Origin of the sequence: Thermus brockianus (assembly GCF_021462505.1) — a bacterium.
GTDB lineage: Bacteria > Deinococcota > Deinococci > Deinococcales > Thermaceae > Thermus > Thermus hydrothermalis.
In genome coordinates this window covers 215,944-323,529 of the sequence record NZ_JAKEDV010000003.1, presented here as the reverse complement: position 1 = coordinate 323,529, position 107,586 = coordinate 215,944, and the positions used below count along the sequence as shown (strand labels likewise).

General features: G+C 64.4%; 118 protein-coding genes and 1 tRNA gene (2 of these 119 cut by a window edge). 48 read left to right on the top strand and 71 right to left on the bottom strand.

All coding sequences use genetic code 11. The annotated features are described in order from the left end of the window. The 13 genes from LXN00_RS05750 to LXN00_RS05690 form a co-directional block, all read right to left on the bottom strand. Positions 1-316, bottom strand: the 5' portion of a protein-coding gene (locus tag LXN00_RS05750; protein WP_234506068.1) for a hypothetical protein. Its footprint begins 179 nt before the window's first position; only the first 316 of its 495 coding nucleotides appear in the window; its start codon is at positions 314-316; the stop codon falls past the left edge of the window. 302 nt (positions 317-618) lie between these two features. Continuing rightward, positions 619-981: a hypothetical protein gene (locus LXN00_RS05745; RefSeq protein WP_234506065.1), complete on the bottom strand. Its 363-nt coding sequence runs from the start codon at positions 979-981 to the stop codon at positions 619-621. A 109-nt stretch (positions 982-1,090) separates the two neighbouring features. Further along, positions 1,091-1,351 carry a hypothetical protein gene (locus LXN00_RS05740; protein ID WP_234506062.1) on the bottom strand — a complete coding sequence of 87 codons (261 nt, stop codon included), beginning with the start codon at positions 1,349-1,351 and terminating at the stop codon, positions 1,091-1,093. 221 nt (positions 1,352-1,572) lie between these two features. Continuing rightward, positions 1,573-2,391, bottom strand: a complete 819-nt coding sequence (locus LXN00_RS05735; protein WP_234506059.1) for an ATPase, T2SS/T4P/T4SS family — start codon at positions 2,389-2,391, stop codon at positions 1,573-1,575. A gap of 127 nt (positions 2,392-2,518) precedes the next feature. Further along, positions 2,519-3,211 carry an ArsR family transcriptional regulator gene (locus LXN00_RS05730; protein ID WP_234506056.1) on the bottom strand — a complete coding sequence of 231 codons (693 nt, stop codon included), beginning with the start codon at positions 3,209-3,211 and terminating at the stop codon, positions 2,519-2,521. Further along, positions 3,211-3,669: a lytic transglycosylase domain-containing protein gene (locus LXN00_RS05725; RefSeq protein WP_267962625.1), complete on the bottom strand. Its 459-nt coding sequence runs from the start codon at positions 3,667-3,669 to the stop codon at positions 3,211-3,213. Before LXN00_RS05725 ends, LXN00_RS05730 begins: the two co-directional genes overlap by 1 nt. Further along, positions 3,632-3,862: a hypothetical protein gene (locus tag LXN00_RS05720; protein WP_234506049.1), complete on the bottom strand. Its 231-nt coding sequence runs from the start codon at positions 3,860-3,862 to the stop codon at positions 3,632-3,634. The genes LXN00_RS05725 and LXN00_RS05720 overlap by 38 nt, the downstream gene beginning before the upstream one ends. 2 nt (positions 3,863-3,864) lie before the next feature. Next, positions 3,865-4,278, bottom strand: a complete 414-nt coding sequence (locus tag LXN00_RS05715; RefSeq protein ID WP_234506046.1) for a hypothetical protein — start codon at positions 4,276-4,278, stop codon at positions 3,865-3,867. A 49-nt stretch (positions 4,279-4,327) separates the two neighbouring features. Beyond that, positions 4,328-6,670 carry a type IV secretory system conjugative DNA transfer family protein gene (locus tag LXN00_RS05710; protein ID WP_234506149.1) on the bottom strand — a complete coding sequence of 781 codons (2,343 nt, stop codon included), beginning with the start codon at positions 6,668-6,670 and terminating at the stop codon, positions 4,328-4,330. 56 nt (positions 6,671-6,726) lie between these two features. Next, positions 6,727-7,842, bottom strand: coding sequence for a hypothetical protein (locus LXN00_RS05705; protein ID WP_234506043.1), 1,116 nt, complete (start codon positions 7,840-7,842; stop codon positions 6,727-6,729). A gap of 46 nt (positions 7,843-7,888) precedes the next feature. Next, positions 7,889-8,938: a hypothetical protein gene (locus LXN00_RS05700; protein ID WP_234506041.1), complete on the bottom strand. Its 1,050-nt coding sequence runs from the start codon at positions 8,936-8,938 to the stop codon at positions 7,889-7,891. A 23-nt stretch (positions 8,939-8,961) separates the two neighbouring features. Further along, entirely contained in the window at positions 8,962-11,298 is a 2,337-nt protein-coding gene (locus LXN00_RS05695) for an ATP-binding protein (RefSeq protein ID WP_326491126.1), read from the bottom strand. Between the two features lie 523 nt (positions 11,299-11,821). After that, complete coding sequence (locus LXN00_RS05690; RefSeq protein ID WP_234506035.1) at positions 11,822-12,172, bottom strand: TrbC/VirB2 family protein; 351 nt, start codon at positions 12,170-12,172, stop codon at positions 11,822-11,824. Positions 12,173-12,249: 77 nt separating this feature from the next. Here LXN00_RS05690 and LXN00_RS05685 point away from each other — a divergent pair, with 77 nt between their 5' ends. Both LXN00_RS05685 and LXN00_RS05680 read left to right on the top strand, forming a co-directional pair. Then, positions 12,250-13,335: a hypothetical protein gene (locus LXN00_RS05685; protein WP_234506032.1), complete on the top strand. Its 1,086-nt coding sequence runs from the start codon at positions 12,250-12,252 to the stop codon at positions 13,333-13,335. Positions 13,336-13,595: 260 nt separating this feature from the next. Beyond that, positions 13,596-14,123, top strand: a complete 528-nt coding sequence (locus LXN00_RS05680; protein ID WP_234506028.1) for a hypothetical protein — start codon at positions 13,596-13,598, stop codon at positions 14,121-14,123. Positions 14,124-14,428: 305 nt separating this feature from the next. Here the strand turns inward: LXN00_RS05680 and LXN00_RS05675 are convergent, their stop codons facing one another. From LXN00_RS05675 to LXN00_RS05625, 12 genes are all read right to left on the bottom strand, one after another. Beyond that, entirely contained in the window at positions 14,429-15,019 is a 591-nt protein-coding gene (locus LXN00_RS05675; protein WP_234506024.1) for a hypothetical protein, read from the bottom strand. Further along, positions 14,995-15,633, bottom strand: coding sequence for a TraX family protein (locus LXN00_RS12800; RefSeq protein ID WP_418952984.1), 639 nt, complete (start codon positions 15,631-15,633; stop codon positions 14,995-14,997). Before LXN00_RS12800 ends, LXN00_RS05675 begins: the two co-directional genes overlap by 25 nt. Next, positions 15,594-16,034, bottom strand: a complete 441-nt coding sequence (locus tag LXN00_RS05670) for a hypothetical protein (protein ID WP_234506020.1) — start codon at positions 16,032-16,034, stop codon at positions 15,594-15,596. Before LXN00_RS05670 ends, LXN00_RS12800 begins: the two co-directional genes overlap by 40 nt. Continuing rightward, on the bottom strand, positions 16,031-16,795 hold the full coding sequence (locus tag LXN00_RS05665; RefSeq protein WP_234506018.1) for a hypothetical protein: 765 nt from the start codon (positions 16,793-16,795) through the stop codon (positions 16,031-16,033). Before LXN00_RS05665 ends, LXN00_RS05670 begins: the two co-directional genes overlap by 4 nt. 2 nt (positions 16,796-16,797) lie before the next feature. Next, entirely contained in the window at positions 16,798-18,633 is a 1,836-nt protein-coding gene (locus LXN00_RS05660) for a hypothetical protein (protein ID WP_234506015.1), read from the bottom strand. Position 18,634: 1 nt separating this feature from the next. Further along, on the bottom strand, positions 18,635-20,530 hold the full coding sequence (locus LXN00_RS05655; protein WP_234506011.1) for a hypothetical protein: 1,896 nt from the start codon (positions 20,528-20,530) through the stop codon (positions 18,635-18,637). Continuing rightward, positions 20,517-20,660 carry a hypothetical protein gene (locus LXN00_RS05650; protein WP_234506008.1) on the bottom strand — a complete coding sequence of 48 codons (144 nt, stop codon included), beginning with the start codon at positions 20,658-20,660 and terminating at the stop codon, positions 20,517-20,519. The genes LXN00_RS05655 and LXN00_RS05650 overlap by 14 nt, the downstream gene beginning before the upstream one ends. A gap of 10 nt (positions 20,661-20,670) precedes the next feature. Continuing rightward, positions 20,671-21,861 carry a hypothetical protein gene (locus LXN00_RS05645; RefSeq protein WP_234506006.1) on the bottom strand — a complete coding sequence of 397 codons (1,191 nt, stop codon included), beginning with the start codon at positions 21,859-21,861 and terminating at the stop codon, positions 20,671-20,673. Between the two features lie 73 nt (positions 21,862-21,934). Continuing rightward, positions 21,935-23,560, bottom strand: coding sequence for a hypothetical protein (locus tag LXN00_RS05640; protein WP_234506003.1), 1,626 nt, complete (start codon positions 23,558-23,560; stop codon positions 21,935-21,937). Further along, positions 23,554-24,702 carry an S-layer homology domain-containing protein gene (locus LXN00_RS05635; RefSeq protein WP_267962624.1) on the bottom strand — a complete coding sequence of 383 codons (1,149 nt, stop codon included), beginning with the start codon at positions 24,700-24,702 and terminating at the stop codon, positions 23,554-23,556. Before LXN00_RS05635 ends, LXN00_RS05640 begins: the two co-directional genes overlap by 7 nt. Further along, positions 24,702-25,376, bottom strand: a complete 675-nt coding sequence (locus LXN00_RS05630) for a hypothetical protein (protein ID WP_234505999.1) — start codon at positions 25,374-25,376, stop codon at positions 24,702-24,704. The genes LXN00_RS05635 and LXN00_RS05630 overlap by 1 nt, the downstream gene beginning before the upstream one ends. Before the next feature lie 87 nt (positions 25,377-25,463). Then, positions 25,464-25,778 (bottom strand): hypothetical protein, encoded by a 315-nt coding sequence (locus tag LXN00_RS05625; protein ID WP_234505996.1) that lies wholly within the window; start codon positions 25,776-25,778, stop codon positions 25,464-25,466. Between the two features lie 87 nt (positions 25,779-25,865). On the opposite strand from LXN00_RS05625, the gene LXN00_RS05620 reads away from it, so the two are divergent. Together LXN00_RS05620 and LXN00_RS05615 are read left to right on the top strand one after the other, a co-directional pair. After that, the gene (locus LXN00_RS05620; protein WP_234505993.1) at positions 25,866-26,267 is read left to right on the top strand and encodes a hypothetical protein; all 402 of its coding nucleotides are present in this window, start codon (positions 25,866-25,868) and stop codon (positions 26,265-26,267) included. 113 nt (positions 26,268-26,380) lie between these two features. After that, entirely contained in the window at positions 26,381-26,668 is a 288-nt protein-coding gene (locus LXN00_RS05615) for a hypothetical protein (RefSeq protein ID WP_234505990.1), read from the top strand. A gap of 46 nt (positions 26,669-26,714) precedes the next feature. Here LXN00_RS05615 and LXN00_RS05610 read toward each other — a convergent pair whose 3' ends face one another. The 14 genes from LXN00_RS05610 to LXN00_RS12795 form a co-directional block, all read right to left on the bottom strand. Continuing rightward, entirely contained in the window at positions 26,715-27,932 is a 1,218-nt protein-coding gene (locus tag LXN00_RS05610) for a hypothetical protein (protein WP_234505987.1), read from the bottom strand. 83 nt (positions 27,933-28,015) lie between these two features. Next, positions 28,016-28,729, bottom strand: a complete 714-nt coding sequence (locus tag LXN00_RS05605) for a site-2 protease family protein (RefSeq protein ID WP_234505985.1) — start codon at positions 28,727-28,729, stop codon at positions 28,016-28,018. After that, positions 28,726-29,184, bottom strand: coding sequence for a TlpA family protein disulfide reductase (locus tag LXN00_RS05600; RefSeq protein WP_234505983.1), 459 nt, complete (start codon positions 29,182-29,184; stop codon positions 28,726-28,728). The genes LXN00_RS05605 and LXN00_RS05600 overlap by 4 nt, the downstream gene beginning before the upstream one ends. Positions 29,185-29,249: 65 nt before the next feature. Beyond that, positions 29,250-29,723, bottom strand: a complete 474-nt coding sequence (locus LXN00_RS05595; RefSeq protein WP_234505980.1) for a hypothetical protein — start codon at positions 29,721-29,723, stop codon at positions 29,250-29,252. A gap of 4 nt (positions 29,724-29,727) precedes the next feature. After that, positions 29,728-30,216, bottom strand: coding sequence for a hypothetical protein (locus tag LXN00_RS05590; RefSeq protein ID WP_234505976.1), 489 nt, complete (start codon positions 30,214-30,216; stop codon positions 29,728-29,730). After that, positions 30,213-30,557 carry a hypothetical protein gene (locus LXN00_RS05585; RefSeq protein ID WP_234505974.1) on the bottom strand — a complete coding sequence of 115 codons (345 nt, stop codon included), beginning with the start codon at positions 30,555-30,557 and terminating at the stop codon, positions 30,213-30,215. The genes LXN00_RS05590 and LXN00_RS05585 overlap by 4 nt, the downstream gene beginning before the upstream one ends. Continuing rightward, complete coding sequence (locus LXN00_RS05580; protein WP_234505972.1) at positions 30,554-31,081, bottom strand: hypothetical protein; 528 nt, start codon at positions 31,079-31,081, stop codon at positions 30,554-30,556. Before LXN00_RS05580 ends, LXN00_RS05585 begins: the two co-directional genes overlap by 4 nt. Next, positions 31,059-31,553, bottom strand: coding sequence for a thioredoxin family protein (locus LXN00_RS05575; RefSeq protein WP_234505969.1), 495 nt, complete (start codon positions 31,551-31,553; stop codon positions 31,059-31,061). The genes LXN00_RS05580 and LXN00_RS05575 overlap by 23 nt, the downstream gene beginning before the upstream one ends. Before the next feature lie 10 nt (positions 31,554-31,563). Then, positions 31,564-31,875, bottom strand: a complete 312-nt coding sequence (locus tag LXN00_RS05570; protein WP_234505966.1) for a hypothetical protein — start codon at positions 31,873-31,875, stop codon at positions 31,564-31,566. A gap of 50 nt (positions 31,876-31,925) precedes the next feature. Beyond that, the gene (locus tag LXN00_RS05565; RefSeq protein ID WP_234505963.1) at positions 31,926-32,480 is read right to left on the bottom strand and encodes a hypothetical protein; all 555 of its coding nucleotides are present in this window, start codon (positions 32,478-32,480) and stop codon (positions 31,926-31,928) included. Beyond that, positions 32,477-34,360, bottom strand: coding sequence for a DNA primase (locus LXN00_RS05560; RefSeq protein WP_234505960.1), 1,884 nt, complete (start codon positions 34,358-34,360; stop codon positions 32,477-32,479). Before LXN00_RS05560 ends, LXN00_RS05565 begins: the two co-directional genes overlap by 4 nt. After that, positions 34,347-35,192, bottom strand: a complete 846-nt coding sequence (locus LXN00_RS05555; protein WP_234505957.1) for a bifunctional DNA primase/polymerase — start codon at positions 35,190-35,192, stop codon at positions 34,347-34,349. The genes LXN00_RS05560 and LXN00_RS05555 overlap by 14 nt, the downstream gene beginning before the upstream one ends. 70 nt (positions 35,193-35,262) lie before the next feature. Then, positions 35,263-35,442, bottom strand: coding sequence for a hypothetical protein (locus tag LXN00_RS05550; RefSeq protein ID WP_234505955.1), 180 nt, complete (start codon positions 35,440-35,442; stop codon positions 35,263-35,265). Continuing rightward, on the bottom strand, positions 35,439-35,888 hold the full coding sequence (locus tag LXN00_RS12795; protein ID WP_418952985.1) for a helix-turn-helix domain-containing protein: 450 nt from the start codon (positions 35,886-35,888) through the stop codon (positions 35,439-35,441). The genes LXN00_RS05550 and LXN00_RS12795 overlap by 4 nt, the downstream gene beginning before the upstream one ends. 143 nt (positions 35,889-36,031) lie before the next feature. Here LXN00_RS12795 and LXN00_RS05545 point away from each other — a divergent pair, with 143 nt between their 5' ends. Further along, positions 36,032-36,787 carry a LexA family protein gene (locus LXN00_RS05545; protein ID WP_234505952.1) on the top strand — a complete coding sequence of 252 codons (756 nt, stop codon included), beginning with the start codon at positions 36,032-36,034 and terminating at the stop codon, positions 36,785-36,787. A 457-nt stretch (positions 36,788-37,244) separates the two neighbouring features. Here the strand turns inward: LXN00_RS05545 and LXN00_RS05540 are convergent, their stop codons facing one another. Next, positions 37,245-37,448: a helix-turn-helix domain-containing protein gene (locus tag LXN00_RS05540; RefSeq protein ID WP_038069916.1), complete on the bottom strand. Its 204-nt coding sequence runs from the start codon at positions 37,446-37,448 to the stop codon at positions 37,245-37,247. A gap of 80 nt (positions 37,449-37,528) precedes the next feature. Here LXN00_RS05540 and LXN00_RS05535 point away from each other — a divergent pair, with 80 nt between their 5' ends. Then, positions 37,529-38,665: a tyrosine-type recombinase/integrase gene (locus tag LXN00_RS05535; protein ID WP_234505949.1), complete on the top strand. Its 1,137-nt coding sequence runs from the start codon at positions 37,529-37,531 to the stop codon at positions 38,663-38,665. Between the two features lie 62 nt (positions 38,666-38,727). Here the strand turns inward: LXN00_RS05535 and LXN00_RS05530 are convergent. After that, positions 38,728-38,802 (bottom strand) — tRNA-Ala (locus LXN00_RS05530). Between the two features lie 165 nt (positions 38,803-38,967). Between LXN00_RS05530 and rpsB the strand changes: the two genes are divergently transcribed. The 8 genes from rpsB (at position 38,968) to LXN00_RS05490 (ending at position 45,309) form a co-directional block, all read left to right on the top strand. Then, positions 38,968-39,753, top strand: a complete 786-nt coding sequence (rpsB, locus tag LXN00_RS05525) for a 30S ribosomal protein S2 (protein ID WP_234505946.1) — start codon at positions 38,968-38,970, stop codon at positions 39,751-39,753. Continuing rightward, entirely contained in the window at positions 39,750-40,340 is a 591-nt protein-coding gene (tsf, locus tag LXN00_RS05520; protein WP_234505943.1) for a translation elongation factor Ts, read from the top strand. Before rpsB ends, tsf begins: the two co-directional genes overlap by 4 nt. A gap of 55 nt (positions 40,341-40,395) precedes the next feature. Continuing rightward, positions 40,396-41,100 (top strand): UMP kinase, encoded by a 705-nt coding sequence (pyrH, locus tag LXN00_RS05515; RefSeq protein ID WP_071676420.1) that lies wholly within the window; start codon positions 40,396-40,398, stop codon positions 41,098-41,100. Positions 41,101-41,112: 12 nt separating this feature from the next. Beyond that, positions 41,113-41,670: a ribosome recycling factor gene (gene frr, locus LXN00_RS05510; protein WP_234505940.1), complete on the top strand. Its 558-nt coding sequence runs from the start codon at positions 41,113-41,115 to the stop codon at positions 41,668-41,670. A 69-nt stretch (positions 41,671-41,739) separates the two neighbouring features. Then, positions 41,740-42,570, top strand: a complete 831-nt coding sequence (locus LXN00_RS05505) for a phosphatidate cytidylyltransferase (RefSeq protein WP_234505937.1) — start codon at positions 41,740-41,742, stop codon at positions 42,568-42,570. Then, a complete protein-coding gene (gene dxr, locus LXN00_RS05500; protein WP_234505935.1) occupies positions 42,567-43,670 on the top strand; it encodes a 1-deoxy-D-xylulose-5-phosphate reductoisomerase in 1,104 nt (367 codons plus the stop codon). Before LXN00_RS05505 ends, dxr begins: the two co-directional genes overlap by 4 nt. After that, positions 43,667-44,677, top strand: a complete 1,011-nt coding sequence (locus LXN00_RS05495; protein ID WP_234505932.1) for a M50 family metallopeptidase — start codon at positions 43,667-43,669, stop codon at positions 44,675-44,677. Before dxr ends, LXN00_RS05495 begins: the two co-directional genes overlap by 4 nt. Next, positions 44,677-45,309, top strand: coding sequence for a glycosyltransferase family 2 protein (locus LXN00_RS05490; RefSeq protein WP_234505929.1), 633 nt, complete (start codon positions 44,677-44,679; stop codon positions 45,307-45,309). The genes LXN00_RS05495 and LXN00_RS05490 overlap by 1 nt, the downstream gene beginning before the upstream one ends. Here LXN00_RS05490 and LXN00_RS05485 read toward each other — a convergent pair. The 6 genes from LXN00_RS05485 to LXN00_RS05460 form a co-directional block, all read right to left on the bottom strand. Next, a complete protein-coding gene (locus tag LXN00_RS05485; RefSeq protein WP_234505928.1) occupies positions 45,290-45,817 on the bottom strand; it encodes a hypothetical protein in 528 nt (175 codons plus the stop codon). The two genes, LXN00_RS05490 and LXN00_RS05485, sit on opposite strands and share 20 nt — an antisense overlap. After that, a complete protein-coding gene (gene proC, locus LXN00_RS05480; RefSeq protein WP_234505925.1) occupies positions 45,818-46,603 on the bottom strand; it encodes a pyrroline-5-carboxylate reductase in 786 nt (261 codons plus the stop codon). It abuts the gene before it with no gap. Continuing rightward, positions 46,600-47,799 (bottom strand): RsmB/NOP family class I SAM-dependent RNA methyltransferase, encoded by a 1,200-nt coding sequence (locus LXN00_RS05475; protein WP_234505922.1) that lies wholly within the window; start codon positions 47,797-47,799, stop codon positions 46,600-46,602. The genes proC and LXN00_RS05475 overlap by 4 nt, the downstream gene beginning before the upstream one ends. Beyond that, entirely contained in the window at positions 47,796-48,068 is a 273-nt protein-coding gene (locus LXN00_RS05470) for a stage V sporulation protein S (RefSeq protein ID WP_003044778.1), read from the bottom strand. Before LXN00_RS05470 ends, LXN00_RS05475 begins: the two co-directional genes overlap by 4 nt. 91 nt (positions 48,069-48,159) lie before the next feature. Beyond that, a complete protein-coding gene (locus LXN00_RS05465; protein ID WP_234505919.1) occupies positions 48,160-48,597 on the bottom strand; it encodes a type II toxin-antitoxin system RatA family toxin in 438 nt (145 codons plus the stop codon). 9 nt (positions 48,598-48,606) lie between these two features. Further along, the gene (locus LXN00_RS05460; RefSeq protein ID WP_234505917.1) at positions 48,607-49,041 is read right to left on the bottom strand and encodes a regulatory protein RecX; all 435 of its coding nucleotides are present in this window, start codon (positions 49,039-49,041) and stop codon (positions 48,607-48,609) included. Between the two features lie 23 nt (positions 49,042-49,064). Here LXN00_RS05460 and LXN00_RS05455 point away from each other — a divergent pair, with 23 nt between their 5' ends. The 6 genes from LXN00_RS05455 (at position 49,065) to LXN00_RS05430 (ending at position 55,687) form a co-directional block, all read left to right on the top strand. Then, on the top strand, positions 49,065-49,748 hold the full coding sequence (locus LXN00_RS05455; RefSeq protein ID WP_234505914.1) for a metallophosphoesterase: 684 nt from the start codon (positions 49,065-49,067) through the stop codon (positions 49,746-49,748). A gap of 41 nt (positions 49,749-49,789) precedes the next feature. Further along, the gene (locus tag LXN00_RS05450; RefSeq protein ID WP_234505911.1) at positions 49,790-50,545 is read left to right on the top strand and encodes an MBL fold metallo-hydrolase; all 756 of its coding nucleotides are present in this window, start codon (positions 49,790-49,792) and stop codon (positions 50,543-50,545) included. A gap of 3 nt (positions 50,546-50,548) precedes the next feature. Then, positions 50,549-51,097 (top strand): CPBP family intramembrane glutamic endopeptidase, encoded by a 549-nt coding sequence (locus LXN00_RS05445; protein ID WP_234505909.1) that lies wholly within the window; start codon positions 50,549-50,551, stop codon positions 51,095-51,097. Positions 51,098-51,241: 144 nt separating this feature from the next. After that, complete coding sequence (locus tag LXN00_RS05440) at positions 51,242-53,254, top strand: PrkA family serine protein kinase (RefSeq protein WP_234505908.1); 2,013 nt, start codon at positions 51,242-51,244, stop codon at positions 53,252-53,254. Then, entirely contained in the window at positions 53,251-54,312 is a 1,062-nt protein-coding gene (locus LXN00_RS05435; RefSeq protein WP_234505905.1) for a DUF444 family protein, read from the top strand. The genes LXN00_RS05440 and LXN00_RS05435 overlap by 4 nt, the downstream gene beginning before the upstream one ends. Before the next feature lies 1 nt (position 54,313). Further along, positions 54,314-55,687, top strand: a complete 1,374-nt coding sequence (locus LXN00_RS05430) for a SpoVR family protein (RefSeq protein ID WP_234505902.1) — start codon at positions 54,314-54,316, stop codon at positions 55,685-55,687. Here the strand turns inward: LXN00_RS05430 and LXN00_RS05425 are convergent. From LXN00_RS05425 to pdo, 3 genes are read right to left on the bottom strand one after another with little or no spacing between them, the layout of a single operon-like run. Further along, positions 55,684-56,475 (bottom strand): TlpA disulfide reductase family protein, encoded by a 792-nt coding sequence (locus LXN00_RS05425; protein WP_234505899.1) that lies wholly within the window; start codon positions 56,473-56,475, stop codon positions 55,684-55,686. The two genes, LXN00_RS05430 and LXN00_RS05425, sit on opposite strands and share 4 nt — an antisense overlap. Next, a complete protein-coding gene (locus tag LXN00_RS05420) occupies positions 56,475-56,846 on the bottom strand; it encodes a rhodanese-like domain-containing protein (RefSeq protein ID WP_234505894.1) in 372 nt (123 codons plus the stop codon). Before LXN00_RS05420 ends, LXN00_RS05425 begins: the two co-directional genes overlap by 1 nt. A gap of 1 nt (position 56,847) precedes the next feature. Next, the gene (gene pdo / locus LXN00_RS05415) at positions 56,848-57,537 is read right to left on the bottom strand and encodes a protein disulfide oxidoreductase (protein ID WP_234505891.1); all 690 of its coding nucleotides are present in this window, start codon (positions 57,535-57,537) and stop codon (positions 56,848-56,850) included. 172 nt (positions 57,538-57,709) lie between these two features. Between pdo and LXN00_RS05410 the strand changes: the two genes are divergently transcribed. The 4 genes from LXN00_RS05410 to LXN00_RS05395 are packed head-to-tail and all read left to right on the top strand — an operon-like array spanning position 57,710 to position 61,418. Continuing rightward, on the top strand, positions 57,710-59,146 hold the full coding sequence (locus tag LXN00_RS05410) for an MBL fold metallo-hydrolase (protein WP_234505888.1): 1,437 nt from the start codon (positions 57,710-57,712) through the stop codon (positions 59,144-59,146). Between the two features lie 11 nt (positions 59,147-59,157). Then, a complete protein-coding gene (locus LXN00_RS05405) occupies positions 59,158-59,814 on the top strand; it encodes a rhodanese-like domain-containing protein (protein ID WP_234505884.1) in 657 nt (218 codons plus the stop codon). Beyond that, on the top strand, positions 59,811-60,554 hold the full coding sequence (locus tag LXN00_RS05400; RefSeq protein ID WP_234505881.1) for a sulfite exporter TauE/SafE family protein: 744 nt from the start codon (positions 59,811-59,813) through the stop codon (positions 60,552-60,554). The genes LXN00_RS05405 and LXN00_RS05400 overlap by 4 nt, the downstream gene beginning before the upstream one ends. Before the next feature lie 15 nt (positions 60,555-60,569). Beyond that, positions 60,570-61,418: a carbon-nitrogen hydrolase family protein gene (locus tag LXN00_RS05395; RefSeq protein WP_234505878.1), complete on the top strand. Its 849-nt coding sequence runs from the start codon at positions 60,570-60,572 to the stop codon at positions 61,416-61,418. Here the strand turns inward: LXN00_RS05395 and LXN00_RS05390 are convergent. After that, positions 61,415-62,332 (bottom strand): peptidylprolyl isomerase, encoded by a 918-nt coding sequence (locus LXN00_RS05390; RefSeq protein WP_234505875.1) that lies wholly within the window; start codon positions 62,330-62,332, stop codon positions 61,415-61,417. The genes LXN00_RS05395 and LXN00_RS05390 overlap by 4 nt on opposite strands. Before the next feature lie 13 nt (positions 62,333-62,345). On the opposite strand from LXN00_RS05390, the gene hemE reads away from it, so the two are divergent. Genes hemE through LXN00_RS05360 form a run of 6 tightly spaced genes read left to right on the top strand, consistent with a single transcriptional unit; the run spans position 62,346 to position 74,240 of the window. Then, on the top strand, positions 62,346-63,371 hold the full coding sequence (hemE, locus tag LXN00_RS05385; protein ID WP_234506146.1) for a uroporphyrinogen decarboxylase: 1,026 nt from the start codon (positions 62,346-62,348) through the stop codon (positions 63,369-63,371). Beyond that, complete coding sequence (gene hemH, locus LXN00_RS05380; protein ID WP_234505870.1) at positions 63,368-64,321, top strand: ferrochelatase; 954 nt, start codon at positions 63,368-63,370, stop codon at positions 64,319-64,321. Before hemE ends, hemH begins: the two co-directional genes overlap by 4 nt. Continuing rightward, on the top strand, positions 64,309-65,688 hold the full coding sequence (hemG, locus tag LXN00_RS05375) for a protoporphyrinogen oxidase (RefSeq protein ID WP_234505867.1): 1,380 nt from the start codon (positions 64,309-64,311) through the stop codon (positions 65,686-65,688). The genes hemH and hemG overlap by 13 nt, the downstream gene beginning before the upstream one ends. 7 nt (positions 65,689-65,695) lie before the next feature. Continuing rightward, positions 65,696-67,936 (top strand): diguanylate cyclase, encoded by a 2,241-nt coding sequence (locus tag LXN00_RS05370; protein WP_234505864.1) that lies wholly within the window; start codon positions 65,696-65,698, stop codon positions 67,934-67,936. A 50-nt stretch (positions 67,937-67,986) separates the two neighbouring features. Beyond that, positions 67,987-70,557 (top strand): EAL domain-containing protein, encoded by a 2,571-nt coding sequence (locus LXN00_RS05365; protein WP_234505861.1) that lies wholly within the window; start codon positions 67,987-67,989, stop codon positions 70,555-70,557. Between the two features lie 5 nt (positions 70,558-70,562). After that, positions 70,563-74,240 (top strand): PAS domain S-box protein, encoded by a 3,678-nt coding sequence (locus LXN00_RS05360; RefSeq protein WP_234505859.1) that lies wholly within the window; start codon positions 70,563-70,565, stop codon positions 74,238-74,240. On the opposite strand, the gene LXN00_RS05355 is transcribed toward LXN00_RS05360, so the two are convergent. The 13 genes from LXN00_RS05355 to LXN00_RS05295 form a co-directional block, all read right to left on the bottom strand. Further along, the gene (locus LXN00_RS05355; protein WP_234505857.1) at positions 74,237-74,536 is read right to left on the bottom strand and encodes a metal-sulfur cluster assembly factor; all 300 of its coding nucleotides are present in this window, start codon (positions 74,534-74,536) and stop codon (positions 74,237-74,239) included. The genes LXN00_RS05360 and LXN00_RS05355 overlap by 4 nt on opposite strands. Next, the gene (locus tag LXN00_RS05350; protein WP_234505854.1) at positions 74,533-75,684 is read right to left on the bottom strand and encodes a hypothetical protein; all 1,152 of its coding nucleotides are present in this window, start codon (positions 75,682-75,684) and stop codon (positions 74,533-74,535) included. Before LXN00_RS05350 ends, LXN00_RS05355 begins: the two co-directional genes overlap by 4 nt. Positions 75,685-75,735: 51 nt before the next feature. Then, positions 75,736-76,578 (bottom strand): protoglobin domain-containing protein, encoded by an 843-nt coding sequence (locus tag LXN00_RS05345; protein WP_418952983.1) that lies wholly within the window; start codon positions 76,576-76,578, stop codon positions 75,736-75,738. Beyond that, the gene (locus LXN00_RS05340; protein ID WP_234505851.1) at positions 76,575-77,012 is read right to left on the bottom strand and encodes a hypothetical protein; all 438 of its coding nucleotides are present in this window, start codon (positions 77,010-77,012) and stop codon (positions 76,575-76,577) included. The genes LXN00_RS05345 and LXN00_RS05340 overlap by 4 nt, the downstream gene beginning before the upstream one ends. Further along, positions 77,012-77,806 (bottom strand): DUF2249 domain-containing protein, encoded by a 795-nt coding sequence (locus tag LXN00_RS05335; RefSeq protein ID WP_234505848.1) that lies wholly within the window; start codon positions 77,804-77,806, stop codon positions 77,012-77,014. The genes LXN00_RS05340 and LXN00_RS05335 overlap by 1 nt, the downstream gene beginning before the upstream one ends. An 8-nt stretch (positions 77,807-77,814) precedes the next feature. Then, positions 77,815-78,033, bottom strand: a complete 219-nt coding sequence (locus LXN00_RS05330; protein ID WP_234505845.1) for a DUF2249 domain-containing protein — start codon at positions 78,031-78,033, stop codon at positions 77,815-77,817. Positions 78,034-78,133: 100 nt separating this feature from the next. Then, positions 78,134-79,465: an MFS transporter gene (locus LXN00_RS05325; protein ID WP_234505844.1), complete on the bottom strand. Its 1,332-nt coding sequence runs from the start codon at positions 79,463-79,465 to the stop codon at positions 78,134-78,136. Continuing rightward, a complete protein-coding gene (locus LXN00_RS05320; RefSeq protein ID WP_234505843.1) occupies positions 79,465-80,790 on the bottom strand; it encodes an MFS transporter in 1,326 nt (441 codons plus the stop codon). Before LXN00_RS05320 ends, LXN00_RS05325 begins: the two co-directional genes overlap by 1 nt. Before the next feature lie 3 nt (positions 80,791-80,793). Continuing rightward, the gene (gene narI, locus LXN00_RS05315; protein WP_234505840.1) at positions 80,794-81,471 is read right to left on the bottom strand and encodes a respiratory nitrate reductase subunit gamma; all 678 of its coding nucleotides are present in this window, start codon (positions 81,469-81,471) and stop codon (positions 80,794-80,796) included. Positions 81,472-81,474: 3 nt separating this feature from the next. Then, the gene (locus LXN00_RS05310; RefSeq protein ID WP_234505837.1) at positions 81,475-81,987 is read right to left on the bottom strand and encodes a nitrate reductase molybdenum cofactor assembly chaperone; all 513 of its coding nucleotides are present in this window, start codon (positions 81,985-81,987) and stop codon (positions 81,475-81,477) included. Between the two features lie 9 nt (positions 81,988-81,996). Beyond that, on the bottom strand, positions 81,997-83,532 hold the full coding sequence (gene narH / locus LXN00_RS05305) for a nitrate reductase subunit beta (protein ID WP_234505834.1): 1,536 nt from the start codon (positions 83,530-83,532) through the stop codon (positions 81,997-81,999). Positions 83,533-83,544: 12 nt separating this feature from the next. Further along, the gene (locus LXN00_RS05300; RefSeq protein ID WP_234505831.1) at positions 83,545-87,135 is read right to left on the bottom strand and encodes a nitrate reductase subunit alpha; all 3,591 of its coding nucleotides are present in this window, start codon (positions 87,133-87,135) and stop codon (positions 83,545-83,547) included. Positions 87,136-87,137: 2 nt separating this feature from the next. Further along, the gene (locus LXN00_RS05295; protein WP_234505829.1) at positions 87,138-87,926 is read right to left on the bottom strand and encodes a c-type cytochrome; all 789 of its coding nucleotides are present in this window, start codon (positions 87,924-87,926) and stop codon (positions 87,138-87,140) included. A gap of 95 nt (positions 87,927-88,021) precedes the next feature. On the opposite strand from LXN00_RS05295, the gene LXN00_RS05290 reads away from it, so the two are divergent. The 5 genes from LXN00_RS05290 (at position 88,022) to LXN00_RS05270 (ending at position 93,082) form a co-directional block, all read left to right on the top strand. After that, positions 88,022-89,818: a GAF domain-containing protein gene (locus LXN00_RS05290; protein ID WP_234505824.1), complete on the top strand. Its 1,797-nt coding sequence runs from the start codon at positions 88,022-88,024 to the stop codon at positions 89,816-89,818. Between the two features lie 3 nt (positions 89,819-89,821). Continuing rightward, complete coding sequence (locus LXN00_RS05285) at positions 89,822-90,475, top strand: Crp/Fnr family transcriptional regulator (RefSeq protein WP_234505821.1); 654 nt, start codon at positions 89,822-89,824, stop codon at positions 90,473-90,475. Positions 90,476-90,567: 92 nt separating this feature from the next. Beyond that, on the top strand, positions 90,568-90,795 hold the full coding sequence (locus tag LXN00_RS05280; RefSeq protein ID WP_234505818.1) for a FeoA family protein: 228 nt from the start codon (positions 90,568-90,570) through the stop codon (positions 90,793-90,795). Continuing rightward, positions 90,792-92,870: a ferrous iron transport protein B gene (gene feoB, locus LXN00_RS05275; protein ID WP_234505815.1), complete on the top strand. Its 2,079-nt coding sequence runs from the start codon at positions 90,792-90,794 to the stop codon at positions 92,868-92,870. The genes LXN00_RS05280 and feoB overlap by 4 nt, the downstream gene beginning before the upstream one ends. Further along, a complete protein-coding gene (locus LXN00_RS05270) occupies positions 92,867-93,082 on the top strand; it encodes a hypothetical protein (RefSeq protein ID WP_234505812.1) in 216 nt (71 codons plus the stop codon). The genes feoB and LXN00_RS05270 overlap by 4 nt, the downstream gene beginning before the upstream one ends. Here the strand turns inward: LXN00_RS05270 and LXN00_RS05265 are convergent. Further along, positions 93,079-93,348 (bottom strand): indolepyruvate ferredoxin oxidoreductase subunit alpha, encoded by a 270-nt coding sequence (locus tag LXN00_RS05265; RefSeq protein ID WP_234505810.1) that lies wholly within the window; start codon positions 93,346-93,348, stop codon positions 93,079-93,081. The two genes, LXN00_RS05270 and LXN00_RS05265, sit on opposite strands and share 4 nt — an antisense overlap. Positions 93,349-93,465: 117 nt before the next feature. Here LXN00_RS05265 and LXN00_RS05260 point away from each other — a divergent pair, with 117 nt between their 5' ends. The 3 genes from LXN00_RS05260 to LXN00_RS05250 all read left to right on the top strand — a co-directional run bounded on the left by LXN00_RS05260 (position 93,466) and on the right by LXN00_RS05250 (position 95,269). Continuing rightward, the gene (locus LXN00_RS05260; protein WP_234506140.1) at positions 93,466-93,855 is read left to right on the top strand and encodes a hypothetical protein; all 390 of its coding nucleotides are present in this window, start codon (positions 93,466-93,468) and stop codon (positions 93,853-93,855) included. Between the two features lie 376 nt (positions 93,856-94,231). Next, positions 94,232-94,711 carry a cytochrome P460 family protein gene (locus tag LXN00_RS05255; protein WP_234505806.1) on the top strand — a complete coding sequence of 160 codons (480 nt, stop codon included), beginning with the start codon at positions 94,232-94,234 and terminating at the stop codon, positions 94,709-94,711. Positions 94,712-94,720: 9 nt separating this feature from the next. After that, complete coding sequence (locus LXN00_RS05250; RefSeq protein ID WP_234505804.1) at positions 94,721-95,269, top strand: MarR family winged helix-turn-helix transcriptional regulator; 549 nt, start codon at positions 94,721-94,723, stop codon at positions 95,267-95,269. Positions 95,270-95,274: 5 nt separating this feature from the next. Here LXN00_RS05250 and LXN00_RS05245 read toward each other — a convergent pair whose 3' ends face one another. From LXN00_RS05245 to LXN00_RS05230, 4 genes are all read right to left on the bottom strand, one after another. Further along, the gene (locus LXN00_RS05245; protein ID WP_234505801.1) at positions 95,275-95,703 is read right to left on the bottom strand and encodes a c-type cytochrome; all 429 of its coding nucleotides are present in this window, start codon (positions 95,701-95,703) and stop codon (positions 95,275-95,277) included. Further along, complete coding sequence (locus LXN00_RS05240; protein ID WP_234505797.1) at positions 95,700-96,839, bottom strand: TIGR04053 family radical SAM/SPASM domain-containing protein; 1,140 nt, start codon at positions 96,837-96,839, stop codon at positions 95,700-95,702. The genes LXN00_RS05245 and LXN00_RS05240 overlap by 4 nt, the downstream gene beginning before the upstream one ends. 79 nt (positions 96,840-96,918) lie before the next feature. After that, positions 96,919-98,529, bottom strand: coding sequence for a nitrite reductase (locus LXN00_RS05235; RefSeq protein ID WP_234505794.1), 1,611 nt, complete (start codon positions 98,527-98,529; stop codon positions 96,919-96,921). 153 nt (positions 98,530-98,682) lie between these two features. Next, positions 98,683-100,050, bottom strand: a complete 1,368-nt coding sequence (locus tag LXN00_RS05230) for a multicopper oxidase domain-containing protein (protein ID WP_234505791.1) — start codon at positions 100,048-100,050, stop codon at positions 98,683-98,685. Between the two features lie 173 nt (positions 100,051-100,223). Between LXN00_RS05230 and LXN00_RS05225 the strand changes: the two genes are divergently transcribed. Beyond that, positions 100,224-100,607 (top strand): YbaN family protein, encoded by a 384-nt coding sequence (locus tag LXN00_RS05225; RefSeq protein WP_234505789.1) that lies wholly within the window; start codon positions 100,224-100,226, stop codon positions 100,605-100,607. Here LXN00_RS05225 and LXN00_RS05220 read toward each other — a convergent pair. Next, the gene (locus LXN00_RS05220; protein WP_234505786.1) at positions 100,575-100,772 is read right to left on the bottom strand and encodes a hypothetical protein; all 198 of its coding nucleotides are present in this window, start codon (positions 100,770-100,772) and stop codon (positions 100,575-100,577) included. The two genes, LXN00_RS05225 and LXN00_RS05220, sit on opposite strands and share 33 nt — an antisense overlap. A 347-nt stretch (positions 100,773-101,119) precedes the next feature. On the opposite strand from LXN00_RS05220, the gene LXN00_RS12630 reads away from it, so the two are divergent. Genes LXN00_RS12630 through LXN00_RS05180 form a run of 9 tightly spaced genes read left to right on the top strand, consistent with a single transcriptional unit; the run spans position 101,120 to position 107,067 of the window. Continuing rightward, positions 101,120-101,245, top strand: coding sequence for a hypothetical protein (locus tag LXN00_RS12630; protein ID WP_267962622.1), 126 nt, complete (start codon positions 101,120-101,122; stop codon positions 101,243-101,245). A 10-nt stretch (positions 101,246-101,255) separates the two neighbouring features. Then, the gene (locus LXN00_RS05215) at positions 101,256-101,792 is read left to right on the top strand and encodes a hypothetical protein (RefSeq protein ID WP_234505783.1); all 537 of its coding nucleotides are present in this window, start codon (positions 101,256-101,258) and stop codon (positions 101,790-101,792) included. Between the two features lie 3 nt (positions 101,793-101,795). Continuing rightward, positions 101,796-103,481, top strand: coding sequence for a cbb3-type cytochrome c oxidase subunit I (locus tag LXN00_RS05210; RefSeq protein WP_234505780.1), 1,686 nt, complete (start codon positions 101,796-101,798; stop codon positions 103,479-103,481). A 51-nt stretch (positions 103,482-103,532) separates the two neighbouring features. Further along, positions 103,533-103,949 carry an RrF2 family transcriptional regulator gene (locus LXN00_RS05205; protein WP_234505778.1) on the top strand — a complete coding sequence of 139 codons (417 nt, stop codon included), beginning with the start codon at positions 103,533-103,535 and terminating at the stop codon, positions 103,947-103,949. A gap of 45 nt (positions 103,950-103,994) precedes the next feature. Further along, entirely contained in the window at positions 103,995-104,198 is a 204-nt protein-coding gene (locus LXN00_RS05200; RefSeq protein ID WP_234505776.1) for a DUF542 domain-containing protein, read from the top strand. Beyond that, positions 104,195-104,491 carry an AraC family ligand binding domain-containing protein gene (locus LXN00_RS05195; RefSeq protein ID WP_234505773.1) on the top strand — a complete coding sequence of 99 codons (297 nt, stop codon included), beginning with the start codon at positions 104,195-104,197 and terminating at the stop codon, positions 104,489-104,491. The genes LXN00_RS05200 and LXN00_RS05195 overlap by 4 nt, the downstream gene beginning before the upstream one ends. Then, on the top strand, positions 104,488-104,865 hold the full coding sequence (locus tag LXN00_RS05190; RefSeq protein WP_234505770.1) for a hypothetical protein: 378 nt from the start codon (positions 104,488-104,490) through the stop codon (positions 104,863-104,865). Before LXN00_RS05195 ends, LXN00_RS05190 begins: the two co-directional genes overlap by 4 nt. A gap of 43 nt (positions 104,866-104,908) precedes the next feature. Continuing rightward, entirely contained in the window at positions 104,909-106,009 is a 1,101-nt protein-coding gene (locus tag LXN00_RS05185) for a YwiC-like family protein (protein WP_234505767.1), read from the top strand. Positions 106,010-106,056: 47 nt separating this feature from the next. Beyond that, positions 106,057-107,067 (top strand): S1C family serine protease, encoded by a 1,011-nt coding sequence (locus LXN00_RS05180; RefSeq protein WP_234505764.1) that lies wholly within the window; start codon positions 106,057-106,059, stop codon positions 107,065-107,067. Here the strand turns inward: LXN00_RS05180 and LXN00_RS05175 are convergent. Then, positions 107,064-107,586: the 3' portion of a P1 family peptidase gene (locus tag LXN00_RS05175; protein ID WP_234505762.1), read on the bottom strand. It continues 452 nt past the right edge of the window; 523 of the gene's 975 nt are visible here — the last part of the coding sequence; its start codon lies beyond the right edge, outside the window — the gene reads right to left on this strand; its stop codon occupies positions 107,064-107,066. The two genes, LXN00_RS05180 and LXN00_RS05175, sit on opposite strands and share 4 nt — an antisense overlap.

Sequence of the window (107,586 nt, the reverse complement as noted above, 5' to 3'; positions counted from 1 at the left end):
CTTCGAGAGCTTTTGGGAGGACAATCCAGCCGTCCACCTTGGGGTCCGAGAAGTCCGGGAAGGTGAGTCCTGCTTTCCGGAGGGTGAGGCCCTTTAGGTCTACTTCCCAGACGGGGGCCTGGAGGTCTTTTAGAGAGGGGGTGTGGTAGTGAAGGAGCCACCAGATCCCCCACTCTGGTCCCCACCCTTTTTTCCAGGTGGAGAGCCAGAGTCCTCCACTTGGTTTCCATAGGGGGGGCTTTCCTGGACGGGGGGGATGAAAAGCTTCTTTGCGGAGTGGGCCTTCCCCCCAGAGGACCACATGGTAAGCTTTCATCTCTTTTCCTCCTTGGGTTCCTTGGGGCTACCTCCCCTGGAGGTTGGGGAGGTAGCAGGTGCCCCCACAGAGGGGGCAGGTGCCGGTCCCTTGGGTGTCCCCCCCGTAGTAAGGCCCGGTGTACCCGGGCCTGGGGGTCAACGCCAGGGTGCCCCGGGGGGTGAGGTAGTACCCCCCAGAGAGGCACCGGGAGCACGGAAACCCCCCGCCGTTGTCGGCGGGGGCTCCGCAAGTCGGGCAAAGGCAACTACAGTTCATACTTTCCCTCCTTTTTGGGGCCTTCAGCCCCCTGATGAGGGGGCTCAAAGCTTCAGGCCGGGGTGGGCGAGGAATCGCTTCACCCCGAGGATGCGGCCCTGGTCGTCCCTGACTGCTCCCGATCCGGTGTCGGGGGCCAACACATCGGTTCGGCCCAGGTTCCACGCGGCCTGGGCCACGAGCCCGGAAGTAACGTAGAGTACCCCTGGCTGGGGGTCCGGGAGTCCCTGGATAGTTCCAAAGGTGGTAGCCACCAGGGGCACCTGGGCATTACCCAGGTCCAGGGTGCCCAGAGGCGTGTAGGCCTGGGCCACCCGAGCCACCGTCCCCGAAGCGGGGATGGTGAGGGTCGTGTCGTCCGTGAGATACGCCGTCAGGTCATGGGGTGTGAGGTTCACGATCTTCATTTTGTTCACCTCCTTCACCTCTTGGTCTGGGGCGGCCCCTCGGTGGTACACCGAGGTTTACTGTGGAGTTACCCGGTGGGTGGGTTACCAGGGGCCGCCCCGTGTTTTTCTATCCGAGGAAGAGTTCTACCGGGTCTACCTTACCCTCGTTGAGGTACCGGATGACTTCCAGAGTCTTTTCCAGGGCCGCCTTCTCTTCGGGGTCAAGGTCGAGCCTGTTGAGTAGGGCCTGAAGGACCACCGTAGTCTTCGCGAGGTCCCCGGCCTCGAGGCCGAGGATGTCTTCGGGGGCGAGAACCTGAAAGACCGCGAGTCCGCCGCTGGTGGGGATGACCTCGTAGGTCATCTTGACCAGGTTTTCCTTCGTCATCGTTTACCTCCTTCACCTCTTGGTCTGGGGCGGCCCACCGGGGAGTGACCGGGGTTTATCGTTGGGGTACCCGCCAGGTGGTTCACCGGGNGAAAATACAATCAACGCCACGGAGGAAAAGGGTGAGGCTCCCCTCGCGTTTACGCCGTCTTCAGAGGGGAGCCTCCGCTTTTAAGCCGTTTCCGTTCCAGAAAAGTCTGAAACGGATTATACCACTTCCCTTATCTTTGGGCTCTCGTGTCTATCACCACGCCTTCGGGGTCTTCTCGCCGGAGGGCCTGGTCGATGGCGAGGGTGAAGTCGGGGTAGACCTTGTAGACCCCCTTGGCGAGGACCGCGATGCCGATGCGGAAGGAGGGGCGGGTGAGCCTTCTCCCGTGTTCCAGGTCGGGGTAGCCGAGGAGGGGTTTGAGGACGGGGTTTTCCAGTACGTCTATGAGGTCTTCCCCGTGGACGGTGGCTACGATGTCCACACCCCTTCTCCTGGCCGTCTCCAGGACGGCCACGTCGTCGTGGTAGCCGATCTCGTCCACCACGATCGTCTCCGGCGAGTGGTTGGTGATGGCCTGCATGATGATAGATGCCTGTTTTCGCGGGTCCCCCACCATCATCCGCCGTGCCGAACCGATGATGGGGTGCGGCACCGTGCCGTCCCCGGCGATCTCGTTGGAGGTGTCCACGATGACCAGCCTGGCCTTCAAGACCTTCGCTTTCTCCTCCACGATACCCCGGAGAAGCGTGGTCTTCCCTACTCCAGGAGGACCGATGATGAGTACCGAGTCCCGCCCCGAAATCCACTTCTGCAAGGGCTTAGCGATGCCCGGGATCGCCCGCCCAAACCGGATGGTGAACCCAATCGCCAGGTCGTCCGAGTCCCGGATCACCGAGATCCGGTGGAGCGTACCCGGTATACCCGCCCTGCCGTTGGGCCGGAAAGAACCCACCTTGTTGTAGAAGTATTCGATGTCTGCGGCGGAAACTTCGCGGTAAAGGTACTGCTCCCCCCGCCGCCGTATCACCAGGGGACGATCGAGGTCCATGGCAACCTCCTCCGTCCCCTCCACGTCCTCTGTGATGAGGCTACGGATCCACGCCGGAAAGTACGAGAGAAGACGCTCTAACCCCTGCCGTTCTGCCCGTTCGATCCGATCAAAGAACTCCTTCTCTTCAACCACGCTTCACCACCTCCCACCTGCCGTCTTCACGCTTCACCAACCCCTCTTCCTCTAAGGCCCGGAGTTGCTTGTAGACCGCCGCCTTCGTCACCCCAAGAAGATCCATCAACTCCTTCGCCGTCCTTGGCTGTTCTAGAAGCTTCAGGTAGACCTCCCGGGTGTTCCGGCGTACCTCTACTCTCTCCACCACCCGGTCAAAACGGATCTGCTCCCTCTCTACCTCCACCTCTGGTTCCTCGTCTTCCTCACTCTCCCTCGGGTACACCACCGGGTTTACCGCTACAGGTTGCTCCACCGCCCTCTCTTCCCCTTTAGGTAAACTCAAGAGTTCACCCAGCACTTTAGCTACCACGTAAGTAGACACCGGGACAAAAAGAGAGGCGAGGAAGACCTCGTAAGAGGGGACTCCGGTGTTCGCCCGGCTCATGGAGAAGAAGTTGCCCACCCACACCAGCCCTAGAGCCGTGAGCGCACCATAGTTTGCCCACCCGGACCCCCGCAACAGGCTGTTGCTGAGCAGGGAGAGCAGGAAGGCCGAAAGCTCCAGGGCCGCCGCTAAGCCCACCGCAAACCACCCCGGTAAACTCCCGAGCATCAAGGCATACCACTCCGAAAGGTGCCCGGTAGACATCACCAAGGCAAAAGCGTAAGCGAAGACTAAAAGCCCCGCTAAGAGCTTCCGCATCATCCCGAACCACCCCCTTTGAACTTCCGGTAGACCGCTAAGACCTTTTCGGCGTACCGGAGGGTGGAGGCGGGAATGGTCCCTCTCCTCACCGCTCCGAGCCCGGCGTTGTAGGCCCAAAGGGCCTTCCTCCAGTCACCTCCAACGGCGAAGTAAAGCTCCCGGAGGTGCTTCGCTACAGCCCAGAGCGCCCAGTCGGGGTGGGCCCGCCACTCCACGGGAGCCCCCGTGGTTCTCTGCCAGGTCCCCGGCATGAACTGGCCCAGACCCACCTCTCCGGCCCGCCCTACCGCGCCCGGGCAGTACCCGCTCTCTACCCACACCACGGCGGCCACCAGGTAGGGGTCCACCCCCCAGGCCCGGGCGTACTCCCAGGTCTTCGCCCAGAGGCTCTGGGGGATATAGCCACAGGCCACCGCGCTACTCAAGAGAGTCAGAAGAAACACGGACTTCCTCATGCCCGCGCTCCTTCTTCTCCCCCAAGAGGTAGACCAGTTCCTCCATCACCTCGAGGTGACGGTGCCAACGGTCCCAGAGCTTCGGTACGGCCCACGCTACCAAAACCGCATAAGGTGTGTACCAAAGGTTCAGGAAAAAGACGAACACCACGCCTACCCAGAGGACGACCTTGCCCCAAAGAGGAAACTCCATCGCTACCTCCCGAACCCCAACCTTCTCAGGATGTGCGCCAACGCCGCGCCCTGAGCGTCGTACTCAAAGGGCACACCACTTCGCGCCAGGGCAAACCCGTACGAATACCACTTCGCCACCTCGTCTTCCCTGAACTCCCGCGTCTTCCCCTCTGGATCAGCGAAACCCGCAACCAAAGGCCCCATCACCCCCTTTTTCCCGTCTACCACCACAAAAGATCCCTCAGGCTTCAGCGGCCAAGAAGGAACCAGGTACGCCTTCGCTCCTAAAGCCAACAGAGACAAAAAGTATGAAGCCGGATCCCTAACGGCCTCAAAGCTCGTCACCAAAATCACCTGCCCCCGCTTGGCCCTCACGTTCTCCCACACCGCCCGCATCAACGCCTCCTCACGAAACACCGGAGCCACCACAAGCACGGTACCCCCACGCTCCACAAACGGCGTAAACGACTCCCACGAAAACGCCTTACTCAAAGAGCCAGTCCACAGGACTGCCCCCACTAGAAGACCCCTTAGAACGCTCCTTGCCCTTACCCTTGCCATCTCCAGCGGATTTGTCCTCTTCAGGTTGAGGAACCTTACTATCCCACAGATATTCTACCACGGCGGGTAGCTTCACCGATTCCACCCCTTTGCGCCGGGTGCGCTGAGGTTGCAGAAGCTCCCTCACCCTGGGAAGCTCCTCGCCAAAGATGTCCTTGAGGGCCATTTCGGGGACCACCAAGGCGGCCTTCTCGAAGTAGGCCATGGGGGTCGTCACCTCCTCCCCGAGCCCGGCAATGACCCGCTGGTTTTCCTTGGCCCACTCCGCCATCCGCCAGGCCAACCCGAGCTTTTCCAGGCGAAGCTTCTCCTCGGCAGAGAGAACCTCGAGGCCCTTCAGGGTGATGGCGATGGCCTTGTCGTTCTTCTCAAACCGCGCCCACCCGTTCCTCCTCCACTCGTGAAGAAAGGCGGGTGTCGCTAAAGGTTCCGGTAAAGCCTCCCTGTCCACATGGACCTTCGTGAGAGCAAGAGTCTTCGGATCCCGGAAGAGGCGCACCGGATACTCCCCGTCCACCACCGCCTTCACCCAATCCCGGAAGCGCACCTCGGGCACATGGGGAACTCCCTCGCTTCCCTCCTCCTGGGGAAGCAGGTGCCTCTCCACGGCGGCGATCACCTCGTCCGGGGACTCCCGAAGCTTCTGAAGGTGTTTTCCGTAGGCGTACAGAGGATTTCTGTACCCGCCAATGGTAGGTTCGTCCAACCGAGGCAACCAGGTGCGCAGAGGGTACAGACGAGGACCGAGGACCAACGCCTCCCCCTCCCCAAAGGAGTTCATCTCCACCGGAGAGAGGAGTAGCCGGGCCACCTCCTTCTCTGCCACCTGAAGCCTTGGATCAAAAATGGGAACTACCCCCTTCCACCCGTGGGCTACGGTCTTCTCGTAAGCCGTGGTTTCACCCAGAAACTCCGCGATGTATTTCCTGTCGTCCAAGGACACCGCTTGGGGAAAGAGCACCCAATGGTTCAGGTTGTTCACGATGGCCTTGAACTCCGCCTCACCGTAGTCCTTGATCCCCTGGTTGAGGTTCTGCAGGGTCAGGATATAGGCGATGCGCCGTTCCCGCACCGTGGCGAGCATCACGTCCATACCGGGGAGGTAACCCAGGTTTGCCCACTCGTCCATGTAGATAATCACCGGGACAGGACACCTCCCCCCGTGGTGCCTCGCCTCCCGCAGAAGCGTCCGGTTGATGTACCGCACCACCATCTGCAGAAAGACCTGCCCCACCCCCTCCATCAGCTGGTCCTGAGGGATGCCGATGTAGAGAAAGGTCGGAGTGCGGGCCACCTCAGCCACGTCAATCTCCTCGTGAGGCAACCCACGACTCGTAGCCCGCTCCAACCTCGGGTCGTCAAAGGGCTGAAGTTTACCCACCAGCCCCGCCACCAACCCCGTCTGCTGGTTGGGGGTAAGCTCGTAGAAAAACCCCATCTCCTCCTTCGCCCTCTGGTCGCCCAGCTCGTCCACGAACTCCTTCACCGCCTTCGGCCCCTGCTTCAAGAGCCTCACCAACCGCCCCATGGACCCGGCCCCGATGGTCGCCTCGAGGCGAATCAGGGTGGCAAGAATAGCTCGCTCTTGGTCCTTGTAGTAGGTCATGGCTGTAGCCCGTTGGTCCACGGGGATAATCCCCTCCGCGATCTCCATCGCCACCAGAGGATCCGAAGCGTCCCGGAGCAGAGGTAGCTTCTTTGTCCCCGGCTCGTAGGGAAGGAATAGCTCAATGCGGTGCCCCGTGGTCTCCAAAAGGGGAAGGAAGCGGGGGAAACCCTGAAGGTTCGGCCACTTCAGGTCCACCACCACCACGCTGTTCCCGTCCAAAGCATCCATGAGGAGGTTGGGCTCGTAGAAGCGGCTCGTCTTCCCCGCCCCCGGTTGCCCGAGGACGAGAGTGTGGCCGAAACGCAACTCCTTCGGATAGCGAAGGGGTTTCCCCTGGAAGATCCCAAGCCACCCGCTTCGCTCCCCTTCGAGGTAAGCGCGCACGTCTTGGGCTGTGGCGTACCGGGACGCGCCCGGGGCCTTCCTCGGCTTCTCGTTCATCCGCACTCGAGCGAGGGCGGCCAGGGGCATCAGGGGAAGAAGCCAGTATACAAAGTCGTAGTTGAACTCCTGGGCCAGGCGCTCGTTGAACCACCGGGTGCACTCACGGTTCTGCAAGCACCCGAGAACACTTACCCCGGACCGCCCCATTTCCCCCACGATGCGCCCAAACCCCGCGAAAATGCCGTAGACCCCGTAACCTATCCCGGCTAGCATCAGAACCACGCTGACCAGGAATAAGGCTACCCACTTCTTGCGGTCTTGAACCCCGTTCACAGCCTAATCCCCGCGAACGCGTTCATCACCCGGCTGGAAGCGTAGATCAAAGACCCGAAGCTGATAATCCAGACGAGCAGGGAGATCACGGAAGTCACGAGAAACCCGGCGATCCGCCCGGCCAGCGCGTCAATCGGTTGAGTCACGATCTTCACCTTGTCGCTCACCCATTGCCGAGCTTGGGCTAGCTTGTCCCCAATGGAGTCAACGAACGTTTGCCACTTGCTCTTGTTGGGGTCGGTCTTCGTCATCTCGGCGGCATACTGCTCTGCCGCAACACGCATCTCCTGAGACCGAACGGCAAATTCGTTCGCGGCTTGAACTGCGAGGTTTTGCGCTTCCTGGAGCTGTCGGTAGACCTGGGCGTAGGTGATCTGTCCCGCCGTCCTCACACTTGCCGCAAACACCATGGGAGCGATCACCCCAAGAACAACCCCGCTGAGGTAAAGGGAAAAGGTAGCGGCCAGAAGACGGTTATTCCCTACCGCTAAAAGCCCCACTCCAAGAGGCATCAGGGCTATCCCAAAGTACGCCATGAGCCCGGAAAGGACCATGGCCGCGATATACGGTACGACTAGGAACATAACCCCCCACCCCATGTACCTCCCCACGGTGGCCGTCCGCTGAAACGCCCCCGTAACTCCCACTCCCTTTGTGGCTGACCCCAGCTTCCCTCGCAACTCCGTGGCATAGTCCAAGACGGCCTTAGCTCCCTTGATCCCCATCTTCCCAGCAACCCCTACCGCCGTCCCACCAATCGCCATAAGGCCAAGCCCCTCTAAGGCTCCCTTGGTCGCGTCCCTGATGTTGACCATCCAGTTGGAGAAATCGTTGGCGATGGGCTGAACCGTCCTCCCGGCCACGAACTTGTGAGCGTCACTCCAAAGGGTGAGCAACTGCGCCCTCGCTACTGCTCCCTCGGGACGGCTAAGGATCGTCAGCAGAGCCAAGGCCACCATGACCCGAACTAGCCCCAGCTGAAAACCCAACCTGTTCCCCATGAGGAGCTGGGCTACGGAAAACACAAAGGCGAGCAACAGAAGCGCCCAGGATATCCCCCAAAACCACCCCATCAGCCCCACAGAGTGGGCCGTCTGCACCACCTGGCTCACAAAGTAGCTGTAGTCCGGTAACCCGGGGATCACGAGCTCTCACCTCCTACTCAATATAATCCCCGAGGTTTGGCACGTTGTCTACCATGGTAGAAAGGGAATCGAAGACTTGGCTCATCTGGTCGTATTCCCGCACGCTGTCACGGACCACATCGTCCACGGCCATCGCCGCCACCTGAAGCGCGGCTTCCGCGTCTCCCGCTTCCTGTTCTGCTTGTTCCGCGAGCACATCGTACAGGGCGGTAAGCCCGCTGTTAGAGAGGAGCTGGGCCTGGAGTTGCTGGTTGATCTGGCTGGCGGTGGCGATATTCATGGCCGCCTCAAGCTTCAAGAGGTTTGCTATCCCCTCCACAGCAAGCTCCAAGACCTCCCGGCTAGAAGCCGCACTCTTGGCCCGGTCGATCAGGTCGTCCGCTACGCCCTTTTTCACCACACCCCCGGTGGCGGCCTCGGCTTCCCTCGGAGTCAGCATTTTAGTCGCCAGCTGAGTCCCCTCCTCTAGAGCCCTCTTGCTGTCCTCAAACTTCTGGTTCGCCTCCGCAAGCCCCGAGGTGAACCCCCCTACGGCTAGTCCTCTCTTCAGGTTGCGAAGGAACTCGGTGATCTTCCCTATCAAGACCGTGGGGGAGGAGTCTTCCTTGTCCGCTAAAGACTTCTGCCCTGAACCTTGGGGAAAGTCCTTCCCGCTATTCAGGTACTTCTGCTTCGCGTCCTCCACCATGGCCCGGGCAATAGCCTGCCTGAGCTTAGTCGGTGCCATGCGCACAGTCCTGATCGCATCGTCAATTTCTTGGGCAAAGTTGTTCACCTCAGGACCGATCGCGAGCCCCAAAGACTGCATTGTTCCCTCGAGAACCCCCGTGAACATCTCAAAGACCATCGACTGTCCGTACTCGTTTATGTTGTCCAAAATCCAACGGATGTTTTTGTAAATGGAGCTGAGGGAGCAGATCCACTCCCAGTTGCCCCCAAAGTTGAAAGTGTAGGTGTAGCCACACCCTGTCCTCAGCACTTGATCCAGGGTGTTCCAAAAGGGGTTCCCTCCACCCCCCCCTCCGGCCTTCACCGGAGCGAAGGAGGCCAAGAGAAAGACCAACAGAACCCCTACACCACGCCGCATCACACCACCTCCCCTTTAGCGAGGGCTACCAAAGCGTCCCGAAGGTTCCCGTACTTCTCCACCGCCCTCCGGCGCTTCTCCTTGTCCTCCGGGTTCGTGGTGTACGCCCAATACTCCAAGGGAGAGACCCTGTTGCGTACCACGCCTCCCACAAGGCCCGTCCCGGCCCGAAGGACTACCAAGACTTCGGAATACTCCCCGGGCTTAAACTCAAGCTTCTTGTAAACCTTCTCTATCGCCCGGTCCGGTATCCCGAAAAGCTTCTTCACGTGCTCCTCCTGCCCGGGAGAGGGCAAGAGGTAGTGGTAGTAGGTGTTTTCCAAAATTCCCTGGGAGTACCCCGTCACGAAGTCCTGCAAGGACTGGGTGACGGCATACACCGCCGCACCGAAGGTTCGGCTCCGGCGGTACAGGTTTTCCACCACCGCCGCTCCGTACCGCGTCTTCAGAAGCGCCCAGGCCTCGTCCAAGACCACCATCTTCGGCCCAGGCTTCTTCGTGATCTTCCGCCACACCAAATCCGAAATCAAAAGAAGCCCTACCTGGGTCAGGGGGCCGTCCGTCCCAAGCTTGCCGGTTTCAAAGTAGACCACCTGAGCCTCCAAGTCCACGTTAGAGGGGCGGTCCACAAAACGCCCATACACCGAGTCTCCGGTCCAGTTGTCCAGGGCGTAAGCGAGGCGTTGGGCAATCTCTTTTTCCTTCGGCCCCATGGGCTTCCCGTTCACCTGCTCCATGTTCCGAAGCTTTCTGACCACGGTGGACAGGGTGAAAGGCTCGAGGTAGCGGTTCCCCCGCTCGTCCTCCTGCTGTTGCATCAAGTAGGTCTGCTCCACCGCCGCCATGAAGATCGCCTCCTCGATGGCGGCCTCCTGCTCGTTCGAAGGAGGCGGTACCATGGCCCGGAAAAGAGCCCGGATGAGGTCCTTCTTTTCCTCCGAAGGAAGAAGTTCCCCCTCCCGAAGCTCAAAGGGATTGATGCTCGTACCCTCCACGGGGTCCACCACCACAACGCTCCCCCCTAAAAGCTCCACCAGGGCCACGTAGTTGAACCCCCGGTCTACGATGACGACCTCTACGCCTCGAAGGGCGAGCTGGTTGAGGAAAGACTGGACGAAGAAAGACTTCCCTCGCCCGCTTCCCCCTACCACAATCCCGTGCTTCGCCGGAAACTCCTTGGCGAAGGGGTCTATCTGCACCGTGACCCCACCCTGTCCTTCATAGACCGCCACGGGCTTCTCTAAACCCCGCCAAGGAAACCAGGTGGGCATGAAATCCGCCGCGTTGTCCTCCAAAAGCTTCGCCTTGTAGTAAGGCACCCGTCCGCTTCCCGGAGACACGGAAATCCACGCTTCAAAGAAATCGTGAACCTCTATTCCTCGCACTCCCCCAAGCTCGGCGAAATGCCCCCGAGCTTCCTGAAGCTTGCGGATCATCTCTCTCTCGTTCCGGGAGAGAAAGATGAGGTGCACCCCTACATCGAAGATCTGCCTCCCCTCCCCCTGCACCCGCTTCAAAGCCTCCGAGTAGTTCTCCGCTTTGACGAAAACCCCGGGGTCGACCACGGTGTCGGACTTGGTCATCGCCGTAGCGGTGCGCAAGGTGGTGGAAAGCTTCCGCACCTCACTCGCGGTTTCCCGGTGATACCAGTCCACCACAAGGTAAAACTCCCCTTCCATGCGAAGAAGCTTGTCCACGAACCCCGTAAAAGTCACGTCCGGACTTACCCCCATCGCCATCCCCGAGATCCAAGTGTCCCCCACAAGGATCCGGGTGGAGTAAGCGTTGTCCACGTCTGTTCTCCCCAGCTGGGCCGTAAGCCCCTCGTAGTCCGGCGTTCCGTAAGGGGGACGTTCCCCGGGAGGGAGATACCGGGGAGCCGGCTTGTCCGGGTTAAACCAGCGCCACATGGTCTCAAAAAGGCGCTGGTCATCCGCTGGTACCGCTTTGATCCCGATGCTCCTCAACTGAACCCCGAACTCCTCCCGAACGGCCCGGGCCAGCGCCATGGCCTCCTCATACTCCCGCTCGGAGAACATTCCCCGCACCTTTCCCCGGGGAGGAGTCAGGGTGAGAAACCCGTAGTACCGCCAGGTGCGGAGCACTCCACGGCGGGCCAGGTCTTCAAACATCTTCATACGAGCGTCAAAGAAGAGCTCCCCAAGAGGGTGAACATAGCTTCCCCGCTCCCGCCGAATGCTCTCCAGGTAGCTCTCCGCCTCCTGCCTGACCTCCACAAAGAGCCGGAACCTTTCTCCCTCCGGCACCGCTAGCCGAAGAAAGTACGAAAACCCCCGGTGGAAGTCCTCCAGGTCGGAGTCAGAAAAGAGAAGCATCTGAGGAAGTTGAAGCTCAAAGCCTACCTCCATCTTCCCATCCCGGGTGAAGACGACTCCCCCCTCTAGCTCCCATTGGGGAAGCTCATCGGCTAAGGGCAAAGTCTTGATCCCAAACACGCTCATCCTCGCTCACCCCCTCTTCCTCAGGTTCCGGCAAACCCGCTCGGGAAAGCGTTAGTGGTACCTCCTTCTCAGGAGGCCGAACCTCGTACACGTCGCCCCGCGTGATAAAGCGAAGAAACCTCATCCCCGCTCCGTTGCCATAGCGGTCACTTACCCAGAGGCTCAACCGATAAACCGCTACTACGGCCAAAAGCGAAAGCAACCCCCGCAACCAGAGGTTGCTCACCAAGACCTGCATGACCTGCAACGACAGCAGACCCCCTAGGAGCGCACTCACCACCGCTCCCACAGGCATACCAAAGATGGTCAGCGCGGTGTCTAACCGTGGGACCCTTCGCATGAGAGTAAAAATAGGGGGACAGCTACCCCGCTTCCCCCTCAGCTCACGTTGGTCATCTCAAGCGCAACCCGTTGACCCCAGAATGGCGTTGCCCAAGGTCTTGGCGGCCAAGAGTAAAGCCCCACCCGCGATGGCCGTGATGATGAGTCCCATGGAGTTGCGGTTGCCAATGATCAGCCCCGCAAACCCCAGCCCCAGCATGATGATCGCCAGAGCGGCACCAAACGGCCCGGTCAGGGTTTCCACGACCGCACAGATGATGTTCTGGATACGGGTCATGGGCCCAGCAAGAGGGTTAGCCGCCCCTCCACCACCAGCCAGAGCCAACTGCCCAGCCGCCAACGCCAAAACCACCGCCGCCTGAGGGTTCCGCCGCACCACCCGGAGGTAAGCCTTAATCCGCTCCACCTGTCACCTCCTACCATCTTTTCTAAAACTTTCCCCTTGGGTTGTCAACCCCCCCAAAATCTGCTACCTTTTATACCGTGGAGCGCTACAAAGGAGTAGACCGGGAAAAGGTTCTTGCGGAACTTAGGGAGAAGTACCCGGAGATGCCTGACCCGGGCACAAGGGAGTGGTCGGAGTTTTTGAAGCGGTTGAAGGAGGAAAACCCCGAGGACTACCGCGCCGCCCTGCTTCTCGGTGGGGGGATTACCAAAGCCCTGGAGACAGAGATCCAGCGGGCGAAAAGGCGGGACGCTATCAAGTCTTTATGGACCCGCTTATTCACCAGGGAACACAGGGGGAAAGCGGTTCCTGACAAGAGAAAAATCGGCTTACTCGCCTTTGTCCTCGTCGGTGGTTTGTTTATGTTCGCTTTCTTCGTGGGGACAAGCCCCAAAAAAGAAGCCACAGGGGGTGGGGTCGTCAAGGGTATTCCCGTGAACGAAACCCAAATGGCCGTCTCTGCCTCCGAAGGCAAGACAGAAGCCACGGGAAATATCGCAAACAGCACAGCGAACACCCAAACACAACCCGGATTGGCTGAAAAGGGCCTCGCCGACATGCTGAACTCTACCTCCGGGGAAGCGGGGACCACCGGAAGTGGGAATGGAGCCTCCCTTAGTGGAAGCGGGACCGGAAATGAAGTCCCCCCCACCGGAACCGGAACTCCCACAGCCCCCGGAACTCTTCCCCCTCCTCCAACTCCGGTGTATTCCGGGGGAACTCTACCTTCTCCTCCGGACACCTCCTACGCCGCAATGAGCGCGGGGCAGACAGGGAACCTCCCTCCTCCCATGGTGATTTACGCTGACCCTGGGATGCCTGTGACTACTTCCACCTCACCTACCTCGCCCTCTCCGGGAAACACACCTCCAGAGGCGGCCAGCACTCCCCAGGCCACGGGAACTTCTCTTGGGCTCCCTGGGGGGATGCTCTACCTGAACTACCCTGGCGCCGGGATGATGGTCGTCACCATTCCCCAGCAAGAAGGGATGAACGCCGTGTCTTCCCAGCCTTCAGAGACTTCTTCTTCCTCTCCCGCGCCTAACGCTGTCCCTTCTCCTTATCCTCAGAATGCGCCTATGCCTCCTACGCCTTCGAACCCCACGGGAGGTAACGGATGGTAAGGAAGGCTTTCGCCCTCTTCCTCTTAGGAACCGCCTTTGCTCAAACCCAGGACCCCTGGATCGTCTACCAAAAGCCTGCTTCTCAACCTCAACCTACACCTCCCGCCATGCAATCTTCTCCTCCTACTTCAAGCGAGAACACCGCTTTTCCGGGCCTCAACCCTACGGAACCGGGTTTCTTCCCCGGTTTTACGCCTGCTATTCAAACTTCGCCTGCGGTTGAGTCCCCGTACAAACCGGGAGAGATCCGCCGGGGGCGGATGCTCACCGGAGCCTACCTTATTCCCGGGAAGTCCGTTCCCGTAGCCGTGGAGTTAGAGGACAAGACCGTTCTCGTGGGAACGGCCCGGTTTGACCCAACGGGAAGGGTGTGGATAGACTTCTCCACCGCCGTAAAGCGGGGACAGGTCTATACCGTATCCGCCGTGGCTCTGGAAGCCACCGAGTGGACCCAGGGACTCCCGGCCAAAGTGGGAGACGAAGCGCCTACCCTGGTAGCTGATCTCGTCCGTGGCGCTCTCGGAGGCATCTCGGACTTCGTGAAGGCGAGTCTGGAAGCCACCAATGTCGTCACGCTCCCCGGCGGTGGACAGGCGGTTGAGAAGAAAGTCCCAGGCTTGGAGATGTTCCTCTTGGCCCGCGCGGCTGATCTGGTAGCCCTCCCTAAGGATAACACCGCCGTACTTCGTACCGTGAAGGTAGAGCGTGACACCCCGGTCCTGGTCTTCTTCCTTCCCGGTCCTCAACCGAACGCTGGCGAAACGCCTGCGCCTACCCCTGGAAGGTAGACGGGAGAGGACCATAGAGGTCGCCCCCTACAGGATGAGGGGGCGAAAAGTCCTCACCGTCTACGCTGTACCCGAGGTCGCGGAACTCCCTGACCACCTCTTATACCACCTTTTGCTCACCTCAGAAGCTGTAGAACGCCTACGCCCCACCACCTGGGAAATCCCTCTTCACGGAGACACCACAACGCCCGATGCTTACCTCATCTTCCCCTGGGGGGAAGCCTTTCTAGAGGTGGACACGGGGCACTACTCTCCAGAGGCGGTGCGCGCCAAACTCCGCACCTTCCGCAAACCCCTCTACTGGGCTACCTTGTCTCCTGAACGACTAAACTGGGTGCTTCGCCTCTCGCAAGGACTTCACTCAGACCTTCGGCCTCTTCTACTAGCTCCGCCGGAATGACCTCGGCTACCGGGTTGGCCTTCAAAAACTTCCCGTAGCGCCTCCCCTTCACCGGAGTAAACCAAAACCTCCCCCCGGCCTGGTAGACATAAGAAGACACCGAGGCAAAGACCCGCCTCACTCCGGCGGGCGTGTACCCTCCCCACTTCGCCGCGAGAAAAACATTCCCTCCCTCCGGAGCCGCGAACACTAGGACTTCCCCAATCCTGCCTTTGAGACGGTATCCCCTGGACTTCAAAACCTCGTAGAAAGCATAACGAAAAAGAGCATTTCTAGCCGCCCGGGAAGAAGGCGTGTAGTGAGCGAAACGAAAAAACTGCTTTCGTCCTTGACGACTCAGAACAAAGACTTGCCCCCACAAATACCGTTCATGGCGAAGTTCCGGAGTAGCAAGGCCCCCCCCACGATACAGGGGCAAAACTCCGAAGAACCTCGCCTCTTTCACGGCATCGCCTTCGTACTCTCGGAAGTCTAGTGCGAGAAAACGCCTAGCCATTTCAACCCCCCCAAGATCCACAGATGAAGCGGGTAGAAGGAGTAAGCCCACCACCAAGGAACCCGTTTGCCAGGGACTCCTCGGTGAACCACCGCCCATATGGGAAAGACCAAGAGAGAAAGGGGTAAGACGACCCAAAGGGACCATCCCATAAGCCACAAAGAACCTCCCACCATCACGCTTCCCCAAAAGACCTGACCGCGAGACAAAAGGTAAAGCGCTGGACCTCCAAGGGGAAACTCGGTCATCAAAGAGAGCAAAACACCGGGGAAAACCCTTCCCTGAACCATCCAGACCCCGGAGAGAAAAGTAAAGAGCACATTGAGGGGCCAGAACCAGACTCCTCCAAAGACCAGAACGTAACCGCCTTGCGCCAGAAGGGCGAAGGAAAGCAACCGAGAGGCGTACTTCCGGGGGTCCACCCCATGGCTCAGATGATGAGCCATGAGGGCGAGCAAGACGGGGAAGACCAATCTCCCGGGCAACCGCGGCCACACTTCGTTCGGAAGGAGGAGAAAGGCCAAGTGGTCCACCACCATCAGGGCCAAAGCCCCCCACTTCAACCCTTCTAGGCTCACCGAAGAAGCCCTAATGCCGCGCCCAAGTATCCCCATAAGACCGTCACCGTACCCGGGTGATCCAAGATCACCCACTCTTTACCCTTGGGAGCTACCAAAAAACGCATGTCCCCGAGAATGAGAACACCCCCCATGCGCCCGCCACCAAGACGCACCACCCGCGCCTTTTGAGCCCAAGAAGGAACCGCCTCGCTTCCTAAGACCAGGGTGACCTTTTTGTTCACCAGGGCTTCCGCTATCCTCGCAGGTGGGAGCCCAAGCACGACCACCTCGTTCACCCGACTGACCAAAAACCAGTACGCCGTGTTCTCGTCCACTTCCCGCACCTGGGGAAGCCCTTGAGCAAACCCAAAGCTCAAAAGAACCATAACCGCCGCCACTCTCGACGACACCACTCCGAACTTCGAGCACCAGGAAAACACCCTCTTTGTCCTCACCGGATCTCCTCCTCCCTCCGGGAAGCGTTCACCACATAGCTCGTGGCGAGCCGGGCCACCAGGGCCACCTTGTCGCTCACAGGCCCCGCGAAGGTGAGCCAGAGCCAGCGGTCGGGGGTGCTGTATCCGGGGGCGAAGAGGTAGCCCTTTCCCCCGGCCCAAAGGATGGGCAGACCCAGGATGACCCCGGAGAGCTCCGGGGCATCCCGCTCACCCCCCACGGCCACCACCTTGAGGAGGCCTTCCTTCACCGCCTCCTTCAGCTCCGCCTCCAGCTTTCTCGCCGTCTTCCCGTCCGTGACGATGTACGCTTTAGGAATCCGTATCCCTCCCGGCGGGCAGGTGTAGATGGGCACCCCCCCGTAGGAGATGTTCTGGCACCCCCCTCCGTGCAGGATGAGCCCGAGGTAGCGGGCCAAAGCCTCCACCCCGGCTCCCGAGCCCACCACCATCACCTCCTGGCCCCGGGAAAGAGCGCCCTGAATCTCCCCCCAGGAGGCGGGGTAGAGCATGTCGTCCGGGAGGCCGCACATCTTGAGGGTGGTGCACAGGACGCACTTCGTCACCCGGTACACCCCCCGAAGGACCAGGGAGGGCTGGGAAAAGTCCAGCTGGGCGAGGCTACTGGGGTCGCACGAGAGCACCTGGCTGACCTTGTTCAGGTTGTTGCTGATCCCGCCCCAGTCCAGGTTGGAGAGCCAGTCGAACTGGGCCAGGGCCGGGGTAAGGGCTACCAAAAGGGTCAAGAACGCTTTCCGCATCTTCACCTCCCGAGGAGGGGCCGATAGAGCGCCCTCAGGTCCAGGGCGTAGGCCGAGAGGTCCGAGACCAGGGTGTAGGGGGCTCCCCGCACCCCCGGCACCTCGTACCCCTCGGGCACGGAGACCCAGCGCCAATGCGTCCGCTCCAGGGCGAAGGGAAGCACGTAGGGCGGGACTCCCAGGGGCTGGACGGGGCCTTCCAGGGGAAGCGAGGGGTAGGCGATGACGCAAGGGGGGCAGTATTCCACCCGGATGTCGATGGTGAGGGGCACGTGCCAGTAGACCACCAGGCGGGAGAGCTGGCTCCAGGCCCACCCCATCCAGTTCCCCAGGTTCACCTGGGAGAGGTCCACATTGCGGATGTCGGGGACCGTGGTCACCTCCAGGAAGTTCGTGGCCTGGAAGAAGGTGGCGTAGCCGAAGGCCTCGTAGACGGGGAGGGAGGAAGGGGGGAGCCACCGCTTGGCCTCCTCGAACTTCCAGAGGCCCGGGGCCTCCTTCGCCTTCAGGGGCTCGTTCTGGGGCTTGCCCCCGGTGAGCTTCTCCACCTCTCCCTTGGCCTTCACCACCTCGTCCAGGGTCATGAGGGCCGTGGCCGCGCACGAGACCACCCGGTCCAGGTCCCCCGCGCACCCCTTGAGGGCGGGGATCGCCCCGGTGAGGGCCCTCAAGGGGGCGTTCACCAGGTTCTCCAGGTTCCCCTTCAGGGTGTCCACCCCTGGAAGGCCCAGGAAGGCCCGGGAGTCGAAAAGGGTCTTGGCCGAGCGGTAGAAGTGCACGTAGAGGTACGCCTTCTCCACCTCCGTCCCCGCCCGGTCGATGAGCCCCTTGTAGGTGTCCCAGATGGCCTGCACCTGGTCCCAGAGGGCGGTGAGGTCCGTGGGGAAGAGCTCGGTGTAGACCGGGGCCACCACGCTCCCCGCCCCGAGGAGGTGGCCCTGCCAGGGCACGGGGAGGTAGGCCTTGGGGCTCCCCAGGCTCCTGAAGTCCTTGGGGAGGAGGGAGAGGAGGTCCTGGGGGGTGGAAGGCCTCGGGGTGAGGAGAGCCTGGGCCACCTCCTTCAGATACTCGGGGTAGTACCGCTCAAAGGCCCGTTTCATCGCCCGCTCCACCCGGGCGTTCGCCTCCGCCTCGTTGAACCAGAAGGGGCGGGAGGGGTAGCCCGGGGTGCGGAAGACCTCGTACCCCTGGACCAGGACCTTGAACCCCGGGATATACATGAGGGGCAAAATCTGCATCCCGAGGTCGTCACAAAACTCCCTGGGGTCCACCTGGGGTACGGGGAGGTAGCGGTCGAGCTTGTGGAGCCCCGCCGAGGCCCACTTCCCCAGGTCCAGGGGGGAAGACCGGGTGGCCGCCTGGAGGAAGGCCGTGTCCACCCCCTCGGAGGGCACCATGAGCTTGAGGTCGGGGAGAGGAGGGTCAAGGGAAGGCCCCTTCACCCCGGCGAGGCAGTAGGCGAACCAGAAGGCGGGGTTGTTGAGCTCGGTGATGACCCGCCAGTAGTAGCGCTCCTCAAAGCGTTGCCAGGCCTTCCTCAGGTCCCGCGCCACCTCCCGGGTGGCCTCGAGGCTGGAGAGGGGGAGGTAGAACTCGTGGGCCTGGGCCTCGGCCCAGGGAAGCCTCCCGGAGCAGTCCTGCTTGGTGGGGTCGCACCTTCCCTTCTGGTAGTCCCGGAAGCGGTCCTTCCTCAACACCTCCAGGTAGGGCCACTTCCCCTTCAGGACCTGCTCCAGGCGGTAGTCCGGGGCGGAGAGCAGGTACTTGGTCCATTCCTCGTAGGTAGGCCCCTGGGCCAGGGCCAGGGAGAAGAGGAAGAGCGCCCAAACCCACCGCATCTCACAACCCCCTTTCCGCACACCAGTCCCGAAGGGGCTTAAACCACACCTTGGCCTCCTCCCTCCCCGTCCCGGCGAGGGGGTTCCCCTGGGGCGAGAGGGAGCGGGTGATGTAGCTCACGTAGGGGTCGCCCTCGGCCACTTCAAGGTCCTTCCCCGTGGGCTGGAGGTAGCCCTCGAGGCCGGGGACCCGGTACCGCTTCCCCTCCGCCGTCACGTATCCCCCGGGCTCCACGGGGCGGTCGTTGTCCGCCGCTGGCCGCCAAACGGTCTGCCACCGGGAGAGGTACCAGTACGCCTGCCAGGAAGTGATCCGGTACACCCACCCCTGCACCTGGACCGTGTAGGTGTAAAGCCAGCGCCCCAGCAAACCGCCCTCCCACCGCCGCTCCACCGTGGCCGTCCCCCGAATCCGGTTGTTCCCATCCCTCACCTCACAGGTGAGGGGAAAACTGGAGGTGTAGGTCCAGAGGAACCGACCGCAACGGTCCCTCCACCCGCCTGTGTTCCACCACAGGGTGAAGCTCTCCCACCCCCGCCCAAAGTTCCCCCCGAAGGAGAAATCCCATGGGGCCGTGGTCTGGTCGGGGTAGCGAAGGGTCTGGGGGTCCTCCCGGTCCAGCTCCCACGACCCGGAAGCCCAGACATAGGCGTAGCCCCGGTTCCGCCCTTGGGCATCGGTAGCGGGTTGGACCAGGGTCCAGCCCGTGGGGGCGGGATTGGGCAGGGTGAGCCGCACCTCCTCCGCGTCGTTCCCCAGGTCAAAGGTGTCCCGCCCGTTCCAGTCCCTCCCGTAGGTCCTATAGCCCACGTACCCCACCTGGCCTAAGGTGGTCTCCTTGAACTCCACCCTGGCCCGCAGGTTGCCCTGGGAAATCTGTCCCCACACGAGGGCCCGGGCCTCGGGAAGTCCCTCCTGGGTGGGGGAGAGGGGCGTGGTGAAGGAGAGGTAGTCCGTCTCCTGCCAGTCCGGGCGGTCCACCAGGAACCTCCCCGCCATCACCGCCCCCTTCTGGGTGGAGCCGGAAGGCGGGTAGATGACGGCGAAGGACTGCTCCTTGGCGAGGCTTTCCCGGGGCATCACGTGGTAGCGGGAGTCGCTCCGGTAGAGGGAGCAGTAGCTCCTCGCCGTCCCCTCCGGGACCACGAAGCGCTCCTGTCCCCCGTTTCGCGCCCGGAACTCCTGGGCCAGGGTCTGGGTCCAGGCCGAAACCTCGGGGACGAAGAACCAGAGGGTGCTTCCCTGGGGCTGACGGGCGTAGAAAGCCCTCAGGTCCGCTAGAGAAGAGAGGACGCTCTTCGCCACCACGTCCCGGTCCGCCGGGGAGATCCCGGAGAGGATGGACCCCTGGACCGAAGGGGGCTGGTAGGACTCCATCCCGGGATAGCGGTACCGCTCCCTGGCGCTTCCTCCAGGGGGCCTCACGGAAAGCCACCCCCCCGCCTCCAGGGGCACGGGGTTGTCCGGGGAGGGCATCCAGGTCTTGGTCCCCTGGAGGGGCCAGACGGCGTACTGCACCTGGTGGTAGGAGGGCCTGTTCTGGGCGTCGTAGACCGTGCTCACCGAGGCCCGCCCCCGGAGGCGGTTCCCTGAGTCGTAGAGGTTGAAGACCGCCTGGTTGTAGGGGGTGTTCGGGGCGTACCCCGAAAGGGTGAAGTAGTCGCACCCGGAGACGCAGAGGTAGAGCCTCCCGTTCCAGGAGAAGGGCTGGGTGGTCATCCCCTGCGTCGGGTTGGCCCCGCTCTCCACCAAAAACTCCACCACCACGCTGTACCCCTCCCGGGCGTTCCCCTGGAGCGTCCCTCGGACCTCCGTGGAGGGACGAGGGCCGTCCACGAGGCCCACCTGGGCCAGGGCGAGGGTGGAGAGGAGAAGGAGAGGGCTAAACCTTCTCACGCCGCACCCCCAAAGCGTCCACGAGGTCCAGCACGAAGGCCCACCCTACGCCCAAGAGGAACCACCCCGGCCCGTAGGTGTGGGCCAGGACCAGTCCGAAACCCGCGCCGAGAGCGTACCGCCACCACATCCAGCACCTCCTACGGGTACTGCCTCCCCCGCTGGAACATGGGGTCAATCATCAAGAGGGTCTTCAGCGTGGGCACCAGGCCCGTGGGGGTCTCCGCCAGGGCCAGGCACCGCCTCCCCTCCTGGGTGTCCTTGTAGGCCTGGCACCCCTGGAGGACCTGGTTCCGCTCGTCCTCAGGCACCGCCCCGTACTCGGGGTCCGAGGGGTCGTAGTACTTGCGGGGGATCACCCGGTCCATGAGGAGGTAGTCGTGCCGAAACCCCTTGACCATGAGGAAGGTCTTGATCTCCACCTTGGGGCCGATGTCCGCGCCCCGGGCGTTCTGCTGGCCGAAGCAGAAGGTGATGAACCCCCCGCAAAGCCTCCCGGTGTAGAGGAGGCCGTAGAGGATGCTGGGGACGTCCGTGAGGATCTTGATCTCCCCCGCCGGGTCCGCGCGGCTACAGATCCCGAGCCAGTTGCAGTCGTAGAAGTACCCCTGGGCCACCTTGGCGAGGGCGCTCCGCACGGGCTCCGGGATCTCCTTGGCGTAGGCGTAGGCGAGCATGGAGGCCCCCGCCCGCTTGTGGTCCTCCACGAGGCGGGTGGCGAACTCCTGGAGGGCCTGGTCGTAGGAGAGTTCCCGCTCCCAGGTGAGGTAGGCCGCCACCCGGCTCGAGGTGGAGATCGTCCCGCTCATGGGCACCCAGTAGCCCCGGAGGAGGGTGCAGGCGTAGTAGGGAGACCCCGGCGCGCCCCCAGAGGTGGTCACCGTGGTTGTCTGCTCACCCCCGTCAGGATCCCGGTACTTGCAGGACCAGTCCTCCCGCCACTCCTTCCAGTAGACGAAGGCCTCCGCCGTGAAGTGGTGGAAGCCGTTGTCCCGGAAGGAGAGGCTTCGGGTGGACACCTGGACCTCGGGGCACCCCTGGACCGGGTTGGGGGAGAGGAGGGTGTAAATGGGGTTCCACGGCTCCACGTTTCCGAGGGCGAGTTCGCTCCTCGTCCACCGAATGCGCACCCAGGCCGTGGTGGAAGGGGAGGAGGTCCAGGCCCGCGCGGTGAAGGAGCCGGGGGAGGCCAGGGCGGTGGGAGAGACGGTGAGGTAGACCTGGGGCCTCCCCACGGGAAGTTCGGGATAGTTGGGAGGCGTGTACCGCACGGTGCAGGTTTGCGCCAACCCCGATGCGAAGATGAACACCAAAAGAAAGCCCCACCTCATGACGACTACCTCGGTATATAGAATAGCAAACCCCGCCGTGAAAATACCACGGCGGGGCAATCGCTTCTAAGGCCTACTGAGCTTGTTGCTGGTAGATCACCTGAACGGCCCCGTTCCCGCCGGAGTCAAGCGAGACAGGAGAACCCTGCACCTGCGGGGTGTAGGTCACCCCGTCCACCACCACGGGGTAAGCGCTCACCGCGTAAGTGCCGGGGTTGACCGTGAGCACCGCGCTGGCGTTGAGGGTGCGGTTATACCCGTCAGGCCCCGTGACGATCACATTCGCTACGGGACCGGGAAGGCCCGAGATCTGCACGGTCAAGAAGGCGCTGTAGAGGCTGTAGTCCACCTGGACCGTGGCCGCCCCTTCGCCGCTCACCCGCGCGGGAGATCCCGTGACCACGGCGCGGTAGGTCTTCCCCCCGTACGCCACATCTTCGGCCTCCACCGTGTAGTATCCGGCAGGAAGCGCGGAAAAGAGCGTAGTCTGCCCAATGGTCCGGTCAAAACCGTTTGGCCCCTTGACCCGAACACTCCCCACCGCCCCGGAGGGAAGCCCGTTCACCTTGACCAAGAGATCACCAGGAGCCGTGGAGGGGTCTAAAGTGTAAGACACCCCCACACCGCTGGTAGCCCCCACCTGAATCTGGACCGGAGATCCGGTGACCTTAGCCCGGTAGACTCCACCAGAAGTCGTGACATCCCTCGCCTCCACGGTGTAGACCCCCGGAGGCACTTCGAGAGAGGTCGTCCTCGTCAAGTTCCGGAAAAATCCGTTTGGACCCGTGACCACCACGTCCGCGTTCACCCCGGAAGGAAGACCGGAGACCGTGACAACCAAGGTCCCCGTGGTGTAGACCGGAGCATAGGAAACCGTAACCTTAGCGGTGGTTCCCTTCTTCACTTCCGCCGGAGAACCCGAGACGCTGGCCCTGTAAACCTTACCGTCCGCGCTCACCTCCCGGGCCACCACGAGATAGGTGCCCACTTCAAGCTCCAAGACGCGGGACTCCGTGAGCGTGGCTACCACGGCGGACGAACTCTTCACCTCAACGCTCGCCCCCACGCCGGAAGGAAGTCCCGAAATCTCCACCGCGAGATACCCGGTGTCCGGGGGCTGGTACTGCACCGTCACCGTTCCGCTACCCCCACCGGGAAGCGTTACAAAAACCGGGTCCACCTTCGGCGTGTAGACCCTCCCCGCGACGCTCACCTGGTCCGCGCTGACAGAGTAAGTCCCCGCCTTCAACCCGCGAAGCACCGTGGTCTGCTTGACCGTCCAGCTCGCCCCCCCCGGACCGTAGACCGTCACGGAAGCCTCAGCCCCGGAGGGAAGCCCCTGAACAAGAACCGTGAGAGAGGCGGGAAGCGTCTCGGTGGCAAGGTTGTAAGTCACCTTCACCTCTACCGTCTTCCCATACTCCACACGAAACTTCGTGTTCTCCACCACCGGGTCGTACCGCTCCCCTTGAGGCCCCGTCACCGAGTCTGCCGTGACCATATAGTCCCCTTCCGGCACCTCCAAAACGGCAGATCCGGTGACCTCCTTCTTCATCCCGTTCCCTTGAAGGACGACCCTCGGAGACACCCCCTCCGGCAACCCGCTGACCGTGACGGCCACCCTGCCGTTGAGGTTGCCCTGGACGCTGGTACAGGCTCCGAGAGCTAAGACCAGCAAAGGAAGAACCCACCTCACCATCCGTAGATCACCCCCACGCCAAACCGGGCCACGCTAGGCCCCGTACCCAACGGGAAGGAAAGCACCCCCTCTACCCCCAACCCGAGATCGCCAAAGAGCTTTCCTCCGAACCCCACTCCGATCTCCCCGTAGGTGAAACCAGGACCGTAAAATCCACGGCCAACCCCCAGAGAAGTGGTGAGCACGAAGGGAGAGACGGGACGCACGTTGACTGCCCCAACGGCTCCGTAAAAGCCCAGGTCGTACGCTCCCCGAAGGTAGACTCCAAACCCCTCGGAAAGGGCGTATCCAACCCGGGCCATCCCCGTAAGCGGGGAAACCCCGGAGAGGGAAACCTGCACTCCAAAGGGAGGAACCGCCTCCTTCTTGGGCATCTCTGCCTTGAGCCTGACCACTTCTTCCCTCAGGGCCTTCACCTGGGCCTCCAGGGTGTTCACCCTAAGCTTGATTTCCTCCAGTTCCGCTAGGGCACCCTTGACTCCCCCGATTTCCGCTTCTGCTTTGGAGACCGCCCCCTCCAACCGGGAAAGCATTCCCTGAAACTCGGAGAACCTGGTGGAAAGCTCTCCGGTCTTCCCGGAAAGCGCCTCCTCCAGACTCTTCACCTTTGCGTCCAAGTCCTTGAGGGCCCCCGTCAGGGTGTTCACCTCTTCCCGGAAGTCCCGCAACCCCTTGTAAGTGGTGGCCTCTAAAGCGCTCAACCGTTCCACCCAGGTAGACACCTGGGCCAGGGCTTCTTCCGCCTTCTTCCCGGCCTCGCCCGCCAGAGTGTTCGCGTACGCCTGCGCCTTCTCCAGATCTTGCCGCAACTCTTTGATGGCATCCGAATAGGCCGAAAGCACCTGCCCCTGGTCCCGCAACGCCCTAGAAAGCTCCTCTACGGTAGCGAGGAGCCCCTTCAGCCGTTCGATGTCCTCTTTGGTCAAGGACTGAAGGTCTTTCAAACGGTAGGTGAGAATGACCCGCCACAGAAGGGTGAAGACTTCTCCCCGCTTCGCGTAAGCTTCCGGCTTGATCTCTCCACTCGGATACCCGTAGACAATCCCCTCCCGCATCAAGGAGTCCACCGCATCTCGACTCCAAGACTGCGCAACTCCGAGGGAAAACACCCCTACCAAAAGAAGAACACCCCACCGCCTCATCACTTCACCTCGCTCCATTTACCCCCAACCACGAGAGTCCTACCCGTGCCTACTTCCGTAGCTGACCAGGACACCTCCACCGGGAGCGTCAAGCTGTCCACGAGAAAAGCCCCCCGTTCAGTCTCCCCAGGAAGCAATCGCCCGGGCACCGCCGCTCCTTCGCGCCAAAGCAGGCGGAAAGAGAGGTCCTTCCCCCCGCCCCGAACCCGAAGCCGCGCCGGGTCCAAGACCACCGGGTTCTTTCCAGCGTTGAGCGCCCGGTACTCGAGGAGCAACCCCTCTCCCGCCTTGGTCAGGGTAAACTCCACCTGCAAGGGAAGCGTGGCCTCCCTGACCTCCCCAGGGAACTTCGTCTCCCCACGCGTCACCGGGGTCATCTCCCCCTGAGGCACCTCCGTCTGACGGGGATAACGAATGCGGTAACGGTAAGTGGTGAAGTTCTTGTCGTCAATGACCAGCCGGAGCATGAAGACCCGTCCTCCTGCGGTCACCACCAGGTCCGTGGTCCCCGCCCGCTTCGTCGGCCTCAGATAGATGCTGTTCCCAAACACCCTCATCTCAAAGAGGTCCGACCGCGCGGAAACGGCCTGCTCCACACTTTCGTCCACGTCCACGATGGTCAAAAACCCCGGGGTCAACACCACAATCCCAGGGCGTACCATCAAGTCGCGCACATCGTAAGTTTTCTCCACATAGGGACCAAGTTGAGCCAACGCCGCCGTCAAAAGAACCGCCACGAAAGAAGTCCACCGCCTCACGACTTACCTCCAAGTCCTCCCCACAAAGACATAGGTCCTGGCTACCTTGGCTTCTCCGTTGACCTCCAGGTAGAACCGATACTGCCTGCCGTCCTGAAGCATCACCCAAAGCTCTCCCCCGCCCTCGCGCACCAAAGGACGAAGAAGCACCATCACCCCCTCCAAAACCTGCACCTGCACGAAGGGCCACCCTGTGGCTACATACCTCACCCCCTCGTCAAAACGCAAGACCGTGGTGGCGTAGGGCACCAACTCCACCGTGTATCCACGGCCTAACCCCAACCCAAGGAAGACCGCTAACGCCCACAGCCAACGCATCTACCACGGATTATAACACGGAGGGTGAGAAGCGGAGTAGAAAAAGGGAGCATAGTAGAATGAGGGTGCCCTGAAAGGGGGGTAGGTATGTGGGGGATCGGCGTTTCGAGTTTTTTGGCGCTGGCCGCTTTTATCGGCGGCCAGAAGGAGGCGCTTCTTCTCCTCATCATCTGGATCGCCTGGCCTCTTCTCCGCCAGGTGATCCAGAACCTCCGGGGCAACTCTCGGAAGGAGGAGAGGGAGGAGGATATAGAAGTCGTTGAGGGGGAGATTGTCTATCCCGAACCTCTTGAGCGGGTTCGGGGGGAGCTTCCCCACTCCACCCGTCCGGCGTTGCCTGACCCGGACGTGGTGGAGGTGGAGTTCAAAGAGCTTCCGCCCCCTTCGACCCCGAAGTGGCAGAAGGCAGTAGCGTACGTTTTTTACGCCATAGGCCTCCTCTTTATCGCCACGGGGGCGCTGGTCTTGATCGCCAGCGTCCTCAGATAGAGGAGGCGGTCGTCTGACCCCCGGTGAGGTCACCGGGGGTTTTCGTTTGCACACGCTATTGCCCTCCGTAGTATAGGTGGATACAATCAGATTGTCCCGTAAGGGAGGTGAGTATGAGCATGGAGACCATGGAGCGGTTTTTGTGGGAAGTCATGAACTACCTCGGTCGCCAAGGCCCAGTCTTCTTGACGACCGAGGAGGGGGTTATCAAAGTTAGCGCTCCCTGCTCTTGTGGCAGGGAGTTCTGCGGGGACTGGCTGGAGCTGAAGGACGATACCGTGACGTGGTTCCGTGCCTGGGGTGCCCCTGGACACTACGACTTGTGGCGATTCAGGGAAAACACCGTTGAGTATCTAGGCACGGAAGAGGAGGACCGCCTTCCTCCGGTTCTTCCGGAGTAAAGCGGTGGTTTCCCAACCCCCGGTGACCTCACCGGGGGTTTTCTGTCTACAGGGGGAGCCCCACGAAGGCGTGGAACTCTTCAAGGAACCGGACCACCGCCTTGGTGTCCGCGCTACCGAGGAAAGCGGCGAGCGCTGGCGGCAGATCCCCCGAAAGCACCACGAGTCTCCCGTCCTGGTTGTTCACCAAGTAGAGCACGAGAAGCCTCTCGCCCTCCCCGAGGTCGTAGACCACCTCCACCTTGGGCAAGGGGGCCGTGGGAGAGGGAGGAGTCACCCTGGCGATCTCGTACCGGAGCTTCGCCGCCCTCTCCCGCATCTCCGGGGTCACCCGCCTCTGAAGCTCCCGCTCCTTCAGGACATCGTAGAGGGGCTGGGAGAGCACCTGGTTCACCTTGGCGAGGTCCAAGGCCTTCAGAGCTTCCAGGAAGCCCCTCACCACCTCCACCGCTTGCTCCTGGAAGGCGGTAGAGGGAGGAGCGGAAGACTTCTCGGAAGCGGGCGGAAGTGGAGCCTGTGGAGGCTCAGGGGCCTTCGGAGCTTCCTTTGGAACGGGGGCTCCCAACCGGGAGAGGGCCTTTTCGGCCTCCGCCTGCACCTCCCGGGGCACCAGGAGGTCTCGGGTGGAAGCGATCTCGGCGTAGACCTTCCTGGCCTCCTCCACACGCCCCAGGGCCTCGAGGGCCTTCGCCCGAGAGAGGGTCACTTCCCAGAAGAGCCTCGGAAGGCCACCCAGCCACACCGTGTCCCCGATGGACTTGTAGAAGAGGTCGGCGGCTTCAAGCACCCCCTCCGCGTTGCCCCGGGCCTCCTCCGCCCGCACCAGGAGGGCGTAGGCCCGGGTCTTCTGAGAGAGCCTGCCCCGCTCCGCTGGAGCCGCCTTCTCGGCGAGAATCCGAGCGTCCCTCGCCGCCTTTTCGGGAGCGAAGCGGAGGTAGGCCTCCGCCCTGCGGTAGCCGTACTCCCAGATGTCCCGCCCTTGGCGGTCGAAGGCATAGGGGTATAGGGCCTTCAGCCCAAGGTTGTAGTAGGAGGCCGCCCTCTCGTAGTCCCCGGAAGCCTCGTAGTACCTGCCGTAGAGGTAGTGGAACTCGGAACCGCCGTCCCCACTCGCCTTCTGTCGGCGCAGAAGGGCGAAAGCCTCTTCCCGAACCCGGGAGTCCGGATGCGTGAGCCTTTCCTCGCTCACGGTGGGCACAGGCTCGTACACCCCACGGGGAGGTTGGTAAGTCCCGCTTCCGGGAAGAACCCTGCTGAGGTCCACCTCCCCAAACGGATCCCCCGTGACCGTGGGAGCGCAAGCCGAAAGAACCAGAACCCCTAAAAGCCCAAGAAACCCTACCCGGTTCATCTCTCACCTCCCAAAAGCCTCACCGCGTCCTTGAGCAGAGCAAGCTCGAAGAGCGCGAAAAGAACAGCAAACCCAAATCCCAAGACATAGGGGTAGACCCGGTGAAACCACGCCCGATGCCGAAAGAGGAGAAAGACCGCCTGTCCTCCGTCAAGAGGAGGCACGGGAAGCAGGTTGAACCAGAAGAGGACGATGTTGAAGACCCCCCAGAGGACCAGCAGTCCCTCTAAGCCGTGGCTCACCAGGACCTGTCCCGAAGCCTGGACCAAAGGGACGGCCCCCATCTCGAGAAGGTCAAGGAACAGCGCCTGGTAGAGGTTCTGAAGGAGTATGAAGGGGAAGACCAAGATGAGGAGGAGAACTTTCCCCACCGCGACGAGGTTCCCCTTCATCACGCCCAAGGCGAGGAACCCCAGAACTCCCGCCAGGAAGCTGAAGAGGGGACCGGAGAGAAAAAGTCCGAGGACTCTTCCCGGAGGGAGCCTGTCCACCTCTTCCCACTTGGAGGCGACCGCCCCGAAGAGCGGCAAAAGCCCTAAGCGGTACTCCGTTCCTCCACGCCGCCACCGGAGAATCCAGGGCGGCCCACCAATGTAAACCCCTTCTACCGGGACACCGTACCTGCGGTAAGCGAGGTAGTGCCCCAGCTCGTGAACCGCGATCGCCAAGTACCCCAAGAAGAACAGGGCCAAAACTCCCGCAAAGATCACTTAAGCACCTCCACTTTCTCCCTCAGCGTCTTCTCGTCAATCTCCCCTAGATGCCTTCCACGCGCCTTCCCGTCAGAGCCGAAGAAGAGCGTGGTAGGGAGTCCCACCGTGTAGACCGCGCGTATCAAGGGCTCATCTCCCAAGAAGAACCGCGTCCACCGGGAGGGCTTTATCCTGTGCTCCCGGAGAAAATCCTTCACCCTCTCGGGTTTGTCCTTGACCGCCACGAAGAGGAAGAGGACACCCCCCTCCTCCGCTACCCGGGCCATCATGGGAAGCTCCCTCTGGCAAGGAGGGCACCAGCTGGCCCAGAGGTTCACCACAAGGGGAGTCCCCAGATAAGCCCGTAAGTCGATGATGCCCCCATCCAGAGTGAACAGGGACACCGAGGGGAGGGCGATGTCCTCAGGGGGGTGAGAGGCCAAGGCGTACCAGCGCACCTCCCTAACCACCATGGCGAGGACGAGGAGAAGACCCAAGCTGAGAAAGCCCAAAGAAAGCCGCCGGATCCACACCGACTTCAAAGCCGCACTTCCTCCTTCTGCTTCTCCCCCACCAGAGGAGACACCGGGACGCTCGCCTGCAACTTCCGGTCGACGGGGATGTGTTCCCCCACCGCCCGGACCAGCCGGGCCAGAAGCTCGGGAGACCCCACCTCCGCGAACTCTATGAGGAGCAGGGCTTCCGCCTCGTCCGCCTCCGTCTTCAGCCTCACGGCCCACTCTAAAGCCCCGATGTCTCCTTGGGGCACCAGGGCCTCGGCCACCCTTCCAAGCTCACGAAACCCTCCCTTAGGAGCGCCCCAGTTGCCGAACTTGATCACCGCCGGGGACTTCGCCATCGCCAGGGCGTAAACCCCGGCCTCTCCGTACCGCCCCGCGAGGACCATGGACTCAAACTGGGGATACCTCCTGTCCGTCAAGACCTTGTACCCCAGGGCCAAGGCCTTCCCCAAAAAGGGGTCCTGCAGGTACACCTCCGCGATCCGCTTCACCACTTCAGGACGCTTCCTCGGCTTCAGCACGGTTCACCTCCACAAACTGCCCCACCCCAAGGCGGGTCAGCACCGTACGATGTCGTGTCAACCACGACATCGTGTAGACCAGATCCCTCACCTCAACCTCCATCCCTAGACGCTTGGTCAACTGCCGGAGAAAACGGATCTCCGGCCAGGTGGCCTCTTGAAAGAACCTGACGACGCTCTCCCTTTCTTCCTTCTCCAGGCGAACTCCCCGCAACGCTTCGTACACCGGAGCGAGGAGCCCCTTCCGGTCTCTCCCACCTCCCTCCTTGAAGAACCACGGCGAGAGGGAGATCAGGACGGCTAAGGCCACCCCCTCCTTAGGGTTTCGCCCGAGCAAGTCCACGATGGCCTTCTGCTCCCTCCGGTACGCCATCATCCCCTGAAGCAGGGCGGCCACCGTGAACTTCTCCCCCCGCCGCATGGCCTCCAGGATCTCAAGGGCCAAACGCTCCTTCGCCTTCATGCCCGAAGACCCCCTAGAAACCCTGCCAAGAACACCCACTTGGGCTCAATCGCCTTCACAAAGGCCAGGACCGCGAAGGGGTCCACCCTTCCGCTCAGCACCCCTTCTACCCAGACCGTGACCTCTCTGATCCCATACGCGAGCCAGAGTTGGAGCTTAGCGTTCAGGTCGCTCAGCAGACGCTCCACCTCCTCCTGGTGAAACCAACCCCACACCACGGCCACGATGGCTACCAAGGTGAGCACCGCTTCCACAGGCTTTTTCAGCCACGCTCCGATCGTCATCCCCGCGAGAAAAGGGACGACCAAGCGAATGAAGTCCGCCTCCGTGAACCCCGTCATCCTGGCATCACCCCTTCTCCTTCTATTTTCGCCACAGTTCTGGCGTAGATCGCCAGACCAAAGGCGTCTAGGGCGTGAGGGCGCAACCTCCTCGGCAACTGCCTGACCCGAGCAAGCGCGGGGCCGTAACCCTCCAAGTGCAGACGAAACCACAAGGCCCGGTCCTTCCGGTCTAGACCCGAGGGAAACTTCACCCCCAACCGTTCGGCGGTGTGTCCCAGGACCACTCCCTGGATCATCCGGCGCTTCCAGAGCGCGGGTACAGGCTCCGCCCCCAGGGCCAGGAAAGCCCCCGTGAGGGCCAAGGGGATCATCTGCTCCTTCCCAAGCCGCCGTCCCTGGTACCCCCACTCTTCCACGTACACCCGGTCCGCCTTGAGAAGAAGAGGACGAAGCTTCGCCACCGCCTCCCTCACCGCTGACCTGTAGTCCTCGGAGAGGGTCAATACTCCCACGGCGAACTCCCTCCCCACCAGGGCGTATCCGAGATGCGTTCCCGGATCAAGGGCCAACACCGAGGGCACTCAGGACCTCCTTTCGCCACCGCCCGTATCCCGGATACCCCACGATGACCTTCTCCCTCCCCACCGCGTCCACCACATAGACCGTGGGAGTCATGGTGAGACCGGAAGCTTCTACTTCCGGCTTCAAGATCTCAAGCCAGGCGCGGGCTTCCGCCTCGTCCCATCCCCACCTTAGGAGGAGGGAAAGCCAGGCTTCGTAGGAGCCCTGGTGCAGAAAGGCGGGAAGGTAGCGAACATACGCCTTTAGCCCCCCATCCCCTTCGAGGTCGCCCTCGAGCCTCCGGCACACGGGGCACAGAGGGTCGTAGAAGAGAAGGACATACGGCCTCTCCCGTTTCGGCCACGCGCGGGCGTGCATGACCGGGGAGACCGTGACCTCCCCCGCCCCTTTGTATTCCAGGACCGCCCAAAGCAACCCGGCGAAGACGATTCCAACTCCCAAGACTAACCCCTTGATGATCCGATTCCTCATCTCCCTCATCTCAGTTCAAAACCCCCTGAGATACCCTCCGTTCAGGCTCCCACTTCACCCCGTACTTACGGAGAACTCCGAGAGACCTCGCCACCTCCTCCGCCGCCTTCCTGCCCCAAGCCATTCCGACCTTACCCAGGGCCACGAGCTCCCTGTCGGTCAAGACCCCCCCGGCCAAAAGGACGAGGTGGCGAAGAACCTCTTCCTCTTCCCCCTCTAGCACACGGGAGACGAAAAATCCCTCGGGGAGGACAGCTAGCTCAACTCCCCTAACCTCCAGAGAGCTTCCCCGCTGTCCCCAGCGTACCATCTCGAGCCACACCTCATCCCCCCCCTTCTTCACCCAAGGTAGCACATTTCCTACCACCTGAGTTACATTCCTACTACCAGACTCTGCTCATGAAGGCGGAAAAGCCTGACCTCCCCGTCTTCGACGGAAGCTTCCCACGAGCGCGCGTCTTCCTCGGGGTAGAAGAGAAGGTACCGTTTCCCCCTCACCTGGGCCTCGATGACCACCTCCCAACCTCTCTTCCACTCCAGAGTCCACCCTCCCACAGCGGGAGAAAGGCGCATGTGGTGAGGAGGGGGGAGGTTCCGCCCGGCCCAGAGGAGATACCCCGAGAGGTTCCCCACGGGGGCCAGGTAGCGGCGAACGTCTTCTCCGTAGACGAGATTGAGCACCACGGGAACCTCCAGGGAAAAGGTGTGGACGGCGAGACAGACCAAGCGGTAGGGCTCCTCCAGAAACCGTGAAGCCCGCACCCTCTCCCGCTCCTCTAGCGCCTGGAGAAGTGCGGCTTTGTAGCTCACCAGAAGGGGACGGAGAGGTTCTGGAACGCGGGGGAAGACCCTTAGCCTCCCTCCCTCACGGAACAAGGTCAGCTGAGTGCTACCGTGAAGTCCACGAAGCAAGTCAAGAAGACTCACAACAACTCCCCCTCTTCCATCTCCTCCCCCTTTCCGCTAGAGAGAAGGGGGTACACATCCACCGCAACCACCGCATCCACCGCAAACCCCGTTCCAGAGGGCAATTCCCCCTGCGGTGGTTCTGCGGTGGTTGCGGTGGTTTGCGGTGGTTGGGAGGACAATCCACCGCACAAGAAAATCTCGTCCAGGACATCGTCTGCGGTGGTTGCGGTGGTTGCGGTGGTTGATTTCCTGACCTTCTCTAAACGCCAGCGGAGGTTCTTCGTGTGACGGTCCCGTTCTCCCTGGAGGCGTATGCCCTCGCCCCGAAGCGCAGACTGAAGCCGAGGTAAGTGTCTACCCAACCCAGCGGGAGTACGAGGCCACCCGCTGGGCTTTATCCTGGCTTCCTCGATCCCCACGGCCCTTTCAAGGGCGGCGAGCAGTTCCGAGGCCGTGTAGGTGGCCTGGTACCCCTCCGGCCAGTCCACGGTGAGCAGGAGGATGGCCCGGGCAACCGGGTCGGCATCCAGGAGGTCCTGGTCAAACTCCGCCTGAACCTCGTAGAAAACCTCCACAGCCTCCCCGGCCTTGAGTCCCAGCGCGGGGGCGGCGGCTTCCACCCAGATGGCCCAGTCGGCCAGGCGGGGCAATGAAGGCATGGCGGTCCGCACTTCCTCCCGCCGTCTCAAAGCCATAGAAACGGCATCCAGAAGAGCGCCCAGGGCTTCGGGGTAGATTCGTTCGAAGGCCTCCCAGAGTTCCCGTTCGGGGCGGCGCTCTCCCTCCTCCACACGGGTCAGGTGGACCAGCATGGAGCGGTCCGCGAGGTCGTCCCGAATGGCTCCGAAGGCAATCCCCGTGAGGACCACGGGGCGCTGAGCCTCGAGGACGAACTCCTCATCGTTGGTGTAGAGCTCCCGCTTGCTCAACCCACCTCCCGTGGAGAGGCGGCAGAGGGCATCCGAAAGCCACTCTGGAACCTTGCTCAGGTTGTCGTAGCTCACCACCCAAGACCCCTTCGCCGCCACCATAAGGTCTTCGATATTTCTGGGTTCGGCGCGAAGAGGAGCTTCCTGGGGGTCTACCAGGGCCTTCAGAAGCCTGGCCGTGGTGCTCTTCCCCGCTCCCTTTTCTCCAGAGAGGATCAGAATAGGATACGGTCCGCGTGGAGAGAGCGCCCCCACGAGCCACCCCAAGACCAGGACCACGTCCCTACGCTCCTGGAGAGGAAGGAGGTCGAGGAAGGGGGAAAGGCTTCCCCCGGGTTTCGGTAGGGGAAGCGGCTTCTGGTATCGCCTCCGGCGGAAACGCACGGGAGCTTCGTGAGCGGGGATGACATGCCAACCGTCGGGGGAAATCTCCACCACGCTCCAGTCCGGGCGGCTCAGGTCCAGGTACACCTTGCCTCCACACCCGGCCAAGCGCGTGTGCACCTCGTGCTCCTGCCCCTCGTAGAGGGCCTTGGCCTCCAGAACGGCCAAAACGTCCTGCATGGCCTGGGCGTAGAGGGGCTTCCCCTCCTTGGCGTAGTAGAGGCCCGCGAGCCAGGCGCGAAACTCCCGCCCCCGCACGGGGTAGTGTTCCACATGACCGTCTCGTGGAACGGTAGCCCAGGCTTCCCCAACCGGGGTGTGCCAAAGCTCCACCACTTCTTCCAGGACCAGGTCTACGATGGTTCTCGCGGCGGCTTCCTCCCGCTTGGTCGGACCAAGAAAATCCCGCCAAGCCTGCCGCATGGCCTCCAAGGTGACCTTCACCTTCTGGGCCGCTTCCCTGAGGACCGCCTCGGCCTCCACGGGGTCTAAACCCGCAAGCACCATGGCGTCAAACAACGCCACCTTGTGCTCCGCCCAGTTCTCTGGAGAAAGCTTGTTCAGGATCTCCCTAAGCTCGTCCATGGCGCTTCCCTCCTTCTCTCAAACGCCTTCTGATGGACAGGACCAAGCGAGGAGACGGCAAATTCAGCGGTCTTTCCTTCCCCTTCTCCAAGCCCCACTCCACGGCGGCCCGGGCCTCCTTCTCGGGGAGGCCGGCCTCGAGGGCCGCCCCCACCAGGGCCTCCTCCGCCTCCCTGGGGTCTAGGCCGTGGGGGATGAGCCCCCCGGCGGCCACGGCATAGCGGATGAGGGTGTTGTGCCTCTGCCCCTCCGGGGTGCGGGCTACTCGGTCGGCGTAGGTATCGAGGAGGCCCCTTAGCCGCTTAGGGCTAGCCCCCCCCACCGGAGTCCAAGCGGGCCTGGAGGGAGGCGGCGGAAGAAGCCGGAGAAGGAGGTCTTCAGGCACCAGAGGAAGTTCACCCGGGGGCACCAGAGGCACCTCCCAGGCGTAGCCCCTCCCGTCCTTCAGCTGGGTAGGAGCGGCCACCACGTAGGCCCGCCCCATGCCCCGGAGATCCACCCCCTCCAAAACCCGCACGCTGGCGGAAAGCCGCACCCCGTCAGGAAGCCGGAGAAACACGTGGCGGCCTCCCTTTGGGGTCTTTTGCCGTGGGGCGGCCTCAAGAACCGGGAAATCCCGGCGTAGCTCTTCCCAGGTCTCCCTCTGGTCCACGTCAAGGACCAAGACCTCCTTGGGGGCCAGGAGCCCCACTCCGGCCTCCGGGCAGGCCCGCCACCAGCGCGTGATGGTAGCCGGATCCTGAGTAGCGTCCTTGAACCCACGGGGAACCAAACGGAAATAGGGCCGCTTTTCTCCGGGAAGAAGAGGAAGGACAGCGTAACCCAACCGCACATACCGTTGCAAAACGACCAGAAGTGTGTTACTGTCTGCTTTGGGGAACCTCACGTAGTGCCTCCTCTCTCTACCGGGGAGAGGGGGTTTTCCGTTTAGAAGGCCTTCCTCCCCCCTTCCAGCCCCGCCTCAGCGCCTCCAGCGCCGCCTCCATGGAGGGGTAGGTCCCACGGATCCAGCCGTCCACGATCACGGCCACCTCGTCCCTTCCCTGTATGACCTCCAGGCTAAACTGCGGCTTCCCCTTCATTCCGCCGTCACCTCCGCGCTCTCCAGGTACCGCTTAGCAAAACTTTGTAGCTCCTCTATGGAAAAAACCATCTGACCCCGTGGACCGGGAACCGGACGGGGGCGCAACCGACCAGAACGAACAGCGTTTTTGATGTAGCTACGGGAAACCCCGAGATAGCGCGCCGCCTGGTCTACGGTGAGGTAACGAGGAGCAGGCTCTCCACCAACAGCAGTCCGTTGGGAAAGCGCTGTTGTCGCACTCTCTCCCATCAACATTGTCAAAATCGCATCCTGCGGGAGAGCTAAGTGTCGAGAAAGAGCCTTTGTGAGCAGCAATATCGCTTTCCCACCCAACTTACGCTGCCCTCGCTCCAATCTCCATAGGTAGCTTCTAGATAAACCCGTGATCCTCGACAGCTCTCCTATGCTCAACCCACCTAACTGACGGAGTTCGCGAAGGCTCATCACCGTCACCCTTGGTTATACTATATCACAAACAGTCAAGAGATCAAGAGATCGAGGGCAAACTTACCGTGAAAGACGAATTTTCTCTTTGACTTGCTCTGAGGCTTGTCGCCGAGTATTACAAGGGGAAAACTGTTGAAGAGATGAGCTGGACCTGGGACGACGAAAACAAAGAACATCAAGTAGACTGGAAACTTGTAGCTCAGTATTCCCCAAGAGAGTTTGGCCGGTTCCTCCGCTCACTAAGAGAACGCGCCAAACTCACACAAGGAGACATCGGATACCGGGTAGGGATCAATCAAACCTATGTTTCCATGATTGAAACCGGAAAAAGAGACATAAGGCGCGTTCCCATAAAACGCCTTCTTCAACTTCTTCGAGCCTATGGACTAAAGGACGAGGAAATAGACAACCTGATCAAAGCCTGGAGTCTACACACCGACAAAGAAAAAACTGAACCTCCCGAAGACGCCACCGAAGTCCGCCCCTACCGCCTCCCCGTGGTGGAGGGAGGAGCTGGCTCCCCCTCCTTCGAAGACGCGAGAGAGTTCATGCTCTTCTGGTTGCCCCCGATGAAGGGCAAAAAGGAGACCTCCCTCTTCGCGGTAAAGATCACCGGGAACTCCATGGAACCCCTCCTCTATGAAGGCGACTACGCCATCGTGGACACGGAAACCCCTCCCCTCACCGGGGCTATCGTGGCTGTGGGCATCCCGGGAGACGGCATCGTGGTCAAAAAACTCGCGGAACGAAACAAGCAACTCTACCTCGAAAGCGTCAACCCCCTCTACGAAGACATCCCTCTCCCCGAAGACGCAAAGATCTGGGGACCCGTGATCAGCGTGGTCCGAAACTTCCACCAAGGGTTCCCCTCTAAAAAACTTAAGGCTCTACCCTGAACACCCCGCTTTTCACCGCATCCGCGATGGATGCGGTACTTTTCCCCGATCACAGCATACTACAAGGGTATAAATCTGTAAAGATGCCGCCAGTTTTCAAAAACGCGGTCGTTTTATTGAAGACACGATGTCTACCGTAGATTCGGTGTCGCCCCCGTGACCTCCTTCCTCTTTCTTCCAGGACGTTCACGATAAAGTCACGGAACACCCTGTAGCAACGGTCCACCGTACCCTGTACCTCGTGTAGACCCCGTGAAGTCAACGCCTACCCTGTAGACACCGGACCACGGCGATCCCTTGAAGGACACGGAATAAACGGAGCCTTCCATGTAGCCAAAGCCCCACCACATTCCGCGCAAACTCCACGGAAACCTCGGAGTCTCCGGTCAGCGAAAGGGCTTCCGCCCCCTACCCCCGCTCTGATGAGAGAAGGTAGGAGGCGGCGGGGAAGGCGAGGCTAGGTGGTCACCCTCCCCGCCTCCATCTCCCGCACGAACTCCTCCAGGACCTCCCGCCGGATCAACACCCGCCGCCCCACACGAAACGCCTTCAACGCCCCCTTGCGGATCCAGTTCCGCACCTGCGTGGACGACACCCCAAGCGCCCACGCCGCCTCCTCCATCCCGTACACCAACTTGGCCTCTTCTAGTTTCTCCATCATCCTCTGCCTCCTTTCACCACAACTATAGTAGAAAACCCGCCTTCCGTCAAGCCCTTCCGGGTGTCGGTATCATGTCCCTGATGCCGAAGCGGAACCGGAAAGGGGAGGGCTCTGTGCGCTACCGGGAGGACCTGGGGGTCTACGAGGTGCGCCTCACCGTGGGGGGGAAGCGGAAGAGCTTCTACTCCCCGGGTCCCAGGAGCCGGGAAAACGCGCGGAAGGCGGAGCTTTTGCGCCGCAAGCTCGCCCTGGCCTACGGCCTCACCCGGGCTGACCCCGAGGAACCCCCCGGACTCCTGGAGTGGCTGGAAGCCCACGCGGAGGCCGCCCGGGCGGAGGGGAGGCGGGAGAACACCCTCAACGAATACGCCCGCTACACCCGGCTCGTGGTGGACCGCCTCGGCTCACCCCGTCTGGACCACCTCACCCCAGAGCGCCTGGAAGCCCTCTTCCGCGCCCTCGCCCAGGAGGGGTACAGCCGCTCCACCGTGACCCACGTCCGCAACTTCCTCCACGCCGCCCTGGAACGGGCCGTGCGCTACGGTCGCCTCCACGAAAACCCCGTGGACCGCACCGTCCTCCCCCGCTTCCCCCAACGGGAAGTGGGCCGCGAGATCTCCGAGGAAGAGCTCCGGTGCGTCCTCGAGGTCCTCAAGACCCACCGCCTCTACCCCGCTTTCTACCTCCTCGCCGCCTACGGCCTCCGCCGGGGAGAAGTCCTCGGCCTCCTCTGGTCCGACATCGACTTCGAAAAAGACCTCCTCCACATCCGGCGCGCCCTCACCGTCAACACCCGCACCGGACAGCCCATCCTCGGCCCCACCAAGACCTCCGGCTCCAACCGCGTCCTCCCCCTCACCGAAGAGGCCAAAGAAGTCCTCCTCGCCCACAGGGAACGCATGGTCCTGGAAGAGCTGTACCAACCACAGGGCCTCGTCTTCCCCTCCACCACGGGTAACCCCGTCCACCCCAGCAACCTCCGGCGCACCTGGCTCCGCGTCCTCAAAAAAGCCGGAGTACCCCGCGCCCGCCTCCACGACCTCCGGGGCACCTTCATCACCCGCGTCGTCCGGGAAACCAAAAACCCTAAGCTCGCCGCCGCCCTCGCAGGCCACAAAAGCCTCGCCGTGGCCCTCCAACACTACACCCGCGTCTCCGAAGAAGACCTCAAACAGACCCTCCGCCACCTCGACCCCCTCGGCAAAGACAAGGGGTAGTCAAGGGGTAGTAAAACGCCAACCCCCGGGGGAGACCCCGGGGGATTTCCTCGTCCCTGACTTGGTGGAGCGGAGGGGATTTGAACCCCTGACCTCCCGCTTGCAAGGCGGGTGCTCTCCCTCTGAGCTACCGCCCCGCGCCCTAGGGAGTATAGCCCAAAGGGGGGGCTTACGCAAAGGGGAAAGGCCCCCTATAATCGGAGAGGTGTGCCGGACCAGCCCGCCAGGCAGGGGAAGGTCCTGCGGGAACGAGGCCGGCGCACGGGAAACGCCAAGCCCAACCTTCCCCGAACGGGAGGAATATGCCTGTAAACATCAGCGTGAAGGAACTCTTGGAAGCCGGGGTGCACTTCGGCCACGAGCGCAAGCGTTGGAACCCCAAGTTCGCCCGCTACATCTATGCGGAGCGCAACGGCATCCACATCATTGACCTGCAAAAGACCATGGTGGAGCTGGAGCGCACCTTCCGCTTCCTCGAGGACCTGGCCATGCGGGGCGGCACGGTGCTCTTCGTGGGCACCAAGAAGCAGGCCCAGGACATCGTGCGCATGGAGGCGGACCGGGCGGGGATGCCCTACGTGAACCAGCGCTGGCTGGGCGGGATGCTCACCAACTTCAGGACCATCGCCCAGCGGGTGAACCGCCTGGAAGAGCTGGAAGCCCTCTTCGCCTCCGAGGCCATTCAGGACCGCCCCAAGAAGGAGCAGGTGCGCCTCAAGCACGAACTGGAACGCCTCCAGAAGTACCTCTCGGGCTTCCGCCGGCTCAAGCGCCTGCCCGACGCCATCTTCGTGGTGGACCCCACCAAGGAAGCCATCGCCGTGCGGGAGGCCAGGAAGCTCTTCATCCCCGTCATCGCCCTAGCGGACACGGACTCCGACCCCGACCTGGTGGACTACATCATCCCCGGCAACGACGACGCCATCCGCTCCATCCAGCTCATCCTCTCCCGGGCGGCGGACCTGATCATTGAGGCCCGGGGCGGGGTGGTGGAGCCCTCCCCCTCCTACGCCCTGGTGGAGGAGGCGGAGCGCCAGGCCCAGATGGCCACCGAGGACTTCGGCGGCGAGGACGAGGTGGAAGCATGAGCCAGATGGAACTCATCAAGAAGCTACGCGAGGCCACGGGGGCCGGGATGATGGACGTGAAGAAGGCCCTCGAGGACGCCGGCTGGAACGAGGAAAAGGCGGTGCAGCTCCTCCGGGAACGGGGGGCTATGAAGGCCGCCAAGAAGGCGGAACGGGAGGCCCGCGAGGGGATCATCGGCCACTACATCCACCACAACCAGCGGGTGGGGGTGTTGGTGGAGCTCAACTGCGAAACCGACTTCGTGGCCCGCAACGAGCTCTTCCAGGCCTTGGCCAAGGATTTGGCCATGCACATCGCCATGATGAACCCCCGCTACATCTCCGCCGCGGAGATCCCCGCCGAGGAGCTGGAGAAGGAGCGGCAGATCTACATCCAAGCCGCCCTGAACGAGGGCAAGCCCCAGCAGATCGCCGAGAAGATCGCCGAAGGCCGCCTGAAAAAGTACCTGGAGGAAGTGGTCCTCCTGGAGCAGCCCTTCGTCAAGGACGAAAAGGTCAAGGTGAAGGAGCTCATCCAAGAGGCCATCGCCAAGACCGGGGAGAACATCGTGGTGCGGCGCTTCTGCCGCCTGGAACTGGGGGCGTAAGCCATGCGGCCAAACCGGGGCCCCGCCTAGAAGGGCCCCGGTTTTTCCTAAAGCCATGAAGTACAAGCGCGTCCTCCTCAAGCTTTCCGGCGAGTTCTTAACCTCCAACGGCTTCGGTATAGAACCCGAGGCCACCAAGGCCTTAGCCCGGGAGATCAAGGCCGCCTACGAAACCGGGGTGCAGCTCGCCATCGTGATTGGGGCGGGAAACCTCTGGCGCGGGGCGCGCCAGGGGGTGGGGATGGACCGGGCCACCGCCGACTACATCGGCATGCTGGCCACCATCATGAACGCCTTGGCCCTCCAGGACGCCCTGGAGGCCTTGGGCATCCCCACCCGGGTCCAGACCGCCCTCACCATCACCCAGGTGGCGGAGCCCTATATCCGCCGCCGCGCCCTAAGGCACCTGGAGAAAGAGCGCATCGTCATCTTCGGGGGCGGCACGGGGAACCCCTTCTTCTCCACCGACACCGCTGCCGCCCTAAGGGCCTTGGAGGTGGGGGCCGAGGTGGTCCTCATGGCCAAAAACAAGGTGGACGGGGTCTACTCCGATGACCCCCGCAAGAACCCGAACGCCGTGCGCTTTGACGAGCTCACCTACCTAGAGGTCCTAAACCGCGGCCTCCAGGTGATGGACACCACCGCCATCACCCTGTGCATGGAGGCGGGGCTTCCCATCGTGGTTTTTGACATCTTCAAGCCAGGCGCCCTGGTGGGTATTATCCAAGGGGAAAAGGTGGGCACCCTCATCCACGCCTAGAAAGGAGGCGCCATGACCCTGAAGGAGCTGTACGCAGAAACCCGAAGCCACATGCAAAAGAGCCTCGAGGCCCTGGAGCACAACCTGGCGGGCCTGCGCTCGGGGCGGGCCAACCCCGCCCTGCTCCTCCACCTCAAGGTGGAGTACTACGGCACCCACGTTCCCCTCAACCAGATCGCCACCGTCAGCGCCCCAGATGCCCGGACCCTGGTGGTCCAGTCCTGGGACCAGAACGCCCTAAAGGCCATTGAGAAGGCCATCCGCGACTCCGACCTGGGCCTGAACCCCGCCAACAAGGGGGATGCCCTCTACATCAACATCCCTCCCCTCACGGAGGAAAGGCGCAAGGAGCTGGTCAAGGCGGCCCGCCACTACGCCGAGGAGGGCCGGATAGCCATCCGCAACATCCGCCGGGAGGCCCTGGAGAAGCTCAAGAAGCTGGCCAAGGACCTCCACCTCTCCGAGGACGACACCAAGCGGGCCGAGGCGGAGATCCAGAAGATCACGGACGAGTTCATCGCCAAGGCGGACGAGCTTTTGGAAAAGAAGGAGCAGGAGATCCTGGGCTAGGCCCAGGGCAAGGGGCGGCGTGCGGGCGCTAAAGGCGGCGGAACCGCCCTCCCTTGCCGGGGGTGGGGGATGACGGGACGGGAGGACCTTCCCACCCGGGTGGTTTCCGCCCTGGTGGGGGCGGCGCTCCTCCTTTTCGTCCTCTGGGCCGGGGTGGTCCTGATCCTGCCCACCCTGGTCCTGGTCCTCCTTTTGGGGGCGCTGGAGCTCAAGGAGATGCTGGCCCGGCGGGGCATCCGCCTCAACCTCCCCCTTCTCCTCGTGGGGGGCGTGGGGGTCTACCTCTTTTCCCTGCCCACCCTCTACTGGCACTTCCCCCAGGTGCCCTGGCGGGAGGTAGCCCTGGGGCTTTTCCTCATGGCGAGCTTCAGCTACGAGCTCCTCAAGGGGGCGGACATCCCCCGCTTCGCCTTTACCCTCTTCGCCTTCCTCTACCTGCCTTGGAGCCTGGGCTACGTCCTCCTCCTGCGGGAAACCCCCGACGGCACGCTGGGGCTTTGGACCCTAAGCCTGCCCATCGTGGCCAGCTTCGCCACGGACATCGGGGCCTACTTCGCAGGCCGGGCCTTTGGCCGCCGGAAGCTCGCCCCCGAGATCAGCCCCGGGAAGACCCTCGAGGGCTCCCTAGGGGGCATATTGGTGAGCTTTCTGGCCCTGGTGGCCTACACCGGATGGGTGCGGGAGGTCTTCCCCTTCGGCCTTTTGGAGCTTTGGCTCTTTAGCCTCCTCCTCTCCCTGGCGGCGCAACTCGGCGACCTGGCGGAGTCCATGCTCAAGCGCTTCGCCGGGGTGAAGGACTCCGGGCGCTTCCTGCCGGGGCACGGGGGGCTTTTGGACCGCATAGATAGCCTCCTTTTCACCTTCCCCCTCACCTACTTTCTGGTGGTGCTCTTCACATGAAACGGGTAGTCATCCTGGGTTCCACGGGCTCCATCGGGCGGCAGGCCCTGGAGGTCTGCCGCTGGCGGGGCTATAGGGTGGTGGGCCTCGCCGCCGGGAAAAACCTGGAAACGCTCTCCCAACAGATCGCCGAGTGGAAGCCCCTCCTGGTGGCGGCGGACGAAAGCCTCCACCCCGAGCTTAGGGCGCACTTCCCCGGCCTAAAGCTCGCCACCCCCGAGGAGGTGGCCGCCCTGGAGGCGGAGGTGGCGGTGGCGGCCATCCCGGGCCTGGCGGGTCTTGCCCCCACCCGGGTGGCGGCCCAAACGGGCAAGCGCATCGCCCTCGCCAACAAGGAGGCCATGGTGGCGGCGGGCCCCCTCCTTTGGCAGGAGGTGGAGGCCGCTCGGGCGGAGATCCTCCCCGTGGATTCCGAGCACTCGGCCCTTTTCCAAGCCCTCCTCGGGGAAAGGCGGGAGGATGTGGCCGAACTCATCCTCACCGCAAGCGGGGGGCCTTTCCTAAGGGCCCCCGAGGATCTCTCCCAGGTGACCCCGGAGATGGTCCTGAACCACCCCCGCTGGCGGATGGGGCCCAAGGTCACCGTGGACTCCGCCACCCTCTTTAACAAGGGCCTCGAGGTCCTCGAGGCCAAGGAGCTCTTCCGCTTTCCCCTGGAGAAGATCAAGGTCCTCGTCCACCCCCAGGCCTACGTCCACGGCTTGGTGCGCTTCGTGGACGGGAACCTCAAAGCGGCCCTGGGCCCCACGGACATGCGGCTTTTCATCCAGTACGCCCTCACCTACCCCGAGCGGGCGGAAACCCCCTTAAAGGACCTCCCCCTCCCCGGGGTCCTGGAGTTCTTGGAGCCTGACCTGAACCGCTTCCCCGCCCTGAAGGTGGCCTACGAGGCGGGCAAGCGGGGCGGGGTCGCCCAGGTGGCGGTTTCCGCCGCCGACGAAGTGGCGGTGGAGGCCTTCTTGGCGGGCCGCATCCCCTTCACCCGCATCCCGGAGATCCTCGCCCGGGTCCTGGAAGCCACCCCCTCCCTTCCCCTAACATGGGAGAACCTCTTCGCCGTGGACGCTTGGGCCCGGGAAGAGGCCAAGAGGTGGGCATGAGCCTTCTTTGGTTTCTCCTCATCATCGGCGTGAGCGTCTTCGTGCACGAGCTTGGGCACTACCTGGCGGCCAAGCTCCAGGGGGTGCGGGTCAAGGCCTTCAGCGTGGGCTTCGGGCCCATCCTCCTGAGGCGGCAAGCCTTCGGCACCGAGTGGCGGCTTTCCGCCATCCCCTTGGGCGGCTACGCCGACATTGAAGGCCTCCTCCCCGAGGAGCGAGGCCGAGGCTACGACGCCCTCCCCTTCCTCGGGAAACTCCTCGTCCTGGTGGCCGGGGTGGCGATGAACGTGCTCTTGGCCTGGGGGCTTCTCGGCTACCTCTTTAGCGCCCAAGGGGTGCCCGAGGCCACGGGCCGGGCGGTGGTCCTGGAGGTGGTGCCGGGGAGTCTGGCGGAAAGGGCGGGGCTAAAGCCCCAAGACGTCCTCCTCGCCGTGGACGGCATCCCCTTCCAAAAGCCCCAGGACATTGAGAAGGTTAAGACGCCAGGCCCCCACACCCTCACCGTGCTCCGCCACGGGGAAGAGGTCCAACTCTCCCTCACCTGGGAGCCGGGGATGGAGCGGCTTGGGCTCGTCTACCAGCCGGAGGTGGCCTACCGCCGGGTGGGCTTTGGGGAGGGGCTTCTCCTGGCGGCAAGCCGCACCCTGGCCTTCGGCCCGGAGATGGTGCGGGCCCTGGTGGGGGGGCTTTTCGGGGTGCTTTCGGGCAACCCCAATAGCGGGGTCATGGGGCCGGTGGGCATCGTGGCGGAAACGGGACGGGCGGCCCAGGAGGGGCTTTTCCGCCTGGTGGAACTCATGGCGGCCATCAACCTCTCCCTGGCCCTCTTCAACCTCCTCCCCATCCCCGCCCTGGACGGGGGGCGGATCCTCCTCCTCTTCCTCGGCCGCCTCTTCCGCATCCGCCCCGAACAGGAGGCGGTGGTCCACTACCTGGGCTTCCTCTTCCTCATCCTCCTCGTTCTCTTGGTCACCTTCCAGGACCTGAGGCGGCTTCTGGGGGGCTGATGGCGGCCACGGTCCTCATCCCCGCCTATAACGAGGAGGCCACCATCGCCCAGGTGGTGCGGGTGGCCCAGGAAGCGGGCTTTCCCGTGGTGGTGGCGGACGATGGCTCTAAGGACGGCACGGCCCAAAGGGCCGAGGAGGCGGGGGCGGAGGTGGTGCGCCTCCCCGAGAACCGGGGCAAGGGCGGGGCCATCGCCGAGGGGCTTAAGCGGGTAATGACCCCCCACGTGATCCTCCTGGACGCCGACCTCCTCGGGCTCAAGCCCGAACACCTCCACGCCCTTCTGGACCCCGTGCGCAGGGGAGAGGCGGAGATGGCCGTGGGGGTCTTCCAGGGGGGGCGGCTTTCCACGGACCTGGCCATGCGCCTCACCCCCTTCCTCTCGGGGCAGCGGGCCCTGGCCACCCCAGCCCTCCGGGAGGTGCCGGGCCTGGAAAGGGCCCGCTACGACCTAGAACTCCTCCTCACCCGCCACGCCAAGGCCCGGGGCTGGCGGGTGCGCTACCTGCCCTTGCCGGGGGTGAGCCAGGTGATGAAGGAGGAGAAGCGGGGCCTTCTCCCGGGGTTTCTCCACCGGATGCGCATGTACCGGGAGATCCTCCGCTACTACCTCAGGGCGCACCTGGGGTGAAGCGGAGGAGCTCCACCCAGGCCTCCCCCGCCCGGTAGGCCACCACCCCCAGGCCCGGGACCAGGTAAAGCTCCTTGAGGTCGGTGCCCCCCTTTTCCGTGGTGTAGGCCACCCGCACCCGGTAGGCGTTGAAGGCACCCCCTTGGACCTTCACCCCCTCCACGCCCTCCACCCGGGCGGAAAGGGCCACCCGCTGCCCCCGGAAGCGGGCGTTTCCCCCCCAGGCCACCCCGGGGGAAAGCCGGGCCGGGTAGAGCAGGAGGGGGGGGTCAAAGGGGAAGTACCCCTCGGGGAAGCCCACCCCCAGGAGGTAAACCCCTTCGGGGGCAAGGCGGAGCCGGTCTTCCCGGAAGACCCGCCCCTCCCTCAGGTAGCGCAGGCGGAAGCCCTCCGGGTATGGGAGGAGTTCTTGGAGCGTGCCGTCGGAGTAGGCGTAGCGGCCTCCCCCCGGGGGGAAGGCTTGGGCCAAGGCCAGGAGGAAAAGGGGGAGAAGGGCCAAGAGGCGCACCTACTCCGCCTCCCCGAGCTCGTGCCCCCGCCGGGTGGCCGCCTCCACCGCCTCAAAGAAGGCGGCGCGGAGGGCGCGGGCCTCGAGGGCGTGCAGGCCGTGGATGGTGGTGCCCCCGGGGCTCGCCACCTCGTCCTTTAGCTGGGCGGGATGGCGGGTCTTGAGGAGCTCCCCCGTGGCCGCCAAGGCCTCCGCCGCCAGGCGCAGGGCCAGGGCCCTGGGCATCCCCATCTTCACCCCGGCGTCCGCCAAGGCCTCCGCCACCACCGCCAGGTAGGCGGGGGCGGAAGCGGACATGGCGGTGAAGGGGTCAAAGAGGTGCTCCGGGATCTCGTACACGTCCCCCACGGTGGCAAAAAGGGCCCGGGCGAAGTCTAGGTCCTTCGCCTCCCGGGCCTCGCGCAACGCCGTGAGGGCGGTGGAGCTTTCCCCGATCACCGCCGCCAGGTTGGGCATGGCCCGCACCACCCGCCTCGAGTCCAGCCTACGGGCGAGGACCGCCGTGGACACCCCCGCCATGATGGAGATATACCCCACCTGGGGGAAGGCGATCTCCGGGGCCAGGTGGGGGAAGTCCCTGGGCTGCACCGCCAGGAGGACCCGCTCCGCCTGCGCCAGGTCCTTGAGGCTCAGGGGTTTGATGCCAAAGGCGCGCGCCAACTCCTCCGTGCGCTCCGGGGTGCGCCCCACCACCCCCACCTCCTCGGGGCGCAAAAACCCCCGTTCCAGGGCCCCTTTCAGGATGCTCCGGCCCATCTTCCCCAGGCCCAAGAAGGCAAGCCTCATGCCCTAGAGTCTACCTTCCGCAGGCGCAGGTAATAAAACCCGTCCAAGCCCCCCTCCGGGGCCACGTGTACCCCAAGGCCCTCCCGAAGCACCGGCAAGGGGCAGGAAAAGGGCTCGAGGCGGAACTCGGGGTGCCTGGCCAGAAACGCCCGCGCCACCCCTTCCCCCTCCTCCTCCGTCAAGGAGCAGACGGCGTAGACCAGCACCCCTCCCGCCTCCGTGGCCGAGGCGGCAGTTTCCAAAAGCTTTAGCTGAAGCTCGGCCATGCGGCCTGGGTCCTCCGGGGCGAGGCGGTAGCGGCGCTCGGGGTGGCTGCGGAAGGTGCCCGTGCCGGTGCAGGGGGCATCCAGAAGCACCTTCTTCGCCCGCTCGGGGATAGGGAGGGTGAGGTCCTGGGTGCGGTAGGCCACCTTTAGGCCGAGCTTCTCCGCCGTGCGCTTGCCCGCCTCCTGCCGCTTGGGGTTGAGGTCGTAGGAAACCACCTCCGCCCCGCGGCTTGCCCAATAAAACGCCTTTAGCCCCGCCCCGCCGCAAAGGTCCAAGACCTTCTCCCCCCTTTGCGCCTCTAGGAGCTGGGCGGCGAAGAGCGAGGCGGGGTTTTGCGGCTGGAGGCCAAGGGCGGAGAAATCGGTCTTCGTGCCCTCCCAGACGTAGCTATCGGGGATAGGCCCGGGCCTTAGCCCCTCCACCTGGCGCAAGGCGGTGACGAAAAGGGGAGCGGGCTCGTTGAAGCCTTGGGCGAAGTCCAGGCTCCCGAAAAAGCCCCGCCACCTCTCGCAAAGCCAGTCGGGAAGGGAAAGGCGCACGCACTCCGGGGCCTCCCTGGGCGCCAAGCGGCGCAAGACGGCGTTCACGAGCCCGGCGAGCCGGGGGTAGCGCCCCTTCACCGCCTCCACCCAGGGGCTCACCCGGGCGTGGTCGGGCTTGCCCAAGAGCCACTCCAACGCCCCAAGGCGCAAGGCCCAGCGCACCAAGGGAGGGAGCTTCTCCGGATGCGGCAGGTGGGGGGCGAGGAGGTGGTCCAAAAGCCGAAGGCGCCTAAGGGCCCCGTAGACCAGGTGGGTAACGTAGGCCTTGTCCCTTTCCGGCCAGGCCACCCGGTCCAGGGCCCGGTCCAGAAGTTGCTGGGCCCCTCCCCCCCGCTCCACCTCGAGGAGAAGGGCGAGGGCCAGGGCCCTAGGGTTCGCGGCCCTCAAGACTCCAGGGGATGGGCCTTGATGCTGAACTTCAGGGCGGTCCGCTCCTCGTTCTCCAGCTCCAGCTTGACGAAGGCGGGCTTGACCACCAGGTCCAGGTTATCGGGGGCGATGTACCCCCGGGCGATGGCGATGGCCTTCACCGCCTGGTTCACCGCCTGGGGCCCGATGGCCTGCACCTCCACCTCGCCTTTGGTGCGCAAAAGCGCCGCAATGGCGCCGGCCACGGAGTTGGGGCGGGACTTGGAAGAGACGCGCAACGTTTCCACTTTGACCTCCTGAAAGCTCTTGGGCCACCCCGTTCGGCAAAAACATGGGCGGCTTCAGGACCATGCTAGAGCAAACCGCCCTCTTATGCAACTAGCTGGCCAAAACCCGATCCTCCAGACCCTTGAGTACGGACTGCGCATTTTCCTGCATCAGCTTGTGAATCAATCGGCGCAAGAGGGGACCAAAAATAGGGATGGTTAACTCGTAGGTTATGTTCAAAACAACCCTGGTACCCTCGCCCTCACGAATAAATTCCCATGTCCCCTCATAGCGGTCAAAATCACCTTCGGGTGACCAAAAGCGGTTGCGGAGATGGGCGTCATCCCATTCCTCCTCCTCAATCCAACGGACCTTCTTGCCCATCGCCACCCCTACCCACTCCGTCCGGGTCCGGTTTGCCTCTTGGTGAAGAAGGCGAAGGGTTTGTACGTCTTTCAGAAAAGGCTTTAAGCCCTCCAGATCCTTGGCTAAGGCGTATACCTTCTCAGGAGGAGCCAGGATAAAGCGCTCAACATGGACCTCAGGCATGGGCTCTTTTTACCCCCTTTGCTCCTCCTTGACAAGCCGGTAGGCCTCGAGGGCCACGGAAAGGGGGAAACCCCTTCCTTGCAAGAAGCGCACCGCCTTGGCCTGGTCGTGGCGGCGGGGGTAGCGGCGAAGCGCCTTTAAGGCTGCCTCTAGGACCTCTTCTTCCCCCATTCCCCCAAGCACCTCCGCCACCACCTCCTCCGCCACCCCCTGGGCCCGGAGCAGGTGGCGGAGCTTGGCGGGGCCAAACTTGCGCCGGGCGGCCACGAAGGTTTCCGCAAAGGCCCGGTCATCCAGGTAGCCTAACTCCTCCAGCCGGGCCAAGGCCGCCTCCACCTCCCCTTCGGGGAAGCGGGCGAGGAGCTTTTCTTGGAGGCGCCGCCGGCTCAGGCCCCGGCGGGCCAAGAGCCTGAGGGCATAGGCCAAGGCTTCCGACTCCCCCACCCCTTTAGGGTACGCTATGGCCCATGCGGGTCTATGCCATCGCCGACCCCCACCTTTCCCGCGTCCACCCCAAGCCCATGACCGTCTTCGGTCCCGCTTGGCAGGGGCACCCGGAGGCCTTTTTCCGGGGCTGGCGGGAGGTGGTGGGGGAAGGGGATCTGGTCCTCATCCCGGGGGACATCTCCTGGGCCATGCGCCTCGGCGAGGCCATTCCCGACCTCTTGGACCTCGCCGCTCTGCCGGGCAAAAAGGTGCTCCTCAAGGGCAACCATGACTACTGGTGGCCCTCCATCAGCCGCCTAAGGGCTGTCTTGCCTGAAGGGATGTACGCCCTGCAAAACGATGCCCTGGTCCTGGAGGGGGTGGCGGTGGCCGGGACCCGGGGCTGGCAGTACCCGCCTCCAAGCCCAGAGGACGAGAGGATCTTCGCCCGGGAGGTGGAAAGGCTTAGGCTCTCCCTCAAGGACCTCGAGGGCAAACCCTACCGGCACCTGGTGGTGGCCTTCCACTTTCCCCCTTTTGGTCCCGGGGGGGAGGCCACGCCGCTTCTGGAGCTCGCCGCCCAAGCCAAGCCGGACGCCATCGTCTACGGCCACCTTCATGGGGCGGACCCTAGCAAGCTTCCCTGGGCATACCAGGGGATTCCTCTCCACTTGGTTTCCGCCGACGCCTTAGCGTTCCGCCCCAAGAAGATCCTGGAAGTTTAGCCAAAGCCCATGAGACTTGTCTTTCACTTTATACTAAATACATGCGGAACTGGAAACCCCTAGGCAATGGCGTAGAAAGTCTTTTTTTGGTTACACCTCTTACCTGGTGGATAAACTTTGGCGTGTATATTTACCAATACAAGGGATTCCAAATTGACGCTGGCCCCCTTCGCACCTTGCGTTATAGAAGTCGTGCGGAAGCCCTTTTCATCACCCACACCCATGAGGACCATGCTGGGGGAGCAGCCCGCCTTTCCCTGCCTATTTTCACCGGGAAAGAAGCAGCATACCTTTTACAAAATCCCCCTGCCCTCTCCCTATACCGGCGTCTGGTATGGGGAACGGTGAAACCCGTACGCGCCCAAGCTGCGGAGCGGGTAGGTTCTTTTTTCATCCTCCCCACGCCAGGACATTCGCCCGACCATGTGGTCATATACGACGAAGAGGCAGGGTTGGTCTTTGGGGGCGATCTTTTTCTTTCGGTGAGGGCCAACGTTGCTCCCCCCGGCTTTGATGTAGAAGCCCTCATGCAAAGCCTGCGGAAGGTGATGGAGCTTAAACCACGGCGCTTCTTCTGCGCCCATGCCGGGGATGTGGCAAATCCACTCCAGGCCTTAGCAGCAAAATTGGAGTTTCTAGAAAAAACCCGCGAACAGGCCCTTAAGCTAAAACAGAAGGGTTTTCATGTCACCGAAATCCGCGACCGCCTCTTTGGTGGAGAGAGCCCTTGGGCCCTTTTGTCTGGGGGGACAATGAGCCGCCTACGCTTCGTGCGTGCTCTGCTGAAGGAAGATTAGTCCATGCGAAACCTCGGGCTACTGTTTGCCCTACAAGGTGGGCTTCTTCTCCTCGGAACTTCAGGCATGCTTTTACTGGGACTTCCCTTGAATACACCCCAACCGGAACAGGGCATATGGGTAGCCGTGGCTTTGCTACTTTCGCTATGGTATTTGGAAATACTTTTCCAAAAGGGCTTCCCCGCCTCCTTTTTGGAGGTAGAAAGACTCCACCGCGAACTGGGCGCAGCCCTGCGGCAGGCAGGACTAGGTCCACCTGCTCTTCTCCTGCTAGCCTTTCTTTCTGGGACAGCCGAGGAGATTTTTTTTCGGGGCCTCCTCCAAAGCCTCCTGATCTCTTGGCTGGGACCAGGAGGCCTTTTCCTCCAGGCCTTCCTCTTCGCCCTCCTCCACCCCGCCCCCAAGCGGGCCTTCGCCTACCCCCTGTACACGGGGGCGGCCGGGCTCCTCTTCGGCCTTAGCTACCTCCTCACGGGAAGCCTCCTCCCCGGCATCCTGGCCCACTTCCTCCACAACGCCCGGGGGTTTTACCAGCTTTGGCGGGAAGCCTAATCTGACAGCCTTTGAACCAAGCTAACATTTTGCCGGCTTTCGGGGCTTTTGCCTAGGGCACGCACCACAATTTCCCTCAGGAACGTGGTACAATGAGGTCAAGCTATGACAACTCCCGCCAAGCCCCTATGAAGGAGGGCGCACATGAACGAGCTGGAGCGCATCCGCCGCCGCCAGGACCTCGAGGCCTACCGGGCCCTAAGCTGGGAAGGCTCCTTCGCCGACTACCTGCGCCTCCTCAAGGAGGACCCGAGGCCTCTAAGGACCAGCTTCCAGCGGGTCCACGACATGATCCTGGCCCACGGGGTGGAGGAGTACACCCTCTTCCGGGAAAAGCTTCTCCACTACCGCTTCTTTGATGACCCCTTTGAAGGGGGCAAGGACGCCATCTTCGGCCTGGACAAGCCCCTCATGCGCCTGGTGGCCACCCTGAAGGCAGCGGCCCACCGCCTGGGCCCCGAGCGCCGCATCCTCCTCCTCCACGGCCCCGTGGGCTCGGCCAAAAGCACCATCGCCCGCCTTCTCAAGAAGGGCCTGGAGGCCTACAGCCGCACGGAGGAGGGCAGGCTTTTCACCTTCTACTGGAAGACCCCCGAAGGCCCCCTCCCCTGCCCCATGCACGAGGAGCCCCTCCACCTCCTGCCCGCGGACATCCGGCAGGAGTTCTTGGAGGAGCTCAGGGCGCTTCACCCCGAGTACCCATACCCCCTCGAGGTGGAGGGCGACCTCTGCCCGGTGTGCCGCTTCCAGATGCGGGAAGCCCTGGCCCGCTACCAAGGGGACCTGGCCGCCGTTTTGGAGCGCGAGGTGGTGGTGAAGCGGCTCGTCCTCTCGGAGAAGGACCGCGTGGGCATCGGCACCTTCCAGCCCAAGGACGAGAAGAACCAGGACGCCACGGAGCTCACCGGGGACATCAACTACCGCAAGGTGGCCATCTACGGCTCGGACTCCGACCCCCGGGCCTTCAACTTTGACGGGGAGCTCAACATCGCCAACCGGGGCCTGGTGGAGTTCATTGAGATCCTGAAGCTGGACGTGGCTTTCCTCTACGACCTCCTCACCGCTAGCCAAGAGCACAAGATCAAGTCCAAGAAGTTCGCGCAGACGGACATAGACGAGATTATCCTTGGGCACACAAACGAGCCTGAATATAGGAAACTTCAGGCCAACGAGTACATGGAAGCCCTGCGGGACCGGACCATCAAGATTGACATCCCCTACATCCTGCGGGTTTCCGACGAGGTGAAGATCTACCAGCGGGACTTCGCCAAGGTAAGGGGCAAGCACATCGCCCCCCACACCCTGGAGATGGCCGCCACCTGGGCCGTCCTGACCCGGCTGGAACCCCCGCGGCGGGCCGGGCTCACCCTGATGCAGAAACTTAAGCTCTACGACGGCAAGCTCCTTCCCGGCTGGACGGAGGAGGCGGTGCGGGAACTGATGCAGGAGGCTAAGCGGGAAGGCCTGGAAGGGATTAGCCCCCGCTACATCCAGGACAAGATCTCCAACGTCCTCGTCACCAGCGAGGAACCCTGCATCAACCCCTTCATGGTCATGAACGAGCTAGAGGAGGGGCTCAAGCACCACTCCCTGATCTCCGACGAGAAGACCAAGGAACGCTACAAGGCCCTCCTGCAGGAGGTCAAGGCGGAGTACGCCGAGATTGTGAAAAACGAGGTGCAACGGGCCATCGCCGCCGACGAGGAGGCCCTAAACCGCCTCTTCCACAACTACATTGACCACGTGAAGGCCTACGTGCTGGGGGAAAAGGTGAAAAACCCCTACACCGGGGCCCCCGAGCCCCCCAACGAAAGGCTCATGCGCTCGGTGGAGGAAAGGATTGAAATCCCCGAGTCCCGCAAGGACGATTTCCGCCGGGAGATCATGAACTACATCGGGGCCCTGGCCCTGGAAGGGCGGCAGTTCACCTACAAGGACAACGACCGCCTCCGCCGCGCCTTGGAGCTCAAGCTCTTTGAGGACCAGAAGGACACCATCCGGCTCTCCGCCCTGGTTTCCGGGGTGGTGGACCCGGAGACCCAGGCCAAGATTGACGTGGTAAAGGCCAGGCTCATCCGCGACCACGGCTACTGCGAGCACTGCGCCGCAGGCGTCCTCGAGTTCGCCGCCTCCCTCTTCGCCCGGAGCGAACGATGACCCCTGGGGAAGGCTTCCTGCCCATCGCCCGCGACCTGGAGCGCTTCAAGGAGATCGTCCGGGGCGAGGTGAAGAAGCGGGCCCGGGAGTTCCTGACCCGGGAGGAGCTCTTCGGCCAGGTGGAGGGGCGGCTCGTCTCCATCCCTCTGCCCCAGCTGGAGTTGCCCAAGATCGTCCACGGCGAGCCCGTAGGGGAAGGCCTGGGCCTTGGGGGCCCGGGGGAGGAGGCGTTGGGGCCCGGGGGGCACATCCCCGTGGCCGAGCTGGAGCTGGAGGAGTTTTTGGACCTCATGGGGGAGGCCCTGCGCCTGCCCCGCCTCCTGCCCAAGGGAGAGGGGGAGGTCACGGAGGAGGCCTTCCGCTACACCACCATCGCCCGTAAGGGCCCACGGGGGCTTCGCCACGTGCGCCGCACCCTGAAGGAAAGCCTCCGGCGGGCCCTCCTCACCGGGGAGTACCGCCCGGAAAACCCCCTTCTGGTGCCCGAGAAGGAGGACCTCCGCTACAAGGCCCCCAAGAACCAACCCAAGCCCCACGCCCAGGCGGTGGTCCTCTTCGCCTTGGACGTCTCGGGGAGCATGCGGGAGGAGGAGTTAAGGCTGGTGAAGACCCTCTCCTTCTGGATCACCCTCTGGATCAAGCGCCACTTCCCCCGCCTGGAAAGGCGCTACCTCCTCCACGATGCCGAGGCGTGGGAGGTTTCCGAGGAGGAGTTCTTCCGCGCCCGGGAGGGCGGGGGCACGCGGCTTTCCAGCGCCCTCCTCCTGGCGGAGGAGATCCTCAAGGCCTACCCCCCGGCCTTCTACAACCGCTACCTCTACCACTTCTCCGACGGGGAGAACTGGCAGGGGGATACCCCCATCGCCCTCGAGGCCCTAAAGCGCCTCCTCCCCTCCCTCGCCCTCTACGGCTACGCCCAGGTGGAGGGCCCCTACGGCCAGGGCCGCTTCCTCGAGGAGGTGCGGGAGGCCTTGGCGGGCCAGGAAGGCCTCGCCACCGCCGAGGTGCGGGGCCGGGAAGACCTCCCCCAAGCCCTCAGGCGCCTATTGGGAGGGTAGCGTGGAGAAGGAGCTTCGCTACTGGGCCGAGCGCCTCCGGGAAAGGGCGGAAGCCCTAGGGCTTTCCTTCCCTCCTGTCCTCTTTGAGGAGGTCACCCCCGAGGAGATGGCCATGCTGGCCGCCTACGGGGGCTTTCCCCGCCGCTACCCTCACTGGCGGTGGGGGAGCGAGTACCTCCGCTACCGGGAAACCTACCGCTACGGCCTTGGGCGGATTTACGAGCTCGTGGTGAACACCCATCCCGTGCAGGCCTACCTCCTGAAGGGAAACACCCTCCTCGCCCAGAAGCTGGTCATGGCCCACGTCTACGCCCACGCCGACTTCTTCCACCACAACCTGGCCTTCAAGCCCATCCCCAAGGACATGCTGGACGAGATGGCCCACCACGCCGCCTACGTGGAAAGGGCCATGGAACGGCACGGGGCCAGGGCGGTGGAGGAGTTCTTGGACCTGGCCCTCTCCCTGGAGAACCTGATAGACCCCCACACCCCCTACATCCAAAGGCCGGAAGGGACCGAGGAGGAAAAGCCCCAAGAGCGGCTTAGGGTGCGCCCCTACCTGGACCCTTTCGTCAACCCGCCCCCCGGGTTCCCCAAGGAGGCGGAGGAAGGCGCGAACCCCAAGCCCCTCCCCTCAAGGCCCACCCGGGACATCCTGGGCTTCCTGGCCCAGCACGCCCCCCTGGCCCCGTGGCAGAAGAGCATCCTGGAAATCATCCGGGAAGAAAGCCTCTACTACGCCCCCCAGGCCGCCACGAAAATCCTCAACGAGGGCTGGGCCACCTACTGGCACACCCAGATCCTCCTCCCCCTCCTCACCCCCGAGGAGGCCTTGGAGTTCGCTGAGCTTCAGGCGGGCCTCCTCGCCCCCCACGGGCTCAACCCCTACCGCCTGGGCTACCACCTCCTCCAGGAGGTGGAGGAGCGCTGGGACAAGGGGCGGTTTGGCCCGGAGTACGAGGCCCTGCCCCTAGGGGAAAAGCTCCGCTACGAGAGGCCCACCGGGGAAGGGAGAAAGAAGCTCTTCCAGGTGCGCACCATCTACACCGACCTCCCCTTCCTGGAAGAGTTCCTCACCCCCGAGTTCGCCCTGCGCCAGGGCCTTTTGGAACCCCAGGACCTGGAAGGGTTCCTCCAGGCCAAAAAGGCCCTCCTCTTCCGCCTCACCAACGCCGGCTACCCCATCGTGGAGCTATGGGACGCCAACTACCAGAACCGGGGCGAGCTCCTTTTGGTCCACGCCTACGAAGGGGTGGAGCTGGACCTGAAAAAGACGCAGGCGGTGCTAGAGAACCTGCACCGCCTCTGGGGCCGGCCCGTGCACCTCAAGACCGTGGTGGGGGGAAAGGAACGGCTCCTCTCCGCCGGGGCCTAGCGCAGGACCCGCAGGTAACCCAAAAGCACCGCCTCGGAAAGCTCCCCCAGGTGCCGGGCCACGAGCCGCCCCTCCCGGTCAAAGAAGAAGGTGGTGGGTAGGCCCTGCACCCCCAGGGCCTGGGAGAGCCGGGTTTCCGGGTCCAGCAAGACCCAGTCCGCCGTCAGGCCCTCTTCCTCCAAAAACGAGCGCACCACCGCCGGGCCCTCCCCTTGGCTCACGAAGGCGAAGCGCACCTCCGGGTTTTCCTGGGCCAGGCGCATCATCATGGGAAGCTCGCGGCGGCAAGGGGGGCACCAGGTGGCCCAGGCGTTCAGGACCAGGGGTTTTCCCCGAAAGTCCTGGAGGTTCACCGGGGTGCCCCCCAAGGTGGTGAGGGGAAGGGAAGGGAGCGTGGCCTCCTGCCTTGTCCCTCCCCGGGTGAGGAAAAGGCCCACCACGAGGCCTGCCGCCAAGGCGGGCACGAGGGCGTAGCGCCAAAGGTGCTTGGGCAAGACCATGAGCGTGTACCCTCCCGAACCCAGGATACCCCAAAGGGGGTCAAACCCCCCTTGCCAGACGTAGAGGACGGAAAGGGGGTCGCGGGCGTAAACCGAAACGTTCTCCAGGACAAACCCAAGCCGCGCCCCCAAAAGCCCTACCAGGATGGCGTTGTACGCCCAAGGGGCAAGCCGCTTGTCCACCCCGCGGGCCAGGACCTCCGCCGCCACCACCCCCGCCAAGAGGGCCAGGGCCACCTGGACCCGGGCCCAGGGGATGGCGAAAGGGCCAAGCTGCAGGGCGTCCATCAGCGGACCAGGGGGTAGCCGGCGCGCTCTATGGCCAACACGCCCCCCTCCACGTTGTAGAGGTTGGTGTAGCCCTTCCCCTTCAGGTACGCCGCCGCCTGGCGGCTCCGGTTGCCGCTACGGCAGTAGAGGTAGACGGGCTTGTCCTTGGGAAGGGTGTCCGCCCAGCGGACCACCTCCTCCACGGGGAGGTTGATGGCCCCGGGCACGTGCCCCTGGGCGAACTCCTGGGGCGTGCGCACGTCCACCACATAGGCCCCCGAGCCCAAGGCCCGGTAAAGCTCCTCCGGGCCCACGTTCTGGTAGCTCCCCTTGGGCCCGCAGGCGAAGAGGAGAAGGGGAAGAAGGGCAAGAAGGGCGCGGCGGGTCATCTTAGGCCTGGACCCCCACGGCCTTGCGGATGGCCTGGAGGAACTGGGAAAGGGGCTGGGCCCCGAGCACCCGCTCCTTGCCCTCGTTGATGATGGTGTCGGGCACCCCGTGGATGTGGTAGCGGCCCGAGAGCTCGGGGAACTCGTTGGCCTCAATCATCTCGCCCCAGACCTTGGGGGAGGCGTAGGCCATGCGGTGGGCGGTGCGCACCGCCTGCGGGCAGTAGGGGCAGGTGGGGGTGACGAAGACCTGGAGCTTCACCTCCTCGGGAAGGTTATTCAGCTCCTGGACCACGTTCTCCGGAAGGCCGTGCCCGTCGCGCCCCAGCATCTCCAGGTCCTCGAGGAGGCTTGCGAACTCGTAGCCCGCCGGGATACCCCGGTAGCGCAGGTTGATGGCCTCCGAGCCCTTTTCCCGGAGGATCAAAGTGGGGGCCGCCTCCACCTTGTACGCCTCGGCCTTCTCCCGCCCCTCGGGGGTGGCGAGGTCGTAGACCACCAGGTGGAGCTTGTCGGAAAGAGCGGAAAGCTCCTCCAGAAGCTGCTTGGTTTCCTTGCAGTAGAGGCAGGGCTCCTTGCCCGGGGCGATGAGGGTAGAGGAGTCGGTGAAAAGCACCATCTCCACGTCCCGGGTAAGGTTGGAAAGCCGCTCGCGCACGATCTCTTGTTCCTTTGGTCCCAGCAATGGCATCGCTTCCTCCTTCGTTTGGATACCCCCGTAGGGGTACGTCCTTTGACGAATATAGCAGATGATGGGCCACCTTCATAGGGAGGGAGCTTACGTTGCTCGGGCTTGACACCTATTACCCCCATAGGGTATTTTCGGGACATGGGGACAAAGGTCCCGGCAAGGAGGTAAACCCATGGTCTTCCGGCAAATCTACGAGGAAGGTTTGGCCCAGATGAGCTACCTCATCGGGTGTGCCGCCACCGGGGAAGCCCTGGTGGTGGACCCCAAGCGGGACGTGGACACCTATCTGGAGCTTGCCCAGAGCCTGGGCCTGCGCATCACCGCCATCGCCGAAACCCACATCCACGCCGACTACCTCTCCGGGGCCCGGGAGCTCGCCAAGGCCACCGGGGCCACCTTGTACCTCTCCGATGAGGGGGACGAGAACTGGAAGTACCGGGGCCTGGAGGGCTTCGCCCATGTCCTCCTCAAGGACGGGGACACGTTCAAGGTGGGCAACATCCGGGTCCAGGCGGTGCATACCCCCGGCCACACCCCCGAGCACCTCTCCTTCCTGGTGGCGGACGGGGCGGTGACGGACGAGCCCCTCCTCTTCCTCACCGGGGACTTCGTCTTCGTGGGGGATGTGGGCCGGCCCGACCTCTTGGAGGAAGCGGCCGGGTTCAAGGGCACGGCGGAACCCGGGGCCCGGCGCATGTACCAAAGCCTTAAGGAGAAGTTTCTCACCCTCCCCGACCACGTGCAGGTCTGGCCCGGCCACGGGGCAGGGTCGGCGTGCGGCAAGGCCTTAGGGGCCCTCCCCGCCACCACCGTGGGCTACGAGCGCCGCCACGCCTGGTGGGCGGAGTACCTGGAACGAGGCGATGAGGAGGGCTTCGTAAGGGCCCTCCTCCAGGGGCAACCGGAGGCCCCCACCTACTTCAAGGAGATGAAGCGGCTGAACCGGGATGGGATGCCCATCCTGGGCGGCGTGCCCCACCCGGGCCGCCTCACCCAGGCCCAGTTCCTCCGCTGGCTTGGGGAAGGGGCCATCCTGGTGGACACCCGGGACAAGTTCGCCTTCGCCGGGGGGCACCTCAAAGGGGCCATTAACATCCCCGCCGGGAAGAACTTCGCCACCTGGGCGGGCTGGCTTCTCCCTTACGACCGGCCCCTCATCCTCCTCGCCCACCCCTCCGAGGTGGAGGCCCTCACCCGGGCCCTCATCCGCATCGGGCTGGACGAGGTGGTGGGGTATATCCCGGCCCTCCAGGGCTACGCCGAGGGCGAGCTGGAAACCGTGCCCCAGGTGACCGCCAAGGAGGCCAAGGCCCTTTGGGAGCGGGGGGAGGCGGTGGTCTTGGACGTGCGGGGACGGGACGAGTACCTGGCGGGGCACATCCCGGGGGCCCTTAACATCCATGCGGGCCGCATCCTGGCCCACCTGGACAAGCTTCCCAAGGACAAGCCCCTCATCGTCCACTGCGTGGGCGGGGACCGCTCTAGCACCGCCATCTCCGCCCTCCTCGCCCACGGCTTCCAAAACGCCCTGAACCTCACCGGGGGGATTAGGGCCTGGCAGGAGGCGGGCTTCCCCGTGGTGAAGGGCGAAGAGCTGGTTCCCGCCTAAGGAGGTAGACCGTGTACGAAACCCAAGTGAAGGACCTGTCCCCCGAGGAGGCCAAACGGCTTTACGAGGAAGGCGTGCCCTTCTTTGACGTGCGCGAGGTGGAGGAGTACGCCCAGGCAAGGATCCCCGGGGCCCGCCTCCTTCCCCTCTCCGAGTTCATGGCCCGCTTCCAGGAGATCCCCAAGGACCGCCCCGTGGTCCTCTACTGCCGCACGGGCAACCGCTCCTGGCAGGCGGCGGCCTGGCTTACCGCCCAGGGATACCAGGTCTACAACCTCGAGGGAGGCATCGTGCGCTGGTACCGCGCCGGGCTTCCCGTGGACACCGCCCCCGTGGAGGCGGGCTACGCCGCCACCCCCTACCGGGAGGTGGGGCCCCTCGAGGCCAAGGACCTCCTGGGAAGCGCCCTCGTGGTGGACGTGCGGGAGGCCTGGGAGTACCGGGAAGGGCACGTGCCGGGGGCCCTCAACATCCCCCTTTCCACCCTGCCCGAACGCCTCGCAGAACTCCCCAAGAACCGGCCCATCCTCCTCGTCTGCAACTCGGGGAACCGCTCCGGGGTGGCGGCGGACTTCCTGGTGGGGCAAGGCTTTGACGGCGAAAAGGTCTACAACCTGGAAGGGGGCACCTACGCCTGGGCCGCCTCCGGCCTTCCCTTAGAGCGATGACCCTCGCCCTCCTCGGCGCCCTCCTCATCGGCCTTTCCTTGGGGCTTTTGGGCTCGGGGGGCTCCATCCTCACGGTGCCCGTCCTGGTCTACCTCCTGGGGGAGCCCCCTAAGCAGGCCATCGCCGAAAGCCTCCTCATCGTGGGAGGGATCGCCCTCCTGGGGGCCCTTCCTTACGCCCTCCGGGGGCTCGTGGACTTTCGGAACGTCCTCCTCTTTGGCCTTCCGGGCATGGCGGGCACCTACCTGGGCGCCTTCCTCTCCCAGTACGTTTCCGGCCAGGTGCAACTCCTGGCCTTCGCCCTGGTGATGCTCCTCGCCGCCTACTTCATGGCCCGCCCCGTCCCCTTGGCCCAAGGGGGAAGGCGCAAGGCCTGGAAGATCGTCCTGGATGGCCTCGCCGTGGGGGCCCTCACGGGGTTCGTGGGGGTAGGGGGCGGGTTCCTCATCGTGCCGGCTTTGGTCCTCCTCGGGGGGCTTCCCATGCACCTGGCGGTGGGCACGAGCCTTCTCATCATCGCCCTCAAGTCCTTCGCCGGGTTTTACAAGTACCTCCACCTCCTCCCCGCCTATGGCCTTAGCGTGAACTACGCCGTGGCGGGGCTTTTCGTGGGGGTGGGCTTCTTGGGAAGCCTCCTTGGGGGCAGGCTCGCCCTCAAGGTGCCCCACGAAACCCTCAAGCGGGGCTTCGCCCTCTTCCTGGTGGCCATGGGGGTCTACATCGTGGCCCAAAGCCTCTAGGGGTATGCTGAGGGGGTGCCGTTCCGCACCCTCTTGGCCGTGCAGGCGGAGGTCCTCCCGGAAGCCTACCGCACGGAGGAGGCCTTCCGGGAGCGGGTCCATGGCCTCCTGAGCCCCCTAAAGGGCACCCCCACCCCCCGCCTTGCCGCCTTCCCCGAACTCTTCGGCCTCCCCCTCCTCCTCCACCTGGAGGGGGAGTTCCATTTACGGGAACTCCTGCAAAACCCCCTATCCCCCTGGCGGCGGGCGCGGCGGGCCTACGGGGTCTTCCACCGGGTGATGGCGGAGGCGGCGAAGGCCTATGGCACCTACCTCCTTGCGGGAAGCCTCCTTTGCCCCCCTTTTGAGGAAGAGCTCGCCCGGGGGCGCTTTTCCCGAAGCCCTTTTTTCCAGAACCTGGCCCTCTTCTATAACCCCGAAGGCCGCCTCCTGGCCCAGGTGCCCAAGATGGAGCTCACCCCGCCCGAGCGCTGGCTTAGGCGGGGCGGCTTCGGCCCCCACCTGGTGGAAACCCAAGCCGGCCGGGTGGGGATCCTCATCTGCCTGGATGGCTTCTTTGAAAGGCACCTGGCCCGGCTAGACGCCCTGGGGGCCGAGGTCCTTTTGCAACCCTCCGCCAACCCCGCCCCCTGGGAAAGGCCCTGGCCCTGGGACCCTTCCCGGCGGGAGGGGGAGGTGTGGCTGACCTCGGCTCGGGAAAGGCTAGTGGGGCGGGAGCACCTGAAGGTGCTCCTAAACCCCATGTTGAACGGGAGGATCCTGGGGCTCGCCTTTGAGGGGCAAAGCGGCATCTACGGCCCCGGGGAGGCCTTGGCCCTGGCCCGAGGGCCTCTGGGGGACGAGGCCCTCCTCCACTTCCCCTAAAGCCTTTCCGGGAAAAGCCGGATGGGGTAGCGGCGGGTGAGGGCCTTGGCGAGCTTTTCCCAGGCCCGGTCCTTTACGCTATTGGCGAGCTCCTCCGCCACCTCCTCCAAAGGGAAACGCCCGGCGGGCTTCACCTCCTCCAGGAGGATGATGTGGAAGCCGAACTGGGTCCCCACCGGGCCGGACACCTCCCCTGGCTTCAGGCGCAAAAGGGCGTTCTCAAAGGCGGGGATGTAGGTGCCTTCCGGGGCGCACCCCAAAGCCCCCCCTTCCTCCTTGGAGCCCGGGTCCTGGGAAAGGGCCTGGGCTACCTGGGGGAAGGGCTCCCCCTTCGCCAAGCGGCCCAGGGCTTCCCGGGCCTCTTCCAGGGTGGGAAGGAGGATGTGCCGGGCGCAGTACAGGGTCCCGTGGCGGTACTCCGGGGAGAGGAGCCAAAGGGCCTTCAGGGCGGCGGGGGAAACCTCAAGCTTCCCCCGGTAGTGGCCTTCCAGGGCCTCGAGGGCCAAGGCCTCCGCCAGGAGGAGGCGGTACGTGGCAAGGTCGGGAAGCCCCGCCCCCTTCAGGGCCTCCGCCAAGGCGTTTTCATCGGGAAAGGCCTCCATGAGGGCCTGCACCTGGGCCTCCACCGCCTCGGGCCTGGGCCAGAAGCCCTGGGCCTTGGCCACCTGCAACAGGGCCCGCTCCTCCGCCAGGGCCTCCAGGTACTGGGGCCGATACTGGGCGAGGAGGGCCCGGGTTTCCTCCGTGTCGGGCAGGCCCAGTTGCCTCAAGGCGCTCTTGGCGAAAAGGCCAAAGCGGAGCTCAAACTGGCTCTTGGTGAGGGCTTCTCCACCCACCTGGGCCACCAGGGGGTCCTCCTGGGCCAGGGTCAAGGGGCTAAAGGCGAAGGCTAGGGCGAAAAGAAAAGCGCGCATGCCCCATGCTAGCATGGGGGGCGTGAACGACCTCGTCCTCAAGGCGGCCCGGGGGGAGGCCACCCCCAGGCCCCCCGTCTGGTTCATGCGCCAGGCGGGCCGCTACCAAAGGTCCTACCGGGCCCTAAGGGAACGCTACACCCTGCCCGAGATGGTGCGCCAGCCCGAGCTCGCCGCCCAGGTGACCTTAAGCCCGGTGGAGGAGCTTGGGGTGGACGCTGCCATCCTCTTCGCCGACATCACCACCCCCCTTTACGGCATGGGGGTGGACCTGGACCTGGTGGAGGGCAAGGGCCCGGTGATCCACCGCCCCATCCGGGATGCCCAGGGGGTGGAGGCCCTGCTGCCCTTAGAGCCCGAAAGCGCCGTGCCCTACGTCCTGGAAACCATCCGCATCCTGAAGCGGGCCCTTAAGGTGCCCCTTATCGGCTTCGCCGGAGCGCCCTTTACCCTGGCGAGCTACCTCATAGAGGGGGGGCCAAGCCGCCACTTCCTAAAGGTGAAGGCCTTCATGTACGGGGAGGAGGCCCTCTGGCACCGCCTCATGGAGAAGCTCACCCTGGCCATGGCCCGCTACCTCAGGGCCCAGGCGGAGGCGGGGGCGGACCTCCTCCAGGTCTTTGACTCCTGGGTGGGGGCCTTGAGCCCGGCGGACTACCGCCGCTACGTGAAGCCCCACATGGCGAGGCTCTTCCAGGCCCTAAGGCCTTTGGGGGTGCCCGTGATCCACTTCGGGGTGGGGACCATGGGGCTCCTAGAGGAGATGCGGGAAGCGGGGGGGGACGTCCTGGGCCTGGACCACCACACCCCCCTCCCCTGGGCCCGGGCGGTCCTGGGGGAAACCCCGGTCCAGGGCAACCTGGACCCCGCCCTCCTCTTCGCCCCCAAGGAGGTCCTGAAGCGGGAGGTCCTCCGCATCCTGGAGGAGAACGCCGGGCGGCCCGGCCACATCTTCAACCTGGGGCACGGCATCCTGCCCAAGACTCCAGAGGAGAACGTGCGCTACGTGGTAGAACTCGTGAAGGAGGTGGCGGCGTGAACGTGCTCCTGATGGCCTACGGCACCCCCTATGCCCCCGAGGAGATTGAGCCCTACTACACGGATATCCGCCGGGGCAAAAGGCCTTCCGAAGAGCTCCTAAGGGAGCTCACGGAACGCTACGAGCGGATCGGCAAAAGCCCCCTGAACGAGATCACCCTGGTCCAGGCCCTGAGGCTCCAGGCCCTTTTGAACCTCGAGGCCCCTCCCCTTCCCAAGCGCCTCCTGGGCCCCTTCCCGCCCCGCGCCCCCCAGGGGCCGGCCCGGGTCTACGTGGGCACGAAGCACTGGCACCCCACCATCGGCGAGGCGGTGGCCGCCATGCACGAGGACGGGGTCCGGCGGGCGGTGGCCATCGTGGCGGCTCCCCACTACTCCCTAAGGAGCGTGGCGGAGTACAAGGAGAAGGTGGAGGCCGCCCTAAAAGCCCTTCCCGAACCCATCCACTTCGTCTGGGTGGAAAGCTACGAGGCCCACCCTGGCCTTATCGCCGCCTACGCCAGGCGGCTGGAGGAGGCCATCTGGCGGCTTAAGGACCCTAAGCGGGCGGCCTATGTCTTCACCGCCCACTCCATCCCCCTTTCGGCGGTGGAGCGGGGGGACCCTTACCCGCGCCAGGTGGAGAAGACGGCGGAGCTCATCGCCAAAAGGCTCTCCCTCCCCCGCTTCCAGGTGGCCTACCAGTCGGCGGGGCGCACCCCCGAGCCCTGGCTTGGGCCCGACATCAACGAGCTTTTGCGGCAACTCAGGGAAGAGGGCTACACCGAGGTGGTGGTGCAGGCGGTGGGCTTCCCCGCCGACCACCTGGAGGTCTTCTACGACCTGGACCTCGAGGCCCAGGCCACGGCCGAAGCGGTGGGCCTCAGGCTCCTCCGGGCCCGGAGCCTCAACGCCGATCTAGACTACATCCAGGTCCTCAAGGACCTGGTGGAGGCGGCGTGGCTCAGGTAGCCATCGTGGGCGGGGGCTGGGCCGGGCTCGCCGCCGCCCTCGCCCTGAAGGAAGCAGGGGCCGACTTTCTCCTCCTGGAGGCCACCCCCCGGCTTGGGGGCAAGGTCTTCACCCACCGGGGGGAAGGGTTTTTGGTGGAAGGGGGGCCCGACGCCAGCGTGCGCTACAAGAGGGAGGTTCTGGCCCTGGCCGAAGCCCTGGGCCTCTCGCCCATAGGCACCCTTCCCGCCAAGCCCTCCGCCTACATCCTGCGCAAGGGAAAACCCCATCCCCTCCCCGAGGGGCTACTCCAGGTGGTGCCGGGGGACCTGAAGGCCCTCGCCCAAACGCCCCTCCTCTCCCTTTCCGGCAAGCTTCGCGCCCTCTACGACCTCTTCCTCCCCAGGGGAGGCAAGGAGGACGAAAGCCTAAAGGAGTTCGTGGAAAGGCGCCTCGGCCCGGAGGTCTTCCAGGCCCTGGTGGCCCCCTTGGCCGGAGGGATCTACGGGGGCGAGCCCGAGGAGCTTTCCATGCGGGCCGCCTTCCCCGCCCTCTTGGAGCTAGAGCGGAAGCACCGAAGCCTCCTCCTCGGGGCCATGCGCTCCCGGAAGGGGCGGGGAAGCCGGGAGGGGGGGAGCCTCTTTTTCTCCTTCGCCGAGGGGCTTTCCGCCCTCACCCGGCGGATGGCGGAAAGGGTGGCGGAGCATACCCTCCTCGCCACCCCGGTCCTCGCCCTGGAGCCTTCAGGAGGCCGCTTCCGCCTCCACACCCCCAGGGGGGCCCTCGAGGCCGAAGCGGTGATCCTCGCCACGCCCGCCCCCACGGCGGCAAGCCTCCTAAGGCCCTTCCTCCCCGGGGCCACGGCCCTTTTGAAGGGCATCCCCCACACCCCGGCGGCCACGGTGAGCCTGGCCTTTAAGGAGGAGCTCCCCGTGGAGGGGCACGGCCTCCTCATCGCCAAAGGGGAAGGCTACCAGGTGCGGGGCTTCACCTGGACCCACCGCAAGTGGCCGGGAAGGGCCCCCGAGGGGTGGAGCCTGGTGCGGGCCTACTTCTCCGGGGAAGCGGCGAGGCTTGCGGAAGGGGAGCTCGCCCGCCTCGCCCTGGCGGAGCTCCGCCGGTACCTGGGCAAGGAGGTGCGCCCGGAAAGGACCTTCGTCTTCCGCTTCCCCGAGGGCATGCCCGCCTACCGGGTGGGGCACCAGGAGCGGATAGCGCGCCTAGAGATGGCCCTCCTCCAGGCCCCGGGGCTTTTCCTGGCCGGGAACTACCTCTTTGGCGTGGGCCTACCCGAGGTGGTGCGCTCGGGGGAAAAGGCGGCCGAAAGGGCCCTCGCCCACCTCTCCCTAACCCCCCCTGGCGAAAAGGAAGCCTCCCGGTTAGGATAACGCCAATATGCTCCTCCCCTATCCCGCCATCGCCCTGGGGGCGCTTCTCCTTGGGCTCTTGGTCGGGGCCTTGGGGTATGGCGACCCCTATGTCCTCCCCTGGTTCATGATCTTCACCGCCACCCTGGCGAGCGCTCGGGGGCTTGGGGTGGGCCTGGGGGCCGCCTTCCTCTCCACCCTTCTCCTTCTTCTTTTTCCCGGCTTTGACCTGGTGGCGGCGGCCCTTCTCCTCCTTTCGGCCCTCCTCGCCCACCAGGTGGGCCAAAGCCTCCGCCTGGCCCACCGCCGGGCCAAGCACCTAGCCCGGGCGCAGAAGCTCCTGGCGGAGGCCCTCGAGGCCCTCCCCCAAGCCGAGAACCGGGAAACCCTCCTCCGCACCCTACCCAAAAGGCTCGCCGCCTTTGGGGAGGGGGGGCATGCCGGGGTCTGGGTCCCGATGCGGGAGGGCTTCCGCCTTTTGGCCAGCGAACCTCCCCTAGCCCTGGACACCATCCCCGCCACCGGGGTGGTGGGGCGGGCCTTCAGGGAAGGAAAGCCGGTACACGTGCCCGATGTGCGCCAAGAACCCACCTACATCGGCGCCCCGGGCCACCAGGCCCTGGCCGAGCTGGCCCTTCCCCTTCTGGAGCGGGGGGAGGTGGTGGCGGTCCTCAACTTGGAGCGGAACCGCCCCTTCACCCCGGAAGAGCTAGAGGGCCTTACCCGCTTCGCCCAAGCGGTAAGCCTCCAGCTTTCCCGCCTGGCGGACCTGGAAGAGCGGCGGCTCCTCGCCGAACTCGCCCAGAGGATGCAAAGCGCCGCCACCCCGAAGGAGGCCGCCCAAAAGGCCCTAGACCTCCTCCTCCAGGTCCTTGGGTTGGAAAGCGGAACCCTTTGGGAAGCCAGGGGGAGCCGCCTGGTGGCCCTGGCCTACCAGGGGGTGGAGGAGCCTAGCCTCCTTCGGGTCATAGAAGAGGGGCTGCCCTACGGGGTGGGCCTGGCCTGGCAGGTCTACGAAACCCATAGCCCCGTCTTCACCGCCCGCTACGCCGAGGAAAGCCGGACCGTCCCCGCCCTCCGGAACCTGAACTGGCGCACCTTCGCCGCCTTGCCCATCCCCTCCCCCGGTAGCCCCCGGGCCCGACGGGTCTTGGTGGTGGGCCAGAAGGAGGAAAGGCTCTGGCGGAAGGCGGAGGAGGAGCTCCTCCTCTCCGCCTGCCGGGCCATTGGCCTCGGCTTGGAGGGCCTCACGGAAAAGCGCCGGCACCAGGCGGTAAACCGGCTTTTCCTAGACCTATTGGAAAGGCCCCTAGAAGCGCTTTACCAAGCGATCCTGGAGGAGGCCATCCGCCAGGTACCCGGCGCAGAAGCGGGAAGCCTTTTGGTGTTGGAGGGCGGGGAGTACCGCTTCCAGGCGGCGGTGGGTTATGACCTGGAGGGCCTAAAGGCGGTGCGCTTTACCCCTGAGGGCATGCTCCTCTGGTACGGCCGGGGGGAGGAAGCGACCCGCCGGGGAGAGCCCCGGATCATGAGCGTAGAGGACCGCCTCATTTCCGAGATCAGCCACCAGACCGCCCCTCCCGAGGTCATAGACACCGCTGGCCGGGCCAAGGAGATCCAGGCCAACCTCTGCCTCCCCGTGCCCTACAAAGGCGAGGTGCTCGCCTACCTGAACCTGGACAACCACCACGACCCCCGGGCCTTCGGGGAGGACTCCCTCCAGGTGGCCCGCTTCTTCGCCGCCCCCCTGGCCACCCTCCTCCACGAGCACCGGACCCGGCACCTCCTAGAGGAAGCCGCCCTCACCGACCCCCTCACGGGCCTCCAAAACCGCCGGGCCTTTGACCGCTACTTCCTGGAAGAGCTCAAACGGGCGGAGCGCTACGGCTACCCCCTTTCCCTGGCCATCCTGGACCTCAAGGGCTTTAAACCCGTGAACGACCGCCTGGGCCACGCCGTGGGCGACCTCGCCCTCATCAAGGTGGCGGAGGTCCTAAAAAGGGAGCGCCGCAACGGGGACCGCGTCTTCCGCTGGGGCGGGGACGAGTTCGCCGTCCTCTTTCCCCACACCCCCAAGAAGGGGGCCATCGCCGCCGCCTACCGGTATGCCCGGGCTATTGAGCACCTTTGCTTTGGCGAGATCTGCCTGGGGGTGAACATCGGGGTGGCCACCTACCCTGAGGACGGTACCTCCGCCGACGAGCTCCTTTCCGTGGCCGACACCCGCATGTACCAGGCCAAGGCCCAGGGCCTGGCGGTGGTGGCTTAGAGTGGGGTTGAAACGGATCCCAAAAGGCGTAAAATAGGCCTGGTCCGGCCATGAGCCCCTCTGCGGGCAGCCTAAGCCAACTCCTCCTCCCCCTCCTTCGGGAAGGGCTAAGGGGGCTTCCCGAGGCTCTAAAGGGGGTAGCGGAAGCCCTGGCAGCGCACCGGGCCTACCTCTTCCGCTTGGAGGAACGGCAGGGGGTCTGGTACACCAGCCAGCTCGCGGAGTGGGCCCAAGAAGGCGTAGAACCCCAGATTCAGAACCCGGCTCTGCAAAACCTGCCCATGGTGGAATCCGGCTATGGGCGCTGGCTAGACCGCTTTTTGGCGGACCAAAGCGTGGCCGGCCCCGTGGCCACCTTCCCCGAGGAGGAAAGGCCCCTCCTCGAGGCCCAAGCCATCCGAAGCCTCCTGGTGGTGCCCATCTTCGTGGAGGGAAGGCTTTGGGGGTTTTTAGGGGTGGACGACTGCGCCCGGGAAAGGACCTTCACCGAGGAAGACGAGGCTACCCTCCGGGCCCTAGCCGGGGTTTTGGCCCAGACCCTGGAGCTTTGGGAGCGCACCCGTTGGCTCCACCTCTTGGTGGAGGCATCCCCCTTTTACCTGGCGCGGTTTTCCCCAGAAGGAAGGTCGCTTTACGCCAACCCGGCCCTAAAGGGCGCCTTTCCCCAAGGGCTTTCCCTGCCCCTAGAGGAAGCCTTGGCCCACCCCGGCCGCCCCTTCACCCACCTCTCCCGGGCAGGGCGGGCGGTGGAGTGGACCCTTTTGGCGGTACCGGGGCCGGGCGGGGAGGCGCTGGAAGTGCTGGCCCTGGGGGTAGACGTGACGGAACGGGAGGAGGCAGAAGCCCGGGAAGCCCGGTGGAACGCCTTTCAGCGGAACCTCCTACGGATCTACGAAACCCTCATGGCGGAGGGCCTTTCCGACTCCATCTTCGGCCTCATTCTGGAGGCTGCCTTGGACACCATCCCCAGCGCCCAGGCGGGGAGCATCACCACCCTCATGGAAGACGGCTGTTACCACTTCGTGGCCGCCCGGGGCTACGACCTCGAGGCCCTCCGCCAGATATGCCTCCGCCCCGAAGAACCCCTCTCCCTCACCGGCCACCGGGAAGCCCAGGTCTTCACCTGGCAGGACCTTATGCGCTTCAACGCCCGCCTAGACCCTAAGAGGCGGCAGGTGATGGAGGAGGCGGGCCGGGTGCGGGAGATCAAGGCCATCCTCTCCGTGCCCGTCTTCCTGGCGGGGGAGCGCAAGGCCTTCTTGTACCTGGATAACTTTGAGCGGGAAGACGCCTTTACCCCTTTGGACCTGGAGCTCGCCCAGGCCTTCGCCAGCCAGCTTGGGCTTCTCCTAAGGCGCCTGGAGCTGGAGGGGGCCCTGCAACACCTGGCCTACCACGACCCCCTCACGGGCCTTCCCAACCGCCTCTTCTTCCTGGAAAAGCTGGCCCAAGCCCTCCGGGAGGAGCCCGAGGCCCTGGCCCTCCTCTACTTGGACCTGGACGGCCTGAAGCTGGTGAACGACCTAGACGGCCACGCCGCCGGGGACGAGGTTCTCCGGGTGGTGGCCGCCCGCTTGCGGGCCACCCTGCGCCCCCGGGACCTGGTGGCCCGGCAGGGCGGGGACGAGTTTCTGGTCCTCCTCACCCACCTCAAAAGCCCGGAGGAGGCGGTGAGCGTGGCAGAGAGGCTTTTGGAGGTGGTGCGCCTGCCCATCCCCTTGCGGGAGCGGATCTACCACCTCACCACCTCCATCGGCCTCGCCATGGGGGAACGGGGCCTCGGCCCCGGGGAGCTTTTGCAACGGGCAGACCTGGCTCTTTACCGGGCTAAGGGGGAAGGCAAGGACCGCTTGGCCTTTTACGAGGCCCACCTCCAGGAGGCCCTGCGGCGGGAGATGCACCTTCTGGAAGCCCTAAGACACGACCTGGAGCGGGAAAAGGGGCTTTGGCTCGCCTACCAGCCCATCGTGGACTTGGAAACGGGAAGGCCCGTGGCCCTCGAGGCCCTCCTTCGCTGGCCCCTCGCCTCGCCCGGGGAGTTCATCTCCTTGGCCGAGCGCCACCGCCTGGTGTCCGCCTTAGGGCAGTTCGTCCTGCGGCGGGCCTGCCAGGAGCAAGGCCGCCACGGCCTCCCCGTGCACGTGAACGTGAGCCCCCAGGAGCTTTTGGACCCCCACTACCCCGCCCAGGTGGCCCAGATCCTGGAGGACACGGGCTGCTCCCCGGAGAACCTGGTTCTGGAGGTCACGGAGTCCACCCTCATCCCCGACGAGCGGGGCCGGGAGGCCACGGGGAGCCTCCAGGTCCTAAGGCGGCTTGGGGTAAGGGTCTTCCTGGACGACTTCGGAAGCGGCCACTCCAGCCTGGAGCGCCTGGCCCAGCTCCCCGTGGACGGGCTCAAGCTGGGCCAGGCCTTCACCCAGGCCCTGGGAAGCCCCCCCGACCCCCAAAGCCCCGCCGCCCGGCTGGTGGCCGCCGTCTTGGCCCTGGCCAAGACCCTAGGGCTCCAGGCCGTGGCCGAAGGCGTGGAGGACGAGGAGGTGCTGGCCTACCTGAAGGCCCTGGGCTTCCGCCTGGGCCAGGGGTATCTCCTGGGAAAGCCCTCGCCTTTATACTCATAGGAAGGGTGAAGCTTAGCGACCCTTGGAAAATCGCCTTCGCTTACCTGCTCTTCTCCCTAGCCTGGATCTTGGGAAGCGACCGGCTCCTCCTTGCCCTCACCCCTTCCCCGGAAACGCTTACCCTTTGGCAAAGCGCCAAGGAGGTGGTTTTCGCCTTCCTCTCGGGAGGGCTCATCTTCCTTCTGGCCCGGGCCCTCGAGGGCAAGTGGCGAAGGGCCGTCCGGTCTTTGCAGGACTGGGAGCGCCGTTTCCGCGCCCTGGTGGAGCATAGCCGCGAGCTCATCTACCTCCTGGATGCCCAAGGGCGTATCCGCTACGTATCCCCCAACGTAGACCAGGTCCTAAACCACGACCCCCTGGGCTACACCCGCCAGGACCGCCTCGCCCTGGACTTCGTCCACCCGGAGGACCGCCCCTATGCCGAGGCAGCCTTGGAGGACCTCCTCCGCCACCCGGGGGAGGTGCGGGAGTACCGGCTCCGCGTCCTGGACGGCCGGGGCAGGACACGGGCGGTGCGGGTCTGGGGGAAAAACCTCTTGGAAGACCCCGCCATTGAGGGCATCGTCCTCAACATCCAGGACGAAACCGAGCTGGAGGAGGAACGGGCTAGGCTTAAAGGCATCTTGGAAGCCCTTCCCGGGCTAGTGTACCAGGCCCGGGTGGCGGAAGGCCAAGACCCCGCCTATGCCCCCCTCCTCTACGCCGCCCCCCGCCAGGCGGAAGCCCTCCTGGGCTACCCCGCCCAGAGGCTTTTGGAAGACCCCGCCTTCTACTTCACCCAGGTCCACCCCGAGGACCAGGCCCGCCTGATGGACGCCGTGCGCCAAGCGGTGGCCGAGCCCGGGGTGGTGCAGGTCTGCACCTACCGCTTCTGGCACGGGAAAAAGCAGGCTTGGGTCTGGCTTCGGGATACCCTGGTCTTTGACCCCATCACCCGCCTCCTCACCGGCTACACCTACGACGTGAGCCAGGAGGTGGCCCAGGAGGAGCGCTTCCGCCTCCTCTTCCAGTCCCACCCCCTGCCCATGTGGGTCTACGACCAGGAAACCTACCGCTTCCTGGAGGTGAACGAGGCGGCGGTGCGGAAGTACGGCTACACCCGGGAGGAGTTCCTCTCCATGACCATCCTGCACATCCGCCCCGAAAGGGAGCGCCCCCGGCTTCTAGAAGACCTCAAGCGACCCAGGGAAGCCTACCAGGTTTCCGGCCCCTGGACCCACCGCCTCAAGGACGGGCGGGAGATCCAGGTGGAAATCCACTCCCACACCCTGGAGTACGCTGGCCGCCCGGCGGTCCTAGTGGTGGCCCTGGACATCACGGAAAAGCTAAGAGCCGAGGCCACCCAGAGGCTTCTGCAGAAGGCCCTCGAGGCCGCCCACGAGGCCGTGGTCCTCACGGACAAGGACGGGCGCATCCTCTCGGTCAACCCCGCCTTCACCCACCTCACCGGCTACGCCGCGGAGGAGGCCGTGGGGCAAAACCCCCGCATCCTCAAGTCGGGCCTGCATCCCCGGGAGTTCTACGCAGAGCTGTGGGCCACCATCCTGGCGGGCCAGGTGTGGGCAGGGGAGCTCATCAACCGCCGCAAGGACGGCACGCTCTACACCGAACACATGACCATCATCCCGGTCCTGGAGGAAGGCCAGGTAACCCAGTTCATCGCCTTCAAGCGGGACGTCACCGAGGAGAAGGCCAAGGAACAAGCCCTCCGCGAGTCCGAGGCCCTTTTCCGCACCCTGGCGGAAACCGCCCCCGCCCTTATCCTCCTCTGGCAACAGGAAGACCTCGAGGACCCGGGAAGTGCCCGCCTCACCTTCGCCAACCCCATGGCCACGGAGATCACCGGCTATACCCTAGAGGAGCTCGCCTCCCGGCCCATCTGGGAGTTCGTCCACCACGCCGACCGGGAGATGGTGCGAAGCCGGGGCCTGGCCCGCCTAAGGGGGGAAACCCCCCCTGCACGCTACGCCTTCCGCATCCTGACCAAAGGGGGCGAGGTGCGCTGGCTGGACTACTCCGCCGCCCGGGTGGAGATTCGGGGCAGGCCCGCCATCCTGGGCGTGGGCCTGGACATCACCGAGGCCAAGGAGAAGGCGCTGGCCCTGGAGGCTTTCGCTCAGGTAAGCCTCGCCCTGCGCCGGAGCGAGGACCTCAAGGAGATGATGGAAAGCGCCCTGGACGCCGCCTTGGCCGTCCTGGAGGCCCCCGTGGGGAGCATCCTCCTCTACGACCGGGACACAGGCCGCCTGGAGGAGGCGGCAAGCCGGGGCTGGCTTAAGGCCATCCCCACGCCGCCCACCCTTGCGGGGGAGGGCCTGGTGGCCCGGGCCTTCCGGGGAGAGGTGGTGGTGAGCCAGGACCTGAAGAACGACCCCCGGGTGCGGCCAGGGGCCAGGGCCCTGGTGCCGGAGGGCTTTAGCGGGGTGGTGGTGCCCATCCTGGCGGGCACGGAACCCGTGGGCGCCCTAACCCTCGCCTGGCCCCACCCCCGCACCCCCACCCCGGCGGAGGTGGAGCGGGCCCAGCTCGTGGCCGAGGCCATGGGCAACGCCGTGCGCCGCGCCTCCTTAAGGCAAAAGCTCACGCGCAGGGTGGCCCAGCTGGAAGCGCTAAGGACCGTGGATCAGGTCATTTTGGCCTCCATGGACATCGCCCCCAGTCTTGAGGTAATCCTGGACAAAATTTTCCTCCTGCCCGTGGATTCCGCCGCCTTCTTTCTCTATAACCCCCAAGAGAAGGCCCTTCTACTGGCCGCCCATCGCGGATTCCACAGCCCCAGAGCGCTCCTGCCCAAACGCCTCCTGGTGGGGCAGGGGCACGTGGGACAAGCGGCCCTTTCGGGAAGCAAGGTGGCGGTAGAAGACCTAGCGAAAGAACCAGGGAGCCACCCGGACTTCACAAGGCAGGAAGGCCTGGTAGCGGAAAGGGCTTATCCCCTACTCGCCCGCGGCAAGCTCCTGGGCGTCCTTGCCGTCTTTACCCGAAGGCCCTGGGACCTTTCCCCAGAGGATGAGGAGTTTTTGGAAACCTTGGCGGGACAAAGCGCCTTGGCCTTAGACAACCTCTTCACCTTGCAAGAACTAAAGCGGAGCCAGCAGGAGCTGGAAGCCGCCTACGACCTCACCCTCTGGGGCTGGGCCAAGGCGGTGGAGCTCCGCGACCAAGAAACCGCCGGCCACACGGAGCGGGTCACGGAGCTCACCCTGCGCCTGGCCAAAGCCTTGGGGGTGCCCGAGGAGGACCTGGACGCCCTGAGGCGGGGAGCCATCCTGCACGATGTGGGCAAGATCGCCATCCCCGACGCCATTCTCCTGAAACCAGGCCCCCTCACGGAGGAGGAGTGGCAGGTGATGCGGAAACACCCGGTCTACGCCTACGAGTGGCTTTCCGGCATCCCCTTCCTCAAAAAGGCCCTGGAGATCCCCTACGCCCACCACGAGCGCTGGGACGGCTCGGGGTATCCCCGGGGGCTAAGGGGCCTGGAGATCCCCCTTGCCGCCCGCATCTTCGCCGTGGTGGACGTGTACGACGCCCTGACCTCCGACCGCCCTTACCGCAAGGCCTGGCCCCGGGAAAAGGCCCTGGCCTATTTGCAGGAACAAGCGGGCAGGCAGTTTGACCCCGAGGTGGTGGAGGCCTTCCTCCGGCTTATGGCGGGTGAAGACCCGGAGTCCACCCCCTAGTCCCAGCCCAAAAGCCGCCTGGCCTCGGGGGAAAGCCTGGCCGGGGTCCAGGGCGGGTCAAAGGTGAGGTCCACCCTCACCTCCTCCACCCCGGGCAGGAAGGACAATGCCCGCCGCACCGCCTCCCCCAGGCTGTCGTGCAAGGGGCAGCCGGGGGTGGTGAGGGTCATGCGCACCCAGGCCCGGGGAGGCGCTACCTTGAGCTCGTAGATAAGCCCCAGATTGACCACGTCCAGGCCCAGCTCGGGATCGTAGACCGTTTTAAGCAGGTCCCATGCCTGTTCTTCCAGCGTCATCGCCGCATCACCTCCCAAAGGGCGAAGGCGTGTACCGCCACCCCCAGGGCCAAGGCCCACCCCGCCAAGGGGAAAAAGGGGAAGGCCAAGGCCCCAAGCCCCCAAAGCCCGCCCGCCAGGTACCCAAGCCCCTCGGCGAGCATGTCCTTGAGGAGGGGCACCCGCTCCTTCCCCGCCTTGGGAGCGTAGCGGTGGGTCCAGACCAAAAAGGGAAGGATTTTGTAGAGCATCCCGCTCACCACGAGCCCTACAAACCCGAGGGCGAACCACCAAGCGGCCCAGACCGGCCTTGCGGGAAGAGCCCATAGGGCTAGCCCCAGGAACAAGAGCCCCCCCAGGTAGTGCCGCACCCCGATGTCCAGCCTGCGCTTCGCCCGGTGGCGCAGGATGCGGTAGGTGTCGTAAAGGGCGAGGCCATAGGCGAGGAGGAGGAGCCCATACCCCAGCCCCTCCCCCAGGGCCAGCCCCCCAAGCCCCAGGTTGGCCACCCAGAGGAGAAGCCCCAAGACCCCCTCGTCCACCCCGTGGGTGAGGGTAAACATGGAAAGGAGCCTGTACCCCACCCCCAGGATGGAAAGGAGGAAGACCCCACCGAGCCCAGCCAGGAGGTGCCAGGCCAAGCGCTCGGGGTCGTAGAAGCCAAAGCGCAGGGAAAGGGCCTGGACCAGGCCCAAGAGGGGGGTTAGGACCAGGTAGAAGACCACCCAGGCGAGGGCGGTGGCCACCCGGTTCCAGCGGGGGGCAAGGCGGAAGGTCCGGTAAGCGTGGTAGGCAAAGAGGAGGAGGGCACAGAGGGCCAACCCCCCGCCCAAGGGGACGAGGAGCGGCCACCGGGCAAAGCCCAGGGCCAAGAAGGCCACCCCCAAGGCCCAAAGGGCCATCACCGGGTAGCCGAGGCCGGGGCGGTAGAGGGGAGCTTCCAGCACCACCGGCAGAAGCTGGTGCATGGCCCCAAGGAGCACCCCCACCCCAAAGCCCAGGAGGTACAGGTGGGCCCCCGCCAGGCCCACGGGGTGCCGGGGCACAAGGAAGGCCTCCGGGTGGAGGACCCAAAGCCAGGCCGCCCAAAGGAGAAAGGCTTCCCCCAGGAAGATGAACCCGGCGGGAACGGCCAAGGGGATGACCCGGGTGTGGACGGTCGCCACCATGCCCTAATCCTCAGGGGGCCCACGTCGGCCTCGCCATAACCCAGGTCATGGCTAGCGCCCAGGAGGCAGGAGGGTTAGGGTATCCCCCTCGGCCAAGGGGGTGGCGAGGCCCTGGAGGTAGCGGACATCCCGGCCGTTTAGGAGCACGGCGAAGCGGGGACGAAGGCGCCAAAGGGTCTTGGGCTCCAGCCAAAGGCCCACCGCCTCCTCGGCGAAGAGGGGCTCCAGGGAGACGTCCCTCAGGGCGGGGAAGGCGGCATACACCTTGCAGAGGGCCTCCTCCACGTTCGCCGCCCGCAGGCAAAGGGGCTTGGGCAAGGCGGGATAGGCCAGGCCCAAGGCCTGGAAGCGAACGGAAACCTCCCCTTCCCGAAGCGCCAGGGCGGCGTCAAAGCCTTTGCGCATCACCTCCTCCTGGGCGGAGAGGTACACGAGCCAAGGACGCACGTCCCCCACCCTTTCCGCCACGTACCGCCCCACCTGGGCGAAGGAAAGGCCCACGTACTCCGGGGGGATGTAGGCCCCCTTGGGCCCTAACCCCCCGTGCCAAAGCCCAGCCCGGTAGACCTCCCGGGCGAACTCCGCCGAGGTGTCCACCCCCAGGGTGCGGGCGAACCAAGCGGCGAAGAAGGCCCGCCTAAGGTAAAGCTCCTCCTCAGGCACCCGCCCTTCCCAGCCCAGGGCCCGGGCCGTGCCGGGGTGGCGGCTTAGGCGCTCGTACACCTCGGCCACGAAACGGGAAGCCCCCTCCAGAAGCCGCTCCGCATCCAGGCGCATGGCCCGCTTGGCCTCCTCGCTAAGCCCCCCAAAGGCCAAGAGGTCCTGGAAGACCTCCTCGGGCAAAGGGGGTAGCTCTAGGGCAAGGGCTTCCACCCCGACCTCCACCGGTTTCACGCCCTCCTCCTTTCCCGCTCCTCGCGCATTTTCCTCAGCATATCCGCCGTCACCACCCGCTTGCCCATGGCGTGGGCAAAGACCAAGGTGGCGAGGAGTTGCAAAGCCCCGGCAAGCCCAAGCCAAGGGCCTAGCCCCTGGTGGCCCATAAGGTAAAGGGGCACCAGCACAAGCCGGAGGAGGAGCCCGGCGTTGAGGAGGAAAAAGGTGAGGGCCTCGAGGGCCTCCTGCCTTAGCCCCCCTGGCCTGGGCATCATCCAGTAGGCCACGCCCATGACCATCTGCAGGAAAAAGCCCACAAGCCCTGCGTGCACGTGGCTTGGGCGAAAGGGGCCCACCAGGGAAGGGAAAAGGTAAAAGAGGCTCCCCAGGAGGGCGGTGTACACCAGGTACACGAGGGCCGCCCGCACGAAGAGGTAGTGCCAAAAACCCATCACCCCCCCTTGCGGATGAGGAGCTTCACCTGGCCCGGACCCAGGTCCTTCAGAGCGTAGGCGTGCCCCTCCTCCTCCAGACGGGCGAGCAGGTGGACGGGGCGGCGCACGTGGTGGACCAATAGCTTCTCCCCTGCCCTCAAGGACGCCAGCGCCTCCAGAACCCGCACCATGGGCAAAGGAGGCTCGAGGTTCTCCTCAACCACCACCTCCGCCTGGTAGTCTTCCCAATCCTCCTCGGAGAGGGAACGCAACGGGGGGGCTTGCTGACTCTCCCCCACGCTTTCCCGGTAGAAGTGGGCCCGGAAGTGGTTCTCCCCTAGCTTTTCGCACCAGGCGGCGAAGCCCTGCTTACCCAACACCCGGTAAAGGGGCACGGGCTCAAAGAGGACCTCCAGCACGAGCCTTTTCCCGGGCCCCACCTCCTTGGCGGCCGCCAGGATGTGGGCAAAAGGCTCCCCACCCCCCTCCAGGATGGGGCGCACGTCCAGGTGGAAGCCCACGGGGGCATCCAGCCAGGGAGGGGGCGGGGTAGAAAGCAGGCTTTCCTCCAAGGAGGCAGGCGGTGGAGCCTCCGAGGCCACCCCCAAGGCCCGGTTGAGCCGCGCCACCAGCTCCTCCGGGGCAAGCCCGGCCATCCTGGCCGCCTGGGCCACGGTGACCAGGTTGGGCATGGTCCGGCGCAGGAGGGGGTTTTTCAGCTTCTGGAAGGCAGGGCTCGCCTCCAAGAAGACCTCTAGAAGCTCGGGCCAGCGCTTCAGGACCTCCGCCACCTTCATCTCCGGCCGGACCATACCGCCTCCTACCGCCGGGTGATCCGCACCCGCCACACCTCCGGCCCGGCCTCGAGGTACTCCCAGGCGAACGCCCCGGGCCGCTCCGCCTGGAACTGGTAGTAAAGGGGCCTGGGGTCGTGGTCGTTGACCAAGACGAAACTCTCCCCCGGCTCCAAGCTGTCAAAGACGCCAAAGATCCGTGGGTGCCGCTCTCTTGGGGGTATGGGACGAACGTCCAGCTCCATAGCGCCCTCAGTTTCCCCGGGCCAGTCCTCCTCTTGCCATGACCTAGGTCAAAGGGAAAAGCCCCCGCCTTTGGCGGAGGCCCACCCGTTGGGCTTCGGCTCAACAGGGCTTCTCCGCCCCCCTACGGGCGTAGTAGTACCAGTTCAGGAAGAGGTTCAGGGCGTAGAAGACCATGAGGCCGTAGAAGAAGGCGGTAAAGCCCCCCGTGGCCTTTTGGGTGTAGGCGGCCAGGGTGGAGAAGATAAAGGGCCCATAAGCGGCGATGGCCGCCGTCCAGCCGATCACCCCACCCGCCTGCCTCGGGGGGAAGATCATGGGCATCTGTTTGAAGGTGCTGGCATTGCCCACCCCGCTAAAGAAGAAAACCAGGAGCATGGCCAGCACAAAGAAGGGGAATTGTTCCAATGAAGTGGGCCGGGTGAAGAGGGTGACCAAGAGGGCCGAAACGAGGATACCCATGGCGGACACCTGGGTCACAATGGCCCCGCCGAAGCGGTCGGTAATGGGCCCGGCCAACACCCGGGCCAAGGAACCCACCAGGGGACCAAGGAAGGCATAGCGCAAGGGATCGGGGGCGCCATCGAACTTCCCGTAGACCTCCCGGATGAGCAAGGGGAAGATGGCGGAAAAGCCCGAAAAGGAGCCGAAGGTCATGATGTAGAGGCTGGTCATGATCCAGGTGTGCTTGTCGCGGAAGATGTCAAACTGCTCGCGGAAGTTGGCCCGTACCGGAACGCTCCGCAAAAAGGTCCATGCGAGCCAGGCCCCCACCAAAACAAAGGGAATCCAGACAAACGTGGCGTTTTGCAGCCAGATGGGCTGGCTGAGACCGGGCTTGGGGGTAAAGGTTTGCGGAGCGCCCAACAAGGAGCCGAAGAGGGCAAAACCGATGATCCAAGGGGTTACAAACTGCACCACGGAAACCCCAAAGTTGCCGATCCCCGCCTGCAAGCCCAAGGCCGTTCCCTGCAGGCGCTTGGGAAAGAAGTAGCTGGTGGAGGGCATGAAGCCGGAAAAGTTTCCCCCGCCCACGCCGGCCAAGAAGGCCAGCAGGAGGAGAACCCAGTAGGGCGTATTGGGGTTCTGCACGGCGAAGCCCCAGCCCAATAGCGGCACAAGGAGGAGCAAGGTGGAAAAGGTCACGAGATGCCGGGTGCCCAAGATAGGCGGCAGGAAGGTCCAAACGATGCGCAACGTCCCCCCCGCTAACCCCGGCATGGCGGTGAGCCAGAAAAGCTGGGTCGTGTCCAAGGGGAAGCCGGACTTGGGCAGGCGCACCACCAGGGCGCTCACCACATACCAGGTGATGAAGGAGAGGGTGAGGTTAAAGGTGGTAATCCAAAGGGTGCGCCAGGCCAAGGCAGGGTCCCAGCGCTTAGGGTCTTCTGGGTTCCAATCCGTAATCCACGTACCCTTGGTGCTCTTGGTCATTACCGGTCTCCTTTCATCTCAAACTCGTGCCGCAGGTGCTTGGCCTCCTCTTGGAGAAGCTGGATCACCGTGAAGTGCATCCAAAGGAAGGCGATGGCGGTGAGAACGAAGAGCACGAAGAAGGTCATCTGGGGCAAGCCCGTCCAAGCCTGGGCGTAGGCGAAAAGGGGCGGGAGGAAGAAACCTCCCAATGCCCCCAGCATTCCCACCAACCCTCCCACCGCGCCCACGTCCTGGGGAAAGTAGGTGGGGATGTGCTTGTACACCGCCGCCTTGCCGATGCCCATCCCCACCCCGATGAGGAAGACGAGAAGGGTGAAAAGCCAGACGTTCATGGTAAACTGCATGACCTCCTTGGTCCCCCCCTTGGTATAGAGGACGATGTGCCCCTCGGGCATCATGAGGATGCCCGAGGCGAAGAGGATGATGCCGAAGGTCCAGTACATGACCCGCCGAGCCCCTAGGCGGTCCGAGAAGTACCCGCCCACGGGGCGGAGGAGGCTTGCCGGGAAGATGAAAAGGGCGGTGAGGAGCGCTGCCTCGTGCAAAGGCAGGCCAAAGACATCCACGTAGTACTTGGGAAGCCAAGCGGACAAGGCCACGTAGGCGCCGAAGACCACCACGTAGTAGAGGCTGAAGCGCCAGACCCGCACGTACTTGAGGGGCCTAAGCATCTCCAGGAAGGGACGCCCCTGCCCGGGGCGCTTGTCTTTCCTGGGGGTGCCGAACCAGAGGACAAAGCCCATGAGCACTAGAAGGATGGCGTAGAGGAAGGGGATAAAGCGCCAACCCCCGGGGATAAGCCCCCCCAGATATCCCGCAGGCGGGATGCTGGCGATGAGGGCCGGGCCGATGAACTTGGTGACGCTGGCCCCCACGTTCCCCGCCCCGAAAAGGCCAAGGGCAAAGCCCTGTTGCTCCTTGGGGAACCAGGCGGAATTCCAGGCGATGCCCACGCTAAAGCTATTGCCGGCAAAACCCACCAAGAAGGCGTAAAGGAGAAGCTCCTGGTAGCTTCCGGCACGGGACACCAAGTAGGCGGGGATGGCGGTGAAGAAAAGCATTAGGGTAAAGACCAGCCTTCCCCCGTAGCGGTCGGCGAGGATGCCTGCCAGAAGCCGCCACAAGGAGCCGTTCAGGATGGCCACCGCAGAAAGCCAGGAAAGCTCCACGTCCGAGAGGCCAAACTCCTTGCGGATGGGCACGCCCAGCACCCCGAACATGAGCCAGACAGCGAACATCAGGGTGAAGGCTAGGGTAGAAAGCCAGAGGACGCGAAGCCGATCTGGCCTTTCCCTTTCCAGTTGCCTAGGGTCGTGGACCATGGTTCACCTCGCCAGCTTCCTAACCCAGATCACGATTTGCCAGGACCGCACCAGGTACCCCAGGGGCACGGTGACGATGTGCACGAGCCGGGAGAAGGGGAAGAGGGCCAAAAGGAGCCAGAAGTTGAACACGTGGAGCTTGGTCCAGAAGGGCAGGTCCACAAGGAGTTCGGGCCTGGGTTGGAGGGTGAAGACGGACCACAGGTAGGGGGTCATCACCGCAGGGAACCAGAAGCTCCCGTAGCGGTAAAGGAGGGCGGTGAGCACCCCGGTAAGGGCGGAGACGAAGACCAGGACCAAGACCAGGTAGTCCATAGGGGTGGAGGCCGCCCGCACCCGAGCCACGGCGATGCGGCGAGCAAGGAGGACGTAGGTGCCCGCCAAGGCCCAAAGGCCCAGGCCAAGCCCGGTTATCTCCAAGAGGTAAAGCCGCAAGGGGACCGCGTTCCAAAGGAGAAGCCCCTTGGGGAGGAAGAGGGCCAAGAGATGGCCTAGGAGAACGATCACCAGCCCCCAGTGCATGGCGGTGGAGCCGAAGAAGAGGCGTTTTTGCTCAAGAAGCTGGCTAGACTGGGCGGAAACGGAAAAGGGCCGGTAGACCATGCGGTAGGCGGTGACCACCACCGCCAAGGTGAGGGCGATGTAGGGGAAGGCACCGAAAAGGAGGGTGTTCCAGTTCATCCTTCACCTCCTTGTCAAGACCTCTTGCAAAGCATCCTGGACGGCCTCGAGGAGCAGAAGGTAGGGGTTCTTGGCGTCCAGGGTCTTCAGGGTGCGTTGCATCTCGGAAAGCGCTTTGGGCAGGATTTCCAAAAGCTCAGGCAAGGGCGCCTGGCAACGGGCCAGGTAGCGGAGGACGTTCGCCAGGTGGTCGGGAAGCTCGCTCCCTGGGTCAAGGCCAAGCTCCCGATAAGCCCGCGCCAAAGCCGCCAAGAGCTCGCCCCGAAGGTAGCTTTCCCCGTAAGCGGCGTAGCCCACATAGGGAGCGGTGGTGGGGGTAAGGTCCAGGGTACGGGTGTAGAGCTCCTCCCACTCGCCCAAGGAAAGGTCCTCCACCTGCCGCAAGAAGCGCTCCAACCGCTGCTTGGCTGGGCTCCTGGGGCACTCAATCCACCGGCGCCAAAGCTCCTCAAGCCGTCCCGGCACCGGGTAGTCCAAGGCCAGAGCCAAGGTTTCCAACAGGATGGGGTTCGGCATGCTTCCCTCCTACTCCCCCCGCACGGGCGGCTGGATGTAGCCGAAGCCCGCCTCACCCTTGGCGGCCAGGGGGTCGTTCCACACCTCGGCGGCCATCTCCCGGTGGTAGGGGGGCAGGACGAACCGCTCCTCCAAGGTGGGCAAGGTGGTGAGGCGGTAAATGGCCTCGGCCTCCTCTAGGGAAAGCCCCGCGTCCGCCAGAACCTGTAGGGCCTTTTCCGTGGGGCGGCCCTCGAGGCTCTCCTGCCGCTTGAGGATGCGCACCGCCAACATCTTCTTGAGGATGGGCAGAATGAGGGCCTCGTTCCCGCCGGCGAAGAGGTTCGCCAGGTACGTCACGGGCATGCGGGCCCTGTCCAAGCTGGCGTATAGCTCAAAGTCCAGGTCGGTTTCGGGCAGGTCCAGCCGCACCAGGCCTCCATTGCCCTGGCTCGCCCGCAGGGCCTTCTCCACCGTGGCCACCACCGGGGAGAGGGGAGGAACGTAGAACATCATGGCCAGGGTGCGGTACTCGGGGTGGAGGGGGAGAGCGAGCCGCCAGACCTTAACGAACTTGTAGATGGGCGAGTTCTGGGCCGCCTTGATCCAGCCCTCGTCTATTCCTTCGGCCTGGGCGGCGGCGATGACCTCGGGGTCAAAGGGGTCCAGGATAAGGGAGAGCTGGGAAGCCACCAGCTCCTCGTCCGGCACCATGGCCGCCTCGGGGATGCGGTCGGCATCGTAAAGCAAGACCCCCATGTAGCGGATCCGTCCCACGCAGGAGTGGGCGCAGGCCGGGGCCTGGCCGGTCTCCAGCCGGGGAAAGCAAAGGATGCACTTCTCGCTCTTGCCCGTGGCCCAGTTGTAGTAGACCTTCTTGTAGGGGCAAGCGGCCACGCACATCCGCCAAGCCTTGCACTTGTTCTCGTTGACCAGGACCACGCCGTCTTCGGCCCGCTTGTAGATAGCGCCGCTGGGACAGGCGGCCACGCAGGCGGGGTTCAGGCAGTGGTTGCAGATCCGGGGCAGGTACTGGAAGACCACCCCCTCAATCTCCTGAAGCTGCGCCCGCACCTCGGGGTCTAGGACCTTGAGGTTGGGGTCGTTTTGGGCGTAGAGGGGGCTTCCCCCCAGGTCGTCGTCCCAATTGGGCCCCGCCTCCGGGGTCATGGGCTCCCCGGTGATCATGGACACGGGAATGGCCGTGGGCTGGTACTCGGTTTCAGGAGCGGTGAAGAGGTCGGAATAACGGAAGGTGTAGGGCTCGTAGTAGTCGTCCAAAGAGGGCAGGGCCGGGTTGAAGAAGAGGCGGAAAAGGCCCTGGGCACGGGAGTGGAGCCTAAGGTCCAGGTGGCCGTCCTTGTAGGCCCAGCCCCCCTTGAAGCGGTCCTGGTCCTCCCAGCCCGTGGGGTAACCGGCCCCGGGCCGCGTTTCCACGTTGTTCCACCACATGTACTCTGCTCCCTTGCGGTCGGTCCAGAGGTTTTTGCAGGCGATGGAGCAGGTGTGGCAGCCGATGCACTTGTCCAGGTGGAAAAGCATGGACATGTGGGCTCTAACCTTCATGGGCTTCCTCCTTTACCACTCCGGGGGCTTCTCCAGCTTGCGCACATAGACCCAGGTGTCCCGGTTCACCCCCACAGGCCCCCAGTAGTTGAAGGCGTAGGTGAACTGGGCGTAGCCGCCCGACATCAGCACGGGTTTGAGGCGGGCCCGGGTGATGGAGTTGTTCATCCCCGCCCGCTGGCCCCTCAGCGGGCTCTTGGGAATGCCTACCGTGCGCTCCGTGGCGTGGTAGACGAAGACCGTGCCCCGGGGGATGCGGGCGGAAACGATAGCCCGCTGCACGAAGACCCCGTTGTCGTTGAAAAGCTCCACCCAGTCGTTGTCCTGGATGCCGAGCTCAGCAGCGTCCTTATCGTTGAGCCAGATGGGATAACCGCCCCGGGAAAGGGTCATCATGCGGTGGTTCTCGGAATAGGTGGAGTGGATGGACCACTTGCCGTGGGGGGTGATGTAGTTCATCAGCTTGCCTTGGGCCTCTTTGGCGCTTCTTTCCGTTTCCTGGAGCATATGAACCTCGGGGCGGGGCTTGTAGGTGGGCAGGTGTTCCCCCCAGGCCAGGTAGTTGGGGTGGTCCAGGTAGAAGTGCTGCCGCCCCGTGAGGGTGCGCCAGGGTATCAGGCGCTCCACGTTCAGGGTGTAGGGGCTATAGGCCCGGCCGTGGTTGAGGATAGCGCTCCAGGTGGGCGTGGTGAGCTGGCGTCGGGGCTGGGCCACGATGTCCTTGAAAGAGATGCGCACGTGGCGGTTGCCCTCCGCCAGGTCGGTGAGCTTTACCCCGGTCTTCTTCTCCTCGTCCAAGAAAGCCCGGTAAGCGAGCTCCCCGTTGGAAACGGGGTCCAGGAAGAGGATGGCTTCCGCCACCTGGCGGGGTTCCTCGAGGCTCGGCCGCTTCTCCCCTTGGTAGAGCCGGGGTTGGCGCTCGGCAAGCTCCTTGTAAAAATCCTCCACCGGGATGGCAAGCCCGTGCATCCCCACCCCGTTCTTCTCCACCACCGGACCCAGGGTGACCATCTTCTCGTAAAGCTGGGTGTAGTCCCGCTCCACCACCCGGAACTTGGGCATGGTTTTCCCGGGGATGGGCTCCACCTCGCCCCGTTTCCAGTCCTGGTCCCAAAGTTGGGCCATCTCGTCCGGGGTGTCGTGCTGCAAGGGGATCATGACGATGTCCTTCACGGGGGTGGGCAGGTGGGCCTTAGCCATCTCGGAGACCTTCTTTGCGATGGCCTTGAAAATCTCCCAGTCGGGCTTGGACTCCCAGGAGGGGGGCACGGCGGCCTGCAGGGGGTTGATGAAGGTGTGGAGGTCGGTGGTGTTCAGGTCATCCTTCTCGTACCAGGTGGCGGCAGGGAGAACGAGGTCGGAATAAAGGGCGCTGGTGTCCATGCGGAAGTTGAGGTCCACCACCAGGTCCAGCTTCCCCTCGGGGGCAGGCTTGCGGTACACCACCTCCGCTACGTGTCCTTCCGCCACCTCCTCGGCGATGGCGTTGGTGTGCGTACCCAGGTAGTGTTTCAGGAAAAACTCGTGCCCCTTGGCGCTGGTGCCGATGGCGTTACCCCGCCAGATGAACCAGACCCTCGGCCAGTTCTCGGGAGCATCCGGGTCTTCCACGGCAAACTTAAGCTCACCCCGCTTCAGGGCTTCCACCACGTACTGGACAACCTCCGCCTCGGTCTTGGCACCCTTGGCCTCCGCCTCCTTCACCACCTCCAAGGGGCTCTTGTTGAACTGGGGGAAAAAGGGAAGCCATCCCTTGCGCACGGCACGCACCTGGTGGTCTACCGTGTGGTCGGTAAACCCTTGAGCCGTTTTGTCGTAGGCGGAGAAGCCCCTTTCGTAGCGCCACTGGTCCGAGTGGACGTAGTGGAAGCTCGGCGTGTTCTGCTGCCGAGGGGGGTAACCCCAGTCGGTAGCGAAGGCGATGGGGCCCCAGCTGGCCTGGTTGGCGAGCTTCTCCTGGCCCACGTAGTGGGCAAGGCCGCCCCCGTTCACGCCCACGCTTCCCGTGAGCATGAGGGCCACGATCCCGGCGCGGTACATGAGGTTGTTGTGGTACCAGTGGTTGATGCCCGCGCCGATGATGATGAGGTTCTTCCCCTGGGTCTTAAGCCCGTTTTCTCCCCAGGCCCGGGCGTACCGGAGAAGGGTTTCCCGGTGGATCCCCGTCCACTTCTCCTGCCAAGCCGGGGTATAGGGCAGGTCGTCCTCGTAGCTTTGCGGGTAGTCCCCGGGCAAACCCCGGCCCACCCCGAACTGGGCCATGAGCAGGTCAAAGACCGTGGCCACCGCCACCTTTTCCCCTTCCTTGGTGGTGAGGTACTTCACAGGAACCCCACGCTTGAGCTTGCGGTCCGAGGCAAAATCGTCCAGCTCCACCAGGACCACCGCATCCTCCACCCCGAGAAGGCTCAAGCGGGGGTTAAGGGGTTCGCCGGTTTTGGGGTCTTCCAGCTTCAGGTTCCACTTGCCCTTTTCCTTCTGCCAGCGGAAGCCCAAGGTCCCCCCGGGCATCCGGGGACCTTTGGTCTCGTCGTAGACGAGAAGCTTAAAGTCCCCGTTTTCCTCCTCGGCGTACGCTGAAAGGCGGTTCGCCCGGAGGTAGCGCCCGGGACGGCCATCCTTGATCTCCACCAGGAAGGGGCTATCCGTGTAGCGCTTCAGGTATTCCTGAAAGTAGGGCACCTCCTTATCGGCGTAGAACTCCTTTAGGAGGACATGGTTCACCGCCATCCAGAAAGCACCGTCCTGACCGGGGTTTATGGGAATCCACCAGTCAGCGTACTTGGAAACCTGGGAGAAGTCGGGGCTGAACACGGTGAGCTTCGCCCCGGCGTGCCGCACCTCGGCGATGAAGTGGGTGTCCGGGGTGCGGGTCATGTTGAGGTTGGAGCCCATGACGGCGATGAAGCGGGCATTGTACCAGTCAGCGGACTCGTGGACATCCGTCTGCTCCCCCCAGATCTCCGGCGAAGCGTTGGGCAGGTCGCAGTACCAGTCGTAAAAGCTCATGGGAACGCCGCCCAAGAGGGAGAGGAAGCGGCTTCCAGCGGCGTAGGAAATTTGGCTCATGGCAGGGATGGGAGAAAACCCGATGACCCGGTCAGGCCCGTACCGCTTCACCGTGGAAACCACGGCGGCAGCGATGAGTTCCAGGGCTTCCTCCCAGGTCACCCGGCGGAACCCCCCTTTGCCCCTCGCCTTTTGGTAGCGCTTACGCTTGTGCGGATCGCTCTGGATGGCCTCCCAGGCAGCCACAGGGTCTTGGTGCTTGGCCTTAGCCTCCCGCCAGAGGTCCAAAAGGGCCCCCCGGGCATAGGGGTACTTCACCCGGATGGGGCTATAAAGGTACCAGCTAAAGCTGATGCCCCGCTGGCACCCCCGGGGCTCGTAAGGAGGAAGGCCAGCCTCGAGGCTCGGGTAGTCCGTGGCCTGGAGTTCCCAGGTGACGATGCCATCCTTGACGAAGACCTCCCAGGAACAGGAGCCGGTGCAGTTCACCCCATGGGTGGTGCGCACCCTTTTGTCGTGCTGGAAGCGGTTGCGGTAAAACTCCTCCCACTTCCTTTCCGCCGGGTTTTCCACTTCCTTGATCCAGTCTCTCATGCTCACCTCCTAAGCTGGCTCCGGATGCGCTCCGCCAAGCTCTTGGGGCGGAGTTGCCAAACCGCCGCCTGGTAGACCAGAAGAAGCCCCAAAAGAAACACCCCGGCCACCAAGAAGCGGCCCAGGTACAAGGAAGATGGCCTGGGGGTTTCCTCTGAAGCCTGCACCAAGAACGCAGCCAAAGCGGCGGCTTCGGCTTCGGTGAGGGGCCTGCCCCTATACGCCTCCCGCATCACCGGAAAGGCGGGGTTGGTGAGCAAGGCGGTGAGCCCCGCCTCCCCTCCCAGCCGCTTGGCGGCGTCCGTGAGGTCCTTGCCCAGGGAACCACCCCCCAGGAAACCCAACCCGGCCACGGTATGGCAGGCCTGGCAGGGAGCGCCGCCGTTTTGCAAGGGCCTTTGGCCCAGGTAAAGGGCCCGGCCCAAGGCGGGATCCCCTTGGGTCGCCACCGGCGCTGGTCCCTCGGGCTTGGCTCCGGAAAGCCCTTTCAGGTACTGGGCGATGGCCCGGGCTTGGGCCTCGGAAACCTGCGGCATGGGAGGCATGACCCCGTTGTAGGTGACGCCCCCCACCTCCAAGGGTCCGGAAAGCCCTTGGCGCACCACCTGGACCACGTGGGTTTCGTCTAAGGCCCTGGGGTTCCCGGCCAAAGGCGGGATAGCTCCGGGGACGCCCTGGGCCTCGGCCCCGTGGCAGCCGGCACAGAACTGGCCGTAAAGGGCCTTCCCCTCCTGGGCCAAGGCAGGGGCCAGGAGGAAGGCCAGGACCAGGGGATAGAGCCTTCGCTTCATCCTCACCTCCGGCCCTTAGTGTGGGGGCACCGCCTCGCAACCACTTGCCCAGCCCGGGACATCTGTCCTAAGAGAAGAGGCCTACCCTGAAGGCGATGCGGCCTCTAGTCCGGCTTAGGCTCACCGCCGAAGGGTTGGCCGAGGTCCTGGAGGCGGACCCCTCCTTGGGCCTGGAAGGCCGAGGCCCCTGCGCCGAGCTGGTGCAGGGCCAAGATCCCTTTGGCCGCCCCTTGTGCGCCCGTTGCCCGGTGCAGCGGGAGCTGAAACGGGGCGCTTACCGGGCCAGCACCCCTCTTCTCCTCAAGGGGAAGCGGTTTCGCTGCCAGGGCTACCGGGAAAACGGCGGGTACCTGGTGGAGCTCTACCCCGAGCGGGCTGAACCCCCGGATCTACTCCTGGAGCTTTCCCGGCTCACCCAGCACCTCCTGCGTCACCCGGAAGCCTTCCCCAACGCCTTGGAAAGCTTCCTAGGCGTCTTGCGCCAGGGGTTGGGCATGGACGCCGCCGAGCTCTTCCTCGCCGACCCCGAGGGACACCACCTGATCCTCACCGCTTATGAGGGGCTACACCGGGAAGCGTTTTTGGAGAAACCATGGTTTCACCTGGGCGAGGGATACCCGGGAATCGTGGCCCTCCATCGGGAACCCCTCTTCACCCACACTCTGCAGCAAGACCCCCGGTACCTGCGGCAAAAGGTGAAGCAGCTGGGCTACCAGACCTACATCTGCTACCCCCTGGAGCTTCCCCACGGCCTCATCGGCGTGCTCAACCTAGCGGCGCGGAACCCGGAACTGGACCACCAGGAGGCCCTCGAGGCCCTTTCCCGCATTGCTCCTCTTTTCGCCAGCACCCTCTACACCCTCCTCACCCGCCTGGGCGAGGTGGGGCTTTTGGCCCTAGGGGAACGCCTCTACCGGGGGGAGGTTGCTGAGGCCCGGCACACCTTCCTCCAGGCGCTCAAACGGCTCGCCCAGGCCACCGGGGTAAGGCTGGTGACCCCCGGCGGCGAGCGGATGGAGCTGGGGCTCGTCCCCCCGTGCGCCATGCGGGACTGCCCCGCCTGGCGGGGGGAGGTGGTGGGCCTGAAAAACGGCCTTCCCCACTGCCCCGAAGCGGAAGGGGGGCCCAGGATCTGCTTGCCCCTTTGGGCCAAGGGGCAAGTGGTGGCCGTGGGCACCTTGTTTCACGCCCGTCCGCCCAAGCCCCCCACCGGCCCTGCCGCTCCCGCCTTGTGGTTTTCCCGGCTCGCTACCCTCCTCCTCTTTCCTCAAAACGGGGCGCGGGAGCTTGACCTGGAGGTCTACGCCCTGGGAGGCTTCCGCCTCTACTTCCGCGGCAAGGAGCTCTCCCCCAAGGACTTTGGCCGCACCGGGGCTTACCGCCTCTTCAAGTTCCTTTTGGCCAACAAGGACCGGGCCCTCTACGTGGATGACCTGGCCGAAGCCTTCTTCCCCGAGTTGGAGCCCGAGCGGGCCCGGCAGGAAGTTTACGCCCTCGTTTACCATCTGCGCAAGGCCTTGCCCGGCATCGTGGAGCGGGAGGGGGAGTATTACCGCCTGCGCCTCCCGGAGCGGCGCTTCCTGGACTTTGAGCGTTTTGAGGAGCTCATGCGTAAAGCGGACCTAGAGGATGGGCTTTCCGCCTTCAAAACCCTCCGCCAGGCCCTGGAGCTTTACAAAGGCCCCCTATTCGGCGACGACCCCTACGGGGAGTGGGCGGAGGCGGAACGGACTTACCTCCAAGAAAGGGCCCTTTCCGGCCTGCTGCGCCTAGGGGACCTGGCCGAGGCCCTAGGCTACAGGGAAGTGGCCAAGGAAGCTTACGCCCGCGCCTTAAAGTTGGAGCCCTTCCTTCAGGAAGCCAAAAGGCGCCTCGATGCCCTGAAGGGGTGAAGCATGGACCTCTCCCAAGTACCCCTCTTCCGCGAGCTGGACCCCAAGGACCTGGAAGCCCTGGCCCGGGAAGCCCGACCCCGCCCCCTGCGAAAGGGGGAGGTGCTCTTTCTGGAGGGGGAGCCCGTCCGGGCCCTCTTTGTGGTGCAAAAGGGGCTCATCAAGGTCTACAAGCTAGACCCCGAGGGCAGGAAGCAGGTGGTCCTCCACGTGGAGGGGCCCGCTCGAGTCCTGGCCGAGGTGGCCCTTTTCCTGGAACGGCCCACCTACCCCGCCAGCGCCGAGGCCCTGGAAGAAAGCCAGGTCCTGGCCATCCCCAAGGAGGCCTTCTTCCGCCTGGTGGAGGAAAGACCCCCCCTGGCCCGGGCCCTGATCCGCTACCTGGCCCGCCGGCAAGGCCAGCTCCTCCACCTCCTGGACCGCCTGGTCTTCCACGAGGTGCGGGAGAGGCTCTGCGAGTTTTTGCTGGAGGAGTTGCGGGCAAAGGGCCAGGGCTTCCCCTTGCCCACCAACCCCGAGCTCGCCGCCCTTTTGGGCACCGTGCCCGAGGCGGTTTCCCGCAACCTGGGGGAGCTTTACCGGCGGGGGCTGATCCGCCTTTCCGGCCGGAAGGTGGAAATCCCTAACCCCAAGGCGCTAGAGGAGGAGATCTCGTGAGAGCGATGATCGCTTTTAACCTAAGAAATCCGAGTGAAATACTTGACTTTTGCCCCGAACCTACCCTAGCCTCAGGAGCAGGAGGTGCCCCCATGTATCCCCTTTCCCAGCTTTCTCCCGGCCGACGCGCCCGCGTGCTCCAGGTGGCACCTGAGCGCCGCCGCCTCCTCGCCCTAGGTCTCCGTCCCGGAGCCCTCGTGGAGGTCCTGCTCCAGGCCCCCCTAGGCGACCCCCTGGAGGTACGGGCGGGGGAGGCCTTCTTGCTCCTGCGCAAAGAAGAGGCGCAAGCGGTGATGGTGGAGGCCTTAGAAGAAGCATGAGTTGCCCCCGGTGCGCACCCCAGGCTCCCTTGGCCCTAAAGGCGGAGGAAAGGTGGGCCTTGGTGGGCAACCCCAACACCGGCAAGTCCTCCCTCATCAACGCCTTGGCGGGGGCGGGCCTCGAGGTGGGCAACTGGTCCGGGACCACTTTAGAGCGCCTTTCCGCCCACCTGTCCGTGGGCGAGGCCCGGGTGGAGCTCGTGGACCTGCCCGGCACCTACAGCCTCCTCCCTACCTCCCCGGAGGAGGCCCTTGTCCTCAAAGAACTCCTGCAAAACCCCCCGGACCGGATCCTGAACGTCCTTGATGCGGGCAACCTGGAACGCAACCTGGTCCTCACCCTGGAGCTCATGGAACTCGGCCTGCCCATGGCCTTGGTGGTGAACCTCCTGGACGAGGCCGAGGCCAAGGGGCTTCGGGTGGACCTGGCGGCCCTGGCCGAGGCCCTGGGCCTGCCCGCGGCCGGCGCCATAGCCGCCCGGGGCCAGGTAGAGGGGGTTTTGGAGGCGGCGCTAGGGGCCCTGGCGCCCGAACCCCCCGTGCGCTACCCCTCCCCCCTCGAGGAGGCCTTGGCCGCCCTGGAACCGTCCTGCCCCAACCGGGGGCTGGCCCTTCTCGCCCTTTTGGGGGAGGCGGTGCCGCTACCCGAACCCCTCCTTAGGGCAGCCCAGGAGGAGCGGGAAAAGCTCCTACGCAAGGGGCACGACCCCTACCTGTTGGCCTTGGAAGGACGCTACCAGAAGGCCAAGGAAGTGTACGAAAAGGCGGTCCAGCGCCACGGCACCCCTTCCCCCCTCACCGAGCGCCTGGACCGTCTGGTCCTCCATCCCCTTTTGGGCCTACCCCTTTTCCTCCTCGCCCTTTTTCTCGCCTTCCGCTTCACCTTCGCCCTTTCTAGCCCCTGGGTGGACCTCATCGGCCAGGTGCAGGAGGTGCTCGCGGGATGGATTGCCGCCTCACCCCTGCCGCCCCTTTTCCGCTCCTTCTTGGCGGAGGGCGTGGTGGCGGGGCTGGGCACGGTGTTGGCCTTTACCCCGGTGCTCTTCCTCCTCTACCTGGCCCTGGCTTTTTTGGAAACTTCCGGGTTCCTCGCCCGCATGGCCTTCGTGGCCGACCGGGTCATGCAGTGGGCGGGACTTCCCGGAAAGGCCTTCATCCCCTTGGTCCTGGGGTTTGGCTGCAACGTGCCCGCCGTCTACGCCACCCGGGCCCTCGCCCACCCCCTAGACCGCCTGCGGGTGGCCTTGGCCATCCCCTTCCTGGCTTGCGGGGCCAGGCTTCCCGTCTTCACCCTCTTTGCCTTCGTCTTCTTCCCGAAAAACGCCCCCCTGGTGGTGCTTGGCCTCTACCTCCTGGGGCTTCTCGTGGGGCTCGCCACCGCTTTGCTCCTTGGGCGCCTCTTCCAAGCCGGGCGGGGCGAGGGGGCCATGGAGCTTCCCCCCTACCGCTTCCCGCCTCTAAAGCTCCTCCTCCGCCTCTCCTTGGCCCGCACGGGAAGCTTCGTGCGGGGGGCCGGGGGGCCCATCCTGGTGGCCGTCCTCCTCATCTGGGCCCTCCTCCACGTGCCCTTGGGGGCAACCAGCCCCTACGCCCTTCTGGCCCAGGCGCTGACCCCCCTCTTTGAACCCCTGGGCGTGGGGGACTGGCGGCTCGTGGGGGCCCTCATCCCGGGCTTTGTGGCCAAGGAGGTGGTGGTGGGGGCCTTGGGGGTGAGCTTCCTGGGCGAAGCGGGCCTGGCCCCCTTGAGCCTCCTCGAGGGCCTGCGTACCCTAGGCGAAGCCTTCGGCCACGCCCTGGCGGGCACCCTGCAAGGCCTCCTTTCCCTGGTGGCCCCCGTGAGCTTTTCCTTGGCCCTCGAGCCCACCCCCTTGCAGGCCGCCCTGAAGGGCGCCGTGGCCCCCATGGGGGCCCTGGCCTACCTGGTCTTCGTCCTCCTCTACACCCCTTGCGTGGCCACCCTGGCCGCCTTGCGCCAGGTGGTGGGGACGCGCTGGGCCACTTCGTCCGTGGCCTACCAGCTCCTCCTGGCCTACGCCCTAGCCTTCCTCGCCGGACACCTCCCCCTTAAGCCATGACCCAGAAGGCCCTAGACCTCCTCAAAACGCCCAAGACCGCATCCCAACTGGCCCGGGAGCTGGGCCTCACCCCGGAGGCGGCAAGGCTTCTCCTCCACCAGCTTGCCCGGCGGGGTTACGCCAAACCCCTCCCCTGCGGCACCGCCTGCGGGGCTTGCGCCTTCCGGGGCGTGTGCCAAGAACCCGGGGAGGTCTACTGGTGGCGTACCTAACCCTGGGGTTCCAGAACGTGCACGTTGGGCAGGGTCTGGGCCCAGAGCCGGTTCTTCTCCACGTAGTCCCGCCACTTCTCGGGCACGTCCTCCTCGGGGTAGATGGCGTTCACCGGGCAGGCGGGCACGCAGGCCCCGCAGTCAATGCACTCCTCCGGGTGGATGTAAAGCTGCTCCCCGGCATCGTAGATGCACTCCACCGGGCAGACCTCCTGGCAGGACCGGTCCTTCACGCCGATACAAGGCTCGCAGATCACGTGGGGCATAGGCCACCTCCCAAGGCCCACTCTGGCGAAAGGCCCCAGGGGGGGTCCATGACCCAGATCAAGCCCCTTTGGGCATCGCTACCGGGAACCCTGGGGGCTTTGGCCTACGCTAAGGGCATGCTCCGTAAACCCTTACCCACGTGTACCCTCTCCACCCCCCAGGGGGAAAAGGTCTACCTCCCCGACCTCAAGGGCCGGCCCTGCGTCCTCGTGCGGGACGAAACCCTGGCCCAGGCCCTCGCCCTCCGGGAGGGGGAACTCCAGGCCCTGGGGGCCCAGGCCTTTCTCCTCGCCCAAGAACCCTCCCCAAGCCCCCTTCCCCTCCTCCTGGACCCCAAGGGCACCCTTCTCCAAACCCTCCCCCCCAGCGCGGTGGCCATCACGGATGCCTACCTGGAGGTGTACCACCTGGGCCCGGTGGCGGATGTTGAAGAAATTTTCAATTGGCTCCGCTTCGTAGAGATGCAGTGTCCGGAGTGTGTGATGCCGGAGGCGGAATGGACCTAAAGGTCAAGCGGGTCTACCGCCCTCCCGGCACCGGAAGACGAGCTTAGGGTTTTGGCGGGCCGTCTATGGCCTCTCCCAGGAGGGGCCCGGGTGGACGGTGGGCCAAGGGGTTCGCCCCCTCCGGTGCCCGACGCCGTGGGTTCGCCCACAAGCCGGCCAAGTACCCTCTCTCCTTGCCCGTCACCGGGCGGAACCTGCGGGAAACCCTAGCGAAGCTGAAGGCTTTAGCCCCAAAAGGCCGGGGCACCCTGCGCTTCTGCGCCCAGGGGAGGCGGTACAAAAACGCCGCTCAAGGGGAGCCTCGAGGGCCCCTGGCCCAAGGCTTGACAGGCCCCAAGGGGAGGCCATATTATTTAGGAATCCTAAGGAGGTAGGTATGAACCGGTCACGTCTGCGGTTTTTCCTCCTCGCGGCCTCGGCGGTAGGACTCCTGGCCTTGGGCCAAGGGGACTTCCCCTACCCAGAGGGTTTCCGGCTTTGGCCCCACGTGAAGAGCATGGAGCTCAAGCCAGGGCATCCCTTGTACGAGAGCTTTGGCGGCCTGCACCACATCTATGTGAACCCCACGGGGCTTCCCACCTACCAGGCGGGGAAAAGGTCCCCCTTCCCCAAGGGAACGGTCATCGTCTTTGACCTCCTGGAAGCCAAAAGCGAGGGGAACGCCTTGGTGGAAGGCCCGAGGAAGCTCATCGGGATGATGGTCAAAGACCCCGAGCGCTATGCGGAAACGGGAGGCTGGGGCTACTACGCCTTCGGGCCCGACAAGCGGCCCTTGGCCATTGACCCCAAGGCCTGCCACGCCTGCCACCAAGGGGCGGCCAACACCGATTACGTCTTCAGCGAGTTCCGGCCCTAAGCTTAGGGGGTGGAAGACCGGGTAGAAAAGCTCCTCGCCCTTCTAGAACGCTTGGCCCAGGCGGAAAGGGCGCTCCTCACCCGGGAGGCCCACCCCCTGGGCCTTACGGCCACCCAGGCCCAACTCCTCCTCCACCTCACCGAGCGCCCCCACGGGGTGGTGGACCTCGCCCACCTCCTGGCCCTCACCCCGGCCACGGTGAGCGAGGCCTTGGCCACGTTGGAGCGGAAAGGGCTTCTGGTGCGGGAAAAAGACCCTAAAGACGGGCGCCGCTTCCGCCTCGCCCCCACGGCGGCGGGAAGGCGCCTGGCCGAGGCCCTAAAGGGCTATGCCCAACCCTTGCGGAAGGCCCTCGAGGGGGTAGACGCCGAAAGCCTCCTCTTCCCCCTCATGGGGGTCCTCGAGGGGCTCGTGCGCCAAGGGGTGATGGCCGATACCGGCCTCTGCCTCACCTGCCGCCACCTGCGGCGGGAAGGAGGGTTTTACTGCGCCCTCCTCCACCTCCCCCTGGCCCCAGAGGACCTGCGCCTGGCCTGCCCGGACCACGCCTTGGGCTAAGGCTTCTAGCGGGAAGGCCTCCCCTTGAGCACCTCCTGCGGGGAAAGGCGCTTGGCTCGGGCCTCCTGAACCTCGGCCAGGGTGAAGGGCTTAGGGTTCTTGTTCCCAAAGCTTTGGCCCAGGTAGTTGAGTAGCTGAAGGATTTCCTCATCCTTTAGCTGGGCCAAGGCCGGCATGAGGCCGTTATAGGTCACGTTGCCCACCTTAAGGGGTCCCTGGAGGCCGAAGGCCACGACCTGAACCAGGTAGGAGCGTCCCCGTGGGTCCTTGAAGAAAGGCTCCAGGCCCGTGAGGGGCGGGAACGCCCCCGCTACCCCCTGCCCGGCGGGTTGATGGCAACCGGCGCAGTATTGGGCGTAAAGCCGGCTTCCATCCTGTGCCCATACGCCGCCTAGAAAAAGCCCTACAGCCGTCAACACCAATGCCTTTTTCATGCCTGCCTCCCTTCCCAACGGAAACCCTTACCCACTTGCGCCAACCAAGCCGGGGGAACATAGACGCAACGGGGATCGCTCCCGAGGTAATCCCCGGTTTCCGCAAAGGCGCGGGCCCGGCTACCCCCGCACACATAGCGGTACTCGCACACCCCGCACTTGCCCTTCAGGAGATCCTTGTTACGGAGCTGGCGAAAGAGTGGGCTTTCCCGGTAAATCTCCAGAAGGCGCTTTTCGCGCACGTTACCCGCATACACCGGCAAAAAGCCCGAAGGGGCAACATCCCCGGTGGCAGAGACGAAAACGAAGCCGTTGCCGTCCGTAACCCCCAGGCGGGAATGCTCCATACCATCTTGGAAATATTCCCGGTAAAGGCTCTCCCCTGCGGCCAAGGCCCGGTCCGGCCTTCCTTCCGCCTTCCGCCTTTGCAGGACCACCCGGCGGAAGTGGTGGGCCTCCGTGGTCTTCACGTGGAAGGGGTACGTTTGGGAGACCTCGTAAAGCCAGTGGAGGACCTCCTCAAACTGCCGGGCGGAAAGTTGCCTAAGCACCGCTCCCCGGCCCACCGGTACCAAGAAGAACAGGCTCCAAAGCACCACGCCCTTCTCCGCCAGAAGAGGGGGAAGGGCTTGGATTTCCGGCCAGTTGTCTCGGGTCACGGTGGTGTTCACCTGGGTGGGAAGCCCCGCCTCCTTGGCCCAGTCCAGGGCCTCGAGGGTCCGGGCAAAGGTCCCCCTCTCCCCCCGGAAGGCGTCGTGGGTCTCCGGCGCCGCCCCGTCCAAGGAAAGGGCGAGCCGGGTAACCCCCGCCTCCTTGAGCCGGAAAACCATCTCTCGGTTCAGGAGCGGGGTGGCCGCAGGGGTGAGCCCTACCTTGAGCCCCAGCTCCCTGGCCCGTTCCACCAGGAGAAAGAGGTCGCTTCGGGCCAGGGGATCCCCCCCGGTAAGAAGGAGGAGGGGCTTGGGCCGGTAGGTGGCCACCTCCTCCAAAAGCCTTAGGCCCTCTTGGGTGGAAAGCTCGCCGGGAAGCGGGTGGGGCATGGCCGAGGCCCGGCAGTGCCGGCACGCCAGCATGCAGGCGTTGGTCACCTCCCAAGCGACCAAGTAGGGGTACTGGGTAAAATCAGGGTGTTCCATCGTTCCAAGCTTTTGCCGAAAGCACGGTAAGCGTCCATGACCCGGGTCATGGGGGAGGGTCTCCCCTCCCCCAAACCCGCTAGTAGATGTCGTAGGCGGTGTTGTAGACGTTGAACTTGCCCGTAGGAGTCCGCACCCAGTCCCCGGTGATGCGGGCCTTCTCCTTAAGGGTCAAGGCATCGTAGACCACGATGAAGGTGGGCGTGTCCTTGGCCCCCCAGGCAGAGACCCAGATCTCCGTTCCCCCCTTGTTGAACTCGGGGTGCACCATCCGGGCCTTAAGCTCCTGGGCTCCGGGCACCTCCCAGCACTTCACCACCTCCAGCTTGCGCTTGTCTATGGCACAAAGGCTGGCTGCAGCCTGGGGGCTTGGGCTCATGGGGAAGTCCACGATGACCCACGGGCTATTGGGGTGGGCCTTGATGAACAGGGTGCCGGAGTAGGGAAGTTGGATTCGCTTCACCACCTTCCAGGCGTATTGGGGGTGTTGCTCGGGATCCACGCCCACCACCGTCACCTCGGGGCTGCCGATGTTGCCTGTGGCCCAGACGGGCCCGTAGGTGGGGTGGGTCCAGTTGGAGCCACGGCCCGGGTGGGGTCTTACCCCCGCTTCCACCTCGGCCAGGAACGCCCGGGTTTTGGTGTCAATGACGATAAGCTTGTTTACTGCATTGGCCGCCACGATAAAGTAGCGCTTTAGCGCCCACCCACCATCGTGCAGGAAGCGTTCGGTGTCTATCATCGTGATGGGTAGCGGGCGGCCCGGCTTATGGAGCTCGGCGTAGTTTACCAGCCAGGTTTGCCCCGACTCCTTTAGGTTGACGATCCACTCAGGGTTGTGCTGGCTGGCCACGATGGCGGCCACCCTAGCCTCTTGGACAAACTCCCCTGCCCCCTTGACATAGGACATGGTGGAAACCATCTTCAGGGGCTCGAGGGTAAGACCATCCAGAATGACCATGGCGGGTGGCCAGTAGCATCCCACCACGGCATACCTGTCCTCGTAGCCCTTGAACTTGCTGGACTCTATGGAGCGGGCGTCCACACAGGGCTTGGCCTCCGCCACCACCTGGGGCGGGTTCATCCAAAGGTCAATCAGGCTGGCCTTGCCATCCCGGCCTATTGCCATGAAGTAGCGCCCCGTGGCCGAGGAGCGGAGAATGTGGGTGGCGAACCCCGTAGGCACGATGGTTACGAGCTCCTTCTTGTCCCCGTCAACGATGGCCACCTGACCCGTGTCCCGCAACACCTGGCCAAAGAAGTTCTGCCAGTTACGGTTATGGAGCGGGCGGTTGGGACGCTTCTCCGGGGGCACGTAGACCTTCCAGGTCTTCTTGACCTCCTCAAAGCTCGGAATCGGGGGCGCTGGGGGTTCTTCTAGGAGAAAGCGGGCCACCAGCTCGGTGTCCTTCTCGCTCAGAATGCCTTGCCGCCCCCAGTCGGGCATGCCCCCAGGGAGCCCCCCAAAGATCACCGCCTTCAGGTACTCTAGGCCCCGCTCCGCCATCCGCCTAGGCTCCAGGGCAGGCCCCGTTGCCCCCTTGCGCAAAACCCCGTGGCAACCGGCGCAACGGTCAAAGTAGATCTGCGAAGCCCGCTCCCGCTCCACTGGACCCAAGGTTCCCGGAGCCTGGGCCAAAGCCAAGGCCGCCACCAAAACCGCACCCCACAGGCCCATCGCCTTTTTCATGGCACACCTCTGCTAACTAGGATACCCATATCCGAGTAGTACAGATGTCCTAGGGCAAAGGTCCCTGGAAAACCTAGCTACAAAAGATCCCCGACGCATAGCTTCCAAGAAAGAAGCCCCCGGAGGGTAGCCTCCGGGGGACCTAACCTTTGGCTAGTGCTGGTGTTGCGAGGTTTCAGCCCGCTGCGCGGGTTCGTACACCCGGATGATCCCCTTCATGTAGGGGTGGATGCTGCAGATGTAGGTGTACTCTCCGGGCTGGGTAAAGGTAATGCGGTACCGCTCCCCGTGACCCAGCTTGGGGGTAACAAAGGGCTCGGGCCCTTGAACGTTGATGACCACGGCGTCGTGCCGTCCCGTGCGCTCTCCTTCCAAGAGGTCAAAGACGTCCTCGTTGACGAACTCCACCGTGGTTCCCACGGGGATTTCCAAGATCTTGGGATAGAAGGAGTTGCCTACCATCTGTACCCGCACGGGCAAGGGATCCAGGGCCTTTGCCCCCACGGTCACGGGTTGGGCCAAGGCGGGGTCCAGGGGCAAGCGAACCGTGTGCTCGTGGTCAGGGGTTCCCAGACCGTAGGGGTCCAGCACCCGCTTCGCGTCCGCAGGGATGGCGGTGAGGGCCTTCGGCCCCTCCGCCGGCACCGTGCGCACCCGCGGGGCGTCCTTCTTGGCCCGCAATATTCCCACTGCTCCCTTGATGGCGGTATTGAAGACGTGGGTTACCAGGGTATAGTCCCCTTCCACCGGAGGCACCCGCCACTCAATAACCCAGGAGTCCGAAGGACCCGCCAGCACGGTCTGGCTGCCTTTCATGACGTTGTCTGGGTTGCCCTGGTAGTAGATGTACTCCCAAACGCCCCCCACCACGTGGAAGGTGCTGGTGAGGCTGGGACCGGCGTTAAGGAAGTAGATGCGCACGTAGTCGCCCGGCCGCACGGGAATGGGCTCGTTAACGTAGCGGAAGTTGTACCCGTTGAAAACCACATAGGTGGCCTTGCCATCAAAGAAGTCCCTTCCCGAAGCGTACCACTCGCTCTGGACAATGTAGAGCTTGAGGTCAGGCGGGCGTTTTAGTTCGGCCTCGAGGCGGTACTTCTTCTTCGGCTCCACCACAATCATGCCGTGCTGGCCACCCATGGTATGGGCCATAATCCCGTGCCCACCCGGGGCGCAGTGGTACATGAAGACCCCCGGGAAGTCAGCGGTGAAACGAAAGACCCGCTCCTCCCCCGGCTGGACGTTGCCCAGGAATTTGGAGGTCTGAGTGTTAGCGGCGTGGATGGAGAGCCCGTGGGCTACGCTATCCACGTTCTTGAGAACTATCTCCACAGTATCGCCCTCTTCCACCACCAGCATGGGCCCTGGGCTCATGCCGTTAAAGGAAAACCCCTTTACGTAAACCCCCTCGTCCACGGGGAACACGCTGCTTTGCGCCGTCAGCTCAAAACGTTTGACCGCTGCTAAGGCAGGCACCCCAAGGGCCACAGCCGCCACCAACAGGAACCTTGCACCTTTCATCGTTCACCTCCGGTAGGCCCTAACTCGGACCTACTCATCCGTGTTTTAGCACCCACCCCCAAGGACAGGTGTCCTTGTGGCAGATGTCCCGATCTAGCCCTCATCCTGGGACAGGGTTAGGCCTTGACATAACCCAAGGCCAAACCCCACAGCGCAGGCATAGACTACGAGCTATGCGGCTCGTTTATCTCCTACTCGGCCTACTCTTCACCGGGTTAGGGTTTTTGGGAACCGTGCTTCCCGTCCTCCCCGCCACCCCGCTGTTCCTGGTCGCCGTTTATCTCTTTTCCCGCAGCCACCCTGGCTTGGAACGCTGGCTGCTCTCCTTGCCCAGGATCGGCCCTCTGCTCCAGAACTACCGGGAAGGCCGCGGCATACCCCTCCGCACCAAACGCTTAGCCAGCGGCCTAGCCTTGGCAGCGGCGCTTTTCGGCACCCTTAGCCTCCCCCACCCTTGGGTCCGGATCCTCGTGCTCCTCCTCATTGCCTATGGGATCTACTTCCTCTGGTGGCGGATCCCCACCCTAGCGCCGCAAGAAGATCCAAAACACCAATAGCTCCCATAGGGCCAAAAACCCGCCCAAGGGGTCCCAGGCCGCCCGTCCTCCCCATGCGAGGCCGTAAGGGGTGGGAAGGGGCAGACCAAGGAGCCTCGAGGCCAAGTAGAAGGCCGCAAGGCTTAGGGCCAAAAGCCCTGAAGAGGCCCGGAGCAAGGTTCCCACACCCCCCTTCAAAGCCTCCGGAAGAACCAAGCTGAGGAAAAGAAGGGTATAGCCTAGCCCCCCCTGAAGGATTAACCCCCACAACAACACGCTCTCGTAAAAAAAGGCTTCCGCCGCTCCCCCATATGCCCTTTGTCCCAGGCTTGCCAACAGGTCCCCACAGAACCCTTTCCAGCCCAATCCCGCACCCAGACTCTGTAGGTGAGCCGGCAGGAGGGCCATCAGGGAAGGAAGCCACAAGGGCATAGGCCAAGTTTAGGGGAGCCGCCCAGGGACTTTTGTACTTGACACCCTTCCGGCCTTCCATAAAACTCGGATGTGTAGGTCGTAGTTAAAGGAGGTGGCACATGCCCGAAAAGGAACACTGGCTCTTGGACAACCCCTGGCTCCTCCTCGGCATCCACGTGGTCCTCTTTGTCGGCCTCTACCTCGTGTGGGGTTGGCTGGACATCAGCCGTATCCCCAAGCCTTAAGGAGGTCCCTATGGCCCTTTATCCTCCCAAGGACTGGCACAATGAACCCGTTACTCCCGAAGAGCGGACCTGGTTGACCCTGGCGGCCCTCTTCGCCATCGTTTTCTTATCCGCCTTCATGGGCATATGGCACCTTACAGGCCGCCAAACCACCCATGGCGAGGCGTACCGGGTGGACCCCCAGGCCTATCGGCAAAAGGTCTTGGAGTTCACCGAGCAGCACCGCGTGGGAGAGCTGAACGGGATCCCCGTGGTGGCTCCACCCCCTGGCGACATTTACCTTATGGCTCAAGCCTTCAGCTGGTACCCTGTCCTAAAGCTTGAAGAAGGGGAAACCTACAGGCTCCATGTGGGCTCTGTGGACTTCCCCCACGGCTTTAGCCTTTACCCCCACGAGTGGAGCCTCCAGCTTTACCCGGGCTATGAGTGGGTGTATACCTTTAAACCCACCGAGGCCGGCGAATACACCCTCGTCTGCAACGACTACTGCGGCTTGGGACACCACACCATGCTGGGAAGAATCCTGGTGGAGAAGTCAAGGAGGTGAAGCATGGCCCTGCCTCTAGAACGCACCTGCCCTGCCACAGGGCTTAAGCTCTTTGGCGTTGCCGAAACCCTGGTTCGGTGGAACGCTGTGGCCGCTGTGGTCTTCCTGCTTCTGGGTTTTCTCTGGGTAATTCCCACCACCTTGAACCGGGTTCTTGGACCCGAAGTGGTTCCCCCCAACCTGTACTATCAGGCCACCTTCCTGCACGGCTGGAACATGCTCATTTTCTGGATCCTCTTCTTTGAGGTGGCCCTCCTCTACTTCGCTGCGTCCGCCATCCTCAAAACGCCCCTAGCCCTGCCCCAGCTGGCATGGGGAGGGTTCGGGCTCATGCTAGGCGGGGCGGTCCTCATCAACTACCTGGGCATGGCCCAGCCCCTTTCGTTCCTGCCCTTTACCCCCTACGTGCCCCTAAAGGCCCCTTCTCTTTTCTACCTAGCGGTCCTTCTCTTCGCCGTGGGTGCCATCTTGGCCGTCCTCGTTTTCTTCCTCACCCTCCACCGCGCCTGGAAGACAAAGGCCTACGGCCCCTCCATGCCCCTGGCCGCCTTCGGGGCGCTCACCGCCGCTATCCTGGCCACCACCACCCTCCTCTCGGGGGCGATCGCTTTCATCCCCGCTTTTCTCTGGTCCTTAGGCCTCCTACCGAGCCTAGATCCCTTGTGGTGGCGGCATACCTACTGGGGTTTCGGCCACGGAGCCCAACAGGTCAACCTTGCCGCCATGGTCACCGCGTGGTACCTCCTGGCCCTCTTCACCGTGGGGGGCACAACTCCGAGCGAAAGGTTATCCCGCATCGCATTTCTGCTTTACCTGCTAGGGATTAACCTGGGCTCGGCTCACCACCTCCTCACCGAACCGACAGGAGCGCTCTCCAGCGCTTGGACCTGGGTGAACACCGGCTACCTCATCCACGTGGCCGTCCTGGGAAGCCTGATTCATGCCTTTTCCGTGCCCGCCGCCATTGAACGTGGGTTACGTATAAAGGGGTTTTCCCAAGGGCTTTTCACCTGGCTCCTTCGCGCCCCCTGGGGGAATCCCGGGTTCTCCGCCCTTTTCCTTTCCGTACTCCTCTTTGGCCTGCTGGGCGGCGTAAGCGGCGTAACCATGGGTTCTTACGACATGAACCTGAAGTGGCACAATACCCTGGCCGTGGTGGGCCACTTCAAGGGAACTGTGGTGGTGGGGACAAGCCTCGCCTTTATGGGGCTAACCTACTACCTCCTTCCCCTTCTTTTCCGCCGGAAAGTGGTCTTGCCGCGCCTGGCCGCCTGGCAACCTTGGCTCTTTGGCCTAGGCATGGCTTTGCTCTCCCTAGCGATGATGCGCCTTGGCGTGGTCTATGGCCTCCCCCGGCGGTTCGGAGACACCTTCCAGTTCGGGGGAAGCCCCTTCGGCTTCGCTTACCCCCCGGAAGCTTCCACCCTGCTTGTTGCCATGGGCGTTGGCGGTGCGCTCTCCTTGGCAGGGGGCCTGCTTTTTGTCCTACTGGTGGTAGGCTCGCTCCTTTGGGGTAAACGGCTAAGCGATGAGGAGATTCGCCTCACCTACGCCGTGCGCTCTGAGGAGGGCTCCGTCACCCCCAAAGGCGTTTACCTGCTCGCCCTGCTCTTCCTGGCCTTTTTCCTCTTGTACTATCTTTACAATCACTACTTCCTTTCCCAAGCGTGGCCCATCGGCGTTCGGTAGAACCCTTCCTTCCCGGCCCCCGGGGGAATCCCGGGGGTTTACCATAGGGGCATGCCCGTGCGCAGCCTCCTTCGGCGGGAAGAGTCCTATGCCCTCCATGCCCTCCTCCTTTTGGCGGAGGAACCTGGGCTCTCCGCAATGGAGATCGCCCAAAAACTCAAAGCCCCACCCGCCTTCATGGCCAAGGTGCTTTCCAAGCTGGCCAAGGCGGGGCTGGTGGAAAGCCGGATGGGACGTGCGGGAGGGGTGTGGCTCAAAGGTGCCCCTGAAGAGATTAGCCTCCTCAAGGTCATGGAGACCCTCTCCGGCCCAGTAGCCCTGGACCTTTGCGCCACCCTAAAACGATGTCCAACAGAGGAAAGGCGGGGCGTCTGCTACCTCAAGCCCAACCTGGTACGCATGAACCTGGAAATCCGGAAGGCCCTAGGGAGCCTCACCCTTAAAGATCTCCTTCCGGAAAAGGTTTAACCTAGGTCATGGCCCCTCCTCCACTTAGCCCCCTAGGCTAAAGGCATGGAAGGGATCGCCCTCACGACCCCGGTCAACGAGATCTTGCGGCGTTACCCAGAAGCCGTGCGGCTTCTGAACGAGCTCGGCGTGGACACCTGCTGCGGCGGGGCCGAGCCCTTGGAGGAAGCGGCCAGGCAGGCAGGGCAGGACCCCATAGAGGTCCTGAACGCCTTAGCCCACTTCCTGCAAAAGGAGGCGCGCCAATGAACCTCCTAGAAAATGCCCGCTTCGGAACGGTGCGGGGCGTGGAAGTCCTGGCCGACTACCCCGAGGTGCGCCTGGTCCTCTTCAGCCTGCAGAACGGCCAAGAGGTGAGGGGGAAGGGGGAGCCTCGAGTCCACCTCCTCTGCTTGGAAGGAGAGGGCACCCTCTTCGCCGGGGAACGGGAGGTTCTAGCCCGGCCAGGTACGCTCCTTGACGCCTCCCCAGGCGAGCCCCACGGGGCGCGGGCCGCCCAGGGGCGGTTTTTGGTACTCGGCATCATCACCCCCCGCCCATGATCCCCGCAAGCCGCCTCGCCCTGACCAGCGCCCTCCTGTGGTTCATGGCCGCCAACCTCCTTGGCCTCCTGATGGGGCTTGGCATGCTGCCACCCACCTGGAAACCTGCCCACGCCCATATGCAACTTCTGGGCTTCGTGGGCCTCATGATCTACGGCGTGGCCTACCACGCCCTGCCCCGGTTCCGGGGCGTGGTCTTCCGGCGGCCCGGACTCGCCCTCGTCCAGGTGGGTCTCGCCAACCTAGGGCTTCTGGGCATGGCCTTGGGTTGGGGGCTTGGCTGGGGCCCAACCCTTTGGGGGGTCTTCGCCGGGCTTTCTGCCCTGGCTGGGCTTCTTTTCGCCCTGTTGATGCTGGAGGTGCTGTGGGGCTAAGGGACCTTTGCCCCCGCACCCTTCCCCTACCCTGGAGGCGAGGATGCGTACCACAAGCGTTCCCCTAAGGTCGGTGGCCCTGCCTGCGGAGCACGGGGGCTGGGGCTTTACCCTGGAGCCGGTTTTCCTGGGCCTTCTCCTCTCCCCTGGACCCCACACCCTGGGGCTCCTCCTCCTCGGCCTTTTCGGCTTTTTGGCCCGGCACCCGCTGAAGCTCGCTTACCAGGACCTGCGGAAGGGCAAGCGCTACCCCCGCACGGAGCTGGCCCTTAGGGTGGGGGGCTTCTACATTCTCCTAGCCCTTTCGGGCCTCCTCCTCGCCGCCCGCACCGCCCAAGGTCCCTTCCTCCTTCCCCTCCTCCTGGCCCTCCCCCTTGCCGCCTACGTGGCCTACGCCGACGCCAAAAACCGGTCCCGGGAGCTTTTCCCAGAGCTGGCGGCGGCCCTCTTCATGGCCGCTTTGGCCCCGGCGGGGGTGCTTGCGGGGAGCCTCGAGGCGGAGGTGGCCCTGGGAAGCTTCCTCGCCCTAGCCCTAAGGGACGTGGCCGCCCTCTACTACGCCCGCACCCAGGTGCTGAGGGCCCGGGGCGCCTCTCCCAAGCGCTACCCCACCCTCCTCGCCCTTTTCCTGTCAGCGGCCCTAGCCCTCTTCCTCGCCCAGGAAGGTCTTCTCCCCCACGCTGTCTTCTTTGGGCTCCTCGCCCTCGCCCTTTACGGGGGCTACGCCCTCTTCCGCCCCCCGGTGCCGGCCCGGGTCATCGGTTGGACCCAGATGGGGTTTGGCCTTCTCCTGGTCCTCCTCACCACCCTTGGCTACACCCAGATGGGGCTTCCCACCACCCTTTTGAGGGTGCCAAGCCTCCACCGGCTTCTGGGGTGGGCCCTGGTGGGGCTCGCCTTCGCCCTGAGCCTTTGGCTTCTCCTCCGCAAGGAGGTGCCCCGGGCGGCCCGGCTTGCCCTGGGCCTTTACGACCTGAACGCCCTCCTCGGCCTCCTTTACCTGGCCCTGGGGGGGCCGCTATCCCCGCACCCCTTCCTGGCCTTCCTCGGGGTGGCCCTGGCCCACACCTTGCTCCGGCGACCCCCTCCTTGGCCGGCGGTGGGGTTTTTCCTCCTCGGGCTTCTCCTCCTTGGACACGGATAGTGGCCTTGCGTACCCTGGCCCTTTGGGCTTTGGGGAAGAATAGGGGCATGCGCAAAGCGTGGGGCCTACTCCTCCTCCTGCCCCTGGCCCTGGCCTTTCTCTCCCTCTTCCTCCACCTCCTCACGCCCCCTCGCCCGTGGGCCGAGCCCATCCAGGCACCCCCCGAGACCCTCCAGGCCGTCTACGCCGAGGCCCACACCGCCGCCTTGCGCATAGAAGGCCCCGAGGGGAGCCGGGGCACGGGCTTCTTCTACGCCCAAGGCCTCGTCCTCACCGCCTACCACGTGGTGGCGGAAGGAGGGCCTTACACCCTGGTCCTCGCTACTGGCGCCCGGGCCCCGGCACGGCTTTTGGGCTTCGCCGAGCCCTTGGACCTGGCGGTGCTCGCCACGGAAGGGGAAGCGCCCAGGACGCTTCCCCTGGAAACGGAAAGGCGGCCCCGGGTGGGGGAGGCCGTGCTCCACATCGGCAACGGCCGGGGCCAGTTCATCGCCCCCCGGTACGGGCGGGTGACCCGCCTCGAGGTGAGCCCTTCTCCCTTCCTCCCCCAAGGCCTCGTGGAAACCTCCCTCCCCCTCGCCCCCGGGGACTCGGGCGGGCCCGTGTTGGACGCTAGCGGCAAGGTCCTGGGGATAGCGGTGGCCATCGGCCAGACGGAGGAGGGGTTCCGGAGCTTCTACACGCCCCTTTTGGGGCGGCAAGGGGTACTCTCCGCATTGGAGGGGGGAGAAAGGCGCTACTGGCCCTACCTGGGCCTACGGGGGCCTAGGGCCCTCACCCCGGACCTCGCCCAGCAGCTCGGGCTTCCCCCGGGCGGGGTGCTGGTGGGCGAGGTGGTGCCGGGTGGGGCCGCCCACCGGGCGGGGCTTAGGGGGCTAGAGTCGGGGGGCGTCCCCGACGTGATCCTGGAGGTGGACGGCACCCCGGTGAACTCCTTTGAGGACCTCCTCCGGGAGGTGCGCAAGCGGGAGGTGGGGGAAAGGGTGCGCCTCACCGTGCGAAGGGGAGGCGAGGTCTTCCAGGTGGAAGCCCTCCTCGCCCCTTTCCCGGGGCGCTAGCCCGCAAGCTCCCGGTACGCAAGCACCCCCGGCATCCCCTCCGCCAGGAGGACCGCCCGGGCGATGGCCCGGGCTAAAGCGTCGGCGGCGTAGGCCCCAAGGCGCAAGAGCCCCAGGGGGCCCACCCCTTTGCCGTCCCCCAGGGCCAGGGCAAAGACCACATCCCCGTCCAAGGGGGTGTGGGCGGGGCGGATGGCCCGGGCCAAGCCGTCCTGGGCCATGATGGCAAGCCGCCTGGCCTCCGCCTTGGTGAGGGGGGCGTCCGTGGCCACCACCGCCAGGGTGGTGTTCTGGCCGAGAAGGAGGGGGAAGCGGTAGTCCTCGGGAAAGCCCCGGTAGCGGGAAAGGTCCGGCAAAAGGGCCCACTCCCCCTCGGCCAGGAAGGGCTCGGCGTAAAGCCTCCCCGTGGAGGGGTCAAAGGGGCGGCCCAGGCTGTTCACCGCCGCCAGGGCCACCACCCTAAAGCCCTCTTCCAGGCGGTAGCCCGCAAGGCCAAAGCCCCCCTTGACCCCGCCCGCC

Coding starts and splice junctions, on each gene's coding strand:
- LXN00_RS05640 (WP_234506003.1), bottom strand. CDS start 23,560: ATGGTGAGGTGGGTTCTTCCTTTGCTGGTCTTAGCTCTCGGAGCCTGT.
- LXN00_RS05720 (WP_234506049.1), bottom strand. CDS start 3,862: ATGGAGTTTCCTCTTTGGGGCAAGGTCGTCCTCTGGGTAGGCGTGGTG.
- LXN00_RS05245 (WP_234505801.1), bottom strand. CDS start 95,703: ATGAAAAAGGCATTGGTGTTGACGGCTGTAGGGCTTTTTCTAGGCGGC.
- LXN00_RS05350 (WP_234505854.1), bottom strand. CDS start 75,684: ATGGTGGCGACCGTCCACACCCGGGTCATCCCCTTGGCCGTTCCCGCC.
- proC (WP_234505925.1), bottom strand. CDS start 46,603: ATGAGGCTTGCCTTCTTGGGCCTGGGGAAGATGGGCCGGAGCATCCTG.
- pyrH (WP_071676420.1), top strand. CDS start 40,396: ATGAAGTACAAGCGCGTCCTCCTCAAGCTTTCCGGCGAGTTCTTAACC.
- LXN00_RS05535 (WP_234505949.1), top strand. CDS start 37,529: ATGCCGAAGCGGAACCGGAAAGGGGAGGGCTCTGTGCGCTACCGGGAG.
- LXN00_RS05550 (WP_234505955.1), bottom strand. CDS start 35,442: ATGAAGGGGAAGCCGCAGTTTAGCCTGGAGGTCATACAGGGAAGGGAC.
- LXN00_RS05180 (WP_234505764.1), top strand. CDS start 106,057: ATGCGCAAAGCGTGGGGCCTACTCCTCCTCCTGCCCCTGGCCCTGGCC.
- LXN00_RS12630 (WP_267962622.1), top strand. CDS start 101,120: ATGCCCGAAAAGGAACACTGGCTCTTGGACAACCCCTGGCTCCTCCTC.
- LXN00_RS05235 (WP_234505794.1), bottom strand. CDS start 98,529: ATGAAAAAGGCGATGGGCCTGTGGGGTGCGGTTTTGGTGGCGGCCTTG.
- LXN00_RS05310 (WP_234505837.1), bottom strand. CDS start 81,987: ATGCCGAACCCCATCCTGTTGGAAACCTTGGCTCTGGCCTTGGACTAC.
- LXN00_RS05675 (WP_234506024.1), bottom strand. CDS start 15,019: ATGGCTAGGCGTTTTCTCGCACTAGACTTCCGAGAGTACGAAGGCGAT.
- LXN00_RS05240 (WP_234505797.1), bottom strand. CDS start 96,839: ATGGAACACCCTGATTTTACCCAGTACCCCTACTTGGTCGCTTGGGAG.
- LXN00_RS05355 (WP_234505857.1), bottom strand. CDS start 74,536: ATGACGCTGGAAGAACAGGCATGGGACCTGCTTAAAACGGTCTACGAT.
- rpsB (WP_234505946.1), top strand. CDS start 38,968: ATGCCTGTAAACATCAGCGTGAAGGAACTCTTGGAAGCCGGGGTGCAC.
- LXN00_RS05435 (WP_234505905.1), top strand. CDS start 53,251: ATGACCCCTGGGGAAGGCTTCCTGCCCATCGCCCGCGACCTGGAGCGC.
- LXN00_RS05230 (WP_234505791.1), bottom strand. CDS start 100,050: ATGAAAGGTGCAAGGTTCCTGTTGGTGGCGGCTGTGGCCCTTGGGGTG.
- LXN00_RS05615 (WP_234505990.1), top strand. CDS start 26,381: ATGAGCATGGAGACCATGGAGCGGTTTTTGTGGGAAGTCATGAACTAC.
- LXN00_RS05710 (WP_234506149.1), bottom strand. CDS start 6,670: ATGCTAGCCGGGATAGGTTACGGGGTCTACGGCATTTTCGCGGGGTTT.
- LXN00_RS05270 (WP_234505812.1), top strand. CDS start 92,867: ATGACCCAGAAGGCCCTAGACCTCCTCAAAACGCCCAAGACCGCATCC.
- LXN00_RS05325 (WP_234505844.1), bottom strand. CDS start 79,465: ATGACCAAGAGCACCAAGGGTACGTGGATTACGGATTGGAACCCAGAA.
- LXN00_RS12795 (WP_418952985.1), bottom strand. CDS start 35,888: ATGAGCCTTCGCGAACTCCGTCAGTTAGGTGGGTTGAGCATAGGAGAG.
- LXN00_RS05335 (WP_234505848.1), bottom strand. CDS start 77,806: ATGGTCCGGCCGGAGATGAAGGTGGCGGAGGTCCTGAAGCGCTGGCCC.
- LXN00_RS05445 (WP_234505909.1), top strand. CDS start 50,549: ATGCGAAACCTCGGGCTACTGTTTGCCCTACAAGGTGGGCTTCTTCTC.
- LXN00_RS05505 (WP_234505937.1), top strand. CDS start 41,740: ATGACGGGACGGGAGGACCTTCCCACCCGGGTGGTTTCCGCCCTGGTG.
- LXN00_RS05265 (WP_234505810.1), bottom strand. CDS start 93,348: ATGCCCCACGTGATCTGCGAGCCTTGTATCGGCGTGAAGGACCGGTCC.
- LXN00_RS05560 (WP_234505960.1), bottom strand. CDS start 34,360: ATGGACGAGCTTAGGGAGATCCTGAACAAGCTTTCTCCAGAGAACTGG.
- tsf (WP_234505943.1), top strand. CDS start 39,750: ATGAGCCAGATGGAACTCATCAAGAAGCTACGCGAGGCCACGGGGGCC.
- LXN00_RS05635 (WP_267962624.1), bottom strand. CDS start 24,702: ATGAGGCGGTGGGGTGTTCTTCTTTTGGTAGGGGTGTTTTCCCTCGGA.
- LXN00_RS05740 (WP_234506062.1), bottom strand. CDS start 1,351: ATGACGAAGGAAAACCTGGTCAAGATGACCTACGAGGTCATCCCCACC.
- LXN00_RS05190 (WP_234505770.1), top strand. CDS start 104,488: ATGATCCCCGCAAGCCGCCTCGCCCTGACCAGCGCCCTCCTGTGGTTC.
- LXN00_RS05695 (WP_326491126.1), bottom strand. CDS start 11,298: ATGCTTCTCTTTTCTGACTCCGACCTGGAGGACTTCCACCGGGGGTTT.
- LXN00_RS05195 (WP_234505773.1), top strand. CDS start 104,195: ATGAACCTCCTAGAAAATGCCCGCTTCGGAACGGTGCGGGGCGTGGAA.
- LXN00_RS05225 (WP_234505789.1), top strand. CDS start 100,224: ATGCGGCTCGTTTATCTCCTACTCGGCCTACTCTTCACCGGGTTAGGG.
- LXN00_RS05660 (WP_234506015.1), bottom strand. CDS start 18,633: ATGCGGTGGGTTTGGGCGCTCTTCCTCTTCTCCCTGGCCCTGGCCCAG.
- LXN00_RS05725 (WP_267962625.1), bottom strand. CDS start 3,669: ATGAGGAAGTCCGTGTTTCTTCTGACTCTCTTGAGTAGCGCGGTGGCC.
- LXN00_RS05295 (WP_234505829.1), bottom strand. CDS start 87,926: ATGAAGCGAAGGCTCTATCCCCTGGTCCTGGCCTTCCTCCTGGCCCCT.
- LXN00_RS05330 (WP_234505845.1), bottom strand. CDS start 78,033: ATGGAGCTGGACGTTCGTCCCATACCCCCAAGAGAGCGGCACCCACGG.
- LXN00_RS05650 (WP_234506008.1), bottom strand. CDS start 20,660: ATGTGGTGGCGGTACGCTCTCGGCGCGGGTTTCGGACTGGTCCTGGCC.
- LXN00_RS05665 (WP_234506018.1), bottom strand. CDS start 16,795: ATGCGGAAAGCGTTCTTGACCCTTTTGGTAGCCCTTACCCCGGCCCTG.
- LXN00_RS05490 (WP_234505929.1), top strand. CDS start 44,677: ATGGCGGCCACGGTCCTCATCCCCGCCTATAACGAGGAGGCCACCATC.
- LXN00_RS05260 (WP_234506140.1), top strand. CDS start 93,466: ATGCTCCGTAAACCCTTACCCACGTGTACCCTCTCCACCCCCCAGGGG.
- LXN00_RS05585 (WP_234505974.1), bottom strand. CDS start 30,557: ATGACGGGGTTCACGGAGGCGGACTTCATTCGCTTGGTCGTCCCTTTT.
- LXN00_RS05210 (WP_234505780.1), top strand. CDS start 101,796: ATGGCCCTGCCTCTAGAACGCACCTGCCCTGCCACAGGGCTTAAGCTC.
- dxr (WP_234505935.1), top strand. CDS start 42,567: ATGAAACGGGTAGTCATCCTGGGTTCCACGGGCTCCATCGGGCGGCAG.
- LXN00_RS12800 (WP_418952984.1), bottom strand. CDS start 15,633: ATGGGGATACTTGGGCGCGGCATTAGGGCTTCTTCGGTGAGCCTAGAA.
- LXN00_RS05730 (WP_234506056.1), bottom strand. CDS start 3,211: ATGCGGAAGCTCTTAGCGGGGCTTTTAGTCTTCGCTTACGCTTTTGCC.
- LXN00_RS05590 (WP_234505976.1), bottom strand. CDS start 30,216: ATGAAGGCGAAGGAGCGTTTGGCCCTTGAGATCCTGGAGGCCATGCGG.
- LXN00_RS05390 (WP_234505875.1), bottom strand. CDS start 62,332: ATGCGCGCTTTTCTTTTCGCCCTAGCCTTCGCCTTTAGCCCCTTGACC.
- LXN00_RS05600 (WP_234505983.1), bottom strand. CDS start 29,184: ATGGTGGTTAGGGAGGTGCGCTGGTACGCCTTGGCCTCTCACCCCCCT.
- LXN00_RS05575 (WP_234505969.1), bottom strand. CDS start 31,553: ATGAGGAATCGGATCATCAAGGGGTTAGTCTTGGGAGTTGGAATCGTC.
- LXN00_RS05455 (WP_234505914.1), top strand. CDS start 49,065: ATGCGGGTCTATGCCATCGCCGACCCCCACCTTTCCCGCGTCCACCCC.
- LXN00_RS05285 (WP_234505821.1), top strand. CDS start 89,822: ATGGACCTCTCCCAAGTACCCCTCTTCCGCGAGCTGGACCCCAAGGAC.
- LXN00_RS05370 (WP_234505864.1), top strand. CDS start 65,696: ATGCTCCTCCCCTATCCCGCCATCGCCCTGGGGGCGCTTCTCCTTGGG.
- LXN00_RS05410 (WP_234505888.1), top strand. CDS start 57,710: ATGGTCTTCCGGCAAATCTACGAGGAAGGTTTGGCCCAGATGAGCTAC.
- LXN00_RS05625 (WP_234505996.1), bottom strand. CDS start 25,778: ATGCGTTGGCTGTGGGCGTTAGCGGTCTTCCTTGGGTTGGGGTTAGGC.
- LXN00_RS05495 (WP_234505932.1), top strand. CDS start 43,667: ATGAGCCTTCTTTGGTTTCTCCTCATCATCGGCGTGAGCGTCTTCGTG.
- LXN00_RS05465 (WP_234505919.1), bottom strand. CDS start 48,597: ATGCCTGAGGTCCATGTTGAGCGCTTTATCCTGGCTCCTCCTGAGAAG.
- frr (WP_234505940.1), top strand. CDS start 41,113: ATGACCCTGAAGGAGCTGTACGCAGAAACCCGAAGCCACATGCAAAAG.
- LXN00_RS05290 (WP_234505824.1), top strand. CDS start 88,022: ATGCGGCCTCTAGTCCGGCTTAGGCTCACCGCCGAAGGGTTGGCCGAG.
- pdo (WP_234505891.1), bottom strand. CDS start 57,537: ATGCCATTGCTGGGACCAAAGGAACAAGAGATCGTGCGCGAGCGGCTT.
- LXN00_RS05645 (WP_234506006.1), bottom strand. CDS start 21,861: ATGAGGTGGGGCTTTCTTTTGGTGTTCATCTTCGCATCGGGGTTGGCG.
- LXN00_RS05540 (WP_038069916.1), bottom strand. CDS start 37,448: ATGATGGAGAAACTAGAAGAGGCCAAGTTGGTGTACGGGATGGAGGAG.
- LXN00_RS05185 (WP_234505767.1), top strand. CDS start 104,909: ATGCGTACCACAAGCGTTCCCCTAAGGTCGGTGGCCCTGCCTGCGGAG.
- LXN00_RS05320 (WP_234505843.1), bottom strand. CDS start 80,790: ATGGTCCACGACCCTAGGCAACTGGAAAGGGAAAGGCCAGATCGGCTT.
- LXN00_RS05440 (WP_234505908.1), top strand. CDS start 51,242: ATGAACGAGCTGGAGCGCATCCGCCGCCGCCAGGACCTCGAGGCCTAC.
- hemE (WP_234506146.1), top strand. CDS start 62,346: ATGGGGGGCGTGAACGACCTCGTCCTCAAGGCGGCCCGGGGGGAGGCC.
- LXN00_RS05300 (WP_234505831.1), bottom strand. CDS start 87,135: ATGAGAGACTGGATCAAGGAAGTGGAAAACCCGGCGGAAAGGAAGTGG.
- LXN00_RS05205 (WP_234505778.1), top strand. CDS start 103,533: ATGCCCGTGCGCAGCCTCCTTCGGCGGGAAGAGTCCTATGCCCTCCAT.
- LXN00_RS05215 (WP_234505783.1), top strand. CDS start 101,256: ATGGCCCTTTATCCTCCCAAGGACTGGCACAATGAACCCGTTACTCCC.
- narI (WP_234505840.1), bottom strand. CDS start 81,471: ATGAACTGGAACACCCTCCTTTTCGGTGCCTTCCCCTACATCGCCCTC.
- LXN00_RS05420 (WP_234505894.1), bottom strand. CDS start 56,846: ATGACCCGCCGCGCCCTTCTTGCCCTTCTTCCCCTTCTCCTCTTCGCC.
- LXN00_RS05340 (WP_234505851.1), bottom strand. CDS start 77,012: ATGGGTTTTTGGCACTACCTCTTCGTGCGGGCGGCCCTCGTGTACCTG.
- LXN00_RS05545 (WP_234505952.1), top strand. CDS start 36,032: ATGAGCTGGACCTGGGACGACGAAAACAAAGAACATCAAGTAGACTGG.
- LXN00_RS05620 (WP_234505993.1), top strand. CDS start 25,866: ATGTGGGGGATCGGCGTTTCGAGTTTTTTGGCGCTGGCCGCTTTTATC.
- LXN00_RS05680 (WP_234506028.1), top strand. CDS start 13,596: ATGCTCACCGGAGCCTACCTTATTCCCGGGAAGTCCGTTCCCGTAGCC.
- LXN00_RS05365 (WP_234505861.1), top strand. CDS start 67,987: ATGAGCCCCTCTGCGGGCAGCCTAAGCCAACTCCTCCTCCCCCTCCTT.
- LXN00_RS05280 (WP_234505818.1), top strand. CDS start 90,568: ATGTATCCCCTTTCCCAGCTTTCTCCCGGCCGACGCGCCCGCGTGCTC.
- LXN00_RS05200 (WP_234505776.1), top strand. CDS start 103,995: ATGGAAGGGATCGCCCTCACGACCCCGGTCAACGAGATCTTGCGGCGT.
- LXN00_RS05425 (WP_234505899.1), bottom strand. CDS start 56,475: ATGGACGCCCTGCAGCTTGGCCCTTTCGCCATCCCCTGGGCCCGGGTC.
- narH (WP_234505834.1), bottom strand. CDS start 83,532: ATGAAGGTTAGAGCCCACATGTCCATGCTTTTCCACCTGGACAAGTGC.
- LXN00_RS05400 (WP_234505881.1), top strand. CDS start 59,811: ATGACCCTCGCCCTCCTCGGCGCCCTCCTCATCGGCCTTTCCTTGGGG.
- feoB (WP_234505815.1), top strand. CDS start 90,792: ATGAGTTGCCCCCGGTGCGCACCCCAGGCTCCCTTGGCCCTAAAGGCG.
- LXN00_RS05255 (WP_234505806.1), top strand. CDS start 94,232: ATGAACCGGTCACGTCTGCGGTTTTTCCTCCTCGCGGCCTCGGCGGTA.
- LXN00_RS05745 (WP_234506065.1), bottom strand. CDS start 981: ATGAAGATCGTGAACCTCACACCCCATGACCTGACGGCGTATCTCACG.
- LXN00_RS05450 (WP_234505911.1), top strand. CDS start 49,790: ATGCGGAACTGGAAACCCCTAGGCAATGGCGTAGAAAGTCTTTTTTTG.
- LXN00_RS05735 (WP_234506059.1), bottom strand. CDS start 2,391: ATGGACCTCGATCGTCCCCTGGTGATACGGCGGCGGGGGGAGCAGTAC.